An 83,206-nucleotide genomic window follows, 5' to 3' on the forward strand; every position below is an offset into this window, starting at 1 on the left:
GGGGCGCCCCCCCCCCCCCCCCGCCGCCCTGACAGCTTACCCGTAGGTCGGGTGGAATCTCCCGGCCGGCGACAGGGTGAAAATATCGGCCCCGTCCGCGGTGACCCCGATCGAATGCTCAAACTGCGCCGACAGCGACTTGTCGCGGGTGACGGCGGTCCATTCATCCGCCAGGATCTTGGTCTCCGGGCGGCCGATGTTGATCATCGGCTCAATGGTGAAGAACATGCCCTCTTCCAGCACCGGGCCGGTACCGGGGCGGCCATAGTGCAGCACGTTGGGCGGCGCATGAAAGACCGTGCCCAATCCGTGGCCGCAGAAATCGCGCACCACGCTCATCCGCTGGCTTTCGGCGTAAACCTGGATCGCATGGCCGATGTCACCAAAGGTATTGCCGGGCTTCACCGCCTCGATCCCTTTCATCAGCGAATCATGGGTGACCTGGATCAGACGCTCGGACTTGCGCGGCAGCTTGCCCGCCACAAACATCCGCGAAGTGTCGCCGAACCAGCCGTCAACAATCACAGTCACGTCGATATTCAGGATGTCGCCATCCTTCAGCTTTTTGTCGCCGGGAATGCCGTGGCAAACCACATGGTTCACCGAGATGCAGCTGGCGTGCTGATAGCCTTTGTAACCGATGGTTGCGGACTTGGCGCCGGCATCCTCAACCTTTTGGGTGATCAGGCGGTCGATCTCGCCAGTGGTCTGGCCCGGAAACACATGCGCGGCAATCTCGTCCAGAATACGCGCCGCCAAGGCACCCGCCTTGTGCATGCCGGCAAAATCGCCGGCTTCATGAATGCGGATGCCGTCCTTGGTTGTGCGGCCGTCTTTCGATCTCATCAGGCGGAGCTCCATCGGGTTTTGTTCCGTAGCTATCTAAGGGGTCTTGGCCAAAAGGGCCAGAGGGGGCAGCGGCGGCTTGGTGGAACTTTTTCAAGCTTGCTGCGTTGGACCGGGAGAGCGGAAACAGCACAAGCCAGGAGGAATGCAGCGGCATGGATAACATTGATGACCTGATGAAGACTGAGATTTACGGAGGAAAATCACTGGCCGATCTGGTGACGCTGGAATTTCTGGCACAGGCCTTGGGCAACGTGCTGGCCGCAACTGTCATTCTTCTGGCAGGCTTCATCGCCGCGCGCTGGGTCAAGCGGCGGATCGTGGCACTGGGCGATACCCACGCCAAACTCGACGTGACCCTGTTTCATTTCCTCGGCAATCTTGCGCGCTATGTCATTCTCGCCTTTGCGGTGCTGTTTGTTCTGAATACCTTTGGCGTCAAGACCACCTCGATTGTGGCGGCCATCGGTGCCGCCGGCCTGGCGATCGGCCTGGCCATGCAGGGTGCGCTATCGAATGTAGCAGCAGGCGTGATGATCATCCTGTTCCGCCCGTTCAAGCTGGGTGATTTCATCGATGTGAACGGCGAAATGGGCACGGTGCATGAAATGACCCTGAACAATACTGTCATCGCCAGCCTCAGCAATCTGAAGGTGATCATTCCCAACTCCGAGGTTTGGGGCAATACCATCACCAATTACTCGTCTTTCGACACCCGCCGGGCAGAGTGGACTTTTGGTGTCGGCTATGGCGCCAACCTGGCCACGGCAGAACAGGTGATCCGCGACACGATCATGGCCGACAGCCGCTCGCACAGCGATCCGGAACCCTTCATCCAGGTCAATGCGCTGAACAGCAGTTCGGTGGATTTTCTGGTGCGTGTCTGGGTCGATGCAGCCGAGTACTTTCAGTATCAGGCCGACATGAAGCGCAAGGTCAAAGAAGCACTGGATGCAGCCGGGGTCGATATTCCCTTCCCGACCCGGACACTGGTTCACGCCGAAGCTGCCAGCCAGGAAGACGAGGCCAGCAAGGCCGCCTGACCAGCAGGCCGGCGTTGCTAAGGTGCAGCGGCGATCGGTGCGCCGGCCTCGACCCCTTGCGGCGAGATCCTGGTGCCCAGCACCAGCCGCTCCACCCCGGCCGAATAGGCGCTGGCAAAGGCGGCGGCATAGGCCGGGTCGATATCTGCAGCCAGTTGAAACCGGTCGCAGTCGGTGCGCTGCACCAGATACAGCATCACCGCGCGGTGGCCCCGGGCCGCCATATTGGCCAATTCGCCAAGGTGTTTTGTGCCGCGGGCGGTGACGCTGTCCGGGAATTCCGCCAGACCCGGTTCCCGCGACAGCGTCACGCTTTTCACTTCGACATAGCAATCCGGCAGCCCGTCTTGCTGCAACAGAAAGTCGACGCGGCTGTTCTCGCCGTATTTCACCTCGGGGCGCACGGTATTATAAGCGCTAAGTTCCGCGATCTCTCCGGCTTCCAGCGCAGCCCGCAGGGCGCGGTTCGGAACCGAAGTATCAACACCGGTGAAATGGCCGTCCGCGTGCTCAACCAGGCGCCAGCCGTATTTCAGCTTTTTCTTCGGGTCGTCGTTCGGCTCCAGCCAGATCTTCATGCCCGGCTCTGCCAGCCCCATCATGCTGCCGGGATTGGCGCAATGGGCGGTAACCTCGCGCCCGTCCTCCAGCCGGCAATCGGCAAGGAAACGTTTGTAGCGGCGGATCAGCACGGCGGGGATCAGAGGGGTTTCAAAGCGCATGGGCTTAGGCCTATATCTGCAAAGACGAGGTATCAAGGGAGGAAGATCATGGCCAACCCAACGGCTGCCATGCTGGTCATCGGGGATGAAATCCTGTCGGGCCGCACCCGCGATGCCAATATGCACTATCTGGCAGGCGAGCTGGCAAAACACGGCATTGATCTGATGGAAGTGCGCATTGTCAGCGATACTGAGACCGCGGTCATAGCCGCAGTACAGGCGCTGGCCGGGGCTTACGGCCATGTATTCACCAGCGGCGGCATCGGGCCGACACATGACGACATCACAGCCGATTGCATCGCCAAAGCCTTTGACGCGCATCTGGGTGTCCGCGATGACGCCCGCGCGATCCTGCAAGCGCATTACGACACCCAAGGCTTGGAATTGAACGAGGCCCGCCTGCGGATGGCACGCATTCCGGAGGGCGCCGCGCTGATCGACAATCCGGTCTCGGCCGCGCCGGGGTTCACCCTTGGAAATGTGCATGTGATGGCCGGTGTGCCGCTGATCTTTCAGGCGATGGTGGCCAGCGTGATGCCGACCCTGACCGGCGGCCAGCCGATGCTGTCGCAGACCCTGCGGGTGCTGCGCGGCGAAGGGGAGATTGCCGGCCCGCTGCGCGTACTGGCCGAGGCTTACGAGGATCTGTCAGTCGGCTGTTATCCGTTCCAAAAAGACGGCGCCTTTGGCGCCAATATCGTGATCCGCGGCACCGATGGCGCGCGCATTGATGCGGCAATGACAGAACTGGCAAAGGAGCTGGATCAGTGACCACCGATCCCCGTTACTACGCCGTGACCGAGGCGACTTGGCCGCCTGCCGCCACCCGCAGCCTGGGCCCCGTGACCCTGCGCGATGGTCAGGGCGGCGGCAGCCGGGTGTCGGCGGCGACCGTACACGGCACTGCCTCGGATGCGGAAATTGCCGCCGCTGAGGACGCAATGCGCGCGATGGGCCAGGACTGCCTGTTCATGATCCGCGATGGCGAGACGGATCTGGACGCGCAGCTGGCTGCACGCGGCTATGCGGTCAAGGATCCGGTCAGCCTGTGGACCTGCCCGGCCGCGCATTTGACGGACATCCCGGTGCCGCGGGTCACCGCCTTTTGCGTCTGGGAACCGCTGGCGATCCAGCGCGAGATCTGGGCGCAGGGCGGCATCGGGCCTGAACGCCTGGCGGTGATGCAGCGGGTACAGGGGCCAAAGACCGGGCTGCTGGCCCGTCACAAGGACAAACCGGCAGGCGCCGGGTTTGTTGCCATTCACAATGGGGTGGCAATGGTCCACGCACTGGAAATCCTGCCGCACCAGCGCCGTTGCGGCATGGGCGCCTGGATGATGCGCCAGGCGGCATTCTGGGCGCGGGAAAACGGCGCGACCGAGCTGGCGGTGCTGTGCACGAAACGTAACGAGGGCGCCAACGGGCTTTATGCTTCCCTCGGCATGAAATGCGCCGGACAGTACCACTACCGGATTTTACAGGAAGGTCATTGAACAATGACGGATCAGACCCCGCCCACAGCCCTGGATCTGCCGATGGCGGATCCGCTGCCGCCTGAGACGCAGAAGTATTTCGATATCTGCGTCGAAAAGCTGGGCTTTGTGCCCAACGTGCTCAAGGCCAATGCCTTTGATATCGAAAAGCTGAATGCGTTTACCGCCATGTACAATGACCTGATGCTGGCGGACAGCGGCCTCAGCAAGCTGGAGCGTGAGATGATCGCCGTGGTGGTCTCGGCGATCAACCGCTGTTTCTACTGCCTGGTGGCGCATGGCGCGGCAGTGCGGCAGCTGTCAGGCGATCCGGCTCTGGGTGAAATGCTGGTGATGAACTACCGGGTGGCGCCTCTGGAGGCGCGCCAGCGCGCAATGCTGGATTTTGCAGCCAGGATGACCACTGCCAGCGCGGAAATCGGTGAGACGGACCGGCAAGGCCTGCGGGATGCAGGCTTCAGCGACCGGGACATCTGGGACATTGCCAATGTTGCGGGTTTCTTCAACATGTCCAACCGGGTGGCCAGCGCCACTGCCATGGTTCCCAACCCGGAATACCACAGCCAGTGCCGCTAAGACGTTTGATTTGGGCAGCCGCGGTGATGCTGCTTCCGGCTTTGCCGGCGGCGGCTGAGATCACCCTGCCGGCCGGCGCGTCTGCTGTTTCGGAACGGATCACGGCGCTTGGTGTTTACCAGCTGCCGACCGGGCCGGAAGAGGCGGACAAAGTCCCCTCGCGCCGGTTCGAAGGGCGGATTCTGCGCCGCACCTGGCGGGTCGAGGGAAACAGCACCGTGCTGCAGATCCTGGCGCCCTTGCGGGACCAGCTGCAGGCTGATGGCTATGAGGTGCTGCTGGATTGTGCCGCGCGCGATTGCGGCGGTTTCGGCTTCCGCTTCGGGATCGAGGTGGTGCCGTCGCCGGACATGATGGTGGATATCTCCAGCTATCACTTCCTGTCTGCGGCCAAGGGGGACGAGGCGGTCTCGCTTCTGGTCTCGCGCGCAGGCGGCGCGGCTTTTTTGCAAATGATCACAGTGCATCCGCCTGGATCGGCTGCAACGGCAACAGCCGCGCCGGCAGTGGTGAAACCTGACGCCGGGACGTCCGGAACGGTGCGGCCGGTAGAACTGGCCAAGCTGCTGGAGGTGCGCGGCCACGCTGTTCTGACGGATCTGGTGTTTCAAAGCGGCTCCACCCGGCTGCAGGACGGCTCCTATGCCAGCCTGCGCGCGCTTGCGGACTATCTGGCCGCCAATCCGCAATACCGGCTGCTGCTGGTGGGGCATACCGACACGGTGGGTTCGCAGCAGCAGAACATCGGTATTTCCAAACGCCGCGCGCAATCGGTGAAAGACCGTTTGATCAAGGAGCTGGGCGCAGATGCGGCCCGGATCGAGGTCGCCGGTGCCGGTTTCCTGGCCCCGATTGCCAGCAATCTGATCCCGGAAGGCCGAGAAGCCAACCGGCGGGTGGAAGCGGTGCTGCTCGCCGAATGAGGCGCTGCAAAAGATGCGCACTGGAAAACTCCCGCCCCCGCAGGTGCCTTGGCTTTGCCAAGACCCCTTGGCGGCGTTGGGCCTGGCTCGGGTCAATCTGTGATTGACCGGGGACGGACGGGAGCCTTTCCCGCGGTGTTTCGGGCGGAAAGCAGAGGCTTCGGCTTAAAAAAGGCCCCCGCATTCGGTGCGGGGGCAGGTCTTCGAGGGATATCTTGGTCCGGTTTTCCGTAGAACCGGTTCAGGTTTTCCATTCCGACGGGTCGCGGTCGGCAAAGGCCTGCACCAGAAAGTCAATGAAGGCCCGGACTTTGGGCTGGGTGAATTTTCCGGGCGGGTAGACCGCATAGATGCCTTGGGTTTCCACCGGCAGGCTGGGCATCACGTCTTCGACCAGCCCTTCTTCCAGCGCCTCCGAGTAGAGAAAGCTGGGCAGATAGGCGATGCCGAGGCCCGAAATCGCCGCATTCAGCAGTGACTGCCCGTCATTCACCGACAGCCAGCCTGAGGTGCGCACCTGGCGTTTTTCACCCGACGGCGCTGTGATCTTCCAGACGTTGCCGCTGGACTGGCTGGAGTAATGCAGCAGCTTGTGGCTGTTCAATTCATCAATCTTTTGCGGGCGGCCGTATTTCTCCAGATAGGCGGGAGAGGCGATCATCCGCTTGGTGGTTTCGGTCAGCTTGCGGGCCCGCAGGGAGCTGTCTTCCAGCTCGCCGATGCGGACCGCCATGTCGAAGCCTTCGGAGATCAGCTCTACATAGCGGTTGTTCAGCACCATGTTGACGGTGATGTCCGGGAAATCCTGCAGGAAGTCCGACAGCACCGGCGACAGGTGATTGACGCCGAAATCAGTGGCGACCGAAATCCTGAGCAGACCCGAAGGGGCAGATTGCATCGAGGTGACCAGCGCATCCGCTTCGCCTGCGTCATTCAGCACCCGGCGGGCACGGTCATAATAGGCGAGGCCAATCTCGGTCGGGGACACCCGGCGGGTGGTACGGTTCAAAAGCCGCGCGCCAAGCCGGGTTTCCAGGCTTGAAACATGCTTGGAGACTGCGGATTTCGAGATCCCCATCTTGCGTGCCGCATCGGTGAAGCCGCCCTGGTCCACCACATTGGCAAAGGCCTCCATCTCGGTCAGTCGGTCCATATTCACCCATCCTCGTGTATCCGTGTTGCCCCCAGTGATGCGGGTGAAATCGGGCAAGATCGGGGCAAGGGTGGGATAATTGCGAGGTTTCGCCGGGATCGTATTCGCTGTGGAAACGGCAACAGCCTTGGCAAAACCTGCCGGGGTTCCGCAGCAGTGATGCGCCAAAAGACTGCGGCCCTGCACTGGGAAACGCGCCGGACCAGCGGCTGTGAACTGCACGGAAAATGCCCTGTTTTCCACTATCCGTGCAGGACTTGCAGCAAATTGCCTCAGGAAGGCTGCCTCAGGCGGCTTTCCACATCAGCGAAATGTGGGTATCGCCGTATTTCCGGCTGTCCTGCAGCTCGAATCCTTCCGGTGCGGCGACCGGTGCGTTTTCTTCCCAGACCACCAGAGCGTCTTGCGCCACCCAGCCGCCGGCCACAGCTGCGGCCAAGGCCTTTTCCCCCAGCCCCTTGCCATAAGGCGGATCAAGGAAGATCAGATCAAAGGGTGCCGCCGGGTTCTGCCCCAGCTTCAGCGCGTCGCGGCGGGCCAGGGTGCAGCGGTTTTCGGCGCGGCAAATGGTGATGTTTTTGCGAATCAAACCGCCTGACACGCGCCCGTCGTCCACAAAAACCGCCTCAGCCGCGCCGCGTGACAGCGCCTCCAGCCCCAGCGCGCCGGTGCCTGCAAACAGGTCCAGCACCCGGGCGCCGGGAATGGCGCCGGTGTGCATCAGCACGTTGAACAGGCTTTCGCGCACCCGGTCGGTGGTCGGGCGCAGATGGGCGCCCGCATCGCCCTTGCCCACCGCGGCCAAGGCACGGCCGCGGAAGTCTCCTGCGATGATCCTCACGCTTTCAGCAGCGGCTTCAGATCGGCAGCCGGGTCGGCAACCACCGCTTTATCCGCTGTCTTACCCATATCGATCAGGCGTTTGCCCACCATATAGGCGCGCGGGTCATTCATCGCGTCCACTGCCACCAGCTGATCGCTCTTGTAATACCAGAACGACACCTGCCGGCCCTCGCCCTGGCGGGTGACCACATTGTCATAGCCGGTGTTCAGGCCCGCGATCTGCAATTTGACGTCATACTGATCGGACCAGAACCAGGGTGTGGCAATATACTCTTTGTCCGCACCCAGCATGTTCTGCGCCACCACTTCGGCCTGATCAATGGCGTTCGGCACGCTTTCCAGGCGGATGCGCTTGCCCTGAAACGGGAAGGAGGCACAATCGCCCGCCGACCAGATCGCGGCGTCCGAAGTGCGGCCCTTGGCGTCTGCCTTAATACCGTTGTCCAGCTCCAGCCCGGCCATTTCAGCCAGTTGCGACGTCGGGGTGATACCGACGCCAACGACGACAAAATCCACCTCAACGGCTTCACCGCCGCTCAGCACTGCGCGGGTCACCTTGCCGTTCTCGCCTTCCAGCCGCTCCAGCCCGACGCCTTCTCGGATGTCCACTCCGTGGGAGGAATGCAGGCTGCGGAAGAAGTCCGAGGTTTCCGGCGCCGCCACCCGCTGCAGGATGCGGTCGGCCATCTCGACCAGCGTCACTTGCACGCCGCGCTTGGCGCAGACCGCGGCTGCCTCCAGCCCGATGTAGCCGCCGCCGACGATCAGCGCACGCTTGCCCTCGGTCACATGCGGCGCCATTGCATCAACGTCGGTCAATCCGCGCACCACATAGACGCCGTCCAGATCGCCGCCGATCGCCGCCGGCAAGCGGCGCGGGTCGGAACCGGTGGTCAGCGCCAGCTGGTCGTAAGGGATCAGCTCATCGCCCAGGCTCACAGTTTTGGCTGCGGGATCGATGCCAGTCACCCGCTGGCCCAGCTTCAGGGTGATGTTGTTGTCCGCATAGAAACTTTCTGGCCGCAGGAACAGGCGTTCCAGCTCCATCTCGCCCAGCAAATAGGCCTTGGACAAGGGCGGGCGCTGATAGGGCAACGCCGCTTCAGCGCCGATCAGGGTAATCTCCCCGTCAAACCCGTCCTTGCGCAGTTTTGCCACCAGCGAGGACCCGGCCTGCCCTGCTCCAATAACGACGATGTGGGACATAATCCCTTGCCTCCCTCAGCAGTTCCCGTCACGCTTTCATCGGACCCTATATACCCGGGGCTCCAAAACGCAATCATGAGAAAGAGGAACCTGCGATGATTTCTGTTGGAGACCAATTGCCGGACGCGACACTGACGCTCATCGGAGACAACGGCCCCGAGCAGGTGCAGCTGTCAGACAAGCTGAAGGGGCGCAAAGTCGTGCTGTTCGCGGTTCCCGGCGCCTTTACCAGCACCTGCCATTCGGCGCATGTGCCCAGCTTCATCCGCACCAAGGATCAGTTCGCGGCCAAAGGTGTTGAGGAAATCATCTGCCTGGCGGGCAATGACCCGTTTGTCATGAACATCTGGGGCGAAAACACCGGTGCGGCCGAGGCCGGGATTACCATGCTGTCGGATGCCGAATGCACGCTGACCGAGGCAATCGGCATGCGTCTGGACGTGCCCTCAGCCGGTCTGATCGGCCGCTCGCTGCGCTATGCGATGCTGGTGGAGGACGGTGAAGTGAAAGTTCTCAACAAGGAAGAAAACCCCGGCCAGTGCGAACTTTCCGCGGGCGAAGGCTTGCTGGAATCAATGGGCTGACCCCTGTTCCGGCTGCGGCTGCCTGCCCCGGCGGCCGCAGGGCAACCCCTTAATAAACGGTGAAAAATAAGGTCAGCATGCCTGCCGGAATGTTTCGCGCGCGAAACATTTGGACAGAATTGCTGACCTTTCCGTCAGAGCGTCCGTTCACGTCTGCGGCTCGCCGAACAGCCCGTCCATCTTGCGCGCCAGTTTGGCATCCAGCGCGCTGACCCCGTCCACATCATGGGTGGTAAGAACCACCGTCACCCGGTTGTAGACATTGCTCCACTCCGGGTGGTGGTTCCATTTTTCGGCCCAGATCGCGGCGCGGGTCATCCAGCCGAAGGCATCGGCGAAATTGCTGAACTTGAAGACCTTGGTGATAGCATCCCGGCCCTCCACCATTTCCCAGCCGGTGGCAAACAGCGGCTCCAGCAGCGGACCGCGGGTGGCGTCGGACAGTTTCTCCGTCATTCTTGCTCCTCCACTTGGGCTTTGCGGAACGGGCCGTAATCGGTCAGGATTTCAATCTCTTCCTCGGTGGCGGCCCGTTCAGCCTCGAGGTAGCGTTCAACGGCCCCGGCAAACCCGGGATCGCCGATCCAGTGCAAGCTGTGCGTCTCGCACGGCAGATAGCCGCGCGCCAGCTTGTGTTCACCCTGCGCGCCCGCCTCAGCCCGGTCAAGCCCCAGGGCTATCGCCAGCTCTATCGCCTGATAATAACACAGCTCGAAATGCAGGCAGGGATGGTGCTCAACACAGCCCCAATAACGCCCGTAAAGCGTTTCGCGGCCTATGAAATTCAAGGCGCCCGCAACATAGCGCCCGTTGCGCTCCGCCAGAATCAGCGCCATATTCTGCGCCATCGTGTGATGGGCGATATCGAAGAATTGCCGCGTCAGATAAGGCGCACCCCATTTTCGCGCACCGGTGTCCTGATAGAATTCCCAGAAGGCATCCCAATGCTCAGGCTGCAGGCTGCTGCCCTGAAACACCCGGATCTCGCCGCCAAAGCACTGCGCCTGCATCCGCTCCTTGCGGATGTTCTTGCGCTTGCGCGAGGACAGCGCCCGCATGAAACCTTCGAAATCGGCATAACCGTCGTTTTGCCAGTGAAACTGCTGGGTAGAGCGGCGCATCAGCCCCATCTCCGCCCCCATCCTTGCCTCGTCCTGCGTGCAGAAGGTCACATGCAGCGATGACAGTTTGTTGTCGGCTGCCAGTTGCACCGCCCCCTGAACCAGCGCCGAATGGCCGATACCGTCAAAGCCGGGGCGCACCAGAAAACGCCGTCCCGTGGCCGGGGTAAAGGGCACCGCGACCTGCAGCTTGGGGTAGTAATGACCGCCGGCCTGTTCGTAAGCATGCGCCCAATTGTGATCGAAGATATATTCGCCCTGGCTGTGCCCCTTGGCGTAAAGCGGCGCACAGGCGATCAGCAGCCCGTCCTGATAGGCTGTCAGATATTGCGGCTGCCAGCCGGTGCCCGGCCCGACCGAGCCGCTGTCTTCCAGCGCGCTCAGAAACTGGTGGGTGGTGAACGGGTCCAGCGGACGGGTGCCGTCTGCCGCCTCAGGACAGGCACAGGCATCCCAGTCCTCTGCCGCGATCTGCGACAGTGAGGCCAGCATCCGGATTTCGATTTGCGCCTGGGTCATGCAATTCCTCCGCACCGCTTCAAAGATGTGGGGTCTGCGCCTGCGGGATCAAGGTGTTAGCGGCGAGAGGTACTGTTCAAACGTCACATTGTCGGCAAAGACACGCGCCGCGGTTTCCTCCGCCGCAGAGGTCACGGTCCAGCATAGCACCGGCACCCCATCGTTGCGCAGCGCCTGCACCCGCGGACGGGGCAGATCGCCGGCCTCGTGGCTGATAAAGCTCGACCCGGTACGCGCGAAATCCGGAATGCCGCGCAGGCCGTCGCAGACCGCCCTGGGCAGCTCCGGCCATTCCGCGGGATCATAGGCGCTGGTGGTGATGCCGCGGGCAATATCCGGCGCCAGCCGGGCCAGTTCCGCAACTGAATTGGGGTTAAAGGACATCACAGCCACAGGGCCGGCATAGCCCTTAAGCGCCTTTGCCGTGGCCCGCTCCAGCGCACCATCGGTAAGGCCCATTTCCCCGTTCTGATCCTTCAGCTCGATCAGCAGCGGCACCTGGCCTGCCACCAACTCCAGCACTTCCGCCAGTTCCGGAATGCCTTCCCCGTCGCCGCCTTTCAACGGAATTGCCTGCAACGCGCTGCAGGTCCTGGCGCGGACCGGCCCCGAGGCTTCCGCCAGCCGGTCCAGATCGTTGTCATGAAAGACCATGGCGCAGCCGTCACTGGACAGCTGCAGATCGATCTCAATCCCATAACCCGCCGCAATCGCTGCCCGGATGGCAGCGCGGCTGTTTTCCGGGCGCCCGTCCGCGGCATCATGCAGCGCACGATGGGCCAGCGGGACAGTCAGGATAGCGGCAGGCAGGGCGGGCTTCATTTGATCTGGAAAACGCCGTCGATTTCCACTGCGACACCCAGTGGCAGCGACACCGAGCCGACCGCAGAACGCGCATGGCGGCCGATATCGCCCAGGGCTTCGACCAGGAAGTCGGAGGCGCCGTTCACAACCATCGGCTGGCCGGTGAAGTCAGGGGCCGAGTTCACAAATGCGCCCAGCTTGACGACCCGCACCAGCCGGTCCAGATCACCGCCGCAAGCTGCCTTGAGCTGGGCCAGAAGCGCGATTGCACAGCGCTTGGCCGCAGCCTGGCCGGCCTCGACGTCCAGATCAGCGCCCAGCTTACCAGTGATCAGCCCGTTTTCATCAGCCGAGATCTGGCCTGCGATGTAAACCATATCGCCCGAAACCACATAAGGCACATAGTTTGCCGCCGGTGCCGGTGCTTCGGGCAGGGTTACGCCAAGCTCCTTCAGTTTTGCTTCAATGCTCATGGCCGATTTCCTTCCGAGTCTTTGCTGGCCGGGACGCTACCCGGACAGATGGAATTCGGAAAGAGCAAATACGAAGTACCAGTGCGGCTTTGCGCATTCTTGGCCCCGTTGAAGGGCCGCCGTTTTCCCGGGGCAGGCAGCCTTCAGCTTTCGCGGAAGGCCTTGTTGAAGTAGTCTGCGAGCGGCTTAACCAGATAGGCCAGCGGCGAGCGGTCGGCGGTGCGGATGTAGCTTTCCACCGGCATCCCCGGAATCAGCACCGTGCCCGCAGGCAGGCGGCCGCGTTCGCCGGGGTTGAGCTCGATCTCGGCGCGGTAATAGGAAATCCCGCTGCCCTGATCCTCAAAGGAATCCGCCGAGACCTGGGTGACATGGCCAAACAGCTCGGGCGTCGAGCGCTGGTCCAGCGCCGAGAACCGCAAAGTGACCTCCTGGCCGGTGTACAGCTGGTCGATATCCGTCGGCGCCACCTGCGCCGCAATCACCAGCGGCCGGTCCTGCGGCACCAGGTACAAAACCGGATCCGCAGGGCGGATCACCGAGCGCGGCGTCTGCACCTGCAGCCCGTAGACAATGCCGGAAACCGGCGCGGTGATATCCAGCCGCGCCAGGCGGCCCTGCAGCGAGCGGCGGTTTTCGGCCAGCTCCAGCTCCTGGTAGCGCAGGTCGCGCAGCCGGCTGATCGCCTCCTCGCGCTGGCTGGTGGCCAGCTTCAGGATCTCGATGTCGATCTCGGTGATGCGGCCCTCGGACTGTGCTTCCGAGGCCACCAGCTCGCCCAGCCGGCCCTGCAGATCGGCCTGGGTGCGGCGCAGGTTCAGCACCGTCGCCGCCTGTGCCAGCCCGCGGTCCAGGAGCGATTGCTGGCTCTCCAGCTCCTCGCCGATCAGCCCCAGCTGCACATTCATCGAGGTCTGCTGCGCCTCGACGCCGCGGATCTGCTCCTGGATCTGGGTGCGGCGCTTCTCCAGCTGCTCGATCTCGCGGGCGGTGGTGTCCTTGCGGGCCTGGAACAGGCGGCGCTGGCCCTGCACCAGATCGCTGACATCCGGCTGCACTTCAGCCGCCTGCAGCAGCTCCGGCTCAAAGGTGATCGCAGCGGCGGTGTCGCGCTCGGCTTCCAGCCGGCCGCGGCGCGCCATCAGCTCGAACAGCTGGCCCTCGGTGATCACCAGCTGCGAGGTCAGCTCATTGGCGTCCAGCCGGATCAGCGTGGCGCCTTCGGCCACGGTGTCGCCCTCATCAACCAGGATTTCAGCCACGATGCCGCCGTCCAGATGCTGCACGATCTGGCGGTTGCGGTCGACCTCGATGCGCCCCGTCGCCACCACCGCGCCGGAAATCGACGACAGCACCGACCAGGAACCGAAGCCGCCCACCAGCACCAGCAACGCCAAAAGGCCGATGATCAGCGGCCGCCGGGCCGGCCAGTTGCTTTGCCCGCTCATCGCACGCCTCCTGTGCCAGTGGCCTGGCGGATGTTCTGGTGGTTGGCGACCATTTCCTGCAGCACCTTGTCCTTGGGGCCAAAGGCGGTCTGGGTGCCCTTGTCGATCACCAGCAGCATGTCGCATTCCTGGATCGCCGCGGGCCGGTGCGCCATGATCAGCACCGAGCGGCCCTCGGCCTTGATCTGCTTGATCGCCTGATTGAGCGCGATCGAGCCTTCGTTGTCGAGGTTCGAGTTCGGCTCGTCCAGGATCACGATCACCGGATCGGCATAAAGCGCCCGGGCCAGGCCGACCCGCTGCATCTGGCCGCCCGACAGCCGCCCGCCGGTGGCGGTAACCTTGGTGTCATAGCCTTCGGGCAGTTTCAGGATCATCTCATGGGCGGCGGCCTTCCTGGCGGCTTCCACCACCTTTTCGGCATCCGGCTGCTGCTGCAGCCGGGCGATGTTCTGGGCAATGGTGCCGTCAAACACCTGCACCCGCTGCGGCAGATAGCCGATGTGGCCGCCCAGCACATCCGGCGCGTATTGATCCAGCGCCGCCCCGTCCAGCCGCACCGAGCCCGCGGCCGGCGCCCAGACCCCGGTCAGCGCCCGTGCCAGGGTCGATTTGCCCGAGCCCGACGGCCCGATCACCCCGATTGCCTGGCCCGGCTGCACCCGGAAGCTGACATTGCGCAACAGCGGCGTCTTGCTGCCCGGCGGCACCACCGCCATGCCCTGCACTTCCAGCAGCGCCTTGGGTTTCGGCAGCGCCGTGCGCTCGGCCTCCTCCGGCACTTTGGCCAGCAGTTCGGCCAGGCTGTGCCAGCCCTTCAGCGCCCGCTGCACCATCGCCCATTGGCCCAGGCCCAGTTCGATCGGCGCCAGGGCGCGGCCCATCAGGATCGACCCCGCGATCATCGCTCCCGGCGTCACCTCGCCCTGCAGCACCAGATAGGCGCCAAGCCCCAGCATCGCCGACTGCAGGAACAGCCGCAGCGTCTTGGTCAGCGTGGTGAAGCCGCCGCCGGTGTCATTGGCCGTCACACTGTCGGTGAGCGCCGCATCGCGGCCTTGCTTCCAGCGCCCGAAAGCCGCGCCGCGCATGCCCATCGATTGGATCATCTCGGCCTCGTTGCGGATCTCCTCGGACATCAGATTGGCCTTGTGGCCGGTCATATTGGCCTTTTGCACCGGCAGCCGGGTGAACAGCTGGTTGAGGATCGCAATCATCACCAGCACTGCGCCGCCGCCCAGGGCCAGCAGCCCAAGCCAGGGATGGAACAGGGCAATGCCCGCCAGAAAGACCGGGGTCCAGGGCAGGTCGAAGGCGGCGGTCAGCACCGGCGAGGAGATCAGCCGCTGCACCGATTCCAGATCCTGCAGCCCGGTCTGCGCCGCCGGATCCTGCGCCACCGCCGAGCGCCGGATCATCGCATCGAACACCCGGTGGTCCAGCGCCGCCTGCAGCCGCGCCCCGACCCGCGCCATGATCCGGCCGCGGGCGTAATCCAGCAGCCCCATCATGCCGTAGAGGAACACCACCAGCAAAGACAGCGCCAGCAGCGTCGCCTCCGAGCGGCTGCCCAGCACCCGGTCATAGACCTGCATCATGTACAAAGGCCCGGTCAGCATCAGCAGGTTCACGAAGAAACTGAAAATCCCGGTGAACCAGTACAGCCCCCGGCTCTGCTGACGCACAGCCCGAAGCTCATCATAACCGCTCTTATAAATGCTTTTATTCATGGTCAGTCTGCAATAGAAGTTCCCGGGCCATTGGTAGTGCCTGAAATTGTATCAGAACAGACACAAGCTGGTGAATAAATGTAATCGCACTGGAAATAGGCTGAGGAACCCTTATTTGCCCTCCGACCCGTCTGTTCCAGCATCAATTGGACACTTACCCGAATGCCTTTTCTTTTGCGACCGCTGAAATTTGTATCTGCGCTGATTTTGGCCGTTTTTGCGGCCGGCTGCGCAACACAGGATCCGGTTGCACGGGCCTCGGGTGAAGCCTTTGATCCTTATGAGCGCACCAACCGCACCATTCACAGCTTTAACCGCGGCGTTGACCGGCTGGCCTTCCGGCCTGCCTCCAAAGGGTATGTGGCAATCGTGCCGGCGCCGATGGTGACCAGCTTCTCGCATTTTGCCGAGAACCTGTCGATGCCCGGCCAGATGGTCAATGCGCTGCTGCAGGGCGATCTGAAACTGGCCGGCAATGCATTTTCGCGGTTTGTGATCAACTCCACCGTCGGTTTTGCCGGGCTTGCCGACCCGGCCAGCGAATTCAACGTGCCCGCAGTCGATACCGATTTCGGCGAGACATTGCACACCTGGGGCGTCGGCGAAGGCGCCTATGTGGAGCTGCCCCTGCTGGGCCCCTCCACCAGCCGCGACGCGGTCGGGGTTGCCGTCGATTTCTTCACCAACCCGCTGGGCTACGCCGAGCAGAATACTGCCGACAATATCACAATTTACGCTGAGATCGTGCGCCGCATGGGCGATCGTGGCAACTATTCCGACACGATCGACTCGATTCTCTACGAGAGCGCCGACAGCTATGCGCAATCGCGCCTGATCTATCTGCAGAACCGCCGGTTCCAGCTGGGGGATGGAGAGGAGATCCAGGAGATTGATCCGTTCGAACTGAACACTGAAGGATTTTGAATATGGACCGCCGCAAATTCCTGACCGGCCTGGGCGCCGGAGCCGCTGCTCTGATTGCCGCACCGCAAGCCCTGTGGGCGCTGACCGAAAACAGAGCCAGCACGCTGATCAACGGCCTGGTCGGCGACATCAACCGGGTGATCGATTCCGGCAAGGGCGAGAACGCCATGTTCCGCGAGTTCGAGCGGATCTTCAAGCGCTACAGCGACACATCCTATATCGCAGCCTATGCGCTGGGTGTGGACGGGCGCCGGGCGTCTGCGTCCCAGAAGAAGGCCTTTTCCAAGGCGTTCCAGGGCTACATCTCGCGCAAATACGGCAAGCGCTTTCGCGAATTCATCGGCGGCAAGCTGGAAGTCAAAGGCGTCAAGAAGGTGAAGAAATGGTATGAGGTGAGCACCATTGCCTACCTCAAGGGCCAGTCGCCGTTTGAAGTGACCTTCCTGGTGTCGGACCGCTCCGGCCGGGATCTGTTCTTCAATATGTTCATCGAAGGCGTGAACCTGCTCTTGACCGAACGCACCGAGATCGGCGCCATTCTGGACAGCCATAAGGGCGACATCGACGCGCTGATTGCAGAGTTGAAGCGGTTGAGCTGAAACAGGCACACAAAGAATGACAGTCAAAGGGCTCCCTTCGGGGAGCCTTTTCTTATTTGCAGTCCGGCCTGGCGCATTGCGGAGCAAAGGCAAAAACTCCCGCCCGTCGCTGCAGCATCCAGGATGCTGCGCTCCCGTTGGGCCTGGCGTCCTGCCCGGCGGGCAGGACGTGCGCCGCACCGTCAGGTGCGGCGCCGGACCCAACTGGCGGAGGGCCCCCTCAGGGGGCCTTCACCGGGCGGGAGCCCCACGTTTGCTGCAATCGGTCAGTTTCCGAGGATGTCGCGCAGGATGTTGTCCACCGCGCGGCCCAGTTCCTTGCCCAGCTGCGGCCCCTGACGGCGGCGGCGCTCGCGCCGGGTTTGCTGCGGCGGCGGGGCGATCGGGGCAGGCTCCAGCATCGGCAGCGGTTTGGGAGTAAGTCCGTCATGCACCCGCACCATGGTCTCGCGCCAGATCTCGGCCGGCAGGCCGCCGCCGGTCACACCCGATAGCGGCGTGTTGTCGTCATAGCCCATCCAGACCCCTGCCACATACTCCGCGGTAAACCCGATGAACCAGGCATCCTTGGCGGCAGAAGTCGTCCCCGATTTGCCAGCCGCCTGCCAGCCCGGGATCTGCGCCCGCTTGCCGGTGCCGCCCGAAATCACTTTCTCCATCATCCAGACCAGCTGCTGGGCGGCTTCGGGGCGGATCACCCGCTCGCCGATGCCGCCGCTGGCACCCATCAGCGCGTCGCTGTCGTTCACCAGCTTCAGCTCGGTCACCCCGTAGGGCGTCACCGAGGAACCGCCATTGAGGATGCCCGCATAGGCTCCGGTCATCTCCAGCAGAGTGCTTTCCGAGGCCCCCAGCGCCAGCGCCGGGCCTGCGGCCAGATCGCTGTCGATGCCGAAATCCTTGGCCACGATGCTGACCTTGTCCCGGCCCACCGCCTCGGAGACTTTCACCGCCGGCACATTCAGCGAATCCCGCAACGCCCGTGCCAGGGTGACTTCACCATAATACTTCCGGGTATAATTCTCGGGGCACCACTGGCCGGAGCCGGGAATATTCATGCAGTATTTTGCGTCCAGCACCCGGTCGTAGGGGGAATAGCCCAACTCCAGTGCCGTGGCGTAAACAAAAGGTTTAAAGGCCGATCCGGTTTGCCGTTTGGCCTGGGTCGCGCGGTTGAACACGCCGGAGACCCGCGTCTTGCGGCCGCCCACCATCGCGCGCACCGCGCCATCGGCGCTCATCACCACAATGGCCGCCTGCGCCTTGGAGCCCGGGCGGACCTTATTCTCAAAGATGTATTTCAGTGCTTCCTCTGCCGCGCCCTGCAGGCGCTGATCCAGGGTCGAGCGGATCACCACATCCTCGGTGGTCTGATCGCCCAGGAAATCCGGGATGGAATCCATCACCCAATCGGCAAAGTACCCCCCTGCCCGTGCCGCCGCGGCTTCGCTCAGCACGGCGGGGGCGTTCTGGTTCTGCTGCATCTCGGCGGTGGTCAGATAGCCCTGCTCCTGCATCAGCCGCAGTACAGTGGCCGCCCGGTCCTGTGAACGTTGCAGGTTGTTGGTGGGCGCCAGCGTCGAGGGCGCAGTCAGCAGACCCGCCAGCATCGCACCTTCAGCCGGGTTCAGCTGGTTGGCGGACTTTCCGAAATAGCGTTGCGCTGCAGCCTCGGCACCGTATGCACCGCCGCCCATATAGGCGCGGTTCATGTAGATCGAGAGGATCTCGTCCTTGGTGTACTTTGCCTCCATCGCCAGGGCAAAGATCGCCTCGGTGCCCTTGCGCCACAGCGAGCCCTTGCGGCAGTCGGCCTCATAAGCGCTTTCGCTTTTCCATTCGTCCGGATCATAGACCCGGCCCAGGCACAGCAATTTGGCGGCTTGCTGGGTGATGGTGGAACCGCCATGGCCCGACAGCGGACCGCGGCCTTCGCGCAGGTTGATGCGGATGGCGCTGGCGACGCCGCGCGGGGAGATGCCGAAGTGGCGGTAAAACCGCTTATCCTCGGTCGCGACAACCGCGTTCTTCAGGTGCGGCGAAACGGTATCTGCCCGAATAACCCCGCCAAACTGATCGCCGCGCCAGGCAAAGACGTCCCCCTTGCGGTCCAGCAGGGTGACCGACCCGCGCGCGCGCCCGTCCAGATAGGCCGAGACCTCGGGCAGCTTGGCATACTGCAGCGCCACCGCCAGACCGACCAGCAGGCAGACCACCATGCCGACGCGCCAGCTGAAGCCCCAGACCAGCCGGAACGCCCAGACAAAAGGCGCCAGCAAGAGACCGATGAAGCCGCGCTTCTTTGGCGCTGGTTTCGCCCGTGTCTTTTTGCGGGAAAACAGGCCGAACAGGCCGGTCTTCTTGGGTTTGGCCTTGCGTGCAGGTTTCTTGCGCGCAGGCTTTTTCGCAGCGGAAGGTTTGCCCTTGCCGCCCGCGGAATAGCGTTTTTCTGCCACCAAAGGCTTGCGCCCGGATCCTTGTGCCATCGTCATGTCCTGCCCGGTTTGCCCGTTTCCCGGGACAATACCCTGCCCGCCCCGGTTTGTAGAGGGGGCAGAATCCGGAGCTTTCCCCCTTTGCCAGATGGCCGGTTTTTAAGCGAAGCGGGCAAAAGGCGCAAAATTATTGTGCGTGCGCAGAATGACACGCGGAAACTTGCTGGCCTTGGGCTTTGCACGACTCGGGCCGGGGGTTTTGCTGCAGGTGCACAATGCATCGGCTCAGACATGATGCTCAGGGCCGGAGCAGCGCGGAAACCAAGGGATGCAGAGATGAAAATGATCATAGCCGCCATCAAGCCCTTCAAGCTGGACGAGGTCCGCGAGGCGCTGACCGGTCTTGGCGTGAGCGGGCTGATGGTCACCGAAATCAAGGGCTTTGGCGCCCAGGCCGGGCACACGGAAATCTACCGCGGCGCCGAATACGAGGTGAATTTTGTCCCCAAGCTGAAGCTGGAACTGGTGGTGCCCGCCGATCAGGCAGACCAGGCCATCAGCGCAATTTCCGGGTCCGCCCGCACAGGGAAGCTGGGTGAAGGCAAGATCGGCGACGGCAAGATTTTTGTTCTGGACGTGGAACAGGCCGTGCGGGTGCGCACCGGCGAAACCAACCTCGAGGCGCTCTGAAGGCGCCCGGCATGGAGGAAAGACTTATGAAGACCCTGAAACTTCCCCTGGCGGCGCTGGCACTGGCCGCGCTGCCGGGTCTGGCACTGGCCCAGGACGGCCCTGCGCCGGGCGTGAACCCCGCGACCGATACCGTATTCATCCTGAACTCGCTGCTGTTTCTGATCGGCGGCTGCCTGGTGTTCTGGATGGCCGCTGGCTTTGCCATGCTGGAGGCCGGCCTGGTGCGCTCCAAGAACGTGACCATGCAGCTTACAAAGAACATGGCGCTGTTCTCGCTGGCTGCCGTATTCTACTGGCTGATCGGCTATAACCTGATGTATCCGCTGGGCAATTGGGCGGTTGACGGTGTGCTGTCCGGAGTATTCGGCCCCGGCGTGCTGGAGGCGGTGGGGATCACCGCGGAAGGTGCAGATGACTATTCCTATGCCACAACCGGCTCGGACTTCTTCTTTCAGCTGATGTTCTGTGCCGCCACTGCCTCGATCGTTTCGGGCACTTTGGCAGAGCGCATCAAACTGTGGCCTTTCCTGATTTTCACCATCGTTCTGACCTCGGTGATCTACCCGTTCCAGGCCAGCTGGAAATGGGGCGGCGGCTTCCTGGAGCAGATGGGTTTCCTGGACTTCGCAGGTTCGACCGTGGTGCATTCGGTGGGCGGCTGGGCGGCGCTGACCGGGGCGCTGATCCTGGGGCCTCGCATTGGCAAATACAAGGACGGCAAGACCGTCCCGATGCCCGGCTCCAACCTGGCGCTGGCAACGCTTGGCACGTTCATCCTGTGGATGGGCTGGTTCGGCTTCAACGGCGGCTCGCAGCTGGCGATGGGGTCGATTGGGGATGTGGCTGACATTAGCCGGATCTTCGCCAATACCAATGCCGCCGCAGCGGGTGGCGCGGTGGCCGCGCTGGTGCTGACGCAACTGCTGTTCAAAAAGCCGGACTTGACCATGATCCTGAACGGCGCGCTGGCCGGTCTGGTGGCGATTACTGCCGAACCGCTGACGCCGGGTCTGGGGCTCTCCACCCTGATCGGTGCCATTGGCGGCGTGATCGTGGTCTTTGCAGTACCGTTCCTGGACAAGCTGCAGATCGACGACGTGGTCGGCGCCATCCCGGTGCATCTGCTTTGCGGTATCTGGGGCACTGTTGCGGTCGTGTTGTCGAACCCTGATGCAACACTGTTGAAACAGCTGACCGGGATTGCCGTGGTGGGGGTCTTCACCATCGCCGCCTCGGCCATAGTGTGGATCATCCTGCGCGCCACCACCGGCATCCGGGTGGAGGAAGAGGATGAGGTCAACGGGCTGGACATGGCGGAGCTGGGCATGGAGGCCTATCCGGAATTCTCGCCAAGCTGACCCATTGCACAGCATTGAAACAAAAGGACGGCGCTTTCATGGAGCGCCGTCTGTGTATTTGCAGCGCGCAAAAGTTTTGGAAAACTTTTGCCAAGACTTTTCCAAAAGTCTTGGATTTGCAGCCGCCATAGAAAAACGCGCCCCGGAAGGAGCGCGTTTCGGGTTGTCCTGACGGCGTGGCCTCAGACGCCGGCGTCGACGATCGCCTTGGCCAGCACCGGCACGGTTTGCGCATTAAGGCCCGCGATATTCAGGCGGCTGTCCCCAACCATGTAGATGCCGTTGTCCTGCCGCATCTTCTCGACCAAATCCGGCGTGGTGCCCAGAAGCGAGAACATGCCGCGGTGCTGGGCGATGAAGCCGAACCGGTCCGAGCCGGTCAGCCGCTGCAATTCATCCGCAAGGTTTTGGCGCAGGTCCAGCATGCCAAGGCGCACTTCTTCCAGCTCTGCCGCCCAATCGGCGCGCAAAGCCTCATCGTTCAGGATCATCGTCACCAGACGCGCGCCGTGATCCGGCGGGAAAGAGTAATTCTGGCGGTTCAGAAACGCCAGCGTGCCCTGGTTCAGCCCTTGCGCCCCCGCATCGTTGGACACCGCCATCAACAGGCCGGTGCGCTCGCGGTAGATGCCGAAGTTTTTGGAGCAGCTGGCCGCAATCAGCACCTCGGGGCAGCTGGAAGCGACCAGGCGCACACCCAGCGCATCCTCTTCCAGACCGTTGCCGAAGCCCTGATAGGCAATGTCGATCATCGGGATCAACCCGCGTTCGTTCAGCAGCGCAATGACCTCTTTCCACTGCACTTCATTGAGGTTGGCACCGGTCGGATTGTGGCAGCAGCCGTGCAGCAGCACCACGTCGCCTTTTTGCGCGCCTTTCAGGTCTTCCATCATGCCATCAAAGTTCACACCGCGGGTTTCGCGGTCGAAATAGCGGTAGGTGATGGTCTCAATGCCGACATAGTTCAGGATCGACACATGGTTCGGCCAGGTCGGGTCCGACACAAACACCCGGGCCTTGGGGTTGGCCATCCTGATCAACTCAAACGCCTGGCGCACCGCGCCGGTGCCGCCGGGGGTCGCGGCTGCCGCGATATTGCCACGCGCCACCGCATCGCCCAGAATCAGCTTGATCATCGCATCCGCATAGGCCGGATCGCCGGCCAGGCCGACGTAGGCCTTGCTGGTCTGTTCTTCCCACAGCTTGTGCTCAGCCGCCTTGATCGCGCGCATCACCGGGGTGACGCCCTCGGCGTTCTTGTAAACACCGACGCCAAGGTCGATCTTGTCCGCGCGCGGGTCGTCGCGGTACATTTGCATCAGCGCCAGGATCTTGTCAGCGGGCTGGGGTTTCAGGGTCTCGAACATCAGTTCTCTCCGGTAGCAACGGGAAGGGTCGGGAAGGCACCCCATTCCGACCACGACCCATCATAGACCGCATGATCGGTCTTGCCGATGCGCTCCAGTGCAAGGCTGAGGACGGCGGCGGTGACGCCCGACCCGCAGGTGGTAATCACAGGTTTGTTCAGATCGGCACCGGCCGCGGCAAACACGGCGCCCAGTCCATCAGCATCTTTCATGGTGCCATCCGCATTCAGCAAGCTGCCAAAGGGCACGTTTTTCGATCCGGGGATATGCCCTGCCCGCAGACCTTCGCGGGGTTCCGGCACATCGCCGCGGAACCGCTCGGCGGCGCGGGCGTCGATGATTTCATGGTCGCCCAGTTTGGCAGCAGACGACACCTGTGTGACATCACGGACCATGTGGTTTTGCACCCGCACGGTCATATGGCGGTCGCGGATCACCGGCGGCAAGTCTTCAACCGGGCGGCCTTCGGCCTGCCATTTCGGGAAGCCGCCGTCCAGCACGGCGATGTTGTGCTGGCCCATCAGCCGGAACAGCCACCAGACCCGGGCGGCGGATTTCAGCCCGGCAGTGTCATAGACCACAACCTGATGGCCGTCGCCCACACCCATCGCCCTCAGGCGGGACATGAACTTCTCAACCGGCGGCACCATATGCGGCAATTCCGAGCGGTGGTCCGAGATATCATCAATGTCAAAAAAGCGCGCGCCGGGGATATGGGCCGCATCATACTCAGCCTTGGGGTCGCGGTCTTCCTGCGGCAAATACCAGGATGCGTCCAGCACCCGCAGGTCCGGATCCTTCAGATGGGCGGCCAGCCAGTCGGTGGAAACCAGCGTCTTCGGATCATCCTGCATCAAAGCGTCTCCCTTTCTGCGCATGCGCCATGGGTACATCCGGCGGCGCAGCGGTGCAAGACCGCGCCGCCCTCTACCTGCGGTTACAAAAATCTTGCGGGGCTTTAACGGAGCGGTAATAACATGGACCCCAGTTTCAGCATATCACTGCAAAGGCCCATTGTATGTCCGGTTTCCCCAGTTTCCTTGCAGCATTTCTGATTGCAGCGGGCATGTGCTGCCCCGGTGCCTTGCGCGCGGAATGCGTGGATTTCGGCAAAACATGCATTGGCAGCAACGACTTGAAGGCAAAGGTCCGGATTGGAAACCACACGCCGGACTTGCAGGGGCTGATCCAGTTCACTGAGCTGACTGACCTTACACTGATGGCCGACCTGCGGTTCAAGGAGCCTGTCGATCTGTCCCCCCTCGCCGCGATGCCAAAGCTGGAAAGGCTGGCCTTGGTCAACATCACCGCGCCAGGCCTTGTGCCACTGACCCGGCTGCCGCGGCTGAAGCGGCTCAGCCTTGATTCTGTCCGCGCGCCGGATTTCACCCCGCTGGCCCGGATGACACAGCTTGAACACCTCTCGGTCTGGGGTGCCGGGGACGTCACCGATCTGTCCTTTGCCAGCAGCCTGACCCGGCTGCAAAGCCTGAATATCGCGGATTCCGGTATCTCCGACCTAAGCCCGCTGTCAGGCCTTACCGGGCTGGAGGTTTTTCTTGCCTTCAACACTCAGGTCTCTGACCTCAGCCCGCTGGCAGGCACCAACCTGCAGGTGGCCTGGATCTCCAATTGCCCGGTCCAAAGCGTGGCTGCACTGGCCGCCTCCGACCGGCTGGAGATGCTGCGCGCCGATGGAACTCAGCTGAAAAACCTGGAGGGGCTGGAGGGAAAACCTGCATTGCACACCCTGATCCTGTCAGACACGCAGGTGGCGGACCTGATCCCGATAAAAGGGGCAACCGGTCTGAAGGAGCTGGCCTTGGACGGAACCCGGATCAGCGACATCACACCGCTGAAAGGGCTGGATGCGCTGCACAAGCTGAACCTGACAGACACGGACGTCTCCAGCCTTGCGCCTCTGGCGGGCAAAAACCTGCGTGTGCTGTCGCTCACCAATACTGCCGTGTCCAGCCTTGCTGCGGTGCAGGACATGGAGACCCTTTGGGACTTCAGCATTTCCGGAACAGCCGTCACCGATCTCACCCCGCTTAAGAACCTTAAAGAGCTTTCGATTCTCCGGGCGATCGGTCTGCCCGTCGAGGCGCTGCAGCCGTTGCTGGAGGTTGAAAACCTGCGGATTGTCTTTGCCGGCCCTGACTTCGAGACGCACAGGCGCCTGCTTGGGAAAGAGAATATAGCCCAGTACATCGCAGCCACCCCCTAACAGGTACAGTTTCAGCGCGGTCTGCACTGGCGCTGATCTTCGGCAGCGGCGGCGGCACATCCCGCTGGGCCGCGGTCTCTGTCCGGGCTTGATCCAAAAGCGAACCTGCAGGGCAACGCATGTCTGACTTAACCAGTCAGACACCCAAAGCACCCCCAGAACCCCGGGACCAGCCCCGGCGGCACCGGCCGGCTGCAGGGGATTGTCAGGCAGAATAACACCAATGCCATGACACGCATCGGTATCCGCTTGCAGGCGCACAAACCCTGCTTCTTTCTGGTTGGAAATACCCTCGGGTGAATTGGCCGCCAGGCCAAGAGGGCAGCGCCCTCCCCTGATCAGCGTGCGTCCTTCAACAGCCGCTGCTTCTGGCGGGACCAGTCGCGCTTGGCCTCACTCGCCCGCTTGTCGTGGTTCTTCTTGCCCTTGGCGATGCCCAGCTTGATCTTGGCGCGGCCCTTGTGGTTGAAGTACAAAACCAGCGGCACCAGGGTCATCCCCTTGCGCTGGGTGGCGTTCCACAGATCCGACAGTTCTTTGCGCGATACCAGCAGCTTGCGGCGGCGGCGCTCTTCATGCTTGAACAGCTTGGCCTGCTCGTAAGGCGGGATATAGGCGTTCACCAGCCACAGCTCGCCGTTCTCCACCGCGGCATAGCTGTCGGCGATGTTGGAACCGCCCCCGCGCAGCGCCTTGACCTCGGACCCCTCCAGCATGATGCCGCATTCGATATCATCTTCGATCGCGTAATCGTACCGCGCCCGCCGGCTTTCGGCGATCACTTTGTAATTCGGGTCGGATGTCTGCTTCTTATTGGCCATGGGAGGCAGATGTAAGGCGGCGCGGCGGCGGGCGCAAGGCGCGCATCACGCCTTGCGGCTGCGCAGCAGCGTGAAAACACCGCTGCCGACAATCACCGCACTGCCGATCAGGGTCAGCATATCGGGCCGTTCGCCAAAAACCAGCACCCCCAGCACCATGGCAAAGATCAGCCTGGTATAGCGGAACGGCGCAATCACCGAGATTTCGCCCGCCCGCATCGCCCCGGACAAAGCGTTATAGGCAATGACGCCGATCACCGTGGCTGCCGTGATTTTCAGCGAATTGCCCAGGCTTGGCCAGACCGCCCCGCCCGTCCAGCCCAGCGCGGCCACACCGGCAACCACCAGCATGGCAAAACCAAGGAACCCCAGCTGGTTGTTGCTCATATCTTTAGGCGCCGCGCGAGTGGCCAGATCACGGCCCGCAAACCCTAGCGTGCCGGCAACCGCAAACAGCGAGGCAGGTTCAAACCCGCTTAGCCCCGGCCGCAGGATCAGCAGCACCCCGGCAAACCCCAGCCCGATCGCCAGCCAGCGCCGCCAGCCCACCGTCTCGCCAAAGAACACCACAGCACCTGCAGCCACAACCAAAGGCGTTGCCTGCAGGATGGCCGAGGCCGAGGACAAAGGCGTCAGCGCAATCGCCAGCGTGTAGCACAGGCGTCCTGCGACCTCTGCCACAGACCGCAGCAGCATCGGGCGCGTGCCGAAACCCGGGTGCCAGGGGGCGTGACCCTGCGCACGCGCCATCGCGGCAAAGATCACCATGCCGCCCGACCCGAACAGGATCAGAATCTGTCCTACTGGAATGTCGCGGGCTGCGGATTTGATGAACATATCCTCCAGCGCAAAAGTGGCCATGGCCAGCACCATCAACAGGCTTCCGCGCAGCGTGTCCATTCCGGTGCCCTTTCAAATCCAGAAAACTCAATGGCTTGGGCAAGTGGTAGGCCCGCCGCAGACAATGCACAAGTAAAGGATTTCAGTCCCGCTGCGTCAGACCTGCCTGCCGGTAATGGTGCATGTTGAGAAAAGCCGCGCCGGTCCCGGCGCTGCGGTAGCCATGCGGCTGGTCGGCGGCAAAGCGCAAGCCCTGCCCGGCCTCCAGCGGCACCCATTCGCCGCCCCGCAGCACCTCCATTGACCCGTGCAGCACAAACACTTCCTCGGTCACACCGGTGTCATGCGGCTGGGACTGGTGGCTTTGCCCTGGCCGCAGCGTGACCTTAAAGGTCTCGGCCCCCAGCAGCGGATCGAAGGGAAAAACGATTTTCACACCGATGCTGCCGGGAAACTGCACGGTTTCATAGACACCCGCCGCCTCTCCCACGGGTCGCGTCGCTTCGCCGATCAACGCGGTCAGCGGCAGGTGAAACCCTTTGGCGATCTTCCACAGGGTGGCAATCGTCGGGCTGGATTCGCCGCGCTCGATCTGCCCCAGCATTGCCTTGCTGACCCCTGTGATCTCCGCCGCTTTGGACAGGCTAAGCCCCGCCTGCGTACGGATGTTGCGCAGGTTCAGGGTGATGGTTTCATCGCTCATAAGATCCGCCGCTCAAAAAACACTTGTGCGTTATAGCGCACGATGTGTAGTGTACGCTATAACGCACAACACCCCTAGCCGATCCGGCGCCAGAGGAAAAGCCGCATGCTCAAGGATCTGAAACTCTCGCATCTTGTCTCCGGCGCGGTGGCCGTGCTGGTGGGCTATACCGGTTCGGTTGCGATCATCTTTCAGGCGATTGAGGCCGTCGGCGCCACCCCGTCCCAGGCGGGCAGCTGGATGCTGGTGCTGGGGCTGGGCATGGGGATCACCTGCCTGATCCTGTCGCTGATCTACCGGATGCCGATCCTGACAGCCTGGTCCACCCCCGGCGCGGCGCTGCTGGCGGTCAGCCTGAACGGCGTGCCGCTGGCCGAGGCGGTCGGCGCTTTCCTGTTATGCGCCGTGCTCTTGACCCTTACCGGCGTCACTGGCTGGTTTGCCGCCCTCTCCCGCCTTATCCCGGACAGCCTGGCCAGCGCTATGCTGGCGGGCATTCTGTTCCAGTTCGGCCTCTCGGCTTTCACGTCGCTGCAAAGTGACACCGCGCTGGTGACGGTGATGGGTCTCACCTTCCTTGCGGGCCGCAAACTGTTTCCGCGCTACACAATCCCAGCGGTGCTGGCGGCAGGTGTGGCCTGGTGCTCAGGCACCGGAGCTTTTGGCAGCTTGGAGGCGCTGGACTTTACCCTGGCCCGCCCCGAATTCATAATGCCGGCTTTTTCGCTGCCTGTGCTGATCGGTATCGGCCTGCCCTTGTACATCGTCACCATGTCCTCGCAGAACATGCCCGGTGTGGTCGCGCTGAAGGCCTGCGGATACGCGCCCCCTGTCTCCGCCAGCCTGACCGTCACCGGGCTGGCCTCGCTGATCCTTGCGCCCTTCGGCGGCTTTGCCTTCAACCTCGCCGCCATCACAGCTGCGATCTGCGCAGGGCCGGAGGCGGATGAGAACCCGGACACCCGCTATCTGGCCGGTGTCATGACGGGCCTCGTCTACATTCTGGTGGGTTTGGGCGGCGCTACCGTGATCAGCCTGTTTCTGATCGCACCCAAGGCGTTGGTGGCCACCGTCGCGGGCCTTGCGCTGCTGTCAACTATCGGCAACAGCCTGTCTGCCGCGCTGTTAGATGCCAAAGGCCGGGAGGCGGCACTGATCACCTTTATGACCACGGTGTCCGGTGTCAGCTTCTTTGGAATCGGCGCGCCGTTCTGGGCGCTGGTGCTGGGACTGGCGGTGAATCACTGGCTGAAAAGCCCCGAGCCCGCGCCCGCCCGCGCCAGAGAATCAACCCGAGAGACATTTCACCGCTGAAATCCGGCGCCAACTGCGCCAAAATTACCGAACAGCCCCCCGGCAGGTTGCCTTTATTGCGCAAATCGTGTCCCTGAGGGCAAAGACTAAGGGAAATAGCCTGATGCCAATGTACCGATCCAGAACCTCCACCCATGGCCGCAACATGGCGGGCGCGCGCGGATTGTGGCGCGCCACCGGCATGAAAGACGATGATTTTGGCAAACCGATCATCGCCATCGTCAACTCCTTTACCCAGTTCGTGCCCGGCCACGTCCATTTGAAGGACCTGGGCCAGATGGTCGCCCGTGAGGTCGAGGCGGCCGGCGGCGTCGCCAAGGAGTTCAACACCATCGCGGTGGATGACGGTATCGCCATGGGCCATGACGGCATGCTGTATTCACTGCCGTCGCGCGAAGTGATTGCCGACAGCGTCGAATACATGGTCAACGCCCATTGCGCCGATGCCATGGTCTGCATCTCCAACTGCGACAAGATCACACCGGGCATGCTGATGGCCGCGATGCGGCTGAACATCCCGGCGATCTTTGTCTCCGGCGGCCCGATGGAAGCAGGCAAGATCGACATTGCCGATCTGGACATGAAGAAGATCGACCTGGTCGATGCGATGGTCGCCGCAGCGAATGACAAGTTCACCGATGAGCAGGTCCAGCACATCGAAGAGAACGCCTGCCCCACCTGCGGGTCGTGCTCGGGCATGTTCACTGCCAACTCGATGAATTGCCTGGCCGAGGCCCTGGGCCTGGCGCTGCCCGGCAACGGCTCGACCCTGGCGACCCATGCGGACCGCAAGCACCTGTTCCTGGAGGCCGGCCGCAAGATCGTCGACATCACCAAGCGTCACTATGTCGGCGAGGAAAAGGGCCTGCTGCCGCGCGAGATTGCCACGTTCAAGGCGTTTGAGAACGCGATGAGCCTGGACATTGCCATGGGCGGCTCCACCAACACGGTGCTGCACCTGCTGGCCATCGCCAATGAGGGCGAAGTCGACTTCAACATGTCCCACATGGACCAGCTGAGCCGCAAGGTACCCTGCCTGTGCAAGGTGGCGCCGAACACAGCCAATGTGCATATGGAAGACGTGCACCGGGCCGGCGGTATCTTCTCGATCCTGGGTGAATTGTCCCGTGCAGGCCTGTTGCATAATGATTGCAGCACCGTGCACTCCTCGACCATGGGCGAGGCGATTGCCAAGTGGGACGTCAAGGTTGCCAATAACCCCGAAGCCGAAGAGCTGTTCAAGGCAGCCCCCGGCGGCGTGCGCACAACGCAAGCCTTCAGCCAGTCGAACCGCTATAAAGAGCTGGACGTGGACCGCGCAGGCGGCGTGATCCGCTCGCAAGAGCACGCCTTCAGCCAGGACGGTGGCCTTGCGGTGCTGTTCGGCAATATCGCGCTGGACGGCTGCATCGTGAAAACAGCCGGTGTCGATGCCAGCAACCTCACCTTCAACGGCTCGGCCTATGTCTGCGAAAGCCAGGACGCGGCGGTCAACGACATCCTGACCGGCAAGGTCAAAGAAGGCGACGTGGTTGTGATCCGCTATGAAGGCCCGCGCGGCGGTCCGGGGATGCAGGAAATGCTCTACCCGACCTCCTATTTGAAGTCGAAAGGCCTGGGCAAGAAATGCGCGCTGCTGACCGACGGGCGCTTCTCCGGCGGCACCTCGGGCCTGTCGATCGGCCATGTCTCGCCCGAGGCCGCCGAAGGCGGCACCATCGGCCTAGTGCGCCAGGGCGACACCATCGAGATCGACATCCCCAACCGTTCGATCCACCTGGCAGTCTCCGACGAAGAGCTGGCGGCACGCCGCGAGGAACAGGACGCCAAAGGCTGGAAACCCGCCGAGCCGCGCAAGCGCAAGGTTTCCAAGGCGTTGAAGGCCTATGCGCTGCTGGCCACCTCCGCCGCCAAGGGCGCCGTCCGCGCGCTGCCCGACGAGGATTGAAGCCCTTCAGTCACGAAACATTCAATACCCGCCGCAAAAAACGCGGCGGGTTTTCTTTTGGCGCCTGTCCCTGAACCGCCTCTCAGCATCATTCCTGTTTCAGCAAAAAACTCCCGCCCCCGCTACGCCCCGCTAGCTAACGCCAGCGCGCCGAGCGGCGTTGGGCCAAGCGCCGCGCTAACGCGCGGCGTGCCTCCGGCGGTGAGTATTTGGAACCAGAAAGAAGCTGTGCAGACATTTCAGGAGCGCCGCCGCGCCAGCGGCGCCCGGCCCAAGGTTTGCCGCTGCATCTTTGATGCTGCGGCTCAGGCGCGGGAGCCCCTTTTCCTCCCTGCCGCCTCACTCCCCCAGCTTGGCGTGCACCTCGTCCAGGTCGATCTCGCCCACCGGCATCTTGTTGCCCGGGTTCTCGAAATCGTATTTGAACAGCTCGAAATCGCGTTTGTAGATCTCGTAGACCAGATGCATCGACAGGTCGTCGAAATAGTCCTCAACGGCGTGCGCGCGCTTGGGGCCGTGGCCTTCGCTTTCGTTGAAGCGCGGGATCGACGCCAAATCTACCGCATGCGGCGTTTCGATCGCATCAAGCACGCCTTGCATGCCGGCGTTGAAATCTTCGGTCCAGAAGATCCGGTTGTAGCGGCCGCCGTTCAGGATGAAGGTGGACACATGCCCCGACATCGCCGACCAGTGGATGTCCGGGTCCATCGGGCGGCGCCAGCGGATGGTGTCGCGCACGAACAGCAGGAACCGGCGGAAGCTGGCGATCTGGTCGAATTCCTGCTTGCCGTCGTCGCCGCCGACCTCGATGCCGTATTCATAGGCCAGCTTGGGCACCAGATTGCCGCGGTAGCGCCGCCCGTTGCGCTGGATGCCGCAGATCTTGTCAAAGAACGAGCTGAGCACGCGGGTGTAAGGATTGCGAACACAGGTAAAGGCGTAAGACCGATGCCCCTGTACATTGCGGGTGATCGGACCCTGGCTGTGTTCCAGCGCCCATTTGTGCAGGCCCTGCTTGGCGTCATGGATATCGCCCTCGAAGAACTGCCCATGATCGGAGTAATGCAGGATCTGCCCGATCGTCGAGCAGGCGCATTTCGGCACCACCCGGTAGACCACACTTTCACTTTCCGTCATCCAAGTGCCGGGAAACCCCATCCGCTGCCCTCTTGATTATTCTTGCCTTGTCCCCAGCAGTATTCGCATATGTTTACCGAAACGGGAACTATCTGGTTTATTCGTGCCTTAAGCCCGCTTATCAAGGGAAACAATCAGGCAAAACAAGGCAATCCGTCCACGCCATGGCAAAAATCGCATATATTCTGCTCTGCCATAAAGACCCCGAGGCGATCATCCAGCAGGCTGAGCGGCTGACCGCGGCTGGTGATTACATGGCGATTCACTTTGACGGGCGGGCGGCGCCGGAAGACTACCAGCTGATCCGGGCTGAACTGGCAGACAATCCAAATGTGACCTTTGCCAAAAAGCGGATCAAATGCGGCTGGGGGGAATGGTCGCTGGTCGAGGCGACGCTGCACGCGCTGCGCAGCGCGGTTGATGAATTCCCGCGTGCCACCCATTTCTACATGCTGTCGGGCGATTGCATGGCGGTGAAAACGGCGGAGTATGCCCACCGGTTCCTTGATCAGCATGACAAGGATTTCATCGAAAGCTTCGATTTCTTCGAAAGCGACTGGATCAAGACCGGCATGAAGGAAGACCGGCTGATCTACCGGCACATTTTTAACGAGCGCAAGCACAAGCAGCTGTTCTACTGGAGCCACGGCCTGCAGAAACGCCTGGGGCTGCAGCGCGAGGTGCCGGCCGATATCCAGGTGCAGATCGGCAGCCAATGGTGGTGCCTGCGCCGCCGCACGGTGGAGTGGATCCTGGATTTCACCCGCAGGCGCCGCGATGTGATGCGGTTCTTCCGCACCACCTGGATCCCGGATGAAACTTTCTTTCAGACCCTGGTGCGCCACCTGATCCCGGAAGGAGAGATCGAGACCCGGACCCTCACCTTCCTGATGTTCACCGATTACGGGATGCCGGTGAATTTCCACAATGACCATTACGACCTGCTGCTGAGCCAGGACTTTTTGTTCGCCCGCAAGATCAGCCCCGAAGCGACAGAATTGAAATCGCGGCTTGGGCGGCTTTATGCGGCGCAAGGCATCGACTTTCAAATCTCGAACGAGGGGCGCAGCCTGTATACATTCCTGGTCCAGCGGGGCCGGATCGGGCGCCGGTTTGCACCGCGGTTCTGGGAGACCGAAAGCTCGCTGGGGCGTGAACGCGAGCTGCTGATCGTGATCTGCAAGAAATGGCACGTGGCCAAGCGGCTGCTGGAACAGATCCGCCAAGTGACCAATATCCCGGCCATCGAATACCTGTTCAACGAAGAAGACACCCCTTTGCCCGACCTCGGCGGCATCCAGGCGGCGCTGATGAAGCGCACCCGGCACCGCCGCGCGCTGATGCGGATGCTGTTCGAATACTACGAATCCGATCAGCTGATCATCTGCCTGGATCCCGGCGCCATCGACCTGATGAACGATTTCGATTCCGACCGCTCCTCGACCCGTTTCCTGCAGATCGAATGCGAGTTCAGCAACGACTATCTGACCGGCCACGCGCACCGGGTCGGGCTGGCGGGTGAGCGCACACCGCAATTGACGCTGGAGCGCCTGCTGCCGACTATCCGCAACGACATCCTGCATGAAAACGACCGCATCCGCGATGCCGGGTTCAGCCAGCTGTTTCATATGCGGGAAAGCAGCAGCCCGGAGGAAAACGCCGGGCAGCTGCGCGGTTTCCTGGGTCTGACCGAGGAGAAAGCCATGCAGATTGCAGGAACCCATTACCTGTTCGCAGATTGATCCGGCCGCCGCGTGTGCGGCAGCGCGCATTGACAAGACCGGGATTGCGGCTTTGCCTTAGGCCGGCGGCCGGATTTGCCCGGACCACCCGGACCTGGGCCATGAAGACCGAAAGGAATGAACGATGGCAGACCAGCCGGACCGCAAAGCCGTCTTTCTGACCGGCAGCCTGATGCGGCATGTCACCCGCATGTCGCTGACCGCCAGCATCGGGCTGATGGCGATGTTTGCGGTTGATTTCGTCGACATGGCCTTTATCGCGATGCTGGGAAACGACTCTCTGGCCGCTGCGGTGGGCTATGCCGGAACGCTGCTGTTTTTCACCAATTCGATCAATATCGGACTGTCGATCGCTGCAGGTTCGCTGGTAGCGCGGGAGCTGGGGGCGGGGCGGCCGGATCAGGCGCAGCACTACGCCACCAGCGTGGCCGCCATCGGGGTGCTGGCCGGGCTTTTGATGCCGGTTCTGGTGCTGGCGTTTCTGGAACAGATCCTGGCGCTGCTCGGCGCCGAGGGCGAGGTGCTGCGGCTGGCCATGCGCTATGTCTGGATCATTCTGCCGACGATGTGGGTAATGGCGCTGGCGATGACCGGCATGGCGGTGCTGCGCGCCCATGGCGATGCGCGCCGGTCGATGATGGCGACGCTGTATGGCGGCGGCTTGAACGCGGTGCTGGACCCGCTGCTGATCTTTGGTTTGGGACTGGGGCTGGACGGGGCAGCCATTGCCTCGGTGCTGGCGCGGGCCTGTATGCTGGGGGCCGCCTTCTGGCCCGCCATCAGGGTGCATCAGGGCTTCATGCGGCCCTCGCTGCGGCAGATCGGCGGCGACCTGCGGACGATCCGGGCCATTGCGGTGCCTGCGGTGCTGACCAATGTCGCAACCCCGCTCGGCAATGCTATTGTTCTGCGTGAAATCGCCCAGTTCGGAACTGAAGCGGTCGCCGGGATGGCGGTGATCGGGCGCCTGATGCCGGTGGCATTTTCGGTGATCTTTGCGCTGTCCGGCGCCATCGGCCCGATCATCGGCCAGAACTTTGGCGCCGGGCAGTTTGCCCGCGTGCGCCAGGCGTTTCTGGCCGGCATCGCCTTTACCGCGGTCTACGTGCTGCTGATGGCGGCGGTGCTGTTTGCCCTGCGGGTGCCGATTGCGGATCTGTTCTCGGCCACCGGTGAAACCCGCGCGCTGATCTACCTATTCTGCGGGCCGCTGGCGCTGGCGTATTTTTTCAACGGGGTGCTGTTTGTCGAAAACGCCAGCTTCAACAATCTGGGCCGCCCGGTCTATTCCACCTGGATCAACTGGGGCCGCCACACCCTGGGCACCTGGCCGCTGGCGGTGCTGGGCGGCACCCTGGGTGGCGCACCGGGGGTTCTGCTGGGCCAGGCAGCCGGCGGGGTGATCTTTGCCTGCCTGGGCGGGCTGCTGGTGCGCCGGGTGCTGCTGCGGCTGACCCGGCCTGCCGCGGTCGATGCCTTTGCCCCGCAGAACCGGCTGCACGCCCTGCTGGGGCGCCGCGGCTGGTAATCCGGCACCAGCCCTACATCACGGCGGAACCTGCCAGATGTTCGGCGATCCAGTCGAACACCAGGCTGGGCCCCCGCAGGCGGCTGGAATAGTCGCGCGACATCACATAGCCGGCATCGCTGACCACCACATCCGGCACCACCCTGACCAGCGACCCGTTCTGCAGCAACCGGTCGATCAGCCCCAGCCAGCCCAGGGCGATGCCATCCCCCGACACTGCGGATTGCACCACCATGTCGTAGTTGTTGAAACTGATGTAGTTCTTCGACCGCTCCCCCGCGATACCCAAGCGGTCGAACCAGCCCTGCCAGGTCTGCCACTCCGCCGAGGCCGGTTTCGACAGGCTGAGCAGCTGTAAGTCCAGCAAGCTTGCTGCTGAAGACACCGGGCCATGCCGTTCCAGATAGGCCGGGCTGCACACCGCCCCAACCCGTTCTTGCAGCAGCATCACATCGCCGTCACCCATACTGCTGCGCGGGCCGACGTGGATCTTGATATCGCAATCCTCGCCATAGTCGTCCGGCGCTACCTGCGAGGCGAGGATCTGGATTTCGATCTCATCCCCCAGTTCGGCGCGCAGATGCGACAGCCGTGGCAACAGCCAGAAACTGGCAAAGGCAAAATCCGCCGAAATCCGCACCCTGGGGCGGGACTTCCGCTCCAGCAGCGACGCCACCGAGTTCCCCATCTGCGCCATCGCCGGGCGGACCACATTCAACAGCCGCACACCCTCGTTGGTCAGCGACACACCGCGGTGCTCGCGCCGGAACAAAGCAATACCCAATTCCGTCTCAAGCCCCTTGATTTTCTGCGAGACCGCCGATTGTGTCAGCCCCAGCGCCTCGGCTGCGCCGGTGAAATTACCATGCCGGGCCACCAGGTCGAAACTATGCAGCGCGACCAGGTTATAGCTCAGCTTCCTATTAATGCTGCTAATGTCATTCATAAATTATTGCCTACTGCAAAAGGCAGAATTTTTGTACCAGAAAATGCCCTGTGTAAGGTCTGCTAAGCCGTAGCCCCGGGCGGCATCAACGGGCAGATCAACAGAAACAGGGAATTTTCATGTCAATCAAACCTCCTTTAACGGATCTGCCGATCGGCACATCCGACAGCGGATTTTACCGGGGCTTCAGCCAGATCGTCACCATTTCGTCAAAACTGATGATCGGCGGGCTGGTGGTCTGGGCCATTGCCTTTCCCGAACAATCCGGCGCCGTGCTGAATTCGGTCAACGGTTTCATCCTCGCTTCCTTCGGCGCCTGGTACGTCTGGACCGTGGCACTGTTCGTGCTGTGCTGCATCGCGCTGGCCATTTGGCCAACGGCGGGCAAACTGAAACTGGGGCAGCCGGACGACAGACCCGAATTCTCCAATTTCTCGTGGTTCTCGATGATGTTCGGGGCCGGCATCGGGGTCGGCATGCTGACCTGGGCGGTGGCCGAGCCGATCTACCACTGGAACAATAACCCCGAAGTGATCCAAGGCCTGACCAATGGCGGTGCTGCGGACAATATCCGCATGGCTTACAAATGGTCCTTCCTGCATTGGGGGCTGGGTGCCTGGGCCTGCTATGCAATTGCCGGGCTGGCGCTGGGGTTCTTCAGCTACCGCCGCGGGCTGCCGCTGACCATGCGCTCGTCGCTGACACCGCTGTTCGGCGCCCGGCTGTCCGGATCCATCGGCCATGTGGTGGATATCGTCGCCGTGGTCGCCACCATCCTTGGCGTGGCGCAGACCCTGGGTTTCGGGGTGGAACAGTTTGTCTCCGGCCTCACCCGTATTGGCATTGACGGGCTGACCAACGAGGCCGGCACCGCAAATACCGCCGGTGTGATTGTAGCAATCCTGGTGATTATGGCGGCCTCCACTGCCTCGGCCCTGTCGGGTGTCGGCAAGGGGATCAAGTGGCTGTCGAACATCAACATGGTGCTGAGCATCGCCTTGCTCAGCTTCTTTCTGCTGTTTGGTTCCACCTTCTTTGGCTTGCAGGCGCTGGTTGTCGGCCTGTGGGATTACCTGATTGCACTGCCGGATATGATGTTCCGCGTCTGGACCGGCGACGGCAGCCCGGACAGCGTAGCCACAAAGCTGGAAGGCTGGCAGGGCGCTTGGTCGGTGTTCTATTGGGCCTGGTGGATTGCATTTGCGCCCTTTGTCGGCCTGTTCCTGGCCCGCATCTCCAAGGGCCGCACCATCCGCGAATTTGTGCTGGGTGCCATGATAGTCCCGTCGCTGATGTGCTTTGTCTGGTTCACCTGGGCCGGCGGCACGGCAATTGATCTGGAACTGAACGGCGGCGCAAGCGGCCAGATCTCCTCGGCACCTGATGGCGACAAGATCTTTGCCATGGTACAATACATGCTGTCGCCCTGGGTCGGCTGGGCGATGTCGGTGATGATCGTGATCCTGCTGATGACCTATCTGGTGACCACGGCGGACAGCGCGGTGCTGATCGTCAACACCATCAACGCCGCCGGCGACGAAGGCCCCAAGGCCCGCCCGCATATCATCTTTTGGGGTGTGGCGCTTGGCGCGGTGGTGACGGCGCTGCTGCTGGTCGGCGGATTGAAGGCGATCCAGACCGCTATGGTGATCGGCGCCCTGCCCTTCTCGGTGGTGATGGTGCTGCAATGCGCGGCCCTGATCAAGGCGATCTACAACGACGGCCGCCGCGAACAGGCAGGGATCGCCACCACAATCATCCAGGAGCCGGCGGAATAAAGCCCCCGGCGGATGGCTGCTGGCGGGCGGGGCAGCCATTCACACCCTTTCCACTGCTGCCCGCATCTTTTCCGGCGCTGAACACAGCAACAAAGGAAGCAAAATGACCCAATACTACAACAGGGAAACCCTCCACCCCGCAGTGCGCATGCATGCGGAGGAAACAGCCCAAGGCAAACTGGACCGCCGCGAGTTCCTGTCCCGCGCAACCGCGCTGGGTGTAACCGCATCCGCGGCCTATGGCATGATCGGCCTCAGTCAGCCGGTGCAGGCGGCGGCCAATATCCAAGAGGGCGGCACCATCCGCATTTAGCAGGTGGTACGGGCGCTGCTTGATCCGCCGCTGTTCAACTGGCCGCAACTTGGCAATCTGGTGCGCGGCTATCTGGAATACCTGGTGCAGTACAACGCAGACGGCACCTTTGAGCCGCGCCTCCTGGAAAGCTGGGAGGTCAACGAGGATGCCACCGAATACCTGCTGCACATCCGCCCCGGCGTGAACTGGAACGACGGCCGCGGCACCCTGACCGCCAAGGACGTGGCCTATAACTTTGCCCGCTGGTGCGATGGCAAATGGGAAGGCAACTCAATGGCGGCCCGCATGGGGTCCTTGCAGAACGAGGCCGGCGACGGCCCCGCCGAGGGCGCGCTGGAGGTGATCGACGATCTGACGCTGAAGGTGAAGCTCACCCGCCCCGACATCACCATCATCCCGGCAGTGACCGAATACCCCGCGGCCATTGTGCCGGACGGCTGGTCGGGCGATCCGGGCGCCGACCCGGTCGGCACCGGCCCCTACAAACTGGTGGAATACGAGGTCGGCGTCAAAGTGGCGCTGGAAAAGAACACCGGCCACGAATGGTGGGGCGAAGGCGCCCATCTGGACCGGATCGAGTTTGTTGACTTCGGCACCGACGGCTCCACGCATCTGTCAGCCGCCGAGGCCGAAGAAATCGACATGGTCTATGAAACTGTGGGGGAATACGTCGATATCTTCACCTCCATCGGCTGGAACGTGAGCGAGTCGATCTCGGCCAACACGCTGGTGCTGCGCACCAACCGCGACGCCGAGGTCGATGGCGCGCAGCCCTATGCCGATTCCCGCGTCCGCCGCGCCCTGGCGCTGGCCTGCGACAACGCGGTGCTGCTGGAACTTGGCTATGACGGCCGCGGCACCCTGGCGGAAAACCACCACGTCTGCCCGATCCACCCGGAATACGCCGATATCGGCGCCCCGGTGCGCGACCCGCAAGCCGCCCGCCAATTGATGGAGGAGGCCGGGATGCTCGACTTCGAGCATGAGCTGTACTCAATCGACGACGACTGGCGACGCAATACCACCGATGCGCTGGCAGCACAGATGCGCGACGCAGGCCTCAAGGTCAAACGCACGGTTCTGCCCGGCAACACCTTCTGGAACGACTGGGACAAATACCCGTTCAGCTCCACCGACTGGGGCCACCGGCCGCTGGGGGTGCAGGTGCTGACACTGGCCTATAAAACCGGGGTGGCCTGGAATGAAACCGGCCTTGCCAGCGCCGAGTTCGATACCATGCTGGAGGCCGCCTCGGCCATTGCCGACGCCGATGTCCGCCGCGGCCACATGGAAAAGATCGAGCAGTTCATGCGCGACGACGGCACCGTGATCCAGCCCTACTGGCGCTCGCTCTACCGCCACGCCCGCCCCGGAGTTATCGGCGCCGAGAGCCATCCGATCAACGAAATCCATGTGCACAAGCTGGCACTGGAAGCCTGATCAGGCCCCGAAAACAAGGGCGCGCACCAGATCCGGCGCGCGCCCGTTTTCATCAGATATCGACCTCAACCCGGCCAATCGGGTTGGAGCAGCAGGCCAGGATGAAACCGGCCTCCACGTCTTCCTCCGAAATGCCGCCGTTGTGGACCATATGCACCTCGCCTGCGGTTTTCTTGACCTTGCAGGTGCCGCAGATTCCGAAGGTGCAGCCCGACGGAATGTTGAGACCCGAGGCCTTGGCCACCGCCAGCACCGTATCTGTTTCGGTGCAGGTTGCCATAACACCGGAAGCCGCAAAGCTGATCTCGGCGGCAGCAGTTTCCTCCGGCACCACATCGTCGATCTCGGGCACATCAGCGGCTGTTTCAACCGGCGCGCCAAAGCTCTCCTGGTTGTAGTTCTCCATGTCAAAGCCCAGGCCGTTGAGCATGTCGCGCACCGCCTGCATGAAGGGTTCCGGCCCGCAGCAATAGACCTCGCGCTCCAGGTAATCCTGCGCGATAAGGCCCAGCATGATCTGGTTCAGCTGGCCGCGGTAGCCGGTCCAGACCTGATAAGGGTCGTCCTCTTCCACCACCAGGTTCAGCTTCAGCCCCGGCAGCCGCGACGCCATGCTTTCCAGCTGCTGGCGGGCGATGATCTCGCTGGGGCGTTTGGCGCAGTTGATAAAGCAGATGTCGGGCGACTGGCCGCGGTCGAACAGATACTGGGTCATCGACAGGCTGGGTGTGATGCCCGAGCCTGCGGAGATGAACAGAAACTTGCCATTCGGGCGCTTTGGCAGGGTGAACACCCCTGCCGGGCCGGAGGCGCGCAGGATCCTGCCGGGGCGCAGATGGTCCAGCATCCAGCGGGTGCCGATGCTGTCGCCCTGGGCCTTGACCGTTACCGAGATCGACAAGGGCCGCGAGGGCGACGAGCTGATGGTGTAGGTGCGCCAGACTGTCCCTTCCGGCACCGGCAGCTCCAGCGTCAGGAACTGGCCCGGCTGGTACTTGAACCACGCGCCCGACGGCGCGCGGAAGCTGAAGGTGGCGGTGTTCGGCGCTTCCGGAACAACCGAGACGCATTCCAGCATCTCGTCGTCCTTCCACGCCAGGGTTTCGTCCAATGTCTCAAAATTGGCCTGCAATCCCATAATCTTACTCCGCCGCAATCAGATGGCGGCCGGTCAGCGCGCGGGTCAGGTGTTCAGCATACCAGTTGGAGAACTGGATGACGCCGCTTTCCTGCACCTCGGAATAGGGACCGGGTTCATAGGCGGGGGAGTTGATGCCTTGCTGGTTGTCTTCGACCACAATGCGATCCTCGTCATTGGTCGCCATCCAGACCTCGGTCAGGCGCTTGATGTCGTAATCCTGGCCCTCGACCGCATCCTTGTGCACCAGCCATTTGGTAGTGACTTCGGTTTCGGTCGGGCTGATCGGAGTGACCCGGAACACGAGGGAGTGATCCGGCAGGAAGTGGTTCCAGGTGGTCGGATAGTGGAACTTCAGCAGCGTGCCGGCATCAGCAAAGGGCACCCGGCCCAGCGGCTTGGCCACTGCCGCCTTGCCGTCCATGGTGTAGCTTTCCGCGCCCTCATTCAGCGGCATCCGCGCCAGCCGGTGCTGGCCGCGCGCATCCATGCGGAACTGCGCCGGGCAACCTGCCGCTTCAATCCGGTCAAAGTGCTTTTGCAGATGCGGCGGGGTCTCGCCGCCCTCTACGCCAGTGACCGAAGGGTCCTCGGGGAAGGTCCGGCACAGCGACGGGTGGTTGCCGCCGCAGTGGTAGCACTCGCGGTTGTTCTCCCAGACCAGCTTCCAGTTGCCGTTCTCGATGATCGAGCTTTCAAAGGCCACCTTGGCATTGCCCAGATCATGCGGCTCCAGGTAGGGGCGGGCGACGTCGGCGAAGGCGTCGAAGTCCGGCGCCTCATCCGCCAGGCAGATGTAGATCAGCCCGGCCAGGTCGCGGCAATGCACCGGCTTCAGCCCGTGTTTCGAGGCATCGAAATCCGGCCCCATGTCACGCGCCCACAGCAGTTTGCCGTCCAGCTCGTAGGTCCACTGGTGGTAAGGGCAGACCAGCTTGGGCGAATTGCCCTTTTTCGCCTTGCACACAACCGAACCGCGGTGGCGGCAGGCGTTGTGGAAAGCACGCACTTCGCCATCAGTGCCGCGCACGATAATGACGTTATAGGCCCCCACCTGATGGGTCACATAATTGCCCGGTTTCGGCACTTCGCAGGCGGGAATGGCAAACAGCCACTCGCGGTAGAAGATCTGCCGCATGTCCAGATCCAAAACACCCGGATCGGTGTAGAACGCCTGTTCCAGAGAATAGTTTTTCTGCCGCGCCATCAGCTTGGCCAGAATTTCGCTGTCGTGAAGCATCTGCTTCTCTCCTCTGCCGCATCCCCGCGGCGTGTTGGCTTGGGTGCAGGCATAGGCAAAGGGATTGCGGACACGCGCCGCAACCGCCCCGCCGCCGTCCGCGGTTGACGTTTTCATGGCAAGGCTGGTTTCCGGACTGTCCCGGGGCCGCTTTGGCGGCGGGGCCTGGCACCTTCCCGAAGCCATTGGCTTCAGTGGTTGTTTGCCATGCCTTGCCCGGGGTCACCGTTGCGGGGGCAGTGCCGGAGTTTCACCAGCTTCCCAATTCTCCGCCCCGAAGGACGGCACCTTGCTATCTGCGGTATTGCCCGAAAAATTTCCCGCCATCGGAAACAAAACCGACCCGGCGAAACCGGAATAAGACATGCAGGTTTGCCGCGCCGGGCGGGACAGGGATGTCCAGAAACTCAAACCGGCATCCGCCAGCCCGTTTGCGGCAAGCGCTTATCTTTCATGCGGTTACCCGCGGCTGATCCCACCGAATCGATTCGCACGCAGTGAATCTTGCGCCAGCCCCTTGGAACGCGGCATGCGCTTAATTATATGCTGTATAATTAAACGCATGCACAGGAGAACCCGATGACCACCGGCCACGTCTTCATCGCCACCAGCCTCGACGGCTTTGTGGCCCGCCAGGACCATTCTCTGGATTGGCTGCACAAACAGCCTGTTGCCGAAGATGACGATGGCGGCTTTGCCGCCTTCATGGACAGCGTCGACGGGCTGGTCATGGGAACCGGATCGTTCCGCACCCTGCTCGGGTTCGGCCAATGGCCCTACAGCAAACCTGTTGTGGTCCTCAGCAGCAGCCTGACCGAACAGGACATTCCCGAGGAGCTGAAGGACAAGGTGCGCCTCAGCACCGCCGCGCCCGCAGACCTTATGCAGGAGCTGCAAGAAGAGGGCTGGACCCGCGCCTATATCGACGGCGGACGGATGGTGCAGTCCTTCCTGCGCCAGGGGCTTATCGCCGATCTGACCATCACAACGGTCCCGATTCTGATCGGCAGCGGCATTCCGCTGTTCGGCAGCCTGGACCGGGACATCGACCTCCAGGCGGCAAGCTCCCGCATCCTGCCCACCGGCATGGTCCAGACCACGTTCCGGGTAGCCTGACCAATGCCCCCGCGCATGGGCCGCCCGCCCAGGGGCAGCCGGACCCTCAGCAAGGATGATGTGCTGAAAACGGCCCTGCAGCTGCTCGATGAGGGCGGCAGCAAGGCCCTCACATTCAAAGCACTGGCAAAGGCGCTTGGCGTCACCCCGATGGCCGTTGCCCATCACGCCGGAACCAAGGACGAGATGATTGCATCCCTCGTCGCCATTGCGTTTGCAGGTTCAGACACCCCGTCAGAAGCGGCAACGCCCAAACTGCGGCTGCGCGATCTGATGACCCGCTATTGCGCCCAGGTGACCAAGCATCCGGAGCTTGCAAAGTGCATCCTGGAAAACCCGGCCCAGATCGGCCCCTCCCTGACCGGGCTGACCCGGCTGATCGAGGCGGAAATCACCGCCGCAGACCTATCTGGCGCAGAGGCCCGCACCATTCTCTGCCTGCTGGTGGATTACACACACGGTTTCGCCTTTGCTGCCGCCGCGGCACCACGCGGGGCGCTTTCGGCTGGCGATTTCACCCCGGCGCTGGACTGGGTCCTCGACCGTATCGAGTAAAAAAAAGCGGGCCCGTTCAGGCCCGCGCATCCGTTTGCATGTTTCAGAGCCGCCCGGTCCGCGGCCCCTCTCGTCACTTCGACTTCCAGCTGTCCAGCCAGCGCCGGAACCGCCCCCTGCGCTCGGCAAGCGCATCGCCGGCGGCATACAGGCTGTCTTCGACATTCTCGACCATCGGATCGATCCGCGCCCGGCGGAAGCGGCGCCAGCGCACATAGACGGCCCAGAATACCGCCGCCAGAAGCACCAGAACAATGATCGTGAACCAGTTGGTTGGCTTGTCCTCCGGTCCCGCAACCGGGTTGATCGTCACCGCGTTGGGAAAGACCGACAGGAATTCATTGCGCCAGCCGTAGTGCATCACCGCCACCCATTCCGGGTTCGCCTTGGTTGAGATACTGTCATTGGCATCCGTATACAGATTGGCCGTATCGAACTTGAAATAGGGCGGCCAATTCCAGCCGGTATCCTCATTCCGGTACACGATATTGCGGCCATTGGGGCGCACCGCCTGGATGAACTGCACATCGCGGTTGATCAGCTCCGCCGACTGGTCATCCGGCTGCGACCAGAAAACCCTCGTCCAGTCGTTCAGCTCCTGCCGCTCCTCGTAGGTATTGACGATCCGCACCACATCGTACTGCGGCAGCGTATAATGCAGAAAGGCCCCGAACAGCACCCAGATGGTGATCAGGAAAGCCCATTTGATGAAACGCATCTGCTGCACCTCACATGAAGTTAATGACATAGACCAGAAACGCCAGCGCCCCCAGTGGAATGATATAGACCAGCAGGATCAGCTTGCGCCGGAACGAGCGGTCGTATTGTTTCAGCCCCCGCTGGATGAAGGCGGAGCGGTCGCCGGTCAACCCCTTCTCTTTCCAGCGGCGTTTCAGTTTCGCCCGCCGCACCTCACGCGAATAAAGCGACACCGTGCCATAGGCCACGGTCAGCACCACCAGCAAGATCAGGATCAGGCGAAAAAAACCGAACATTCAGCGGTCCCTTACCCGGCTGACCGCGCCCCAGGGGCCGACCCGATCGACCATCCCCTTGCGCTGCACTCGCGGCAGCTTGGGCAGACGGCCCTGCATATCCGGCTCATGCCCGAACAGCGCGGCGCGCGCGCCGGCCTTGTCCACCGCATACTCCCGCGCCAGGAACTCAGCCGCATAGGCCTTTTTCGTCTCCGGCCAGCCCCGGTACTGGCGGTAGAATTCTTCCTTGTGGCAGATGAACATCTGCCGGAAGTCATGCGGGCACAGCTCCGCCAGCAGCATATTCACCAAGTCACGCTGGGCCGTGTCCGACGCCCGCAGGGAATAGAAATAGGCCGGATGGTCCGAGCGGATCTTCGGCCATTTGCCGCCCCCCTCGGCCCAGCGCACCAGCGCCGCCAGCCCCTCGAACTCCGCCGGCAGCTCATCCGCATGCCGCGCCGCCATCCGCCGCAGGTCCGACCGCGACAGGCCAGTGAGGTCCCGGCCCTTCCCGGTCAGCACGCTCACCGCCAGGAACCCCATTTTCTGCCGCAGGATCGCCGCGCCATCGACGCCGCGCGACCGGATCACCGGCTCTGCCAGCCCGTTCAGTTCCAGAAACTTGGCAATCGCATTGCGCTCGCTCAGATCAAACACGCGGGCCAGCGGCACGTCCTCGGGCTTCGCTCCGCTGGCAATCACCGCCGGGTGCTCAACGTCCTGAAACACATAAAGCCCGCCGAAATGCGCAGTCCAGAAGTTCGACTGCTCAAAGACCTCATGTTCCAGATGCACCGGATTGCGGGTCACATCGCCGGTCTTCTCCGCCGTCGCAATCATCTCCCCGATCAGCGCATCGTCAAACCAGGCATCCTCATGCGTTTTGAACCGCTCCACCAGCTCCGCCAGATGATCCGCATGGCGCAGGGTACCCTTGGTGGTATCCGCCTCGATCCGCACCTGCCGGATGTCGAACAGCTTGGCCGGAGAGGGCACCTCAAACACCGAATTCACCAGCTCGCCTGCCACCGCATCCGTCGCCGTCAGCGCAAACAGCTGGCGTTCATTGACCTCGATAAACCGGCGCAGAATGTCCCGGCTGGTGGAGAATTTCACGTGAAGCAGCGGGCAGCGCTTCTGCTCGGTGGACAGCAGAATGAACTGCCGGTTTACGCCCGCATGGTTCAGATAGTGATCATCCCCCAGCTCATCTCCGATTTCTGGTGAGTAGCCCGAGATATCGACGTGGAAATCGGTGAGCTGCGTGGTCTTGCCGGTCAGATGCTTCAGCGCGCGATTGTAGCGCTCCACCAGCGCGGGCGAGGCCACATGGAAGAGATTGCCGAACATCAGGCCATGCTGGATGAGGCGTTTCATGCTGTCCTCCTATCCGTATCACACAAGCGATGCGCCCGGCCCGAGGGTGGGTGCGGAACGCGCCCGCCCTGGGGGGCGGGTCGGGCGCGTCGCGGCTTCGCCGCGGAGAAAGACGTCAACCGCATTAAATCTTCGTCCTCAGCAAAGTGTTCATTGGAACAAACGCAGCATCAATACAAATACGAAATGCATCATCGTCATTAAAAGAGTCGTTCAGCTTGCCCTCAAGCTCGCAGCGCTCTTTAGCGTCTTTGTCAAACTCTTTGGTCCACTTTTCGTCTGAATTTTGTCCGGCCCTTTGCTTGTCACATAACGCACCATACCGGCTTTCTAGCACCCCATACCTCGTCACATCGTTCGCAAGCTCTCGTTCTATCTTTTTCACAGGTTCAAAAGCGCTGGCTATGTCAGATGGCCATCTAAGTTCAGCTTCTGCAAGAAGAGCATTGACGTCATTCAGTACTTCTCGTGAACGCCGCCACCGATAACGGCGAACCATACGATCAACTTGTTGGGGCTCTTTTCCCGCTTCAAAGAATTCAAGATCCGTGGGGGTCAGAAACGGCAACCGTATAGCATGCAAAGATTGCCTGTAGCGATACATTTCCGCTGCCAGTGCTTTCGCGAAGTCTGCATCACGTTCTTTCTTCCATGTACTTAGGCCGTTCATCGCAGCCCAAGCTGCGATGATCGCAGCGCCTGCAGTTACGATACTTCCAATCGCCTCAATCATTGGATGCCCAAGTACGATTGCAGGAAACAGTTCAGGAAAGAAATCATTGGCTAACCCCGCAATTGCCACAACCAAGAACACTAACATCAGCCACCTGAAAACCCGGTCAGGATTCACCCCTGCCCCTCCAGATACCGCCGCTTGGCCTCTTCCTGCCGCCCGAAGTCACGCACCATGTTTTCAATCGCCACCTCATCCGACTTGTCGGCATAGCGGAACTCAGAGTCGGCGTAGCGGTTGATCTCCTGCACCACCATGTCGACCGTGACCGGTACCCGCAGTTCGGCAATCATCGCGGATTTGGTCTCGTAATCCTTGAACAGGAACAGCTCCGGGTTCTCCATCCATTCATCCGGCAGCTCGAAATCCATCGCCCGGACCTTGACCGCATCGGTGATGTTCTTGATGGCGCGGCCGGTGAACCGCTCATCCGCAGCTTGGATCGCCTTCAGATAGGTGCCGAGCTTGGCCAGATCATCCAGCTCTCCGAGCTGATCCTGCACCCGGCCAAAGACCTCTGCCAGCCCCGGCTCCTGCGGGCGGTTGTAGGCCTCGAAGGACCGCGCGACCGCCTTCCTGATTTCCTGCGCACCGTACAGATCATGCTCCCCCAGCGGGATCGCATGGTTCTTGCCCATCAAGAGCGTCAGGATGTCGATGTAATCCTCCCGCGTCTGCGGCCCGTCGACCAGGAACCGCGCGCCCGCCCGCTGGCGCAGGGCGTCGTCCACATTCTCCGGATAGTTGGAGAACATGCCAAAGGTGCAATTGCCCCGCACCACGGTATTGGCGCCGGCAAAGGCCTCCATGAACACCGCCGTTACCTCCTGCTGGCCCGCGCTGGACTGCCGGTCGCCGCGTTTTCCTGCGATCTGGTCAATGTCGTCGATGGTGCCAAAGCCGATGACGCCGGGGTCGATCACGTTCTGAATGAACGATTTGGCGTTCTGGCCCGATTTACCCTGATAGCTGTCGATATTGTCGATGCCGAAATTCTGATAGCGGAAGGCATAGCCTGCATTCTGGCAATAATCATGCATCAGCCCCGCCATCATCTGAATCAGGGTTGTCTTACCGGTGCCCGGCTTGCCGTCGCCCATGAAGGTAAAGATGAATCCGCCCATCTCGGCAAACGGGTTCAATCGGCGGTCAAAGTCATAGGCCATCAGCATCTTCGACAGCCGTAGCGCCTGATATTTCGCAATATGGTTGCCCACCACCTCATGCGGCTTCTTGAACGTCATGGTCAGGGTGGTGGATTTCGCCTTGGCCGCGGCGTCAAAGCCGCTGATGGTCAGGTCATCCGCCTCAACCCTCCAGGCGGCGGACGTGAAGGCTTCCAGCCGGCCTGCATTCTGCGCCCGCAAAGCAGCCTTCTCCAGCAGCTGCTCGGCATAAGCTGCCGCAGCCGCAATCAGATGCGCATCATCAGTGCCATACAGCGCCAGCTTCTGGTCCAGTTCCCACAGCGCCCCGTGCAGGGCCAGCGGCGCATTGTCGGTCAGCAGTTCCTCCGCCTCGCCCACCTCAGCCTGCGCTTCGGACCCGTGCGGCGCCAGCAAAAACGCCACGGCATTGGCAAAGACATGCGCCGATACCAGCGCCTCCGCCGCCAGCAGCTCGGTGAACTCACCTTTGCGGGCCGCGTCCAAGGACCCCGCCAGATTGGCCCGTTTCAGTTCACCCAGACCGGACACATCCGCATAAGCCTCCCCCATCGCCAACGAGATCGCCAGCGCCCGGCGCAAGGCATGCTGCAAGGTCGCCTGCAGCGGCGAGGTCAGCGGATCCTCCTCATCCGCAGCCTCGATGCGGGCAATCAGATGCACCCCTTCGGGCCGCGCGGTGGAGCGCGTCACCAGCCCCGGCGTGGTCGAGCGGAAGCGGCGCCGCGTGCCAATCCCTGCCGACCGCTCCGGCGTCTTGCCCTCTGCCTGCGGCTTGGCAATGCGCGGGGTGTGGTCAAACCCCTCCAGCAGCGCCGCCGCAGCGGCGTAATGCTTGCGGATATCTTCTTCCCGCAGCTCCATCTGATTGCCTGAAATGCTCATCTCACCCTCTCAATCCGCAGCGCGCAGCCTTAAATCCGGCCCGCTTTTCATCTTTCCCAAAATACTCCCGCCGGAGGCTCCTGCCCTCGCAATACGCGCAGGCGTTCAATACCGCAAAACTTGCCCCGCCTCGCTCACCACAAACTTCTGCACATCCCCAAACCCCGGCGGGTCCAGCTCTGCCAGCACCTGGAACGGACGCTGCGGCAGGATAATGGCCCGCTGGGTGCGTGTCGCCCCGGTATCCGCACCACGCCCGCCAAAGGGATCGAGCGCAAAAATCTCCCGCTCCACGGTGCCGAACCAGCCGGAGCGCTCTTCACGCACCTCTTCGCTTTCCAGCTCTTCCAGCGTCCAGGCCAGCGCCCAGTCCTGGCCCGCGGGCGCCTCTGCCTCCTCCAGCACTTGGTGCAACGGGCCTGACTGCTCGGTATAGGCCGAGGAATACATCGGCCCCACGTGATAGCGTCGCAGTTGCTTGGGATGCAGATCGTCGAAATCCTCGTCAAACCCCTTGGCAATGGTCACCAGCTTCAGGCCCGCCAGCGCCTGAGCCATCAGATGCGCCTGCACCTCGGGCCAGCGGCGCTCATCCTTGGGCAAGGCCACTTTGCCGCTGTCTTCCAGCTCCATCAGGTAGATCACCGGCAAGTTCACTTGGCTGTCATAGGCGGCCCAATGCAGCAGAAAGCGCCGGCGGCGCTCGCCGATGTTTTCCAGCCATTCGCATTCCGGGTCGTTCTGGGTCCAGAACAGCTGCCCCTTCAGCAGTTCCTGATAATAGAGCCGCTGCGACAGGGCGAATTGCAGCTTTGACGGCACCGTGCGGTCAGCGATGATGGTGCGGACCATGTCGTCTTTGAGCTGCTCCTCGCTGGCCATATTGCCCAGGTGCCGCTCTGCCTGCTGGGCGTCATTGGCCATAGTCATCAGTTCGGCCGCGACCGGAAAACCGCTGTCGCGCTTGTCCATCGCCAGGCTGCCAAAGAACCTGCCCGTGTCCCGCCCCGCCATCAGGTATTTCATCGAGAGCGCGCGGAAGGTGAAATTGAGCCGCATCAGGTAGCAGGTCAGCACCTTCACATCGGACTTGCTGAGCCGCCCCTCCGCCTGCATCGCCGCCGCCACCCGCGTGAGATGCCGGATGATGGTGTCGAACTTTTTGAAATACCGGCGCGAGGCGAAGGTATCGGCAAGGCCTGCGTGGTCCTTGGCGGGATCGGTCATACCTCGCCCCTTTCCGGACGTGCCGCTTGCGGCACGGACAGCGCCCGGCCGCCCTCTCCAAACCGCAGGTTTGCCTCCGGCAAAACGGCGGGCACTACGCCCCCATCCGCGGCCGGGAGCTGTCCCGTTTCATTTCTCAAATTCAATGGCGACATCTTGCTCCGGCTTTCCCAAGTTCTTTCCGCAGCGCGGAAAAATCACCCAGCCCCCTCAAGGGGATTCTCACTTTGGGCTTTCTTCAAGCGCGACCGCAGATGAAGTGCTGTGCCGATCATACTGCCTACTCCCGCCGCAATGAGTATGGCTTTGGAAAGGGAGGTAAATACACCAAGCACCATCAAAAGCAGAGCGAGGCAGCAGAAGTCCAACCACCAGTCACGCCAGCTCTTCGGGTTTTGCAACAAAGGAAAACGCAACCGTCTCACCCCCCATACAGGTTCTTGTCGTGCTTCTCGACAATCGCCGCAAACCGGCGGGCAAAGCGTTCATCCGCCTTGGCCTTTTTCTCCAGCACGTCGCGGGCGAACACCATGTTGTCCTCATGCGCTTCCAGCATGTCGGCCATCTTCTGGTTGGTCGCGGTGCCGATCGCGGCCATCGCGGTCTGGGCTTCCTTGTCGGTCTGCACGCCAATCTCGTTGATCCGGTGCGCCACATCCTGCTGCTGCGCGGTCTTCAGCGATTTGGTCAGCGCGTCATACAGCACCACCCGCTGCGCCGTGTCCGTCTGCAGCTTGTTGATCAGCACCATCTGCGTTGCCGCCTGGTTCTGCAAGCTGTCGACCCAGGTCTTGCCCTTCTCGATGTAGCGCTCCAGCGTCTGGGACTTGGCAAGCTTGACCTGCTCCTCCTGCACCATCGCATTGTATTTGGCATTCAGATCGGCCAGCTCGGTCTCCAGCTTGGTGCGCGCGGCTGCGTCCTGCTCGACCGATATCTTGTTCTCCAGCGCGATGATCTGCGGGTCCAGCGCCACGATCCCGGCGCGCACGGCTTCCAGCTCCTGCACCGTGAATTCGCGGTCGTCCAGGGTGGCCGTCAGGTTCGCCTGGACCTTTTCGCGCTGCTCTTCCAGCGTCGCCAGCTGTCCCTCCAGCAGCTTCACGATCACATCGGATTTGGCAATCAGATCCTGCAGCTTGTCATCAATATTGGCGGTGCGCATCCGCTCCTGGCGCATCGAATCCGATTTGCCGCTGCTGAAGAAGCCGACAAAGCTCTCCCAGCCGGTCTTGCCCCGCATCTCGTCAAAATCTTTCGAGAACGCCGCCGTCACATCGTCCAGCCCCATAATCAGTTCGGCGATATTGGCGTTCATCACGTCGGTGTGGGCGTGCACATCCTCCAGCGTCGCGTTCTCGATGTCGATGCTGGCATCCTCGCCCGCCTCGATCTTGTTGCGCGCGGTCTCAATGCGCGAGGTCAGCGCCCCGATCTTGGCCTGGGACTCCCGGACCTTTTCCTGGCTCTCCGCCACCATCTTCTCAAATTGGGAAACACTCATAGTATCCGTTCCTTCCCCTCAAATTCATGATCCGGATATAGGCATGTAAAAATCATTTACATCCCCTGAGGCGGTGCAATTCCGCCTGGTTCAAACGCACTGTTGCAGAGAGGCCGCACAAAGAAAAGCCCCGGAGAACACTCCGGGGCCGCTTCGCTGAATTGCGCCGTTTCACATGGTTTGCTGCTTGCCCAGAACCAGAAAAGTCATCATCCCGAAAGGCGGAATGCTTTCTTGCTGCTTGATGCTCAACCGGTCCTCCTGCAGCACCGTCTCCAGCGCAAAATCCGAATGCCAGCCGATCACATTGGCCAGCGGCGCCGAGAGTTTCTCCAGCGACGCCCGCACCCCCTTGCCGCTTTTGAAATGGTTGGTGATCACCACCTCGCCGCCGGGTTTCAGGACGCGCGTTATCTCGCGCATCACCTGGTCCGGATCCGGCACCACCGAAAGCACATGCATCGCGGCCACGGTGTCAAAGGAATTGTCCGGAAAGTCCAAGCACCGCGCATCCATCTGGCACAGCTGCTTGACCTGGTTCAGGCCCAGCTCCTGCACCTTTCTTTGCGCCTTCTTCAGCATGTCATGGCTGAAATCAATGCCAGTCACCTGCAGATGCGGTGCGTAATGCTTCAGCGACAGCCCGGTGCCGACGCCAACCTCCAGCACGCTGCCCTGACGGGTGTTGATATAGCGGGCCGCGCGGCGGCGGCCCGAGCGCGTCACCGCGCCAAAGGTCTTGTCGTAGACCGGCGCCCAGCGCGCGTAAGATTCTTCAACTGCCTTGATATCCAATTCGTCCCTCCCCGGACGTCACGGGCTAGTCCTTTGGCTTTGAAACCAGCCCCCAAATCACCATCACTACGTAGCCAAGGCATAGCACAACCAGCACGGTCCATGCATAGGTCAGTAATGCCGCAGCCATGAAGGCAAAGCCAACGAGCAGATACTTAACATTCTCGCGGGAGATTTTAACCGCCTTTGGCGACCAAGTCTGAATGTGGCTGATCATTGCCAATCCGATCACCACCATATGCAGGCAGATCAGCAGCTCCGGCAGCAGCACCTTGCCGTCAAAGGCAAAGGCGACAAACATCGGCAGCAATGCCAGCAGTGCGCCGGCGGGCGACGGGATGCCGTCGAAATAGCCGCTGCGCCCCTTTGGCGCCTCCTCGGATTTGGTGCTGACATTGAACCGCGCCAGCCGCACCACGCAGCAAACAGAAAACACGAGAACCGAAATCCACCCGGCGCCGCGCACGTCCTGCAAGGCCCAGAAATAGATCACCAGCGGGGTCGCCACGCCGAAGTTCAGAAAATCCGCCAGCGAGTCCAGCTCGGCGCCCATCTTGCTTTCGCTGTGCAGGGCGCGGGCAAGCCGCCCGTCAAGACCGTCCAGAATCGCCGCCAGGATGATCATCATCACCGCCAGGGTGTAATTCCCGAACACCGCAAAGCGGATCGCCGTCAAGCCAGCGCAGATGGCGCCAATGGTCATCATGTTCGGCATCAGCTGGATCAGCGCAAATTCCGATTTCTTCTTTTCCGGGGCGTCATACATGGCGGTGGCTCTTTCTTCCTCGCGGGGCGCACGTGCGTGCACCGTCTGCAAGAGGGTAACATATAGGCTGGCGATGCAGTGGCGGAACATATGCCCCAAGACCCGCCCCGGCGCAACGTCCGTGCCAAAAGGCCATTTGCCCGGAGACCAAGCTACATTCTTTTCATTCAGGCGCCCCGCGTCTGCCGGGCCCACTATATGCCGGCGTTAGCCTGACGCGCTGCCATCCGGCTAAGGTCCAGTCTTCTCCAGCAAGTGAATGCTCCTGTATCCCAGCTGCACTTGGCCTTTGGCCTTCAAGCCGTTCAGATGAAGGCCCACAGCTTCTTTGGTCACGCCCAAGATGGCAGCCAGTTCCTCCTGGCTGATTTGCAGCTTTCGCGAGTTCTGCCAAATGGAAATCTGTTGCAGCGTGGCTTTCAGTCTTTGTTCCAGCGAGAGAAAAACCGTATTCTCGTAACTCTTATAAAAATGACCAGCAAGCCCGGCCAGGACAGCTGCAATCGCCTGCCATAAGCTTGGATCTGCCTGACCTATTTCCTCGATGTCCTTCCAACCGACCACCTGCAACCGGGTCTCCGTTACTGCATAGGCCGCATTCGGCCTTTGACCGGACCCAAGGCACCCGATGAAACCAAACCAGTCCCCTGCACCAAGGTCGCGGACGATCAGCTGTTTGCCGCCCTCGTGTGTCGCCCCGAACCGTACCGTTCCAGTTTCAATAAAGTACAGCTCCTGCGCAGGATCAGCGATTTCGTGAACCAAGCCGTCTTTGGGGATGCACCTCCCCCGTGCCTTGCCATGCACCGCCTGCCTGGTTTCATCAGAGCAATGGTCAAGCCAATTCCGGAAGTTCACATTTTTCATCGGGAAAACAACCCAGATTGTCTTTTCATTCCGGCTTTACACGTAGTGTCCGCAGCATCTGCTACAAGGGATTCAAATAGATGAAAATGGTACTCTTCGGCGCGGCTGCGGCCGGTTTACTCGCAGCTTCTACCGCCGCAGCGGTTGAAATTCCGAACCGCCCGGCTCTGACAACCGAAATTGCCGAAGCAATCGCCAAAGAAGCGCTTGCAGATTGCCGCGCAAAAGAGACATCGGTATCGGTATCGGTCGTGAATGACCAAGGACGGCTGCTCTATTTCTTCCGGGGTGAAGGCACTGGTGCAAACACCATTCATACCAGCTTCCGGAAGGCCTACACATCCGCGTCCCTGAAAATTCCTACTTCAGTTCTCAATATGGCGCCGCAGGCGGACGGTTTCAGCCAGTTGGGGAAAATGGAAGACGACATCCTGCTGCTCACCGGAGGCCTGCCGCTGTTCCACGAGGGCAGTTTGATCGGCGCAATCGGTCTTTCGGGTGCGCCGGACCCGAACATTGAAGAGGCCTGCGGTGAAGCCGCAATCGCAAAAGTTCTAGACAGCAAAGACGGCTGACAGGCCGCTTTAAAACCCTCTCTCAACCAGACTGGCTCTCCTCGCCGGTGCACAGGGGGCGCACGCATGGCACCCCCTGCTTTTTCGCATTCTGCCCGCCTCAGCCGACGACGTTGAACTCCGGCCCATAGGGGTATTTGGTGATGTTCTCGTTGCCGTCCTCGTGGATGATCAGGATGTCATGCTCGCGGTAGCCGCCGGCCCCCGGCTGGCCGTCGGCGATGGTCAGCATCGGCTCCATTGAGATCACCATGCCCGGCTCCAGCACCGTATCGATGTCCTCGCGCAGCTCCAGCCCGGCCTCGCGGCCATAGTAGTGGGACAGCACGCCAAAGGAGTGGCCATAGCCGAAGGTGCGGTATTGCAACAGATCCTGCTCTTCAAAGAAGGCGTTGATCTGATGGGTGATTTCCGCACAGCTTGCGCCCGGCTTCAGCAGCGATATACCCAGTTCATGGGCCGCCACATTGGCCTCCCAGATGCGCAGGCTCTCGGCGTCCACTTCCTTGACGAACATGGTCCGCTCCAGCGCGGTGTAATAGCCCGAGATCATCGGGAAGGTGTTCAGCGACAGGATATCGCCGCGCTGCAGGGTACGCCCCGTCACCGGGTTGTGGGCGCCGTCGGTATTGATGCCGGACTGGAACCAGACCCAGCTGTCACGGTATTCGGCATCCGGAAACCGCTTGGCAATCTCCAGCTCCATCGCGTCCCGGCCGGCCATCGCCACATCAATCTCGCGCGCGCCTTCCTTGACTGCGTCACGGATTGCAAAGCCGCCGACGTCTGCCACCGCGGCACCGGCACGGATCATGTCCAGTTCCGCAGCCGATTTACCCATCCGCTGAACCATGGTGGGGTGGTACAGATCAACCAGGCTGGATGGCTCCAGGAAGCTCTCCAGCTTGGCCTTCTGCATCAGGGTCAGGTGATCGCTTTCAAAACCGACCACCGCGCCCGCGCCGCTGACCGACTTGATTGCACGCCAGAAGTTGTCGCGCTGCCAATCGGTATAGGTGATGTTGTCGCAGAACGACCGGCGCCAGGGCTGGCCCGCGTCGATGCCGGCCGAAATGGTCACCGCCTCGGAGGCGGTCACCACCATGCCATAAGGGCGGCCAAAGGCGCAGTAGGTGAAGCCCGAATAATACGAGATGTTGTGCATCGAGGTGAAGACAGCGGCAGTCACGCCGGTCTCAGCCATGATCTTGCGCAGGCCGGCAATGCGTGCCTCGTATTCCGAGACGGCAAATTGCAGCGGTGCTTTTTCACCATTGTGAAAACGGTACATTTCAGGACGTGAAGTCATATCAGACCCTTCCTTCTTACAAGAAAGGTCCCGGCGTTCAGGACGGTTTTGGAATGCTGGGGGCGGCATGTATTCCATGCGGCGACGCCATCGCCTGGCCCTTGCGCAGAAGATGCGGCGGAAACGGGATTCTGGCAAGTGAAATCTTGCCTGCCGCCTGCCGCATCCTTGCCTGGCCTACTTGTCCGGCCAGCCGGCCGGACAAGAGGTCTCAATTCACGATCAGCATCACCAGATCGCTTTCCGGGTCCGCCAGCGGCTCGATCACATTGAAATGATGCTTGCCAAAGGCGATAACGTGATCAGCCTCCCAGGCCTCCACCAGCCAGACCGCCTGATCCAGAAACGCCGGGCGTTCCTCGCCGCCGACCCAGACCGTCACGTCTGCGGGGTAGCGGTCCTGCATGTCCACCGGGCTTTCGGCAATCGCAGCCGCGGAATCCATCTGGAACTTCTGGTTCATCGTGGTGCGCAGCAAGGGGCGCAAATCCGACAATGGCGAAATCGGAATCACCGTCTTGATCCGCGCGCCCACATCTGCCGGCAGCAGCGCGCGGTCCAGCATCCGCGCCACCAGATGGCCGCCCGCCGAATGGCCCGCCAGCGCAATCGGCCCCGCAACCTCTTCCGCAATCCGGGTCACCGCCGCGGCAACCTGCCGGGTGATTTCCGCAATCCGCACTTCGGGGCACAGATCATACGACGGCATCGCCACCGCCCAGCCATGCGCCATCGCACCACGGGCCAGATGCGACCAAGTGCTTTTGTCGAAGGCCAGCCAATACCCACCATGAACAAAGACAAGAACACCCTTGGGCGTTCCTTCCGGCAGGAACAGGTCGAACCGCTGCCGCGCGCCCTCGCCATAGGGGAGGTCCAGCCGGGCGCGCTCATGCAGGCTGTTGCGGAAATCCTCAGCCGAGGCCGCCCAGCGCGGCGGGTAGCTGTCCGCATTTTCGATATATGCCCCGTTGGCATAGGCATCATCCAATTCCATGCCCGATCTCCCCTGTTTTTATTCTTTGCGGCTACCTGACAGTCTGACACAGGACATGTCAAATTGCCCGTCTGAAAAACTCCTTCCACGCCACGCGGCGGCGGATTTGATCAAATTCTGGACTCATCGATGATTCTGGACTTATTTAAGCACAGCTGATTTGCATTCCAGCGACAAAACATCCGGGAGGCCCGCAATGCTCGACGCAACCACAGACCTGAAATCCCTGCTCAAAGATCCCAGCCTGCTGGAAACCCGCGGCTATATCGGCGGTCAATTCGCTGAAGGCGAAAGCACCTTTGACGTGAAAAATCCGGCCCGCGGCGACGTGATTGCGCAGATGGCCGATATCAGCCGCGCCCAGGTGGCAGGCGCCATCGCCCAGGCCGAAGCCGCGCAGAAAGACTGGGCCAAATGGACCGGCAAGGAACGCGCCAACTGCTTGCGCAAGTGGTACGACCTGATGATGGAAAACCAGGAAGATCTGGCGGTGATCCTGACCGCCGAGATGGGCAAGCCGCTGGCGGAATCCCGCGGCGAGATCGCCTATGGCGCGTCATTCATTGAGTTTTTCGCGGAAGAGGCCAAGCGGATCTACGGCGAGACCATTCCCGGCCATCAGCGCGACAAGCGGATCACTGTGCTGAAGCAGCCGATCGGTGTGGCCGCCTCGATCACGCCGTGGAACTTCCCCAACGCAATGATCACCCGCAAGGCCGGCCCGGCGCTGGCCGCAGGCTGTGCCTTTGTCGCCCGCCCCGCCGCTGAGACCCCGCTGTCGGCCACCGTTCTGGCGGTGCTGGCGGATCGCGCAGGCATTCCGGCGGGCGTGTTCAACGTCGTGCCGTCGTCGCGCGCCTCGGAGATCGGCAAGGAGTTCTGCGAGAACGATGCCGTGCGCAAGCTGACCTTCACCGGCTCCACCGAAGTGGGCCGCATCCTGATGCGCCAGGCAGCGGACACCGTGATGAAATGCTCGATGGAGCTGGGCGGCAATGCGCCGTTCATCGTGTTTGACGACGCAGATCTGAACGCCGCAGTCGAAGGCGCCATCATGTGCAAGTTCCGCAACAACGGCCAGACCTGCGTCTGCGCCAACCGGATCTATGTGCAGGCCGGCGTTTACGATGCTTTTGCGGAGAAGCTGAAAGCCGCGGTCGAGAAAATGAACGTCGGCGACGGCCTTAACGACGGCATCCATTTCGGCCCGCTGATAAACAAGGAAGCGGTTGAGAAGGTGCAGGAGCATATTGCCGACGCCACCGCCAAAGGCGGCGAAGTGATCCTGGGCGGCAACCCGTCGGAACTGGGCGGCAGCTTCTTTCAGCCGACCATCGTCAAGGGCGCAACCCGCGAAATGGCATTCGCCACGGATGAAACCTTTGGCCCGCTCGCTCCGCTGTTCAAGTTTGAGGACGAGGACGAGGTTATCGCGATGGCCAATGACACCATCTTTGGCCTGGCATCCTATTTCTATGCCAAGGATCTGAGCCGCGTGTACAAGGTCGCCGAGGCGCTGGAATACGGGATTGTGGGTGTGAACACCGGCATCATTTCCACCGAGGTGGCCCCGTTCGGCGGCGTAAAGCAATCGGGCCTGGGCCGCGAAGGCAGCCACCACGGCATCGAGGATTACCTGGAGATGAAATACATCTGCATGGCAGTCTGACCCGGCTGGCGGTCAGCACCAGGGCAGTACCGTGTCAGTGCCGGGTCAGCGTCCCGGCCACCTGACTGATGGCGCTGGCCCAGGCGGATTCCGTCTTTGTGTCCAGCGCCGGGCCTAAAACATCGCGCAAAGCGGCAATCAGCGCCCGCTTTGCCGCCTCGCTCTCCCGCGCGCTAAGCTGCAGGTGCGCATGCGCCTGGAGCAGTTGCGCGCCCAGGTCTTCCAATGTGCGCGGATCGTCCAGATTGCGCACGCAGGCGGCAATCATCGCTGTCAGCATTGCCTTCTGCTTCACAAAATTTCCACGGAACATGCCGCGTGCTTCTGGCAGGCGGGTGAACAGATGCACATAAAAACGCTCAGCCAGATCCGCCTTGCGGGCAAAGATCCCGGCAAAGCTTTGCTGAACATGCTGGATTTCCTGAGGGTTCATCAATCCGCCTTTGCGCTGCGGCACCAATTACTCTGCCTCCGATCCTGCCTCCCAATACCTAAAGAAACATTTACGCCTTCAACCATACCCCGCAGCTGTCCCCGCGGGGACAACCCGGTGAAACGAAAAAACCCCCTGGCAGAACCAGGGGGCTGAAGCACTCGAACCTTGATCGCGGGATCAGTTGACCGCCGTGGCCTCGATCTCGGCGCGGTTCGGGCGGGAGGAGGAGATTTCGATCCGGCGTGGTTTCAGCGCCTCGGGCACTTCGCGGTGCAGATCGATATGCAGCATACCGTTTTCATGGCTGGCACCGGTCACGCGGACATGGTCGGCCAAGGTGAAACGGCGCTCAAAGGCGCGGGTGGCAATGCCCCGGTGCAGGAAGGAGCGGTCATCGCCGTCCTCGGCCTTTTTGGCGGTCACCACCAACGCGTTTTCCTTAACCTCGACATTCAGATCGTCTTCGGCAAAACCGGCAACCGCGATCGAAATGCGATAGCTGTCGGCGTCGGTCTTTTCGATATTATAGGGCGGGTAGCTGGACTGGGCGGCATCCGCGCTAAGGGCGCGGTCCATCAGGCTGGCGATCTGGTCGAAACCGATGGTGGCGCGGTGCAGCGGTGCAAAATCAAATGTACGCATAGTGTCATCCTCATTCATGAGCGATTTCAGGGCGCCTTCCCCGCAGGGACAGGCTGGTCTTTTCCGGGCCCCAATCAGCGGCGGCCCGGATAGACCTGAGATAAGAACGTAAAATGCGGCTTCAAGAGGGGGATCAGTCGCCCACAGTCACAAATTTCGCGCCACCCGCCGACGCGCCGCCGCCTACCCGGACGCGTTTAATCCGCCGGTCGGGCGCGGCCACCGGATTGCGGCGCAGCTGCGCCTTCAGTTCCGCCACCCGTTGCGGCAGTTTCATGCCGAACGCCACCTGCTTGCCGCGGTAATTGCCACCGCCGGAAACCAGCGCCAGGATTCGCCCGCGCCCGCCCACTTGCGAAAACACCGGCGCTCCGGAAGAGCCGAAAGTGACATTGCAGTCGATCATCAGCACGTCACCGCTTTCCCCCATCAGGTTGCACTGGCGTTGCCGCGACAGCGCCTCGGCGCGGCCCTGCCCATAAGATGTGACAGAGATATCGCTGCCGTATTCGCGTCCCGAATGCAGCGCAAAAGCATCTGCCTGACCGCTGAGCACCGGCGCAGTCAACCGGATCAGCGCCACGTCGTGACGGATGTTATTCAAATCAAGCCGTCCCCGCGGGTTGAACCCCGGATGCGCGGCGATCTGCAGCCCCCGGCGTTCGGCTATGGCAGTCCCGTCGCGCAAACCCGCGCGGAAAGTGATCTGCTCAGCCGCGCGCAAATTCCTGTTGCGGTCATAGACACAATGCGCTGCGGTCAGCACCAGTTCCGGTGCAATCAGCGTGCCGGTGCAAAAGCCCTGGCCGTTCAGCTCAAGCCGCCCGACGGCCTCCCAGCCCAGCAGGTCATCGCGGTCAGTCAAGCGCCGCAGACCGGTGCCCTGGGCCGTTGCCTGCCCAGCGTACGCCAGGGTGGCAACAGCCAGCATCAGTGCCCGCCAATTCATTGGCTGATGAACTTCGCACCGGAGGAGCTGCGCCCCTCCCCCACCTTCACCCGACCAACACCAGGCGGCAGGCGGCCACGGGTATTCACACCCGTCAGCTGCGCCTGCAGCAGGGTCAGTTCCTCGGCCAGGGCAGAACCAAGCGAGACCCGCTCGCCGCTGACCTCGGCCTTGGCGGAGATCACCGAGACAATCCGCGGGGTGCCGTCCTCGAAAGAGAATACCGGCGCGCCGGAGGAGCCGAAATCGACGTCGCAGGACATCACCAGCACGCCCTGCTGGCGCGCCATCACCGCGCAGACCTCTTGCAGCGACGGCGCCTCGGACCGGTCATGCGCATAAGAAACCACACCGATGCTGGCCCCCTTGCGCGGGCGCTCGTCGGTTTCAAAGGGTGTCACGGTGGTGTTGCGGATCGGGCGCTGCAATTGCAGCAGGGCAATGTCGTTGCGGACCCGGTCGGTCGACAGTTCGCCGTCATAGACATAGGAGGGATGTTCAACCGCCCGCCGCACGCTGCGGTAAGCCGAGGCGCGCCCGTTGCGCCAGCCGGCCAGGAATTCGATGGTGGCAGGGTCGATGCGCGCCTTGGTCTGGCTGTCATAAAGGCAATGGGCGGCGGTCAGCACCTGATCCGGCGCAATCAGCGCGCCGGTGCAAAACCCCTCGCCGTTCACATCAAGACGCCCGACCGCTTCCCATTTGCGGCCCGCATCCATTGTGTCCATCCGCTGCAAAAGGCTGTCCTGCGCCATCGCCGCCGCCGGCAGCACGGCTGCCAGAACCGCCAGAATCCATTGCCTCACATGTCTCTCCTCTTATCCACCGGTTGGGAGATTACGGGTCCGTTCAGGCAAAATTAGGGCAAATGCACAGTTTATGCAGCCCGATTCCTTTTGCGCGCTTTAACGCAGGACCGGCACCCCCGGCGCGCGTTTGCCCGGCGCCGTCAGCGCGGGCGGCTGCGGCCCGCCAGTTGCCCAGTCCAGCAGCTCCACCGTGTGCACAATAGGCAGTTCTGTGCCGGAACCGATCTGCATCATGCAGCCGATATTGCCCGCGGCGATCAGATCGGGCTGCTTGGCTTCCAGTGTCTTGACCTTGCGGGCCTTCAGTTCGGTGGAAATCTCCGGCTGCATCAGGTTGTAGGTGCCGGCCGATCCGCAGCACAGATGGCTGTCTGCGGGTTCCACCACCGTGAACCCTGCACGCCTCAAAAGCGTCTTGGGGTGTGTCTTGATCTGCTGGCCATGCTGCAGCGAACAGGCGGCGTGGTAGGCGACGGTCAGCCCCTTATCCGCACCCTCAGGGAACTCCAGCTGCATCAGCAGTTCAGTGATATCCATGGTGCGTTCCGACACCCGCGCAGCATCCGCGGCCAGCGGATCATTGCGGAACATATGGCCGTAATCCTTGACCGTGGTGCCGCAGCCCGAGGTGTTTATGACAATGGCATCCAGCCCCTGCCCGTCCATCTCCGCACCCCAGGCGTGGATGTTCTTTGCCGCCGTGGCGTGACTTTCGTCCTCGCGTCCCATGTGATGTGTCAGCGCGCCGCAGCAGCCCGCGCCTTTGGCCACCACCACCTCGCAGCCCAGCCGGGTCAGCAACCGGATGGTGGCGTCGTTGATATCGGTGTTCAGCGCCTTTTGCGCGCAGCCGGTCATCAGCGCCACCCGTTTCTTGCGGACTGCAGCAGCGGCAAAGCTTTGCGGATCGTCGTTGCGGCTGACCGGCGGGATGTGCCCCGGCGCCATATCCAGCATTGCCCTGAGCCGCGCATCCGGCATCAGCCCCTTCAAGGGTTTCGCCAGTTTCGCGCCAAACAGCGCCAGACGGAACCGGCCCGGATAAGGCAGGATCCGGGCCAGCAGCCAGCGCAGGGCGCGGTCGCTCCAGGGCCGGTCATAGTGTTTTTCGATATAGGCGCGGGCGTGGTCGACCAGATGCATGTAATGCACGCCCGAGGGACAGGTGGTCATGCAGGCCAGGCACGACAGGCAGCGGTCGATGTGCTTGACCGTCTTTTCGTCCGGCACCCGTGCGTTCTCCAGCATATCCTTGATCAGGTAAATGCGGCCGCGCGGGCTGTCCAGCTCATCACCCAGCACCTGGTATGTCGGGCAGGTCGCCGTGCAAAATCCGCAATGCACACAAGAGCGCAGGATCTCGTTGGCGCGCCGGGTGCCCGGGTCCCGCAGCTGCGCATCGGTAAAGGTGGTCTGCATGTGCTTATCCCATCAGTCCGGGGTTGAGGAGTCCCTTCGGGTCGAACTGGCGCCGCAGCCCCTCGGAGATTGCCGCGAGGGGGCCGGGCTGCGGCTGGAACACGCCAAGCCGCTTGCGGGTGTCCGCGCCGGCCCGCACCAGCGTGGCATGGCCCGGCACGCCGATGCGCGCGCGCAGATCAGTGCCCGCAGGCACCAGTGCCCAAATCAGCCCGCCGCCCCAGTCGAACTGCAGCGCCTCGGCCTGCAGCCGCGGTGCCAGCGCAACGGCATCGGAGGGTTTCACCGAAATCCGCCAAACATCGCCTGCCCGCCCGTGAAAGCCCGCGCCATCGCGGATGCCTTGCCACAGGCCGACGTCCTCGCTTTCGATCTGCGGACTGCCAAAGCCACCCAATTCCGATACCAGCTTGCGGCACCGGTAGGCCGCTGAGTCCGCAAACCCCTCGACCCGGACAAAGGCGGTTTGCTTCTCCGGATCATAGGCCGCGCCGGTCACGTCATAGGGGGACCCCAAAGCCGCGGACATCGCCGCCACCGCGGCAGCCAGATCAGCGCCCTCAATGGCAACTGTTGCCGACGCCTCGGCGCGCGGCAGCACCTTCATCGACACCTCGCTCAGCACTCCCAGGGTGCCATGGGCGCCGCACATCAGTTTCACCAGATCATAGCCGGTGACATTCTTCATCACCCGGCCGCCGTTCTTCACCGCTTGGCCGGAACCATCCACAAAGCGCACTCCCAGCAAGTGGTCCCGCGCCGCCCCCGCCTGGATGCGGCGGGGACCGGAGACGCCTGCGGCAATCACCCCGCCAATGGTCGGCTCGCCCACAGTGCCCAGCAGCCCGCGATGATCCATCGGCTCAAACGCCAGCTGCTGATTTTCCGCGGCCAGCAGTGCCTCGACCTCAGCCACCGGCGTGCCCGCCCGGACCACAAGCGTCAGCGCGCCGGGTTCATAAAGCTCCACGCCGGACAGGCCTCTGGTACTCAGCCCTTCGCCGTCAATGGCAAGCCCGCGGGTGCCGCCGCCCTGGACGCACAGCGGTCCGCTTGCTCCTGCTAGCATTTCGGCCAGTTCGGCCTCGCTCTGAGGTGTCAGCATCTTCATCTTTCCAAAAAATACTCTGGGGTTTGGGGCAAAGCCCCAATCATTCAGCCGCCTATGCCGCCGCCCGGCGGCCCTCGCTCACCGATAGCGGAAACACCTTGGCCGGATTGAGCAGCCACTTCGGGTCGAACACATCCTTGACCTTCAACTGCGCCTCAAGGTCCGCCGCCGTGTACTGATGCAGCATCAGATCGCGTTTTTCGATCCCGACCCCGTGCTCACCGGTCAAACAGCCGCCGGCCTCGACACAGAGTTTCAGGATCTCTGCCCCGAAAGCCTCGCAGGTTTCCAGATCGCCGGGCTTGTTGGCATCAAACAGGATCAGCGGGTGCATGTTGCCGTCCCCGGCATGGAACACATTCGCCACATCCAATCCGAACTCCTGGCTCATCTCACCAATGCGACGCAGCACAAACGGCAGCGAGGACACCGGGATAGTGCCATCGAGGCACATGTAGTCGTTGATCTGCCCCATCGCGCCAAAGGCCGACTTGCGGCCTAGCCAGATCCGGCCGGCCTCTTCCGCATCGCCGGCCTCGCGCAGCTCTACCGGATTGTGGGACCGGGCGATTTCAATTATCAGCCCCAGCTGGTGATCAATTTCCTCGGGACTGCCCTCGACCTCGACGATCAGCAGCGCCTCGCACATCGGGTAACCAGCCTTGGCAAAGGCCTCGCAGGCCTCGATACAGGGGCGGTCCATGAATTCGATCGCCACCGGCAAGACACCCGCTTTGATGATGTCCGAGACACAGGCACCGGCCACCTCATTGCTGTCATAGCCGATCAGCACCGGCCGCGCGCCTTCGGGCTTGCGCAGGATCCGCAGGGTGGCCTCTGTCACCACGCCCAGCTGGCCTTCGCTGCCGCAAATCACACCCAGGAGATCCAGCCCGCCTGCATCCAGATGCGCTCCGCCGATCTCCACCACGGTGCCGTCCATCATCACCATGGTGACGCCCAGCAGGTTGTTCGTCGTCACGCCATACTTAAGGCAATGCGCCCCGCCCGAGTTCATTGCGATATTACCGGCAATGGCACAGGCCAGCTGCGAGGACGGGTCGGGCGCATAGAAGAAGTCCTCCTCCTCCACCGCGCCGGAAACACTCAGGTTGGTGCGCCCGGTCTGAACCCGGATGATGCGGTTGCCGTAATCGGTTTCCAGAACCCCGTTCATACGCGCCACGCCAAGGATGACGCAATCCGCCGTCGGCAGCGCCCCGCCCGCCAGCGACGTGCCAGCACCGCGCGGCACTACCGGCACGCCTTCCGCGTGGCAGATCCGCAGAATGTCCGAGACCTCCTGCGTGCTCCGCGGCAGCACCGCCAGCAGCGGCGGGCATTTATAGGCCGTCAGCGCGTCGCATTCATAAGCGCGGGTCTCCGCCGCGTCCTGAATCACCGCATCATCAGGCAGCACAGCCAGCAACCGCTCGGCAAGCCGCGCTTTGCGGGCCAGAATGGCGGGGTTCGGGGATGGCATCTCCATGGCGCTCTCCTATTTGGTAAAGTAATATTACCAATTACGCCACCTGGCAAGAGACGGATTGCCGCGCCAGGATCAGCCCCCTAGTGTCGGGCCATGATCTGGACCGCCCGCCTTGCGCAATTCTCCCTGTTCGACCTTGCGGCTCTCGCCCTGCTGATTGCAGGCTGGCTGTGGATCGGCTGGCGGATCGAGAACCCGCCTGCGGGGCGGCCCTCGGTGTCCTGGCTGATGGCGGATTTCCGGCGCGACTGGATGAAACAGATGGTCGAACGCGATCCGCGGATCTTTGATGCGCAGCTGGCGGGCAACCTGCGCCAGGCCACGGCCTTCTTTGCCTCTGCCGCGATGATAGCGATTGGCGGCGGGCTGGCCCTGATCGGCAATACCGAGCAGCTTGCCGGAGTGGCCGAAGACCTGATCCAGGACAGCGCCCCGGCCTTTGTCTGGGAGGTTAAGATCCTGGTGGTGCTGCTGTTTCTATCAAATGCGTTTTTGAAATTTGTCTGGTCGCACCGGCTGTTCGGCTATTGTGCGGTGCTGATGGCCGCAGTGCCGAATGACCGCAAGGATCCGCTTGCCTACCCCCGCGCCGCGCAGGCCGCCGAAATCAGCATCACCGCCGCGCGCAGCTTCAACCGCGGCATGCGGGCGACGTATTTTGCGCTGGCTGCCGTGGCCTGGCTGGCGGGCGCGCTGCCGCTGGCAGGCGCCGCGGTGATCACCTTTGCGGTGCTGTACCGGCGGGAATTTGCCTCGCACTCCCGCACAATCCTGCTGCGCATCCCGCCAATCAGCAAAGGGGACACAGTTTCGTGACTGCACCTCTTCCGGGCGCGCGGCTAAGGTAGCGCCATGAAACAGACCCTTGCCGTCTTCGTACTCTGCTCCATCGCGATTCCTGCCTTTGCGGAAGAGCCGGTGATCGAAAATGCAACAGCCCGTCAATCCGGCGGCGGCCGGACGGTCAGCGTCACTCTTTCCCACCCCGATACCGGCTGGGATCACTATGCCGACGGCTGGCGGGTGCTGGACATGGCGGGCAAGGAGCTGGGCCTGCGCGTGCTGGCGCATCCGCATGAACACGAACAGCCTTTTACCCGGTCTCTCAACGGCGTGCAGATCCCGGATCGCACTACCCAAGTTCAAATTCAGGCCCGCTGCCTGGTGGACGGGTGGAGCCAGGACACATACGTCCTCACTCTGCCCTGATCTTCATCTTTCTGAAAATACTCGCGCCGCAGGCGCATTCAGACCCTATGGTACGGGCTGCCCGCCAGAATGGTTGCGGCGCGGTAGATCTGCTCGGCCAGCATCACCCGCACCAGCATATGCGGCCAGACCATCTTGCCAAAGGAGATCGAGAAATCGGCCTCGGCCCGCAAGCCGGGATCAATCCCGTCTGCCCCGCCGATAATCAGCGCCAGATCCTGACGGCCGCTGTCGCGCCAGCCTGCCAGCCTGCCCGCAAAATCCGGGGAAGAGATCACCTTGCCGCGCTCGTCCAGGGTGCAGATCACCGCGCCCTTGGGCAAGGCCTTGCGCAGCAATGCTGCCTCAGCCGCCATGCCGCCATTCTTCTTGTCCTCAATCTCCACCACCCGCGCAGGCCCCAGGCCCAGCGCGCGGCCGGTCCGGTCGAACCGGGCAATATAGTCGTCGATGAGGGATTTTTCAGGGCCAGCCCGCAACCGGCCGGCCGCACAGATATGCAGTCGCATGAAATTCCAAAAGCAATCCGGCCCGCACCCAGGCGCGGGCCTGCATCAAATCAGCCTTGGATCAGCCCTCGGCAGCCGGGGTTGACGGGGCTGCCGCAGTGCCTGTGGGCATCCACATCTTCTCGAGCTGATAAAACTCGCGCACTTCCGGGCGGAAGATATGGACAATCACATCACCGGTGTCGATCAGAACCCAGTCGCCGGTATCCTTGCCTTCGACCTTGCAGCCAAGCTGGTATTCCTGTTTGAGCCGGTCGGTCAGCTTTTCAGCCATGGCGGCAACCTGGCGGGTGGAGCGGCCCGAGGCCAGCACCATGTAATCGCCGATCGCCGTCTTGCCGCGCAGGTCGATCTGCACCACATCTTCGGCTTTGTCATCGCTGAGTGAGGAGAGAATCCGCTCCAGCAGCTGTTCGCTGGTGGGCTGGGACTGGGAAGCCATCACGGCTGCCCCATTGACAGCGGCATCCGCCGCTTGAGGTACGGGTGACAGGACAGAGTCCTCCTTGCAACGCGCCGCCAAGCCCCGGCGCCGGGCCTATTAATAATGTAGCAACCAGATGGTGAATTTTCAATGAAACCCCGCTCCGGCGATGCAAGCCCTGTGCTTTATCCCTCATTTCCGGCAGGTGCAACCCTGACCGGCAGCGGGTCGTTCAGCATCCGCACTTCGCGCTGCGGGAAGGGGATCGAGATGTTTTCGGCCTGGAACGCATCCCACAGCGCCAGATAGACATTGCCGCGGATATTGGTGAGGCCGCCAGTGGGATCGTCGATCCAGATTCTGAGAACATAATCAACGCTGCTGTCGCCAAAACCGGTGATATGGCAGACCGGCTTTTTGCCGCCTGCGCTCAGCACTCTGTTCACTCCCAAGGCCGCCTGTATTGCGATCTTGCGCACCTTGTGCGGGTCGTCGCCGTAACCGGTGCCGAACGTCAGATCCAGCCGCACGAATTTATCGGAATGCGACCAGTTCACCACCTGCGAGGTGATCAGGTCCTCATTAGGAATCAGGTATTCCCGGCCATCGCGGGTCACGACCGAGACATAGCGCGCACCCAGCGCGTTGATCCAGCCGAAGGTGTCTCCGAGACTGATCACATCGCCCGGCTTGATCGACTTGTCCAACAGGATGATGAGACCCGACACCAGATTCGACACCACTTTTTGCAGGCCGAAACCAAGACCCACACCAATGGCGCCGGACAGCACTGCCAGCCCGGTCAGGTCGATGCCGATGGCCTTAAGGCCAATGAAGAACGCACCGCCGAACAGCAGGATCTGCGCCATCTTGGCGCCCAGCACCTGCATTGACGGGGAGATATCGGCGTTGCCGCGGATACGGTTGGCCGCCACCGATGAAATCACCCGCGCCAGCGTCAGCATGACGCCAAGAATGACCGCCGCCTGAACCACCAGATAGAGCGAGATCCTAAGGTCGCCGAATTCGATGGCGACGCCGTCCAGCAGATGAATTGCCTCTTGGGTGATGCCCAGAATACGCAGGGTGATCCAGGTCCAGGCGCCGTATTTCACCAGGTTCCGCAGCAAGGGATTGCCGACCAGTCTGGTCGCAAATGAGACAATCAGCCAGGCCAGCGACAGGTTGCCGATCAGCTCCAGCAGCCGCGAGCGGCTGGGCCAGGTCGCCTCCTGCATGATCAGCACCACCAGCCAGATCAGCAGCACAAACAGGATGCCGCGGATCCGTTTGTGCAGCACCAGCCCCACCCGCATCCGCCAGCGCGGCCAGCCCTCGCGCCCGCGCAGCCAGTCATGGAACGCGCTGCCCAACGGCTTGGCGATCAGGGCGGCCAGCACGAACACCGCCAGTGCAATGCCAACCTGATAGGCGTTCCAAGGCCTTAGCAGAAGCTCGCCCCCCTGCATCAGCAAGTCCCAGATCTGCTGCCCGAATTCCAGCGCGTCGGCGGTGCTTTCCGCGATTGCGTCCTTTGGCAGGGTCTGCTCTTCCGGCTCCATCACGCCCCCTTTTTTTTCCGCCAGTGTGCCGCTCCTGAATGCTTTGATCAAGAACAGACAAGGGCGGCGCCCGGCCGTGGGCAGACGGCACGGCGGTTTGATGTATCTGCCGCCTGCATCACCCCGGCGTTAGAACGAATCTTGATTGCCGGCCCTTGCGGATGTATCTGACAGCCATGACCCTCGTATTGGCGCAAAAGATAGAACTGCAAGACCGCGCACGGCTGCGCGAACGGTTCTATGGCGCCGCCCGCACGGTCCTGGCGCGCCTATAAGGCCGTTGCCCAGCCCAAAGCCAGCATACCCAAATACATACGGGAGTGGACCCATGTCCCCCAAAACACTCTATGACAAAATCTGGGATGCGCATGTTGCGCATGAAGCCGAGGATGGCACCAGCCTGCTTTATATCGACCGCCACCTGGTCCACGAAGTGACCAGCCCGCAGGCGTTCGAAGGCCTGCGCATGGCCGGCCGCGGCGTGCATGCCCCGGACAAAACCATCGCGGTGCCGGACCACAACGTGCCGACCACGCTCGACCGTGCCAAAGGCATTGAGAACGAGGAAAGCCGCATCCAGGTTGAGGCGCTCGACAAGAACGCCCGCGAATTCGGCGTGCATTACTACCCGGTGGATGACGTCCGCCAGGGCATTGTGCATATCGTTGGCCCGGAACAGGGCTGGACCCTGCCCGGCATGACCGTGGTCTGCGGCGACAGCCACACTGCTACTCACGGTGCATTCGGCGCGCTGGCGCATGGCATCGGCACCTCCGAGGTCGAGCATGTGCTGGCCACCCAGACGCTGATCCAGAAAAAGTCCAAGAACATGAAGGTGGAGATCACCGGCAAGCTGAAGCCGGGCGTAACCGCCAAGGACATCACCCTTGCCGTGATCGGCGAGACCGGCACCGCCGGCGGCACCGGCTATGTGATTGAGTATTGCGGCGAAGCAATCCGGGATCTGTCGATGGAAGGCCGCATGACGGTCTGCAACATGGCGATCGAGGGCGGCGCCCGTGCCGGCCTGATCGCCCCGGACCAGACCACCTATGATTATGTCAAAGGCCGCCCGCACGCCCCCAAAGGCGCCCAGTGGGAAGCTGCGCTGACCTGGTGGAAGACCCTGTTCACCGATGAAGGCGCTCATTTCGACAAGGTTGTCACCCTGAAGGGCGAAGACATCCAGCCGGTTGTGACCTGGGGCACCAGCCCTGAGGACGTGCTGCCGATCACCGGTGTGGTGCCCGCACCTGAGGATTTCACCGGCGGCAAGGTTGAGGCGGCCCGCCGTTCGATTGAATACATGGGCCTGACCCCCGGTCAGAAACTGACCGACATCGAGATCGACACCGTATTCATCGGTTCCTGCACCAACGGCCGCATCGAAGACCTGCGCGCTGTGGCCGAGGTGGTGAAGGGCAAGAAGATCAAGGACGGCATGCGCGCCATGATCGTTCCCGGATCCGGCCTGGTGCGTGCCCAGGCCGAAGAAGAAGGCCTGGCCGGGATCTTTGAGGCTGCCGGTTTCGAGTGGCGTCTTGCGGGTTGCTCCATGTGCCTGGCGATGAACCCTGACCAGCTGTCCGAGGGCGAGCGCTGCGCCGCAACCTCGAACCGGAACTTCGAGGGCCGTCAGGGTTACAAGGGCCGCACCCATCTGGTGTCGCCAGCCATGGCAGCCGCCGCTGCACTGACCGGCAAGCTGACCGATGTGCGTGAGCTGATCTGAGCCTAAGGGGGCACCGATGCCGTCCAGCCCTTCCCTTCCCGCAGTCGCAAGCCTGTGGATCGGTGACAGCCTGAACTGGCTGCACGAGCTGTCTTTGGCCAGTTTCGTGCAGCGCGGCCACGAGGTTGTGCTGTTCCACACCGGGCCTGCGGCGCCGCCGGTGCCGCCAGGTGTCCGCACCTGCCCGGCAGCGGAAATCTGGGACCCCGTCCAGGCGGGGCACGGGGAGGCGCCTGCGTCTATGCTGTCGGATCTGTTCCGCCTGTATCTGCTGAAACAGACGGAGATGATCTGGATTGACACAGATATGCTTTGCTGTCGGCCGTTGCCGGACGTGGACTATCACGTGGGCTATGAGCCGACACGCTCGATCAACGGCGCGGTGCTGCGGCTGCCGAAAGGCTCCGCAACGCTGAACCATCTGCTGGACTGGTTTGAAGATCCCGAATGGGTGCCGCCCTGGCTGGGCCGCAAAATCCGCAAGGAGGTGGAGGCCGCTCCGCCCGGCAAGCGGCTGCTGGCAGCCTTTGAACTGCAGCGCCCGTCGCTTGGCCCCCGGGCGCTGGACTACACGCTGAACCTGACCGGCGAGGTAGAACACGTCCGCGAACCGGAGGTGTTCTACCCGATCCGCGGCGTTCTGACCGACGTGCTGTTCAGCGGCCACTGCCAGGAAGACGGCTGGCTCACCGAAAATACGCTGGCCGTTCATCTCTATGCATCCATGGTGCGCCGCTACCACAAGACGCACCGGCCCGAAAAACACAGCTTCATCGCACGCCACGCGCAGGAGATCGGTTTTGATCTCAGCGGCCTGAAGCACCAGAAACAAGGAAACGAGTAATGGAAAAATTCCAGAAACTGCAGGGTATCGCCGCCCCGATGCCACTGGTGAACATCGACACCGACATGATCATCCCCAAGGTGTTCCTGAAATCCATTCAGCGCACCGGCTTCGGCAAGAACCTGTTCGACGAGATGCGCTATAACCGCGACGGCACCGAGATCGAGGATTTCGTGCTGAACAAACCGCAGTACCGGGACGCTGAGATTCTGGTGGCGGGCGACAACTTCGGCTGCGGTTCCTCGCGCGAACACGCGCCCTGGGCAATTGCCGATTTCGGCATCAAATGCATCGTTTCGACGTCTTTTGCCGACATCTTCTTCAACAACAGCTTCAAGAACGGGATCCTGCCGATCGTGCTGCCGCAGGAACAGGTCGACCTTCTGATGGCCGATGCGGAAAAAGGCGCCAACGCCCGCATGACCGTGGACCTGGAAGCGCAGGAGATCACCACCTCGGACGGCGAAGTGATCTCTTTTGAAGTGGATGCCTTCAAAAAGCACTGCCTGCTGAACGGTCTGGACGATATCGGCCTGACGATGGAAAAAGCGGACGCCATCAAGACATTTGAAGACAAGACCGCGCAGGCCCGCCCCTGGGTCTGACCCTGGGTCTGCCCCCCGCATTCTGCCAAAAACACTTCAGAGCCGCCCGGCCCGGGCGGCTCTTCTATTTTCGCCCGCCAGATTCGCGCCGCATTCCCGCCGCAATTCAGCTCTGATCCTTTCGTTGTGTTCCCCCGGCTCTCTTCCACTGCATCTGGTAGGCGGCCCCCACCCCATTTGTTCCTCAACAAAACCCTGATGCAATCGGGCACCAGTGCCGCGGTGAAAGTGGCCCCTGCCCTGCCGCCGGACCTTGAGCGGAAAGCCGCCGCCCGGCAACAATAGGGCAAAAATGAGGCAGAGCGCCCTGGGCCATTCCCGGGGGGCTTCAATTCTGGACCCAGAGGCGAAAACGCCCGTTCCAGTTTGAAGGGATTGAGAGACGTGTTTGCACGCATCACAGGCGCGGCGTTCCGCGGCATATTGGTGGCTATGCTGTTTGCCATGCCGACGCTGATCCTTCCGGCATCGGCCACCGAGTCGCCGGAAATCATCCTGTTCATTGCGCTCCTGGGGTCGGCCCTGGCCTTCACCGAATACAACTCGCACTTCCCCAGCTTTGTGGAATTCCGCAATGCGCCGCCGATCAACCGGATGCGCTTTGCCGCCTGTGCTGCGTCTGTCGGCGCGCTGAGCCTGCTGGCGGCCCATCCGCTGGAGCCGACCGGGCTGACCGCGCTGATCCACCGTCTTGGCGGCTGGCTGGGCGGACAGCTGGATTTTGCCTATTCGCCGGTGCAGCTGACGGTGCTGATGCTGCCGCCGCAGGTCCCGGAAGCCACAATGCTGATGGTGCGCGATGCCGCCGGACTGGTTTATGCGATCGCGGGCGCCGCGATTGCCGGATTTGCGCTGGTGATCCGTGTCGGCCACTGGCCCGTCGGCAGCGGCGCTTTCAATGTCTGGGTCAACCTGCCGCTGTTCGACCCCACCACTGGCGGCGATGTGGTGCAGCGGCTGCAGCGCGACGCGCGGGTCAATATCATCGGCGGCGTGCTGCTGCCGTTTGCCCTGCCCGCCGCGGCCAAACTGGCCTCGGGCCTGGTCGATCCCGGAATTCTGGCAGCCCCGCATATGCTGATCTGGGTGATCAGCGCCTGGGCGCTGGTGCCTGCCTCGATGATCATGCGCGGCATGGCCATGCAGCGCATCGCCGGGCTGATCATGCACAAACGGCGCGCCGCCGGCAGCGCCGCGGACGAGGCGCTGCAAACCGCATGAGGCGGCTGGCGGCGAGCCTCCTTCTTCTGATCCTTGCCGCCGGAGCAGGCCAGGCCGGCACCCTGCGCATCGCAACCTTCAACACAGAGCTGTCGCGGGACGGGCCCGGCCTGCTACTGCGCGACATTGAGCGCGGCGGCGATCCGCAAATTGCCGCGGTGGTAGAGGTGATCTCTGCCGTACAGCCGGATGTGCTGGCACTGCAGGAGATTGATTGGGACTACGAAGGCCGCAGCCTTGCCGCCCTGGCCGGGCTGCTGGCAGAGGCCGGTGCCGCCTATCCTTACCGTGTTTTCCTGCAGCCTAATACCGGACTGCCGCCCCCGGCCCTGCTGGACATGGACGGCAATGGCAGGACCGGCGGGCCGCGTGACAATCAGGGCTATGGCCGGTTTCGCGGCCAGGGCGGTATTGCGCTTTTGTCACGGCTGCCGGTTGATCGCGGCGGTATCCGCGACTTTTCGGCCCTGCTGTGGCAGGACCTGCCCGGCGCGCTGCTGCCTGAACACCCGGACGGGCGCCCGTTTCCCTCCAGCGAGGTGCAGAAGGTGCAGCGCCTGTCTGCCACCGCGCATTGGCTGGTGCCGCTGGAATTGCCCGGCGGCGGCCAGCTGAACGTGATGACATTCCACGCTGCGCCGCCAGTGTTTGACGGGCCGGAAGACCGTAACGGGCGGCGCAACCGCGATGAAATCCGCCTGTGGCAGCTGCTGCTGGATGGCCGTCTGGGCGCCGCACCCCAAGCGCCCTTTGTGATTGCCGGTGACGCCAATCTCGACCCCGAACGCGGTGAAGGCCGCAAGGACGCCATCCGCAATCTGCTGGGCGATCCCCGGCTGCAGGACCCGCAGCCGCTCGGCCCGCAAGCCGGAACTGCAACCGTGGAGTGGCAGGGCGCCGGGCGGATGCGGGTGGATTATGTGTTGCCCTCTGCCGGGCTGACCGTCACCGGCAGCGGCATTGTCTGGCCGGATGCTCCGGGTACAGCAGCCGCCATTGCCAGCCGCCACCGGCTGGTTTGGGCCGATATCGCGCTGGACTAGGGCCAGGACCCGGCCCGGCCTGCGCGAATCCCAACCAAACCCCTTTAATTTCAGGGCCTATTGTTGACCCTGCCCCGCTGTCCCGCTACGCCCTTGCCAGCTGTTTTTAGGAGGACTCCCATGCCCAACCCATCGATTTTGATTCTGCCCGGCGACGGGATCGGCCCCGAAGTCATGGCCGAAGTGCGCAAGATCATCTCCTGGTTCGGCGGCAAGCGCGGCCTGCAGTTCGATGTGAGCGAGGATCTGGTCGGCGGCGCGGCCTATGACAAGCATGGGCTACCGCTGGCGGATGAAACCATGGCCAAGGCCCAGGAGGCCGACGCTGTTCTGCTCGGCGCCGTGGGCGGCCCGGCCTATGACGATCTGGATTTCTCGGTAAAGCCCGAGCGCGGCCTGTTGCGTCTGCGCAAGGAAATGGACCTTTATTCCAACCTGCGCCCGGCGCAGTGCTTTGACGCGCTGGCAGATTTCTCCTCGCTTAAGAAGGACATCGTGGCCGGCCTCGACATCATGATCGTGCGCGAGCTGACCTCGGGCGTCTATTTCGGCGAGCCGCGCGGCATTTTTGAAGAAGGCAACGAGCGCGTCGGCATCAACACCCAGCGCTACACCGAGAGCGAGATCGAACGCGCCGCCCGCTCCGCGTTTGAGCTGGCGATGCGCCGGGGCAAAAAGGTCTGCTCGATGGAGAAGGCCAATGTGATGGAAAGCGGCATTCTGTGGCGTGAAGTGGTGACCCGTGTCTCGGCTGACTACCCCGAGGTTGAGCTGAGCCATATGTACGCTGACAACGGTGCGATGCAGCTGGTGCGCGCGCCCAAACAGTTCGACGTGATCCTGACCGACAACCTGTTCGGCGACATCCTGTCCGACTGTGCGGCGATGCTGACCGGCTCGCTTGGCATGCTGCCTTCTGCGTCGCTTGGCGCACCGATGGAAAACGGCCGCCCCAAGGCGTTGTACGAACCGGTGCACGGCTCCGCCCCCGACATCACCGGTCAGGGCAAGGCCAACCCGATCGCCTGCATCCTGAGCTTTGCGATGGCGTTGCGCTACAGCTTCGATCAGGGCGCCGAGGCCGACCGCCTGGAAGCCGCGGTTGAGAAGGTGCTGGCCGACGGCGTGCGCACTGCCGACCTGCTGGGTGAAGACGGCGTGGAGCCGGTTTCCACCAGCCAGATGGGCGATGCCGTGCTTGCCGCCTTGGAGGCAAGCCTCTGATATTGAGGCAGGTCCAAGCACGTTTCAAAGCCCCGCCTGACCGTCAGCGCGGGGCTTTTTTTATGCCCCTCCCATGATCGCGCAGGCCCCTTTGGCGCCCGCAAAAAGAATTCCTGAAAACCACAGCTTTCTACGGAATCGCCCTTGTCAAACCCCGCCCCCTGAGCTATTTCGCCCTCCACGGTCGGAGCGTAGCTCAGCCTGGTAGAGCACTGTCTTCGGGAGGCAGGGGCCGGAGGTTCGAATCCTCTCGCTCCGACCAATAAAACAAGGCGCCTTAGGGCGTCTTTTTTATTTCCAGCAGATCGGCCGCAACGCTATTCGCGACGTTTCATGCGGTGGATGTGCGCATATTGTTGCCGAGGCGCGTCAAATTTTCCAACCCATGATCCCGGCGGCGTTCTTAACCGCATCCGGACTGCAGGAACGGCAGGCATTCTCCACGGTCTCTCGGTCTGGGAAGAGCAATTTCGGGGCGTTTTCCCCGAGCAATGCCACGCAAGATTCGCTGAAAACTGACCCCGGAGGTGCTGGCTTACACTGCGCCTTTGCCCGATTACTGACCATAAGCGCTTGTAAAGGAACAGATATTCCCAAAGTGCATAGCTCCAATGTGCAGGTTGCATACCCTATGCGATATCGGCATTTCACAGACGCCGCGCCACCGGATAGCGTTCACGCCATAATCACAGGGGAGTATGCCTAATGACGAAATTTGTCAGAAGCCTGGCGGCCGCAGCCGTTGTGGCGGCGATGGCACCGGTTGCCTATGCCGAGACCACAGTGCGCGTTGCCTATGACGCTGACCCGGTTTCACTGGATCCGCATGAACAGCTGTCCGGCGGCACGCTGCAGCTGTCGCACATGGTCTTTGACCCGCTGGTGCGCTGGACCCAGGACCTGCAGTTCGAACCGCGCCTGGCCGAAAGCTGGGAACAGATCGACGGCACCACTATGCGCTTCAAGCTGCGCAGCGGCGTCACCTTCCACAGCGGCAACGCGCTGACCGCCAAGGACGTGGACTGGACCTTTGACCGGCTGAAGGAAAGCGACGACTTCAAAGCGATTTTCGCGCCCTTCACCGATGTTGAAGTTGTCGATGAGATGACCTTCGACCTCAAAACCTCGGAGCCTTATCCGCTGGTCCTGCACACCGCGACCTACATCTTTCCGATGGACAGCGCCTATTATTCCGGCACCACTGCCGACGGCAAGGAAAAGGCCGAGATCGTCAAGCACGGCGACAGCTTTGCCTCCCGCAATGTATCCGGCACCGGACCGTTCATTGTTTCCGAGCGTGAACAGGGCGTGCGCGTGGTGTTCGACCGCTACGCCGATTACTGGGATGCAGATGCCGGCAACGTCGACAAGATCGTGCTGACCCCGATCAAGGAAGACCCGACCCGGGTGGCCGCGCTGCTGTCCGGCGATGTTGATTTCATCGCACCGGTTCCGCCGACCGACCTGAAGCGCGTGGCGGATGCCCAGGGTGTTGACCTGATCACCATGCCCGGCACCCGCATCATCACCTTCCAGATGAACCAGAACCGGGTTGAGGCCTTCAAGGACGCCCGCGTCCGCAAGGCGATCGACTATGCGGTGAACAACTCCGGCATCGTCGACCGTATCATGCGCGGCTTCGGCACTGTTGGCGCACAGGCCAGCCCGGCCGGCTACCTGGGCTACAGCGAGGATTTCGCACCGCGCTTTGACCTGGAGAAAGCCAAGTCGCTGATGGCTGAGGCAGGTTATGCCGACGGCTTCTCGATCACCATGATGGCGCCGAACAACCGCTATGTGAACGACGACAAGATCGCACAAGCGGTGGCCTCGATGCTGGCGCAGATCAACATCAAAGTGGATCTGCAGACCATGCCCAAGGCGCAGTACTGGCCGACGTTTGACGAGCGCGCAGCGGACATGATGATGATCGGCTGGCACGCGGATACCGAAGATTCCGCCAATTTCCACCAGTTCCTGACCGCCTGCCCGGACGAAGCAACCGGCAATGGCCAGTACAATTCCGGCAACTACTGCAACCCGGAAGCCGACGCGCTGATGAACGCCGCCAACGCGGAAACAGACCCGGCCAAGCGTACGGAACTGCTGCAGAAGCTGGAAGGCATCCTGTATGATGAGGCCGCGTTTATTCCGCTGCACTGGCAGAACCTGGCATGGGGCGCCAAGTCCGGCATGAACGCAGGCGACATCGTGAATGCGCTGAACTTCCCCTATTTCGGCGACCTGATCGTCGAAACCGGCAGCTAAGCCGTTGATCTGACCCGGGCCGGTCTCCTCCGGCCGGCCCGGGCTACCAATACAACAAGCGGCCGCCAAAGCCGTGTATGCAGAACCCGCGGTTCCCTTGAACACGGTGTTTTACGCTGTAACCAAACTCTACAAAGGTCAGGACGATGTTTGCCTATCTCGCCAAGCGAGTGATCCAGGCGATTGCCGTGATGTTCGTCATCTCGCTGATTGCCTTTGCCATCCAGGGCAACCTGGGCGACCCGCTGCGCGAGCTGGTCGGGCAGTCGGTCTCGGAAGAAGTACGTCAGCAGCTGCGCGATGAGCTGGGTCTGAACGACAGCTTTGTGACGCAATACCTGCGGTTTGCGGGCAATGCGCTGCAGGGCGATCTGGGCACCTCCTATTTCTTCAAGGAGCCGGCGCTGGACGTGATCCTGAAGAAGCTGCCGGCAACGCTGGAGCTGGTGTTCGGCGCGACGCTGATCATCGTCGGCTTCTCAGTGCCGCTGGGTGTCTATACCGCAATCAAACCCAATTCGATCCTGAGCCGTATTATCATGGGCCTGTCGATCATCGGCATTTCGATCCCGGTGTTCCTGACAGCGATCCTGATGATCTTTGTGTTCTCGGTGGAATACGGCTGGCTGCCCTCCTACGGGCGCGGTGATACCGTGCAGGTCTGGGGCTATTGGCAAACCAACTTTGCCACTGCCGATGGCTGGCTTCACATCATCCTGCCGTCGATTGCGCTGGCCTCGATCATGCTGCCGTTGTTTGTCCGCCTGATCCGGGCCGAGATGATGGAAGTGCTGCAATCCGAATACGTCAAATACGCCAAGGCAAAGGGCATCAGCCCGTGGCGGATCTATTTTGTCCATGCCTTGAAGAACACGCTGCTGCCGGTGATTACCGTGGGCGGGGTGCAGATCGGCACTATGGTGGCCTATACCATCCTGACCGAGACAGTGTTCCAGTGGCCGGGCATGGGCTTCATGTTCCTTGAGGCCGTGAACCGTGTCGATACCCCGCTGATCGTGGCTTATCTGATTGTTGTCGGCTTCATCTTTGTGGTCACCAACACCATTGTCGATCTGATCTATGGCCTGGTGAACCCGACCGTGAATATTGCGAGGATGGGCGCATGAGCACCGAAACGCTTTCCCCGAAATCCGAACCGTCGCGCTGGTCCAAGGCCTGGAATTCCAACATGGGCTACAGTTTCCGCCGCAACCCGGTGGCGATGGTCAGCATGATCATCTTCCTGGTGATTGCCGGAGCTGCCTTTCTGGCCCCGCTAATCGCGCCCTTTGACCCATACGATCCGGGGTCCATTGATATCATGAACTCGGAGTATCCGCCGGCCTGGGTCAGCGGTTCACTGCCTGAATTCATGCTGGGCACCGATGATCAGGGCCGCGATCTGTGGTCGACCATCCTGTATGGCACCCGGCTGTCGCTGCTGATCGGTATCTGCGCGGTTGCGCTGCAGGCCTTTCTGGGCATCTCCATCGGGCTGGTGGCCGGCTATGTCGGCGGCCGCCTGGACAGCCTGCTGATGCGGCTGGCAGACATCCAGCTGTCGTTCTCGACCCTGATGGTGGCGATCATCTTTCTGGCCGTGACCCAGGCGATGTTCGGGACTGATACCTTCAACCGCTATGCTGTCGTGTTCCTGATTGCCGTCATTGGGGTCGCGGAATGGCCGCAATATGCCCGCACCGTGCGCGCCACCGTGCTGGCCGAGAAGAAAAAGGAATATGTCGACAGCGCCCGCGTGCTGGGTTTTGGCCCGCTGCGGATCATGGTGCGGCACATCCTGCCGAACTCGCTGTCGCCGATCTTTGTGATCTCTACCGTGCAGGTCGCCAATGCGATCATCTCCGAGGCCTCGCTCAGCTTCCTGGGGCTGGGGATGCCACCCAGCCAGCCGTCGCTGGGCTCGCTGATTTCCTCGGGGTTTGATTACATCTTCTCGGGCAGCTGGTGGATCACCGCCATCCCCGGCGTGGTGCTGGTGGTTCTGGTCCTGGTCATTAATCTGCTGGGCGACTGGATGCGCGATGTCCTGAACCCGAAACTCTACAAGGGGTAACGCGATGAGCCTTCTTTCCGTTCGCGACCTGACCGTGAAATTCGCCATGCGCGACGAGACGGTCACAGCCCTCAACGGCATTTCCTTTGATCTGGCCAAGGGCGAGCGCCTGGGCATCGTCGGCGAAAGCGGCGCCGGCAAGTCGATCACCGGGTTTTCGCTGATGAACCTGCTCAGCCGCCCCGGTTACATCGACAATGGCCAGATCCTGTTCGATGGCGATGACGTCGTGCAGATGAACGACAAGCGCCTGCGCACCATGCGCGGCAACCGGATGGCGATGATCTTTCAGGATCCGATGGTGACGCTGAACCCGGTGCTGACCATCGGCCAGCAGATGGTTGAAACCCTGCTGGCGCACCGCAAGCTGAGCCGCGAAGAAGCGCGCCAGATCGCCATCGTCAAGCTGCGCGAAGTTTATATTCCGTCGCCGGAAGAACGTTTGGAACAATACCCGCACGAGCTGTCGGGCGGCATGCGCCAGCGGATCATCATTGCAATTGCGCTGCTGCTTGATCCGCAGCTGATCATCGCGGATGAACCCACGACGGCGCTGGATGTGACCATCCAGGCCGACATCATGGAGCTGCTGCTGGAGCTGTGCCAGTCGAACCAGGTGGGGCTGATCCTGATCACCCACGATCTGGGCGTGGTCAGCCAGATGACCGAGCGCACGCTGGTCATGTATGCCGGCCGCATCATCGAGGCGGGGCGCACGCGGGAAATCATCAATGATCCGCAGCACCCCTATACCCAGGGTCTGATCAACGCGCTGCCGCAGCAGACCGTGCCCGGCCAGCGGCTTAAGCAAATCCCCGGCAACATGCCGGGCCTTGCCAATGCACCCGCAGGCTGTGCCTTTAATCCGCGTTGCAAATACGCCACCGACCTATGCCGCAGCCGGGTGCCGGAAACCGTGCAATACGGCGAGGTCGAAGTGGCCTGCCACGAGGTGCAGCGCCTGCACAGCGACGAAGACCGTAAGGAGGCACGGGCATGAAAGACGCAAAGACTGACCGCCCGCTGCTGCAGATCAAGAACCTGGAAAAACGGTTCGATCTGGATCAGGGCTTCCTTGAGACGCTGAAGTTCAAACAGGGCAAGATCGTGCGGGAAAGCCGTGCGGTCCATGCGGTGAACAATGTCTCGCTGGAGGTGGGCCGCGGCGAGGCGCTGTGTGTGGTCGGCGAATCGGGCTGCGGGAAATCCACTGTGGCGCGGCTGGTGGCGGGCCTGCTGACCCCCACCGCAGGTGAAATCCATTATGACGGCCAGCGCATTGATGACCTGTCGCGCGGCGCTATGCAGCCCCTGCGCAAGAAGATCCAGATGATCTTCCAGAACCCCTATGCCTCGCTCAACCCGCGCATGACCATCCGGCAGGCGCTGGAGGAACCGGTGCGCCATCACAACCCCGGCGCCTCGGCGGCCGAGGTGCGCGACAAGGTGACCGAGGTGATGCTGTCGGTGGGGGTCGATCCCAGCTGGGCCAAGCGCTACCCGCATGAATTCTCCGGCGGCCAGCGCCAGCGGATCGCCATTGCCCGCGCCCTGACGGTGGACCCGGAATTCATCATCGCGGATGAGCCGATCAGCGCACTGGACGTGTCGATCCAGGCGCAGGTGCTGAACCTGATGCTGGAGGCCAAGGAAAGCCGTGGCCTTACCTATCTGTTCATCACCCACGACCTGAGCGTGGTAGAGCATTTCGGCACCCGTGTTGCGGTTCTGTACCTTGGGTCGGTTTGCGAGGTTGCGGACACGGCAACGCTGTTCTCCAACCCGAAACACCCCTATACTCGGGCCTTGCTGTCCGCAGTGCCGCAGCTGAAGGATGACCGGCCGAACCACATCCGCCTCAAGGGCGAGATCCCGACGCCGATCAATCTGCCGCAAGGCTGTCCCTTCCAAAGCCGCTGCGCCTTTGCGGACGCACGATGCAAAAGTGAACAGCCAAAAGCCATTCACCAGCCCGATGGCAGCACCGTTGCTTGCCATGCTGTCGAGGAAGACAGGCTGGATGCGGTGGCCGCCGGTTAAGACGGGACACCCAGTTGGACATCATCTGGCTTAAGGATTTCGAAGCTTTGGTCGCGTGCAAGAACTTCTCGCGCGCGGCCGAGGAACGCAATGTCAGCCAGCCGGCCTTCTCCCGCCGCATCCGGGCGCTGGAGAATGAGATCGGCGTGCGGCTGATCAACCGCGAAACCCTGCCGCTGACCCTGACCCCGGCGGGCGAGGTGTTCCTGTCCCAGTCCCGCATCATGCTGCGCACCTACGAGGAAACCATCGAACGCTGCCAGACGATTGATGCCGCGGGCGAAAACGTGATCCGCTTTGCCGCCTCGCAGTCGCTTTACATGACGCATTACAAGACGCTGATCGCGCCCCTGGCCAGCGAGGGCGGGGTGGATACCGACCTCAATTCCACCTCCTGGGCCGCCGACCAGTTTGTCAGCGCGCTGCAGCAGGGCTATTGCGACGTGATCCTGACCTACTGGCATCCGTCAATGGATTTCCTTGGGCCCCTGGAAGTCGCCAACTTCGAGCATCTGACCCTGTCCACCGACCGATATGTGCCGGTTTCCCGCACAACCCCTGACGGCGTGCCGGAATTTTCCTTTCCCAAAGGCGGCAAGGACGCGGTGCCGCTGTTGTCTTATGGCGCAGTCTCGGCGCTGCGCTCGGTTCAGGAATTCGCACTGGCACAGCTGTTGCCCGGCCAGAAGGTCTTTGTGGTCAACCAGAACGCGTTGGCCAACAGTGTCAAGGCGATGATCCAAGAGGGCTTTGGCATGGGCTGGCTGCCCCTCAGCCTGTGCCGTGAGGAAATCAAGCAGGGGCGCTTTGCGGTGGTGGACGACCGGCTGGCCACCGATCTGGAAATCCGCCTTTACCGCGATCCGCGCAGCACCAAGCCGACGTTGGATGTTCTGTGGAAAAAGCTGCATATGTCCGCGCTGGAAACGGTTTGACCCTCATTACCCCGGAAACCTTAAGCACCGCTTCAAAACAATAAAATCGCCCTACGGAGCCTTGTTTTATTGGCCGGAGCGAGAGAGTTCGAACCTTCAGTCCCTGCCTTGAGTAGCCCCACTTGAGTGGTTCAAATTGAAAGTTAGTGCATGGTTGGCCTT

The 83,206-nt window shown here is 62.2% G+C and carries 77 protein-coding genes, 1 tRNA gene, 1 pseudogene and 1 riboswitch; of the genes and pseudogenes, 36 read left to right on the forward strand and 43 right to left on the reverse strand.

Translation table 11 applies throughout. The features are described 5' to 3' along the window. Positions 1–36: 36 nt before the first annotated feature. Entirely contained in the window at positions 37–846 is an 810-nt protein-coding gene (map, locus tag L1069_RS13420) for a type I methionyl aminopeptidase (protein ID WP_129372093.1), read from the reverse strand. A 155-nt stretch (positions 847–1,001) separates the two neighbouring features. Here map and L1069_RS13425 point away from each other — a divergent pair, with 155 nt between their 5' ends. Continuing rightward, entirely contained in the window at positions 1,002–1,889 is an 888-nt protein-coding gene (locus L1069_RS13425; protein ID WP_129372094.1) for a mechanosensitive ion channel family protein, read from the forward strand. A 17-nt stretch (positions 1,890–1,906) separates the two neighbouring features. Here the strand turns inward: L1069_RS13425 and sfsA are convergent, their stop codons facing one another. Beyond that, entirely contained in the window at positions 1,907–2,611 is a 705-nt protein-coding gene (gene sfsA / locus L1069_RS13430) for a DNA/RNA nuclease SfsA (protein ID WP_237456003.1), read from the reverse strand. Between the two features lie 48 nt (positions 2,612–2,659). Here sfsA and L1069_RS13435 point away from each other — a divergent pair, with 48 nt between their 5' ends. The 4 genes from L1069_RS13435 to L1069_RS13450 are packed head-to-tail and all read left to right on the forward strand — an operon-like array spanning position 2,660 to position 5,603. After that, positions 2,660–3,382: a molybdopterin-binding protein gene (locus L1069_RS13435; RefSeq protein ID WP_134828985.1), complete on the forward strand. Its 723-nt coding sequence runs from the start codon at positions 2,660–2,662 to the stop codon at positions 3,380–3,382. Further along, entirely contained in the window at positions 3,379–4,104 is a 726-nt protein-coding gene (locus L1069_RS13440; protein WP_237456004.1) for a GNAT family N-acetyltransferase, read from the forward strand. The genes L1069_RS13435 and L1069_RS13440 overlap by 4 nt, the downstream gene beginning before the upstream one ends. Before the next feature lie 3 nt (positions 4,105–4,107). Then, a complete protein-coding gene (locus L1069_RS13445) occupies positions 4,108–4,680 on the forward strand; it encodes a peroxidase-related enzyme (protein WP_237456005.1) in 573 nt (190 codons plus the stop codon). Positions 4,681–4,706: 26 nt separating this feature from the next. Next, the gene (locus tag L1069_RS13450) at positions 4,707–5,603 is read left to right on the forward strand and encodes an OmpA family protein (protein ID WP_237456006.1); all 897 of its coding nucleotides are present in this window, start codon (positions 4,707–4,709) and stop codon (positions 5,601–5,603) included. A 241-nt stretch (positions 5,604–5,844) separates the two neighbouring features. On the opposite strand, the gene L1069_RS13455 is transcribed toward L1069_RS13450, so the two are convergent. The 3 genes from L1069_RS13455 to L1069_RS13465 form a co-directional block, all read right to left on the reverse strand. Beyond that, positions 5,845–6,756 carry a LysR family transcriptional regulator gene (locus L1069_RS13455; RefSeq protein WP_129372100.1) on the reverse strand — a complete coding sequence of 304 codons (912 nt, stop codon included), beginning with the start codon at positions 6,754–6,756 and terminating at the stop codon, positions 5,845–5,847. Positions 6,757–7,042: 286 nt separating this feature from the next. Then, a complete protein-coding gene (gene rsmD / locus L1069_RS13460; protein WP_129372101.1) occupies positions 7,043–7,597 on the reverse strand; it encodes a 16S rRNA (guanine(966)-N(2))-methyltransferase RsmD in 555 nt (184 codons plus the stop codon). Then, positions 7,594–8,805 (reverse strand): FAD-dependent oxidoreductase, encoded by a 1,212-nt coding sequence (locus L1069_RS13465; RefSeq protein WP_237456007.1) that lies wholly within the window; start codon positions 8,803–8,805, stop codon positions 7,594–7,596. Before L1069_RS13465 ends, rsmD begins: the two co-directional genes overlap by 4 nt. 95 nt (positions 8,806–8,900) lie before the next feature. Here L1069_RS13465 and L1069_RS13470 point away from each other — a divergent pair, with 95 nt between their 5' ends. Then, positions 8,901–9,389 (forward strand): peroxiredoxin, encoded by a 489-nt coding sequence (locus L1069_RS13470; protein ID WP_129372103.1) that lies wholly within the window; start codon positions 8,901–8,903, stop codon positions 9,387–9,389. A gap of 147 nt (positions 9,390–9,536) precedes the next feature. Here the strand turns inward: L1069_RS13470 and L1069_RS13475 are convergent, their stop codons facing one another. From L1069_RS13475 to L1069_RS13500, 6 genes are all read right to left on the reverse strand, one after another. Then, the gene (locus L1069_RS13475; RefSeq protein WP_237456008.1) at positions 9,537–9,845 is read right to left on the reverse strand and encodes a 4a-hydroxytetrahydrobiopterin dehydratase; all 309 of its coding nucleotides are present in this window, start codon (positions 9,843–9,845) and stop codon (positions 9,537–9,539) included. Continuing rightward, complete coding sequence (locus L1069_RS13480) at positions 9,842–11,029, reverse strand: GNAT family N-acetyltransferase (RefSeq protein ID WP_237456009.1); 1,188 nt, start codon at positions 11,027–11,029, stop codon at positions 9,842–9,844. The genes L1069_RS13475 and L1069_RS13480 overlap by 4 nt, the downstream gene beginning before the upstream one ends. Before the next feature lie 48 nt (positions 11,030–11,077). Next, on the reverse strand, positions 11,078–11,851 hold the full coding sequence (locus tag L1069_RS13485; protein WP_134828979.1) for a glycerophosphodiester phosphodiesterase family protein: 774 nt from the start codon (positions 11,849–11,851) through the stop codon (positions 11,078–11,080). Beyond that, positions 11,848–12,306, reverse strand: a complete 459-nt coding sequence (locus tag L1069_RS13490; protein ID WP_129372107.1) for a RidA family protein — start codon at positions 12,304–12,306, stop codon at positions 11,848–11,850. Before L1069_RS13490 ends, L1069_RS13485 begins: the two co-directional genes overlap by 4 nt. A gap of 143 nt (positions 12,307–12,449) precedes the next feature. Further along, complete coding sequence (locus tag L1069_RS13495; RefSeq protein WP_134828978.1) at positions 12,450–13,754, reverse strand: HlyD family type I secretion periplasmic adaptor subunit; 1,305 nt, start codon at positions 13,752–13,754, stop codon at positions 12,450–12,452. Beyond that, positions 13,751–15,484, reverse strand: a complete 1,734-nt coding sequence (locus L1069_RS13500) for a type I secretion system permease/ATPase (RefSeq protein WP_129372109.1) — start codon at positions 15,482–15,484, stop codon at positions 13,751–13,753. Before L1069_RS13500 ends, L1069_RS13495 begins: the two co-directional genes overlap by 4 nt. Positions 15,485–15,646: 162 nt before the next feature. Between L1069_RS13500 and L1069_RS13505 the strand changes: the two genes are divergently transcribed. Both L1069_RS13505 and L1069_RS13510 read left to right on the forward strand, forming a co-directional pair. After that, positions 15,647–16,408, forward strand: coding sequence for a VacJ family lipoprotein (locus L1069_RS13505; RefSeq protein WP_237456010.1), 762 nt, complete (start codon positions 15,647–15,649; stop codon positions 16,406–16,408). 2 nt (positions 16,409–16,410) lie between these two features. Continuing rightward, on the forward strand, positions 16,411–17,007 hold the full coding sequence (locus L1069_RS13510) for an ABC transporter substrate-binding protein (RefSeq protein WP_129372111.1): 597 nt from the start codon (positions 16,411–16,413) through the stop codon (positions 17,005–17,007). Positions 17,008–17,273: 266 nt separating this feature from the next. On the opposite strand, the gene L1069_RS13515 is transcribed toward L1069_RS13510, so the two are convergent. After that, positions 17,274–19,493: a PBP1A family penicillin-binding protein gene (locus L1069_RS13515; RefSeq protein ID WP_237456011.1), complete on the reverse strand. Its 2,220-nt coding sequence runs from the start codon at positions 19,491–19,493 to the stop codon at positions 17,274–17,276. 285 nt (positions 19,494–19,778) lie between these two features. Between L1069_RS13515 and L1069_RS13520 the strand changes: the two genes are divergently transcribed. Both L1069_RS13520 and L1069_RS13525 read left to right on the forward strand, forming a co-directional pair. After that, positions 19,779–20,132, forward strand: a complete 354-nt coding sequence (locus L1069_RS13520) for a P-II family nitrogen regulator (protein ID WP_134828975.1) — start codon at positions 19,779–19,781, stop codon at positions 20,130–20,132. Positions 20,133–20,158: 26 nt separating this feature from the next. Next, complete coding sequence (locus L1069_RS13525) at positions 20,159–21,493, forward strand: ammonium transporter (RefSeq protein ID WP_237456012.1); 1,335 nt, start codon at positions 20,159–20,161, stop codon at positions 21,491–21,493. Between the two features lie 182 nt (positions 21,494–21,675). On the opposite strand, the gene L1069_RS13530 is transcribed toward L1069_RS13525, so the two are convergent. Together L1069_RS13530 and sseA are read right to left on the reverse strand one after the other, a co-directional pair. Further along, positions 21,676–22,860 carry an amino acid aminotransferase gene (locus tag L1069_RS13530; RefSeq protein WP_237456013.1) on the reverse strand — a complete coding sequence of 395 codons (1,185 nt, stop codon included), beginning with the start codon at positions 22,858–22,860 and terminating at the stop codon, positions 21,676–21,678. Then, entirely contained in the window at positions 22,860–23,714 is an 855-nt protein-coding gene (sseA, locus tag L1069_RS13535; RefSeq protein ID WP_129372116.1) for a 3-mercaptopyruvate sulfurtransferase, read from the reverse strand. The genes L1069_RS13530 and sseA overlap by 1 nt, the downstream gene beginning before the upstream one ends. A gap of 164 nt (positions 23,715–23,878) precedes the next feature. Between sseA and L1069_RS13540 the strand changes: the two genes are divergently transcribed. Then, positions 23,879–25,087: a leucine-rich repeat domain-containing protein gene (locus L1069_RS13540; RefSeq protein WP_237456014.1), complete on the forward strand. Its 1,209-nt coding sequence runs from the start codon at positions 23,879–23,881 to the stop codon at positions 25,085–25,087. A 338-nt stretch (positions 25,088–25,425) separates the two neighbouring features. Here L1069_RS13540 and smpB read toward each other — a convergent pair whose 3' ends face one another. The 3 genes from smpB to L1069_RS13555 form a co-directional block, all read right to left on the reverse strand. Beyond that, entirely contained in the window at positions 25,426–25,908 is a 483-nt protein-coding gene (smpB, locus tag L1069_RS13545) for an SsrA-binding protein SmpB (RefSeq protein ID WP_129372117.1), read from the reverse strand. Between the two features lie 45 nt (positions 25,909–25,953). Then, a complete protein-coding gene (locus L1069_RS13550; RefSeq protein ID WP_237456015.1) occupies positions 25,954–26,808 on the reverse strand; it encodes a DMT family transporter in 855 nt (284 codons plus the stop codon). Between the two features lie 82 nt (positions 26,809–26,890). Beyond that, complete coding sequence (locus tag L1069_RS13555; RefSeq protein WP_129372119.1) at positions 26,891–27,451, reverse strand: XRE family transcriptional regulator; 561 nt, start codon at positions 27,449–27,451, stop codon at positions 26,891–26,893. A 105-nt stretch (positions 27,452–27,556) separates the two neighbouring features. Between L1069_RS13555 and L1069_RS13560 the strand changes: the two genes are divergently transcribed. Both L1069_RS13560 and ilvD read left to right on the forward strand, forming a co-directional pair. After that, positions 27,557–28,765 carry a benzoate/H(+) symporter BenE family transporter gene (locus tag L1069_RS13560; protein ID WP_237456016.1) on the forward strand — a complete coding sequence of 403 codons (1,209 nt, stop codon included), beginning with the start codon at positions 27,557–27,559 and terminating at the stop codon, positions 28,763–28,765. A gap of 103 nt (positions 28,766–28,868) precedes the next feature. Then, positions 28,869–30,713 (forward strand): dihydroxy-acid dehydratase, encoded by a 1,845-nt coding sequence (ilvD, locus tag L1069_RS13565; RefSeq protein WP_129372121.1) that lies wholly within the window; start codon positions 28,869–28,871, stop codon positions 30,711–30,713. A gap of 339 nt (positions 30,714–31,052) precedes the next feature. Here ilvD and L1069_RS13570 read toward each other — a convergent pair whose 3' ends face one another. After that, the gene (locus L1069_RS13570) at positions 31,053–31,871 is read right to left on the reverse strand and encodes a sulfotransferase family protein (protein ID WP_129372122.1); all 819 of its coding nucleotides are present in this window, start codon (positions 31,869–31,871) and stop codon (positions 31,053–31,055) included. 143 nt (positions 31,872–32,014) lie between these two features. On the opposite strand from L1069_RS13570, the gene L1069_RS13575 reads away from it, so the two are divergent. Beyond that, positions 32,015–33,592, forward strand: coding sequence for a DUF5928 domain-containing protein (locus tag L1069_RS13575; protein WP_134828968.1), 1,578 nt, complete (start codon positions 32,015–32,017; stop codon positions 33,590–33,592). Positions 33,593–33,716: 124 nt separating this feature from the next. Beyond that, positions 33,717–35,120 (forward strand): MATE family efflux transporter, encoded by a 1,404-nt coding sequence (locus tag L1069_RS13580; RefSeq protein ID WP_237456017.1) that lies wholly within the window; start codon positions 33,717–33,719, stop codon positions 35,118–35,120. A gap of 13 nt (positions 35,121–35,133) precedes the next feature. Here L1069_RS13580 and L1069_RS13585 read toward each other — a convergent pair whose 3' ends face one another. Continuing rightward, a complete protein-coding gene (locus L1069_RS13585) occupies positions 35,134–36,066 on the reverse strand; it encodes a LysR family transcriptional regulator (protein ID WP_129372124.1) in 933 nt (310 codons plus the stop codon). Positions 36,067–36,185: 119 nt separating this feature from the next. Between L1069_RS13585 and L1069_RS13590 the strand changes: the two genes are divergently transcribed. Further along, positions 36,186–37,844 (forward strand): BCCT family transporter, encoded by a 1,659-nt coding sequence (locus L1069_RS13590; RefSeq protein WP_129372125.1) that lies wholly within the window; start codon positions 36,186–36,188, stop codon positions 37,842–37,844. 103 nt (positions 37,845–37,947) lie between these two features. After that, positions 37,948–39,600: pseudogene (locus L1069_RS13595) on the forward strand (ABC transporter substrate-binding protein). Between the two features lie 52 nt (positions 39,601–39,652). Here the strand turns inward: L1069_RS13595 and L1069_RS13600 are convergent. Next, entirely contained in the window at positions 39,653–40,738 is a 1,086-nt protein-coding gene (locus L1069_RS13600) for a hybrid-cluster NAD(P)-dependent oxidoreductase (protein ID WP_134828964.1), read from the reverse strand. 4 nt (positions 40,739–40,742) lie between these two features. Then, positions 40,743–41,978: an aromatic ring-hydroxylating dioxygenase subunit alpha gene (locus L1069_RS13605; RefSeq protein WP_237456043.1), complete on the reverse strand. Its 1,236-nt coding sequence runs from the start codon at positions 41,976–41,978 to the stop codon at positions 40,743–40,745. Positions 41,979–42,082: 104 nt separating this feature from the next. Continuing rightward, positions 42,083–42,285, reverse strand: a riboswitch (cobalamin riboswitch). 272 nt (positions 42,286–42,557) lie between these two features. Here L1069_RS13605 and L1069_RS13610 point away from each other — a divergent pair. Continuing rightward, on the forward strand, positions 42,558–43,094 hold the full coding sequence (locus tag L1069_RS13610) for a dihydrofolate reductase family protein (protein ID WP_237456018.1): 537 nt from the start codon (positions 42,558–42,560) through the stop codon (positions 43,092–43,094). 3 nt (positions 43,095–43,097) lie between these two features. Next, a complete protein-coding gene (locus L1069_RS13615; RefSeq protein WP_237456019.1) occupies positions 43,098–43,649 on the forward strand; it encodes a TetR/AcrR family transcriptional regulator in 552 nt (183 codons plus the stop codon). Positions 43,650–43,722: 73 nt separating this feature from the next. Here the strand turns inward: L1069_RS13615 and L1069_RS13620 are convergent, their stop codons facing one another. The 10 genes from L1069_RS13620 to L1069_RS13665 form a co-directional block, all read right to left on the reverse strand. Then, positions 43,723–44,367, reverse strand: a complete 645-nt coding sequence (locus tag L1069_RS13620) for a DUF1523 family protein (RefSeq protein WP_129372130.1) — start codon at positions 44,365–44,367, stop codon at positions 43,723–43,725. A 10-nt stretch (positions 44,368–44,377) separates the two neighbouring features. Then, positions 44,378–44,644 (reverse strand): hypothetical protein, encoded by a 267-nt coding sequence (locus L1069_RS13625; RefSeq protein ID WP_129372131.1) that lies wholly within the window; start codon positions 44,642–44,644, stop codon positions 44,378–44,380. After that, positions 44,645–46,006 carry a DUF6638 family protein gene (locus L1069_RS13630; protein ID WP_237456020.1) on the reverse strand — a complete coding sequence of 454 codons (1,362 nt, stop codon included), beginning with the start codon at positions 46,004–46,006 and terminating at the stop codon, positions 44,645–44,647. Positions 46,007–46,130: 124 nt separating this feature from the next. Beyond that, the gene (locus tag L1069_RS13635; protein ID WP_237456021.1) at positions 46,131–46,856 is read right to left on the reverse strand and encodes a hypothetical protein; all 726 of its coding nucleotides are present in this window, start codon (positions 46,854–46,856) and stop codon (positions 46,131–46,133) included. Further along, a complete protein-coding gene (locus L1069_RS13640; RefSeq protein WP_237456022.1) occupies positions 46,853–48,790 on the reverse strand; it encodes an ATP-binding protein in 1,938 nt (645 codons plus the stop codon). The genes L1069_RS13635 and L1069_RS13640 overlap by 4 nt, the downstream gene beginning before the upstream one ends. A gap of 105 nt (positions 48,791–48,895) precedes the next feature. Then, positions 48,896–50,017, reverse strand: coding sequence for a hypothetical protein (locus L1069_RS13645; protein ID WP_237456023.1), 1,122 nt, complete (start codon positions 50,015–50,017; stop codon positions 48,896–48,898). 421 nt (positions 50,018–50,438) lie between these two features. Beyond that, a complete protein-coding gene (locus tag L1069_RS13650) occupies positions 50,439–51,521 on the reverse strand; it encodes a hypothetical protein (RefSeq protein WP_237456024.1) in 1,083 nt (360 codons plus the stop codon). 171 nt (positions 51,522–51,692) lie between these two features. After that, positions 51,693–52,316 (reverse strand): class I SAM-dependent methyltransferase, encoded by a 624-nt coding sequence (locus tag L1069_RS13655; protein ID WP_237456025.1) that lies wholly within the window; start codon positions 52,314–52,316, stop codon positions 51,693–51,695. A 25-nt stretch (positions 52,317–52,341) separates the two neighbouring features. Next, positions 52,342–53,082, reverse strand: coding sequence for a phosphatidylcholine/phosphatidylserine synthase (locus tag L1069_RS13660; protein ID WP_129372138.1), 741 nt, complete (start codon positions 53,080–53,082; stop codon positions 52,342–52,344). 231 nt (positions 53,083–53,313) lie between these two features. Then, a complete protein-coding gene (locus L1069_RS13665) occupies positions 53,314–53,949 on the reverse strand; it encodes a Crp/Fnr family transcriptional regulator (RefSeq protein WP_237456026.1) in 636 nt (211 codons plus the stop codon). A gap of 86 nt (positions 53,950–54,035) precedes the next feature. On the opposite strand from L1069_RS13665, the gene L1069_RS13670 reads away from it, so the two are divergent. Continuing rightward, complete coding sequence (locus L1069_RS13670; RefSeq protein ID WP_237456027.1) at positions 54,036–54,524, forward strand: heme-binding protein; 489 nt, start codon at positions 54,036–54,038, stop codon at positions 54,522–54,524. 100 nt (positions 54,525–54,624) lie between these two features. Here the strand turns inward: L1069_RS13670 and L1069_RS13675 are convergent, their stop codons facing one another. After that, positions 54,625–55,833, reverse strand: a complete 1,209-nt coding sequence (locus L1069_RS13675) for an aminopeptidase P family protein (RefSeq protein WP_129372141.1) — start codon at positions 55,831–55,833, stop codon at positions 54,625–54,627. 211 nt (positions 55,834–56,044) lie between these two features. Further along, positions 56,045–56,830 carry an alpha/beta hydrolase gene (locus tag L1069_RS13680; RefSeq protein ID WP_237456028.1) on the reverse strand — a complete coding sequence of 262 codons (786 nt, stop codon included), beginning with the start codon at positions 56,828–56,830 and terminating at the stop codon, positions 56,045–56,047. Between the two features lie 196 nt (positions 56,831–57,026). On the opposite strand from L1069_RS13680, the gene L1069_RS13685 reads away from it, so the two are divergent. Further along, positions 57,027–58,499, forward strand: a complete 1,473-nt coding sequence (locus L1069_RS13685) for an NAD-dependent succinate-semialdehyde dehydrogenase (protein WP_237456029.1) — start codon at positions 57,027–57,029, stop codon at positions 58,497–58,499. A gap of 34 nt (positions 58,500–58,533) precedes the next feature. Here the strand turns inward: L1069_RS13685 and L1069_RS13690 are convergent, their stop codons facing one another. From L1069_RS13690 to L1069_RS13720, 7 genes are all read right to left on the reverse strand, one after another. Next, positions 58,534–58,932 (reverse strand): globin domain-containing protein, encoded by a 399-nt coding sequence (locus L1069_RS13690; RefSeq protein WP_237456030.1) that lies wholly within the window; start codon positions 58,930–58,932, stop codon positions 58,534–58,536. A gap of 180 nt (positions 58,933–59,112) precedes the next feature. Then, on the reverse strand, positions 59,113–59,577 hold the full coding sequence (locus L1069_RS13695) for an Hsp20 family protein (RefSeq protein WP_129372145.1): 465 nt from the start codon (positions 59,575–59,577) through the stop codon (positions 59,113–59,115). A gap of 133 nt (positions 59,578–59,710) precedes the next feature. Further along, entirely contained in the window at positions 59,711–60,526 is an 816-nt protein-coding gene (locus L1069_RS13700; protein ID WP_237456031.1) for a trypsin-like serine protease, read from the reverse strand. Further along, on the reverse strand, positions 60,523–61,281 hold the full coding sequence (locus L1069_RS13705; protein ID WP_237456044.1) for a trypsin-like serine protease: 759 nt from the start codon (positions 61,279–61,281) through the stop codon (positions 60,523–60,525). Before L1069_RS13705 ends, L1069_RS13700 begins: the two co-directional genes overlap by 4 nt. Positions 61,282–61,431: 150 nt before the next feature. Then, positions 61,432–62,754, reverse strand: a complete 1,323-nt coding sequence (glcF, locus tag L1069_RS13710; protein ID WP_237456032.1) for a glycolate oxidase subunit GlcF — start codon at positions 62,752–62,754, stop codon at positions 61,432–61,434. A gap of 4 nt (positions 62,755–62,758) precedes the next feature. Next, positions 62,759–63,865: an FAD-binding protein gene (locus tag L1069_RS13715; RefSeq protein ID WP_237456033.1), complete on the reverse strand. Its 1,107-nt coding sequence runs from the start codon at positions 63,863–63,865 to the stop codon at positions 62,759–62,761. Positions 63,866–63,917: 52 nt separating this feature from the next. Then, on the reverse strand, positions 63,918–65,354 hold the full coding sequence (locus L1069_RS13720; RefSeq protein ID WP_237456034.1) for an FAD-linked oxidase C-terminal domain-containing protein: 1,437 nt from the start codon (positions 65,352–65,354) through the stop codon (positions 63,918–63,920). Between the two features lie 93 nt (positions 65,355–65,447). Between L1069_RS13720 and L1069_RS13725 the strand changes: the two genes are divergently transcribed. Together L1069_RS13725 and L1069_RS13730 are read left to right on the forward strand one after the other, a co-directional pair. Continuing rightward, positions 65,448–66,170, forward strand: a complete 723-nt coding sequence (locus L1069_RS13725) for a DUF599 domain-containing protein (RefSeq protein ID WP_237456035.1) — start codon at positions 65,448–65,450, stop codon at positions 66,168–66,170. 36 nt (positions 66,171–66,206) lie between these two features. Then, complete coding sequence (locus L1069_RS13730; RefSeq protein ID WP_237456036.1) at positions 66,207–66,563, forward strand: hypothetical protein; 357 nt, start codon at positions 66,207–66,209, stop codon at positions 66,561–66,563. Between the two features lie 38 nt (positions 66,564–66,601). Here L1069_RS13730 and rlmH read toward each other — a convergent pair whose 3' ends face one another. The 3 genes from rlmH to L1069_RS13745 all read right to left on the reverse strand — a co-directional run bounded on the left by rlmH (position 66,602) and on the right by L1069_RS13745 (position 69,058). Further along, positions 66,602–67,072, reverse strand: a complete 471-nt coding sequence (gene rlmH, locus L1069_RS13735) for a 23S rRNA (pseudouridine(1915)-N(3))-methyltransferase RlmH (protein WP_237456037.1) — start codon at positions 67,070–67,072, stop codon at positions 66,602–66,604. A gap of 61 nt (positions 67,073–67,133) precedes the next feature. Next, positions 67,134–67,514, reverse strand: coding sequence for a ribosome silencing factor (gene rsfS, locus L1069_RS13740; RefSeq protein WP_129372154.1), 381 nt, complete (start codon positions 67,512–67,514; stop codon positions 67,134–67,136). 167 nt (positions 67,515–67,681) lie between these two features. Further along, positions 67,682–69,058 carry a mechanosensitive ion channel domain-containing protein gene (locus L1069_RS13745; RefSeq protein ID WP_237456038.1) on the reverse strand — a complete coding sequence of 459 codons (1,377 nt, stop codon included), beginning with the start codon at positions 69,056–69,058 and terminating at the stop codon, positions 67,682–67,684. 328 nt (positions 69,059–69,386) lie between these two features. Here L1069_RS13745 and leuC point away from each other — a divergent pair, with 328 nt between their 5' ends. From leuC to L1069_RS13810, 13 genes are all read left to right on the forward strand, one after another. After that, the gene (leuC, locus tag L1069_RS13750; protein WP_129372156.1) at positions 69,387–70,790 is read left to right on the forward strand and encodes a 3-isopropylmalate dehydratase large subunit; all 1,404 of its coding nucleotides are present in this window, start codon (positions 69,387–69,389) and stop codon (positions 70,788–70,790) included. A 16-nt stretch (positions 70,791–70,806) separates the two neighbouring features. Next, positions 70,807–71,634, forward strand: a complete 828-nt coding sequence (locus L1069_RS13755) for a hypothetical protein (protein WP_129372157.1) — start codon at positions 70,807–70,809, stop codon at positions 71,632–71,634. Continuing rightward, complete coding sequence (gene leuD / locus L1069_RS13760) at positions 71,634–72,239, forward strand: 3-isopropylmalate dehydratase small subunit (RefSeq protein WP_129372158.1); 606 nt, start codon at positions 71,634–71,636, stop codon at positions 72,237–72,239. The genes L1069_RS13755 and leuD overlap by 1 nt, the downstream gene beginning before the upstream one ends. A gap of 384 nt (positions 72,240–72,623) precedes the next feature. Then, positions 72,624–73,460 (forward strand): hypothetical protein, encoded by an 837-nt coding sequence (locus tag L1069_RS13765; RefSeq protein ID WP_237456039.1) that lies wholly within the window; start codon positions 72,624–72,626, stop codon positions 73,458–73,460. Next, positions 73,457–74,503, forward strand: a complete 1,047-nt coding sequence (locus L1069_RS13770) for an endonuclease/exonuclease/phosphatase family protein (RefSeq protein ID WP_237456040.1) — start codon at positions 73,457–73,459, stop codon at positions 74,501–74,503. The genes L1069_RS13765 and L1069_RS13770 overlap by 4 nt, the downstream gene beginning before the upstream one ends. A 120-nt stretch (positions 74,504–74,623) precedes the next feature. After that, the gene (gene leuB / locus L1069_RS13775) at positions 74,624–75,727 is read left to right on the forward strand and encodes a 3-isopropylmalate dehydrogenase (RefSeq protein WP_129372161.1); all 1,104 of its coding nucleotides are present in this window, start codon (positions 74,624–74,626) and stop codon (positions 75,725–75,727) included. A gap of 185 nt (positions 75,728–75,912) precedes the next feature. Next, positions 75,913–75,989, forward strand: a tRNA-Pro gene (locus L1069_RS13780). 443 nt (positions 75,990–76,432) lie between these two features. Continuing rightward, positions 76,433–77,995 carry an ABC transporter substrate-binding protein gene (locus L1069_RS13785; protein WP_237456041.1) on the forward strand — a complete coding sequence of 521 codons (1,563 nt, stop codon included), beginning with the start codon at positions 76,433–76,435 and terminating at the stop codon, positions 77,993–77,995. Between the two features lie 146 nt (positions 77,996–78,141). After that, the gene (locus tag L1069_RS13790) at positions 78,142–79,122 is read left to right on the forward strand and encodes an ABC transporter permease (protein WP_129372163.1); all 981 of its coding nucleotides are present in this window, start codon (positions 78,142–78,144) and stop codon (positions 79,120–79,122) included. Then, positions 79,119–80,069: an ABC transporter permease gene (locus L1069_RS13795; RefSeq protein WP_129372164.1), complete on the forward strand. Its 951-nt coding sequence runs from the start codon at positions 79,119–79,121 to the stop codon at positions 80,067–80,069. Before L1069_RS13790 ends, L1069_RS13795 begins: the two co-directional genes overlap by 4 nt. Before the next feature lie 4 nt (positions 80,070–80,073). Beyond that, positions 80,074–81,069, forward strand: a complete 996-nt coding sequence (locus L1069_RS13800; protein WP_129372165.1) for an ABC transporter ATP-binding protein — start codon at positions 80,074–80,076, stop codon at positions 81,067–81,069. After that, positions 81,066–82,109, forward strand: coding sequence for an oligopeptide/dipeptide ABC transporter ATP-binding protein (locus L1069_RS13805; RefSeq protein ID WP_129372166.1), 1,044 nt, complete (start codon positions 81,066–81,068; stop codon positions 82,107–82,109). Before L1069_RS13800 ends, L1069_RS13805 begins: the two co-directional genes overlap by 4 nt. Before the next feature lie 14 nt (positions 82,110–82,123). After that, complete coding sequence (locus L1069_RS13810; protein WP_237456042.1) at positions 82,124–83,044, forward strand: LysR family transcriptional regulator; 921 nt, start codon at positions 82,124–82,126, stop codon at positions 83,042–83,044. Positions 83,045–83,206: the final 162 nt, after the last annotated feature.

It is taken from the genome of Leisingera sp. MMG026, assembly GCF_021654205.1.
Lineage (GTDB): Bacteria > Pseudomonadota > Alphaproteobacteria > Rhodobacterales > Rhodobacteraceae > Leisingera.

Excerpts from the sequence above, each read along its gene's own strand:
- L1069_RS13515 (WP_237456011.1), bottom strand. The coding sequence starts at position 19,493 with ATGGCACAAGGATCCGGGCGCAAGCCTTTGGTGGCAGAAAAACGCTAT.
- L1069_RS13795 (WP_129372164.1), top strand. The coding sequence starts at position 79,119 with ATGAGCACCGAAACGCTTTCCCCGAAATCCGAACCGTCGCGCTGGTCC.
- L1069_RS13435 (WP_134828985.1), top strand. The coding sequence starts at position 2,660 with ATGGCCAACCCAACGGCTGCCATGCTGGTCATCGGGGATGAAATCCTG.
- L1069_RS13455 (WP_129372100.1), bottom strand. The coding sequence starts at position 6,756 with ATGGACCGACTGACCGAGATGGAGGCCTTTGCCAATGTGGTGGACCAG.
- L1069_RS13680 (WP_237456028.1), bottom strand. The coding sequence starts at position 56,830 with ATGGAATTGGATGATGCCTATGCCAACGGGGCATATATCGAAAATGCG.
- L1069_RS13700 (WP_237456031.1), bottom strand. The coding sequence starts at position 60,526 with ATGAATTGGCGGGCACTGATGCTGGCTGTTGCCACCCTGGCGTACGCT.
- L1069_RS13555 (WP_129372119.1), bottom strand. The coding sequence starts at position 27,451 with ATGAGCGATGAAACCATCACCCTGAACCTGCGCAACATCCGTACGCAG.
- sfsA (WP_237456003.1), bottom strand. The coding sequence starts at position 2,611 with ATGCGCTTTGAAACCCCTCTGATCCCCGCCGTGCTGATCCGCCGCTAC.
- L1069_RS13425 (WP_129372094.1), top strand. The coding sequence starts at position 1,002 with ATGGATAACATTGATGACCTGATGAAGACTGAGATTTACGGAGGAAAA.
- L1069_RS13505 (WP_237456010.1), top strand. The coding sequence starts at position 15,647 with ATGCCTTTTCTTTTGCGACCGCTGAAATTTGTATCTGCGCTGATTTTG.
- L1069_RS13525 (WP_237456012.1), top strand. The coding sequence starts at position 20,159 with ATGAAGACCCTGAAACTTCCCCTGGCGGCGCTGGCACTGGCCGCGCTG.
- L1069_RS13510 (WP_129372111.1), top strand. The coding sequence starts at position 16,411 with ATGGACCGCCGCAAATTCCTGACCGGCCTGGGCGCCGGAGCCGCTGCT.
- L1069_RS13705 (WP_237456044.1), bottom strand. The coding sequence starts at position 61,281 with ATGGCGCAGGACAGCCTTTTGCAGCGGATGGACACAATGGATGCGGGC.
- L1069_RS13630 (WP_237456020.1), bottom strand. The coding sequence starts at position 46,006 with ATGAAACGCCTCATCCAGCATGGCCTGATGTTCGGCAATCTCTTCCAT.
- L1069_RS13805 (WP_129372166.1), top strand. The coding sequence starts at position 81,066 with ATGAAAGACGCAAAGACTGACCGCCCGCTGCTGCAGATCAAGAACCTG.
- L1069_RS13745 (WP_237456038.1), bottom strand. The coding sequence starts at position 69,058 with ATGGAGCCGGAAGAGCAGACCCTGCCAAAGGACGCAATCGCGGAAAGC.
- L1069_RS13575 (WP_134828968.1), top strand. The coding sequence starts at position 32,015 with ATGGCAAAAATCGCATATATTCTGCTCTGCCATAAAGACCCCGAGGCG.
- L1069_RS13520 (WP_134828975.1), top strand. The coding sequence starts at position 19,779 with ATGAAAATGATCATAGCCGCCATCAAGCCCTTCAAGCTGGACGAGGTC.
- L1069_RS13610 (WP_237456018.1), top strand. The coding sequence starts at position 42,558 with ATGACCACCGGCCACGTCTTCATCGCCACCAGCCTCGACGGCTTTGTG.
- rsfS (WP_129372154.1), bottom strand. The coding sequence starts at position 67,514 with ATGGCTTCCCAGTCCCAGCCCACCAGCGAACAGCTGCTGGAGCGGATT.
- L1069_RS13475 (WP_237456008.1), bottom strand. The coding sequence starts at position 9,845 with ATGACGGAGAAACTGTCCGACGCCACCCGCGGTCCGCTGCTGGAGCCG.
- L1069_RS13665 (WP_237456026.1), bottom strand. The coding sequence starts at position 53,949 with ATGAAAAATGTGAACTTCCGGAATTGGCTTGACCATTGCTCTGATGAA.
- L1069_RS13645 (WP_237456023.1), bottom strand. The coding sequence starts at position 50,017 with ATGACCGATCCCGCCAAGGACCACGCAGGCCTTGCCGATACCTTCGCC.
- L1069_RS13540 (WP_237456014.1), top strand. The coding sequence starts at position 23,879 with ATGTCCGGTTTCCCCAGTTTCCTTGCAGCATTTCTGATTGCAGCGGGC.
- L1069_RS13605 (WP_237456043.1), bottom strand. The coding sequence starts at position 41,978 with ATGCTTCACGACAGCGAAATTCTGGCCAAGCTGATGGCGCGGCAGAAA.
- L1069_RS13450 (WP_237456006.1), top strand. The coding sequence starts at position 4,707 with ATGCTGCTTCCGGCTTTGCCGGCGGCGGCTGAGATCACCCTGCCGGCC.
- L1069_RS13570 (WP_129372122.1), bottom strand. The coding sequence starts at position 31,871 with ATGGGGTTTCCCGGCACTTGGATGACGGAAAGTGAAAGTGTGGTCTAC.
- L1069_RS13770 (WP_237456040.1), top strand. The coding sequence starts at position 73,457 with ATGAGGCGGCTGGCGGCGAGCCTCCTTCTTCTGATCCTTGCCGCCGGA.
- L1069_RS13615 (WP_237456019.1), top strand. The coding sequence starts at position 43,098 with ATGCCCCCGCGCATGGGCCGCCCGCCCAGGGGCAGCCGGACCCTCAGC.
- ilvD (WP_129372121.1), top strand. The coding sequence starts at position 28,869 with ATGCCAATGTACCGATCCAGAACCTCCACCCATGGCCGCAACATGGCG.
- smpB (WP_129372117.1), bottom strand. The coding sequence starts at position 25,908 with ATGGCCAATAAGAAGCAGACATCCGACCCGAATTACAAAGTGATCGCC.
- L1069_RS13480 (WP_237456009.1), bottom strand. The coding sequence starts at position 11,029 with ATGACCCAGGCGCAAATCGAAATCCGGATGCTGGCCTCACTGTCGCAG.
- L1069_RS13600 (WP_134828964.1), bottom strand. The coding sequence starts at position 40,738 with ATGGGATTGCAGGCCAATTTTGAGACATTGGACGAAACCCTGGCGTGG.
- L1069_RS13730 (WP_237456036.1), top strand. The coding sequence starts at position 66,207 with ATGAAACAGACCCTTGCCGTCTTCGTACTCTGCTCCATCGCGATTCCT.
- L1069_RS13755 (WP_129372157.1), top strand. The coding sequence starts at position 70,807 with ATGCCGTCCAGCCCTTCCCTTCCCGCAGTCGCAAGCCTGTGGATCGGT.
- L1069_RS13445 (WP_237456005.1), top strand. The coding sequence starts at position 4,108 with ATGACGGATCAGACCCCGCCCACAGCCCTGGATCTGCCGATGGCGGAT.
- sseA (WP_129372116.1), bottom strand. The coding sequence starts at position 23,714 with ATGCAGGATGATCCGAAGACGCTGGTTTCCACCGACTGGCTGGCCGCC.
- glcF (WP_237456032.1), bottom strand. The coding sequence starts at position 62,754 with ATGCAGACCACCTTTACCGATGCGCAGCTGCGGGACCCGGGCACCCGG.
- leuC (WP_129372156.1), top strand. The coding sequence starts at position 69,387 with ATGTCCCCCAAAACACTCTATGACAAAATCTGGGATGCGCATGTTGCG.
- L1069_RS13590 (WP_129372125.1), top strand. The coding sequence starts at position 36,186 with ATGTCAATCAAACCTCCTTTAACGGATCTGCCGATCGGCACATCCGAC.
- L1069_RS13580 (WP_237456017.1), top strand. The coding sequence starts at position 33,717 with ATGGCAGACCAGCCGGACCGCAAAGCCGTCTTTCTGACCGGCAGCCTG.
- L1069_RS13465 (WP_237456007.1), bottom strand. The coding sequence starts at position 8,805 with ATGTCCCACATCGTCGTTATTGGAGCAGGGCAGGCCGGGTCCTCGCTG.
- L1069_RS13695 (WP_129372145.1), bottom strand. The coding sequence starts at position 59,577 with ATGCGTACATTTGATTTTGCACCGCTGCACCGCGCCACCATCGGTTTC.
- L1069_RS13490 (WP_129372107.1), bottom strand. The coding sequence starts at position 12,306 with ATGAGCATTGAAGCAAAACTGAAGGAGCTTGGCGTAACCCTGCCCGAA.
- L1069_RS13670 (WP_237456027.1), top strand. The coding sequence starts at position 54,036 with ATGGTACTCTTCGGCGCGGCTGCGGCCGGTTTACTCGCAGCTTCTACC.
- L1069_RS13725 (WP_237456035.1), top strand. The coding sequence starts at position 65,448 with ATGATCTGGACCGCCCGCCTTGCGCAATTCTCCCTGTTCGACCTTGCG.
- L1069_RS13500 (WP_129372109.1), bottom strand. The coding sequence starts at position 15,484 with ATGAATAAAAGCATTTATAAGAGCGGTTATGATGAGCTTCGGGCTGTG.
- L1069_RS13675 (WP_129372141.1), bottom strand. The coding sequence starts at position 55,833 with ATGACTTCACGTCCTGAAATGTACCGTTTTCACAATGGTGAAAAAGCA.
- L1069_RS13485 (WP_134828979.1), bottom strand. The coding sequence starts at position 11,851 with ATGAAGCCCGCCCTGCCTGCCGCTATCCTGACTGTCCCGCTGGCCCAT.
- leuB (WP_129372161.1), top strand. The coding sequence starts at position 74,624 with ATGCCCAACCCATCGATTTTGATTCTGCCCGGCGACGGGATCGGCCCC.
- map (WP_129372093.1), bottom strand. The coding sequence starts at position 846 with ATGAGATCGAAAGACGGCCGCACAACCAAGGACGGCATCCGCATTCAT.
- L1069_RS13625 (WP_129372131.1), bottom strand. The coding sequence starts at position 44,644 with ATGTTCGGTTTTTTTCGCCTGATCCTGATCTTGCTGGTGGTGCTGACC.
- L1069_RS13790 (WP_129372163.1), top strand. The coding sequence starts at position 78,142 with ATGTTTGCCTATCTCGCCAAGCGAGTGATCCAGGCGATTGCCGTGATG.
- L1069_RS13650 (WP_237456024.1), bottom strand. The coding sequence starts at position 51,521 with ATGAGTGTTTCCCAATTTGAGAAGATGGTGGCGGAGAGCCAGGAAAAG.
- L1069_RS13800 (WP_129372165.1), top strand. The coding sequence starts at position 80,074 with ATGAGCCTTCTTTCCGTTCGCGACCTGACCGTGAAATTCGCCATGCGC.
- rlmH (WP_237456037.1), bottom strand. The coding sequence starts at position 67,072 with ATGCGACTGCATATCTGTGCGGCCGGCCGGTTGCGGGCTGGCCCTGAA.
- leuD (WP_129372158.1), top strand. The coding sequence starts at position 71,634 with ATGGAAAAATTCCAGAAACTGCAGGGTATCGCCGCCCCGATGCCACTG.
- L1069_RS13685 (WP_237456029.1), top strand. The coding sequence starts at position 57,027 with ATGCTCGACGCAACCACAGACCTGAAATCCCTGCTCAAAGATCCCAGC.
- L1069_RS13470 (WP_129372103.1), top strand. The coding sequence starts at position 8,901 with ATGATTTCTGTTGGAGACCAATTGCCGGACGCGACACTGACGCTCATC.
- L1069_RS13715 (WP_237456033.1), bottom strand. The coding sequence starts at position 63,865 with ATGAAGATGCTGACACCTCAGAGCGAGGCCGAACTGGCCGAAATGCTA.
- L1069_RS13640 (WP_237456022.1), bottom strand. The coding sequence starts at position 48,790 with ATGAGCATTTCAGGCAATCAGATGGAGCTGCGGGAAGAAGATATCCGC.
- L1069_RS13585 (WP_129372124.1), bottom strand. The coding sequence starts at position 36,066 with ATGAATGACATTAGCAGCATTAATAGGAAGCTGAGCTATAACCTGGTC.
- L1069_RS13550 (WP_237456015.1), bottom strand. The coding sequence starts at position 26,808 with ATGGACACGCTGCGCGGAAGCCTGTTGATGGTGCTGGCCATGGCCACT.
- L1069_RS13530 (WP_237456013.1), bottom strand. The coding sequence starts at position 22,860 with ATGTTCGAGACCCTGAAACCCCAGCCCGCTGACAAGATCCTGGCGCTG.
- L1069_RS13785 (WP_237456041.1), top strand. The coding sequence starts at position 76,433 with ATGACGAAATTTGTCAGAAGCCTGGCGGCCGCAGCCGTTGTGGCGGCG.
- L1069_RS13690 (WP_237456030.1), bottom strand. The coding sequence starts at position 58,932 with ATGAACCCTCAGGAAATCCAGCATGTTCAGCAAAGCTTTGCCGGGATC.
- L1069_RS13720 (WP_237456034.1), bottom strand. The coding sequence starts at position 65,354 with ATGGAGATGCCATCCCCGAACCCCGCCATTCTGGCCCGCAAAGCGCGG.
- L1069_RS13620 (WP_129372130.1), bottom strand. The coding sequence starts at position 44,367 with ATGCGTTTCATCAAATGGGCTTTCCTGATCACCATCTGGGTGCTGTTC.
- L1069_RS13660 (WP_129372138.1), bottom strand. The coding sequence starts at position 53,082 with ATGTATGACGCCCCGGAAAAGAAGAAATCGGAATTTGCGCTGATCCAG.
- L1069_RS13495 (WP_134828978.1), bottom strand. The coding sequence starts at position 13,754 with ATGAGCGGGCAAAGCAACTGGCCGGCCCGGCGGCCGCTGATCATCGGC.
- L1069_RS13560 (WP_237456016.1), top strand. The coding sequence starts at position 27,557 with ATGCTCAAGGATCTGAAACTCTCGCATCTTGTCTCCGGCGCGGTGGCC.